The following is a 115343-nucleotide window of genomic DNA, read 5'->3' as shown; positions in this document are numbered from 1 at the left end:
AGATTCTCGATTGATTGGGGACTGTTTTCGTAGCCAATATTTCATATTGTGAAGTGCAATACCACTTGTTTCACACCATTCGACCAGGGACAAACCACTAGCACGATATTCTTCGATCATCGCCAACCAATACGCTTCTTTCTCTTTTCTTTTCAAAGAAACCTCCCAAATTTCATTTGTGGGAGGAGTATCTCATGAATTTTCTTCTATTAGAATGTGTGCACTATTTGACGCTTACATACAAACCGTCCTAACTTCAACTTCACCTTTTTGTTTAAGTACAATAGAATACACCCTTGCAGTGCTCGATGCGATTATAAGAATCTGAATGTTTTTAGTATTTTCTTGATTTCTCATTATTTCTATTCTAGATGTATAAGTACATCAAAAAAAAAAAGACCATGTGGCCTAGTTGTGCCAAACGGTCAGAGCAATAGCTGGTTCCCATCAAGGGGACTGGAACATAGTGTAAAAGTATTTGTGATCTATTACGTCATTATCCCTACCAATCTTCTATCAACTTAACTATTTCTATGTAGCCCTTCTCTTTAGCATAATCGAGGGCCGTTTTCCCACGGTTGTCGCGAAGCTCTTTATTCGCATTGTACTTCAGTAATTCTTGAACAATTTCCTGATACAGCGCTGAGCCATCTGTTAACGCAACTGCTTCAATCAAAGCCGTGTAGCCGTAGTTATTTTGATGATCAATATCTGCTTTCCCGTCTTGTAGAAGAACCTTCACATTCTCTAAATGGCCTTTTTCCGCTGCCGGAATCAATGCATTACCACCATAGCGATTCACGACCGTATGATTCGGCTCAGCTTGTTCAATCATATACTTCAAAATCTCTGTTTTCCCTTGCGCTCCAGCATACAAATATGGGCTGTCCTGTAAATGATCTTGCTGATTAATATCCGCTCCTGCATCAATCAGACGTTTTGCCACATCAATATAGTTTTTGTGTGTGGCAATCAATAAGGTAGATTCTCCTTTATCATTTGTTTCATTTATCGGATAGGACGAATCTTGTAAAATAACTTCTACTTTTTCTACATCATTATTTTCAACTGATTTAAGAAGTTCACCTGCTTGTGGTTTCATATAGTCTTCCTCCCTACTTGATTACATCCAACGAGTATCAGTACTAAATTTATTAGCAGAGGTAAGACATATTTCATTTCAAATCTTCCTTTCGTAAAAAGATTTTGATTAGAAAAGGTGAAGAAAGTTAAAAGCATTTGCCTTTTTTAATCATTCAAAAGAAATATCCTGACACCATAGATAACCACTTTTTGCATTTTTAATTAAATCTTTAGTAAAAATATCTGCTGTTCTATTTTTATCTATTGCACCATCATGAAAAGCTACAGCCAAATCTAACATCAAAAGAGGACCTCTTAATCCTTCTTCCTTATAATATTTTTTTACCCTTGTTTTTCCTTTATCATGAATAGCACCTTGCATGAACAAGTTACCTAGCTTTAATGCTTGAGACCTTGAAACTGTAAAATAAACATTAGCTGGTAGTCTATCTTTTTCGGCCTTATTTTTATTTTCAGTTTCATTTTTCTTATTTCTTTTGTTCATTCTAGTAACTAAATTATCTAAAATATCAAAGTCCTCTGGCTTTAATTTGTTTTGAGCCAGTATTTGGTTCGGTACAATAGAACTTAAAGCTTCTTCAATATCTTTGACATTAATTTTTTCTATGTCTGTTGGAGATTGCTTATGACCAATTCTTTGAATTAAATTATCATAAGCGTGTTTGAGTATTTCTATATACCTTCTCACATTACCATTTGAAAAATATGCTGCTAGTGTTAGACATTTATCATTTTCAAAAATATCTAGATAGTTAGTGTATCCTTTATCAGATAGTAATTCTCGAATTCTATTATTTGTTAATTCCTTGTAAAATTCTAAATAGTCATCAGATAACTCATCCATTGAAACATATTCCATAATTGCATCATGTCCAACATCAAAATTGAAACTATCTCCAAAATTCTTTGAAGGATAATATGTTATTGGAGTAGGATACACTGAAGCACAAAAATATGCTGCGTTTTCATGCATATCATCAGTTAAAGCACCTCGAACAAGCTTTAATAGTCTAAAAATTTCTATTTGGGCTTCTTTACTAACTTCAGAACATTCATCAATCAATAAATAAGTATATTGATTTTGTAGTATATTTTTTAATTCTAAAATAAAATTCACTAAAAAATTTGCTGCATTACTATGAGATAAACTTTGTCCTACAAATAGAAATTCTTTCTGTTCATTTTCACTATATATTTCGCTTCCACTAGCAGAAACAGAACCTATTTGTGGAACTGCCAGATTTGCAGATGCATTTTTAGTTGTGCTCGATTGAGAACCGAAAGTAGCTTTAATATTTTCAGGATTATAATTCAATTCATCAAGCAATTTCTCATTCAGTACTTTTATGCGTTCGATTAATTTTTCAATATTTTCAGCGCTGTTTAAACCGAACATCTGTGCAATTTTTTTAAAAGACTTTTGAAAACTACTATTTCCTGCCAAACTTATCTTTTGCCTGTTCTGTTCAATAGTATTAATTATCTTCGTAACGATATTAGCGTAAAGATGTATTCTAAATAGTTTAACATCACTCTCAACCCATTCGTGGACACTAGCTAATGAAACATAGACAGGGAGAATTTTTTTTTCTTGGTATAAATTTAAGCAAGTTTCATTTATCATTTTTAAAATGTGTGTTTTCCCAGTTCCCCTAATACCTTCAATCAAGTAATTTTGACCTGTTTCACCAAGAAATTTATCAATGCTGAAACCTGGATTAGCGTGTGTGCTTGGAAAAAATCCTCCTGCTTGAGCATCATGTTTAAAGAAATCCATTTTTATATCCACTACAACCATCAAGATCCCCCTCGATTTTATTTAATCAACTGCTGTTAATATTATAATCCTTTAACACTGATAAATATGCTGTTAATAGATTTTTTAATTATCACCCACACAAAAAACTTGAATAATTCAATTAATACTGTTGGTACTTTAATAGTAAGAATTTTTCTTATTACATTACTATTTAAGATGTGAAAAATAATTAAAGTCAAAATTAAACTTGAAGTTACTTTTAACATATTTACTCGTTGAAAATAATCTCTTTAATGCTTAATTGCAGCAATACTATTTGATACTTATATCAAATGAAAAAGTACTTCCTACAAAATTGAAAAGATATTATTATATCTCAGGAAAATCTCACTTATTTGTGATAAGGCTCTCCGTGACGGGTATATATGCGAAAACCATGAAAAAACTTCACACTCACTTATGATAAGGCTCCCCCTTAATAATCCTGAAACTCCGATACACCTGCTCCAACAACACAAGCTTCATTAACTGGTGCGGCAACGTCATCTTCCCAAACGACAATTGCTCATTTGATCGCTTTAACACATCATCGTGCAGACCGAGGGATCCGCCGATGACAAAGACAATTTTGCTGGTGCCGTATGTCATGAGGGAATTGAGATGCGCAGCGAGTTCTTCAGAGCTGCGCGTCTTCCCGTTAATGGCAAGCGCGATGACATGTGAGTCTGGGTGAATTTTAGCTAAGATGCGTTCGCCTTCTTTGCGTTTGACGATTTCCATATCCGCGTCACTTAAATTTTCCGGAGCTTTTTCATCTGGCACTTCGATCTGTTCGATTTTTGCATAAGCGCCGAGACGTTTTGCGTATTCTTCGATGCCCATTTTTAAATACTTTTCTTTTAACTTTCCAACCGTCACAATTGTGATATTCACAGGTTATCCACCTTTACAGTTCATTTACAAACACATTGTCCACATTAGTTATCCACATATCCACATAGGTTATCTACATGTTGTGTCTTATTTTTTTCCAGCTACGATATATATAGCTGCCTGTTCACAATGTTCACAGCGTGTGGATAAGTTTTCTGGATTCTCGAGCTTTTCAAGAATCGGAAATTCTCCTGTCGACGCCGTTACCTCGTCAAGTACTTGATTTACATGGGTTTCGCATGCGTATTTCTCCATTATTCGACCTCCTCTGACAATTAGGATTATGCACAAAGTTATTCACAATTCGTACTAGTTTATCCACACCCTATTGTAACAAATAAAAAAGAAGCAGAAAAGACGCCACTTCGTCCTCCTGCTCCCTGTGTAAATCTTTTGTGAAGTGAATTTAGTTATCCACATCTTATAATGCGTTGTTGTCTGTCAGTTCCAATGTGAATTCTACAATCTCACCTTGGCGGTATACTTTCACATCCATTGTATCGCCCACTTCTTTTTCTGTGTAGAGATATTGGCGAAGGTCGAGCATATTTTCAACCTTTTCTCCATCTAGTTCCACAATGACATCATATTGTTGCATGCCTGCTGCTGCAGCTGGAGAGTTATCAAACACTTCATCTACCACAACACCAGTTGTAATATCTTCTGGAAGTTTTAATGTTTCTTGCTGGTGGAAGGATGGAACTTGTTCCACATCGACGAGCGTCACTCCCATCGTCGGGCGTTTCACTTCACCGTTTTGTTCAAGGTCTTCAATGATTGGAATGGCTGAGTTGATTGGAATCGCAAGTCCAATTCCTTCAACTGTTGTTGTCGAGATTTTCATCGAGTTGATTCCAATCAGTTGTCCCGCGATGTTGATCAATGCACCACCGCTGTTCCCTGGGTTGATTGCCGCATCTGTCTGAAGCACTTCTGTCTGCCAGTCTTGTTGTCCATCTTCGTTCAAGTCCACTGGGATGACACGTTCTTTCCCGGAAAGAATTCCTGTTGTGACCGACCCGAAGAAATCGAGGCCAAGTGGATTCCCGATTGCGATAACCGGTTCACCTTGCGTTAACGCATCCGAGTCTCCAAATTCAATCACCGTTTCTACGTCCGTTGCGTCCATTTCAAGTACAGCTAAGTCGGTCCAAACGTCACTACCTACTAATTCAGCACTGACTTTTTTCCCGCCAGCAAGTGTCACTTCAATCGAGTTGGCTCCGTCCACTACGTGATGATTCGTCACGATAAATGCGCGGTCACCTTCGACTTTATAAATAACGCCAGATCCCGTTCCTGCTTCTTGTTCACCGGACTGTTCGCTGCTCCAGAAATTGTTCACTTCCTGCAAGTTTGTGATTCCGACGACTGCTGCCGAGGTCTTTTCAACCGCCGAGGTGATGTCTGTCGTGACTTCCGTGCTCACTTGCTCGGTCTGAGTGATGTTGCCTGCAGTGCGTGTTCCATTGTTCGGAAGGGCGCTCTGCAAGCTCGGCATCATGAACCAAAGTAGCAATGCACCGACGAGTACTCCGGAAAGTCCCGCTAAAAAGTAGCCGGCAATTCCTCGTTTTTTCTCTGGTTTTTCTGAACGTTTTGGCGGCTGTGGATCTTCCGCGTACGGATTGTATGGTCTGTAATCATCCATCTTCGTCATCTCCTTTGTTGTACTGTATACGTATACTGTACCCTAAAAAGATGAAAATTAGATGAAAATTGCTTAAAAGTTTATTAAAAAAAACAGCCCCCTGATTCTAGGAGACTGTTTCGAGACTACTTATACTTCCACAAGCGGTGTTGGAATTTCTGCGTCGGTGCCGTGCAAATGCACATACTCACCAGCGATGATTCCGCACGAGCGCAGCGTTTGTTCAACGCTCATATGTGCAAGGTCTTTCATATTGTTGTCTTTACTTAAATGCGACAGGTAGATCTGCGTCGGCTTCAAATCGACCACTTCGCTCATCGCAACAGCCGCGTCTTCGTTTGAAACGTGACCGACGTCTGAAAGAATGCGGCGTTTGATAGACCAAGGATAGCGGCCCATCTGCAGCATCCCCACGTCGTGGTTGCTTTCAAACACAAACGCATCAGAGCCTTTGATGTAGCCTTTCATCCGGTCACTGACATACCCCGTGTCGGTGATAAGCGCGAGCTTTCTGCCGTTCTCGTGAAACACGTAGAACATCGGCTCGGCTGCATCGTGGGATACTTGGAACGATTGGATGTCGAGTCCACCGAATGTTTTGACCGTCTCCATATCGAACTGGAAGCGCTGGTCGGTCGGGATGACACCGAGGTGATGGTCCATCGCCTGCCACGTCTTCGCGTTCGCATAAATTGGCACTTTATATTTGCGGGCCATGACGCCTAGCCCTTTTATATGATCACTGTGTTCATGCGTGACTAAGATTCCGCTCAACTTGCGGGCATCTCGGTCGATTTGCTGAAACAACTGCTCCATTTTCTTTCCGCTCAGTCCGGCATCTACTAAAAAGGAGTGCTCCTCGTTTTCAACGTAAATGGCGTTGCCGGTACTGCCGCTCGCCAATACACTAAATCTCATGCTGATTACTCCTCTGTATCTTCTGACTCTACTGCATCAATCGGGATGTCGAGAATTCGACTGTCGATTGCATTGACGAAGTACTCTTCCATTGTACCATCTGCCAGCTCAACCTTCACGGCCCATGTTGGCGAAAACACCTGTGTCTCCCCGAGCTGTGCGAGAGTCGAATAGCCAAGGCTGACTTCCGTCACTTCCGCTCCTGGAAGAATTAACGAGCGGTTGTACAGCACTTCAATGGCACTCATGTACGTGATCAAGCTACGTTCTTCGTTATAGTCTTCGAGGTCTTCGAGGTATGTCTGTGTGAACCCCGTCACTTCGCCTTCTTCATTCCAGCGAACCAAGATGAATGCACGCGAATTGTGGTACACGCTACGGTCATTTACTTGTTGGAACAGGAGGGCTGTGTTCGTCTCTGAATCGGTCGACCAGATCTTATAGTCCTGGCCTTCGTGTGCATGTTCCTGTACAACGCTTTCCACTGTCATGTCACCTTCTACGGAAACTGGCTCAACTAGTTCCACTTCCAGGATCCCATCCGTTGATGACCTCACGTCTGCATTCGGTAGCTGTTCTAATTCATCTGGAGTGAAATTGTGCACAGTTCCCGATACGTAAGCGACGTTTGTCGGCATGTTGGTCAGCCTCGGCACCGTGATGGAATCTGCAGCGAGACGTTCTTCAAACGATGTCGAGCCTTCGAGCGTGCTTTGAAGACCGATGGATTCGTTGTAACGGTCCACATACAGCGACATCAAAAACACGTTCAAGATGGAGAACACGACGATGAAAATAGTTTTGGTTCTACTCCAATCCAATCGCGCCACCTCCTGACAGTTCTGGTGTGATTCGCACCCATGTCTCATTGACTTGATAGAACCAGTACGGCTCAAGCGTCAAAATCGGTTGGGACGAATCGCGTCGGACGTAGTAGCCCGGTTTGATATCCGTCACAAGATTGATATCTACAGATGCTTGGGAAATCAAGTAATCGTAAATGTACTGACCAGACGGCAACTGCTTACGTGTCGTGCGGAAAGGTGATGACTGGTTCAGCGTGTAGTACGGACGAATGTAACGGTAGACCTGATCAAGTCCCCAGTACTGCGTCATGTCTGTTGCCATTGTGTCACTAAACACGGGTAGCCCTTTCAAATGCATCTGGAAGTTGATCTGCTGACCACGCGCATTGATGCGACTCAAGCGGTAATCATCCGTCCATCCCTCGTGTTCGTTGACGAACTCGATGCTATCCGTGACCAGTGTCGCCGAGTCTCCTGGAAGCTCCGTTTCCGAGGCCGGGTGCACGTAACTGATTCGACGCGGTGCATAATCGATGTTCATCAGCGCACTATCGTCTGTATACTGCTGGGACGAAACGCCAACTGGATTACTGCGTACAAGGTTCGGATTCGTAAATAATGCATTTTTGAACTTTTCCGGGGAGATCTCTTCTAATCCGAATGTATATTCTTCAAGTGGCACTTGAACAGATGACACATAAAGCGACTGCAAACTATCTCGTACAATTTCATTGAACACTGGCAATCTGCGGTCCATATCTTCTACACGATTCAAGAATTCTGCAACATCCACATCCGCGACATCCGAGCGGAATACGCGCTGTGAGACGGTGTTGATAAATTTCACGTGAATCGACAGGTCTCCGTCTCCATTTTCCCAGTGCACAATCATATGGTTGAACGAAAAGTCTGGAATGGCTTGGTCGCTAAACGGAATGATCTGACGGAAACTTTGGATCGGGATTTCTGTCGGGTAATAAAAGACAAGTTGATTTGTATCGCGAATCATTTCATTGAGTTGGTCCGTCGTCGCTTCATTATTGATCAGCTGCGGCGGGTTCAAAGTCCACATACGCATGATGCCCATCAAGCCATCCATCTCGCTCGACTGTAGGGAACCTTTCATCGCCGAAGCGCCCGTATAACTAATCAACATGCGGTACGGTTTGATGACGTCACTCGTCCGCTTCTTTTCCGCAATCGCAATATCGACGACTGGTGTATCCTCAAGTGTTGCGTAAGGCGGTGTATACGTCCAGATGGAGAACGTCAAGAGCACACTGAGGGCAATCAAGATGACAAGAACGGCACTTTTTACATGTTCCAGATATCTCATTCCCACTCACTCTCCTCTGGCTCGACGTGCAGCGTAAAGAAGATGTTTGTTCCGTAGCCCTCTTCACTTTCTGCCCAAATTTTCCCACCATGCGCTTCAATCATCTCGCGCGCAATCGCAAGTCCAAGACCCGTACCACCCATAGAGCGGGCACGCGCACGGTCCACACGGTAGAAACGTTCAAAGATTTTATCGACATTCTCTTTAGGAATTCCCATCCCGTCATCCGAGATCATAACCTGCATCATTTCGTCTTTGACCGTAAAGCCAAAGCGCACTGTTCCTCCATCTGGTGAGTACTTCAGCGCGTTCGAGATGATGTTGTCGATCACTTGCGTCAATTTGTCTGGGTCGATGGCAACAAAATACTCTTTTTCCGGAAGCATACGTGAGAACGACACATTTTGAGACTTCGACATTTCAAAGCGGTCGATAATGCGGTGGAAGAACTGGTTGAAGTTTATGACCTCTATGTTAAGATCGTAGTCTCGGCTATCCATTTTCGAAAGTTGGAGCAAGTCATTTACAAGACGAATCATCCGGGCCGTCTCAGTCTGCGTAACACCTAAGAAGTTCGGGGCAATCGTCTCATCTTTCCAAGCACCTTCAGCAAGCGCTTCAAGATAGCTGCTCATCGTTGTCAGTGGCGTACGTAACTCATGCGAAACGTTCGCAACGAATTCCCGGCGTTCCATATCAATCTTCTCCTGCTCGGTCACGTCATGCAGGACGGCAATCAGACCATTCACAAAACCGGTCTCTTTCTGAATAACAGAGAAGTTTGCGCGTAAAATATACGGCATGTCATAGGTGCTGTAGTTCAGCGACATCGGTTCTTGTTGATGAATCAAGTCTTCAAATGTCGTGTCTTCGTCAATCGTCAGGACAGATGTGATTGGACGATTGAGGACGCTGTCGCGGTTTACATTGAGTAACTCTAGTGCCGGATCATTGATTAGGATCACGCGGCCTTTGCGGTCAGTCGCAATAACCCCGTCTGTCATATTCGCAAGAACGGACGCAAGCTTTCGCCGTTCGGCATCGGTCGTCGATTGGGCTTCTTGTAATCGATTCGTTAAATGGTTAAAGGCAATCGCAAGCTGCCCGATCTCATCGTCTCCGTAGACTTTAACTTTACGCGAGAAATTCCCACGCGCCATGGCTTGCGCTTGTTTTCGCATATCGGAAATCGGATGCGTGATCGTGCGGGCGATAAAAATACCAAGGATAATGGTGATACCGAGAGAGACAGCTGTTCCTCCGGCTAAAATCTGATTGATCTCATCCATCTGGCTAAACACTTTTTCAATGTCTGATTCAACGTACAGTGCGCCGATTACATTGCCTTGAGAGGTGATCGGTGTAGCGAGGATCCAGATTCGCTCGCGGGTTACTTTATCGAGGGAAATCATACTCTCTGGATTTTCAGAGCTGATTGTCCGGCGTACTAGCTCATCAACCGAACGTTGCCCGACGATGCTTTGATTTTCATTGTCTGAGGTCCCGAGGATTTGATAGCGGTCATCGATGACACGAATCTCGTTGATGTCACTCGAATTTAAGCCAGCCAAAATAGAACGCAGACTTTGTTCGGTCGTCGCGTCCTCTTCGCCTCGTTCTCGTATCAGTTCTTCGCGCACGCTAAACTCCATGAGTCCGACACGTTCGGTGACGGAATCCTGGAAGTTGTTGCGGAAAGATTCTTCGAGCTCTCGTACGAAATAGAGCCCGATAATCTGCATCGCGATCAATATTAATAAAATATAAATCAACACGATTTTAACGTGAATTGATTTAAAAAAGCCTACTCTATGCATGAATGTTCCTACTCCTGTTCAGGACTGCGCAGGTAATATCCCACTCCACGGCGTGTCACAATCCAGTTTGGATGACTTGGATTATCTTCAATCTTTTCACGCAGGCGACGAATCGTCACATCGACTGTGCGCACGTCCCCGAAGTAATCATAACCCCATACCGTTTGCAGTAAGTGTTCACGTGTCATCACTTGGCCTGTATGTTTCGCCAAGTAGTGCAGCAGTTCAAATTCACGGTGTGTCAGCTCAATCGCTTCATCCCGCTTCATCACCATATAGGCATCTGGCTGAATCGTTAGCGGTCCGATATGGATATCATTCGAACTCGCTTCCATATCTTCAGCCGGCACGACTTGCGAGCGACGCATGTTGGCTTTCACGCGCGCAATAAGTTCACGCGTCGAGAATGGCTTTGTGACATAATCGTCTGCCCCAAGCTCAAGTCCGAGTACTTTATCAATCTCAGAGTCTTTTGCTGTCAGCATAATAATCGGAAATTCATACTTCTTGCGGACTTCACGGCACACTTCCATACCGTCACGCCCCGGAAGCATGATATCAAGTAACATTAGATCGGGTTGGAAGGCTTCAACTTTCTCAAGCGCTTCGTCCCCATCATAGGCACATTCCACTTGGTAGCCTTCTTTTTTTAAGTTAAACTGCAGAATGTCTGCAATCGGTTTTTCGTCATCTACGACGAGAATCTTCTTATTCATAGTTCGTTCTCCTCCATCATTCGTTCAGACTTCCCCTATTTTCTAGTTCTCTACTATCCTTAACAATACCATGCCCACGCTATTTTCGCATTTTATTTCCCATTCCTGTCGAAAATGGTCGTATTATTTCCCGGGAAATATTCTCTTTAGATGTGTAGAACGATACTCTAGAAACTGAGCGGGCGTTCTTCTACCGAAACCGAGATTTGTTCTACCGAATCGCACTTTTATTCTACCCAAACCGGAATTTCTTCTACCGAAGTCATGTTATGGAAACTAAATCCTCCCCCACCGCCGTCCACCATCACACCAAATCCCAATGTCCTAAGATCTTTCTAGCAAACCCTTCACCAATAAGCCCTTCCTACAACAAAAGCCGCCCAACCTCGGGCGGCTTTCCTATCTATTACTTCAACACAGACATCGGATTGATGTGCGTGCCGTTTTTGATGACTTCAAAGTGTAAGTGAGTGCCAGTAGAACGACCTGTGTTCCCCATGACACCAATTTTTGTTCCTTGTGGAACGGTTTGGCCTACTGAAACACTGATTGAGTTCAAGTGACCGTACACGGTGCGGTAGCCGTTGTTGTGATCAATCACGACACGGTTTCCAAGACCACCCTCTACACCAGCTGCTACGACAACTCCATTATCGGAAGCTAAAATATCATAGCCACTTGGACGTGCGATATCGATTCCTTGGTGCATACGGCCCCAGCGGTGACCCATATGGCTCGAGATATACCCACCTTGTGCTGGCCAAGCGAATGATCCGCTTCCGCGAGAAGGCATCACTTTCGTACCTTTTAGTGTTACTTCATGTTGCACTTGCTTCGTAATTTCCTCTTCCACCATGTCTTTGGCAGTCTCTTGTCCATTCACTTTTGTGATGGCATACGTCGCAATACGCTCGCCGGCTTCCCCTTTAGTTTTCAACTTGGTGTCGCCTTTGTAGAGCGTGTCTGTTTCTTCTACTACTTTATCAAATGCGATTTCTTCCTTCGCACGTTGCTCGTAAGTTGCTGTGAAGTTTAAAGCTGGGCGCAATACCGTGACATTCAGCTCTTGGCCGATAGAGAGTGTCCCACCTTCTTCTAGTCCTTCATTCAACTCAATTAACTCGTTTGTAGAGAGGTTATGAGCACTTGCGATCTTTGAAATAACATCGCCTTGTTTGACTGTATATGTCTCTTGTTTCTCAACGCCCGTCAATAAACGTTTTGTCGCTTCGTCGACTGACAAGACCTCATCTGGCTTTACCGTCATAGTGGCACCGAACACGTTCTGTTCGATTGTTAAATCTTTAATTCGTGTTTCACCTGGCTGTAATGCGGGTATAGAATTACTAGTAGTGTTTTGAGCTTCCAAAAAGTTGAGCTCTTTCTCCGAAATGTAGTTCAACTTCACTTTCCGAAGCACTTCATTGTAAGCATCTAAATCTTTAACGTAGGCTGCCACCTCGTTATCGATTGAAATGGCAAATGCATTGGCATTCACTTCAATGAGGTCCTCTACTTGTTCTAAAGTAGTGGCGTCGTCCGTAGCAGGTGTAAATACTTTCTCTTCAACCACCGAGAAATTATTACCAGCTGTTAACGAGAGACCTTCGAACTGTGATTTGGAAGCTTCTATTTTTTCGCGCTTCAATTGCTCGACCTCGTTTTTGTCTGAGATCGCACCTACGTACTGATCTTCTGTATATATATGATAGATTGTAGTCAATTTACTATCTGCAGTTTCATTTGCAAAAGCGAAGTTGACGGACAACCCAGAAAGCAATACTACTGTGATGGCTGCTTTCTTTATCACATTGGTTTTCTTCCTAGAAAGTCCGTCTGTCGATAAAACAGCCGATTCTTCCTTCGATTTATTCCAAAACATGATAAAGCTCCTTCCGTTTGTAAACACACTCTGGCATTTTTCATGCCCTTCTAATTTACCATATCCATTTATGCAAAGTGAACGAATAGACCCGTTTGTAATCAAAATGTGAAATAGATTCCAGTTCCTACAATTTACTAGAAGTATTTGGTTCACTTCTATGAAATACTAACTAATTTATATTTCAATTATTTCAGTACTTCTCTGAATTGCGCGAAATTATACAGAATAAGACAAAAAAAGACCTCTTCTTAGCAACTGCTAGGAAGAGGTTTTGTATTAGCGCCAAACGCTAGAAACGATATTTGTTTGTGTACGGTCTGGACCAACCGAGAAGATTGAAACTTGAACGCCTGTTAATTGAGCGATTCGCTCTAAGTAGTGACGTGCGTTGTCCGGTAGTTCGTCAAGTGACTTGCAAGACGTCACGTCTTCTGACCAGCCTGGCATTTCTTCATAGACTGGCTCACAGTCTGCAAGCATACGTAGGTTTGCTGGGTATTCTGTGATCAACTCACCTTTGTAGCTATACGCTGTACAGATCTTCACTGTCTCAAGACCACTTAATACGTCGATTGAGTTCACCGTTAAGTCAGTCAATCCACTCACGCGGCGTGCATGGCGAACGACGACAGAATCAAACCATCCGATGCGGCGTGGGCGACCCGTTGTTGTTCCGTACTCTTTTCCGACTTCGCGGATTTGGTTGCCGATTTCATCAAACAATTCTGTTGGGAAAGGACCGTCACCAACACGTGAAGTGTACGCCTTACATACACCGACAACGTGAGAGATCTTTGTTGGACCGACACCTGCTCCGATTGTCACGCCACCTGCTACTGGGTTAGACGATGTAACGAATGGATACGTCCCTTGGTCGATGTCTAACATAACACCTTGTGCGCCTTCAAACAGAACACGACGGCCTTCATCTAAAGCATCGTTCAATACTTTTGATGTATCGGTTACATACTTCTCAATTTCTTGTCCGTATGCATAGTATTCTTCAAGAATATCTTCAAGTTTGAAGCCTTCCGTTTCGTAGAACTTTTCAAACATGCGGTTTTTCTCTTTTAAGTTTAAGTCTAGCTTCTCTTTAAATGTCTCGTAGTCTAAAAGGTCAGCCATACGGATTCCTACACGTGCTGCTTTATCCATGTATGCCGGGCCGATTCCTTTTCCTGTCGTGCCGATTTTATTCGCACCGCGACGGGCCTCCTCCACTTCGTCTTGCTTCAAGTGGTACGGTAAGATGACGTGGGCACGGTTAGAGATACGCAAGTTGTCTGTGCTCACTCCGCGCTCATGAAGACCTTTCAACTCTTTCACAAGAGCTTTTGGATCTACAACCATCCCGTTTCCGATGACTGAGATTTTATCTTTATAGAAGATACCTGATGGAATCAAGTGCAGTTTGTATGTCTCTCCACCGAAAATGATCGTGTGACCTGCGTTATTTCCACCTTGGTAACGTGCAATTACTTCTGAATGCTCTGAAAGAAAGTCTGTGATTTTCCCTTTTCCTTCGTCTCCCCATTGGGTTCCTACAACTACGACTGATGGCATGATCAGCACCTCCGCTAGACACTGTGTGTCCTATTTCAAACAGTATCAGTGTATCAGCGTATGCCCATTCCGTCAACCCATTTACGAACATCTGAATTACCTAAAATGTAAACGTTCGTGTTTAGGTGCTGATTCTTTATAAAAAGTCACGATTTCAAAGTTTTTTGTATTATTCTTCACCAATTGTTAAAGTCACGCCACGTTTTTCCTGTTCCCCATCCATTATCTTGATGTATGCCACATTCTCTTCCTGCCACTCAATAGCAATAGACGGATTTGCATAGCCATCTATCGGCATATATAGCATGCTCATGTCTTCAATTTCTTGTTCCCAACGTCCATAGTACACTTCATATGGCTCGCCCCCTCCAGGTTCAATAATCTCCACACGATAGTCCCCATTAGGCGATACGCTCTCCATTCCTGAAGAAGACATTTCTACTACACTTTCTCGTGGGGCTAAGGTGAAAAAGGCAAAAACTCCGATGATGCTTAAAATGATGAAAATGACGACGGCAAACAGACAACCCATCAAGCTTTTCATTGCATCCACTCCTTTTCGTTTGTAACTATACGTTTTAGTCCTCTAAAAAGTTACAAAAAAAGCCCCCTATTGTTAGGGAGGCCACTGAAAAACCTTAGGTTTTTCTGTTGGATTTTATCTGTATGACAAAAAAGACGACTAGAATCCTCTAATTTGGAGATTCGAGTCGTCTTTTTCTTCTAAAAGGGGAGTTACATCCCTGTATTTCTATTGCATTAATTTTATGATTCGTTTGAGATTTACAGCAAATATGGTGGTGGCTCCTTGAATCTGCATACCAAATAGACCTCCGTAGGAAGCCTTGTTGTAACCATGTCTATTTTTCAGTTCACTATTTTTTGCCTCGATCTTATATCTAGAGCGAGAAATGGTTTTGAATTCAGTTGTTTCCTGAAAAGCCGCCTGATCACTGTGCTCTTGAGATTTGATTGATATAGAGTATGTCTTTGACTTAGCCCCTTCTTTATAGCAACCTGACTTAATAGGACAGTTCATACATTTCTGTATATCGAAATAATAGGTCTGTAACTGGTTCTTACCAACATTTTTCCTGCCTATGCGTGCTTTGCGTATAGCTAGGTGCCCTGCTGGGCAAACATACATACCCGCATCCTTATTGTAATCAAAGCCATCTTTTCGCTGTCCTGCTTGAGTGATAGAAGGGTTAAGTCTTGAAATAAGAGACATCCCTAAATCTTTTGTTAATCGGAGATTTTTCTTGCCCGAATATGCAGCATCTGCAATAACTTTTTCTATTGAAAGTCCATGACTCTTTGTTTTGCTTATCAGTTCCTCTAAATAGTGACCATCACTCTTTTCACCACTCGAGATGACAGCAGCAGTGATGATTCTTTCATCACTCATTGCAATATGTGTTTTATATCCATAAAAAGAAGTAGAGGCAGATTTGTGTCCAATTCGGGCATCTTCATCAACTGAATAATAGACCCCTTCGCTATAGTCTTCGACTGTCTCCTTGAGATTGTTCAATTTCTCTACAACAGCTGGTATCCCTTGAACCTTTGGTTCTGACTCGATGATTTTAATGATCTCTTGGCAATAACTTATGTGATCCTGGATTTTCTCTGTTGAAGGTTCGTCTGGGAGATTCGCACTGATTGTCTGATCAAAGAGCTGAACTGTCTTACGAACACGCTTAGATTTTTCTTGAATGAATTCTTTTGGTGATTTATAAATATAACGTGAAGCAGTATGGGTCGCATCAACTATGACACTTTTATCTTTGATGATGTCCTTCTCAACAGCGATTGAAACTGACTTTGAAATCAGCATATCTATAAGGTTCGTATCTTTAAGACGAAGACGACGAAATTTGGTTAATGAACTCGGGTTGATGACCTCGTCTTCTGGGGCCATATCTAGAAAGTATTTAAACGACATGTCGTACTTTGATCTTTCAACCACATCGACATCGGAGATGTCGAATATAACTTTGAGCAAAAGGTATTTGAACATGCGAATAGGTGGGATTGCATTACGACCATTATCTAAACAGTATTTTGTCTTTAACTCTTCCAAGATAAACGAAAAATCTACTAATTCATTTATTTGTCTTAACATATTGTTTTTTGGCACTACAATATCGTAGATCTGCATAAATGGACTTAAAGTCAACTTCTCCTGTTTAGAAATCATAGCTTTCCACCACCTAATCAATTTTCTTAATTATAAAAGAAAAAGCGAGTGATTTGACAATATAATCGTCAAATCGCTCGCTTTATTCCTTGGTATCAACTTTTTCAGTGGCCTCTTGTTAGGAGGCAGGCGGAGCCGAATGTTGGCTCCAATCAATATTGACGAATTTGTTGAACTCTTTAACGAACGCAAGTGTGACAGTACCAGTTGGACCATTCCGCTGCTTCGCAATAATGATTTCAATCATGTTCTGATTTTCAGTCTCTTTGTCGTAGTAATCTTCACGGTACAAGAAGGATACGATATCGGCATCTTGCTCGATCGAACCCGACTCACGTAAATCGGACATCATCGGACGCTTGTCTTGTCGTTGCTCTACTCCACGAGAGAGCTGCGACAAGGCAATAACGGGTACTTGCAACTCACGTGCTAGTGCTTTTAGAGAACGGGAGATTTCCGATACTTCCTGTTGACGGTTCTCGCCTTTGCCGCCAGACCCTTGGATCAGCTGCAAGTAATCGATCAAAATCATGCCAAGACCATACTCCTGCTTCAAGCGACGACATTTTGCACGAATTTCGGTTACTCGGATACCTGGTGTATCATCGATAAAGATTCCGGCGTTTGAAAGACTTCCCATCGCCATCGTGAGCTTCTTCCAATCCTCGTTCGTCAAGGCACCTGTACGAAGTACCTGGGCGTCGATGTTTCCTTCCGCACAGAGCATACGCATAACAAGCTGTTCCGCACCCATCTCGAGACTGAAGATGGCGACATTTTCATCGGTCTTCGTCGCGACGTTTTGTGCCACGTTCAGTGCGAAGGCCGTCTTACCAACAGATGGCCGGGCAGCTACTATGATCAAGTCATTGCGCTGGAAACCGGCTGTGATGCGGTCGAGATCTCGGAACCCTGTCGGAACACCGGTGATGTCGCCTTTACGTGAATGCAGCTGTTCAATATTGTCATAAGTCTGCACTAAGACATCTTTGATGTTTTGAAAGTCTCCGGCATTTTTTCGACTGGAGACGTCCATCATCTTCTTCTCAGCTTCTGATAACACAGCGGCTACTTCGTCTTCGCGTGTGAACCCGTCTTCTACGATACTTGTTGCCACACGGATCAGACGACGCAGAAGCGCCTTCTCTTCGACGATACGGGCATAGTAGATGATGTTTGCAGCTGTCGGTACTGCATTTGCTAATTCACTTAAATAAGCAATTCCACCGACGTCTTCGAGCTCTTTCTTTGCCGAGAGCTCCTCTGTGACAGTGACGACGTCTATCGCCTTCCCTTGGTCACTGAGACGAATCATCGTGTGGAAAATACGCTGATGGGCCGTGCGGTAGAAATCATCGGGTACGAGGACCTCTGCCGCCGTAATCAGCGCCTGTGGTTCTAAAAAGATGGCACCGATAACGGATTGTTCAGCTTCGTGATTATGGGGGGGAACTCTGTCCATGAACGGCTCGCTCATCTTATTCGCTCCTTACTCTTCAGTTACGTGAACTTTCAATGTTGCCGTGACGTCTTGATGAAGTTTAACAGGTACGTTTGTGTAACCGAGTGTACGGATTGCATCGTCAAGTTCCATCTTGCGTTTGTCGATTTTGATACCGTGCACTTTTTCAAGAGCGGTTGCTACTTGCTTTGTCGTCACAGATCCGAACAGACGGCCGTCTGCTCCAGATTTCGCTTTTAATTCAACCGTCAATGCTTCGAGCTTCTCTTTCAATGCTTCTGCATTCGCAAGCTCTTGTGCGGCTTGTTTTTCCGTCAATTTCTTTTGGCCTTCTACTGCTGAAAGTGCAGATGATGTTGCTTCTACAGCATAGCCGTTCTTAATCAAGAAGTTATGCGCATAGCCGTCTGCTACGTTTTTGATTTCGCCTTTTTTGCCTTTACCTTTTACATCTTTTAAAAATACAACTTTCATTGGTCAGTTCCTCCTTGCGTAATTCGGTCAATGCTTTCTTTTACTTGGTCGATAGCTTCTGCGACCGTTATGTTTTCAAGAAGCGTAGCAGCATTCGTTAAATGACCGCCACCTCCTAAGTTTTCCATTACGAGTTGCACATTGACGTCTCCGAGTGAACGAGCACTGATTCCGACTTTAGATTCATCTCTGCGCCCGATGACAAAGGATGCGCGTACATCGTTCATCGTCAATAAGATATCCGCAGTTTGTGCGAGCAGGATTTGATTGTACACCGCTTCTTCAGGTGCATGCGCAATCGCAATCCCCTCGTGATAAAACTCGACAGTCTGGATAATTTTCGCACGTTCTACGTACGTATCAAGGTCTTCTTTTAGTAGGCTCTGTACAAGTACGGTGTCTGCGCCATTCGTACGCAGGTACGACGCTGCTTCAAACGTACGAGCACCGGTGCGTAATGTAAAGCTCTTCGTATCTACCGTGATCCCTGCAAGCATCGAGGTCGCCTCGAGCATCGTCAATTTATCATGCTTTGGTTGATATTCGATGAGCTCGGTTACTAATTCTGCTGTAGAAGATGCATACGGCTCTAAATAGACAAGTAACGTATTTTCGATGAATTCTTCTCCGCGACGATGGTGGTCAATGACGACGACCTTTTCCGCCTTCTGCAACAACCGGTCATCAATGACGAGACTCGGCTTATGCGTATCGACAACGACAAGAAGTGTTTTGTCCGTCATCCGGTTCAACGCTTCTTCTGGTGTGATGAAGCGTGAGTAGAGTGACTCGTTTTGCTTGATTTCATGCATCAAACGCAAAACGCTCTTATCAAGCTCTTGGAAGTCAACAACAACAAATCCATCGACCTTGTTCATCTCAGCCATCTTCCGTACACCAACAGCGGCTCCGATTGAGTCCATATCCGGTAAACGGTGGCCCATGACGAGCACTTGGTCACTATCTTGAATCAAGTCACGCAGTGCGTGGGAAATAACGCGAGCACGTACCCGTGTACGTTTCTCTACAGGATTTGTTTTGCCTCCGTAGAACTTTACTTTTCCATCTGCTTGTTTGATTGCGACTTGGTCTCCTCCGCGCCCTAGTACTAGGTCTAGACTGGACTGCGCGAGTTCTCCAAGCTCCACAAGAGATGTGGATGATGTCCCGACACCGGCACTTAGTGTCACTCCGTGCCCAAATGTCGTCGTCACGTCTCGAATTTCATCGAGAATGCTAAATTTCGTCTTCTCAAGCGTTAATAGGATCGATTCGTTCAACACTGCGATGAAGCGGTCAGACGCCACGCGTTTCACGAAGATACCATACTCTGCACCCCAATGATTCACAGTGGACGTGATCAAGCTGTTCAGTTGCCCACGTACTTGGTCGTCCATGCCTTGCGTGATTTCATCGTAGTTATCGATGAACAAAATTCCAATAACCGTACGGTCGCCATAATAGAGCGTCTCGATTTCAACTTGTTCTGTGACATCGAAGAAATAGAGCAGCTTCTCTTCTGGCTTATAAAATACTTTGTAACTGTTGTCGCCGATTTCAACCGTGCTGTCGTTGATTTCTTCCGAATTCAATACAGACGGAATTTGATCAGACAAGTCATGCACATCTAACCCAATAAGGGAGTCTTGCGGCATTTGCTTCGTCATATAGGGATTTGCCCATTCAATGACTTGTGCTTCGTTTAGTAAGACGATTCCGATCGGCATCTCCAGCAGGGCTTCTTCCCCTACCTTCTTTAACCGGTACGACATCGTTTCAATATGTTTTTCAGTCTCTTGATAGACCCGGTTTTCCGTCACCCATGCGTAACCCGATACAACGGCTACGAGGAGTCCGAAAAGCACGCCGACCCAAAGGGATTGGGAGACAAGAATGACTGTTGCGACAACGCCTAGAATGGCAAATAAGACGATGCTGTAGCGCATTGGTCGTTTCCGGAAAAAAGTGGCCATGCTACTCAACTCCTTACTTTTTTGAACTTGTGCCGATGTAGGCACGCAGACGGAAACCTAAATCAATGACTCCAATGATGACCACGATGGAATAGAACGGCACTGACACAATCGTCGTTGCAATCGCGCCCCACTTTGGCCAACCTTGTTGATGGAAGTAATAATGAATCAAGGAAACCCCTTGTAAATACAGTAATGCCCGGAATACGAATAGGGCATTCACAACCGCCATTTCTCCGATTGTTCCGGCTTCAAATGTGCCAAGTAATGACAGCAAGGATACGATTAAATAATACCATATCACTGCGCGTGGCAATTGAAAATGACGAAAGGCTGCAAAGCGCGGAATTGGCACTTTTAGTTTGCGTAGAATCGGAAGGGCGACTACGAGATAGACCCAAGCCGTCACAAACATTACCGCAATGAAATAGCCTGGTAAAACAAGAGCAAATGTCTGTAAGCTCGATGCTACAATTTGATTAAAGTCATCCGGCAATTGCCCGGCACTTTCCATCAAGTCCCCCACTTGGGAATACGTATCTCGAATTTGATCCATCATCTGTTCTAGTAAATTCACACCGAACAGAAATTGTGAGACAAGAATTTGTGTAAGTGTAGCTAAAATGAGTGTAATGGCTGTAGAGACGAGTAGAAAAACTTTTGATTTCTTCTCCGCCAGACCGTCTCCAATCATAAATCCGACAGGGACAGTGACGAGGGCCACAAACAGACCTATATAGCCACCAAGTAGGATGGCAAGCAGTAAGCCAAGAACGGCTAAGAAAACAGCGTTAATGCGTGTATGGTTTGCACGAAACCAGGCAATGGGAACAACTGCGAGCAGTAGTCCAACTAGCCCAAGTACAGGCAGATACACGGCAATCAGGAGCAGCAACGTAAAGATCGATAGCGTACTCAAGCCATGTAGCCAGATTGATTTTTCTTGTTGCATAGGAACCTTCCTTCTCTCAAGATATCCCTACTATTTTATCATACTAAAGAGCGAAACGCTTTGAACACTCTAGGAACAAATAAAACCACCTGCCCGGAATCCGGACAGGTGGTTGAGTAAGATCTTATCTCTCTTCAGCTGTGAATGGTAATAAAGCCATGATACGAGATACTTTGATCGCACGTGTAAGTTTACGTTGGTACTTCGCGCTAGTTCCTGTCACACGACGTGGAAGAATTTTTCCACGCTCAGACACGAATTTTTTCAACAAATCTACATCTTTGTAATCGATGTGCGTGATGTTGTTGCTAGTGAAGTAACAAACTTTACGGCGTCGTTTGCCTCCGCGACGTGGTGCCATATTGGTTGCCTCCTTTTTCGTTATCAAGTAATCCGTTTGAGATGCCGATTCTTAGAACGGTAGATCGTCGTCAGAGACTTCAATCGGACCGCTACTTGCAAATGGGTCATCATCCATACGGGTATAATTTTGCTGATTCGATGGTTGGTTTGAACCATACTGATTAGAATTGTTGTTGTAGTTGTTCGACTGCGGTGCATTTCCGTAAGGAGCTGCTTGTTGTCCGCGATCGCCACCACCACCAGATGCATTGCGTGGTTCTAAGAACTGTACGCTATCTGCAACAACCTCTGTCGTATAGACGCGCTTGCCGTCTTGTCCTTCATAGCTTCCTGTTTGAATACGGCCTTCGACTCCAGCAAGGCTACCTTTTTTCAAGTAGTTTGCCGTGTTTTCAGCTTGTTTACGCCAAACAACACAGTTAATGAAATCTGCTTCACGTTCTCCTGATTGGCTTGAGAATGTACGGTTTACAGCAAGTGTAAAGCGTGCCACTGCTACGCCATTCGGTGTGTAACGCAGCTCCGGATCTTTCGTCAATCTGCCTACTAATACAACTCGGTTAATCATGCCTACAAACCTCCCTCGTCAGCGATCGTTGAATTCTTATTTCTCGTCAACGCGAACAGCAATGTGACGGATAATGTCTTCATTGATGTTAGCAAGACGTGTATACTCATCGATTGCTTTAGAATCTGCATTTACTTTAACGATTTGGTAGAAACCTTCACGCAAGTCATTGATTTCATAAGCTAAGCGGCGTTTGCCCCACTCTTTTGATTCGATGATCTCAGCGCCATTTGAAGTAAGGATGTCGTTGAAACGCTCAACTAGAGCTTTCTTCGCCTCGTCTTCGATTGCTGGCTGGATAATGTACATTAATTCGTACTGTCTCATCTATTCTGCACCTCCCTATGGACTTTGGCCGGTTTTGAGGCCGGCAAGGAGTAAGTAATTGTATTACTCACATCAATGAATTGTATCATATTGGGAAGTGGAATGCAATGTATAAAAAAAGAGAAACTCAGCAGTAAGCTGAATCCCTCTTTGTTAGTTACACGTTGAAACGGAACAACATAACGTCGCCGTCTTGAACAATATACTCTTTTCCTTCAGAACGAACCTTACCCGCTTCTTTCGCTGCTGGCATAGAACCCGCTTCTACTAGGTCATCATACGCCACTGTCTCCGCACGAATAAATCCGCGCTCGAAGTCTGAGTGAATGACACCCGCACATTGTGGAGCTTTCATTCCTTTACGGAACGTCCATGCACGCACTTCCTGAACACCTGCTGTGAAATATGTGGCAAGGCCAAGTAGGCTGTACGATGCTTTGATCATTTGATCAAGACCTGATTCTTCGATGCCTAGCTCTTCTAAGAACATTGCTTTCTCATCGTCTTCAAGTGCCGCCATTTCTTCTTCGATTTTCGCACAGATTACAATCACTTCTGCACCTTCTGCTGCCGCAAACTCACGAACCTTTTCTACGTACTCGTTTGAGCCGGCGTCCATGATATCGTCTTCTGATACGTTTGCTACGTACAACATAGGTTTGATTGTCAATAAGTGAAGACCTTTGATAACCTTCTTCTCATCATCAGAAAGATCAACAGAACGAGCAGACTGACCCGCTTCGAATGCTTCTTTCAATTTCTCAAGGACGGGTTGTTCTACCATCGCCTCTTTGTCTTTTTGCTTCGCCATCTTACCGACGCGTTGCAAACGCTTGTCGACACTCTCTAGGTCCGCAAGAATCAACTCTAAGTTGATGACTTCGATATCTGCAATCGGATCTACTTTCCCAGAAACGTGCGTTACATTTTCATCTACGAAACAACGCACAACCTGACAGATTGCATCTACTTCACGGATGTGAGAAAGGAATTTATTCCCAAGACCTTCCCCTTTTGAAGCGCCTTCTACGATTCCAGCGATATCCGTAAATTCAAATGCCGTTGGGACCGTCTTCTTAGGTTCTACCATCTCAGTTAATTTATCTAAACGTGCATCAGGTACTTCAACAATTCCAACGTTCGGATCAATCGTCGCGAACGGATAGTTTGCTGCTAGTGCCCCTGCTTTTGTAATTGCATTAAATAGCGTCGATTTTCCTACGTTCGGTAAACCAACAATACCAGCTGTTAAAGCCATGGGTTCTCCTACCTTTCTTGTTTCAACCTATTAAGTATAAAGGGCAACGCGCCCCCTGTCTATTGTTCCTCGTGACGCACAAGGACCTTCTTCATCTTCTTCTCAAATTCACGACGAGGAATCATGACACTATGTCCGCAGCCTTCACATTTGATTCGGATATCTGCACCAAGACGAATGACTTTCCAAGCATTCGTACCACATGGATGTTGTTTCTTCATCTCCACGACATCGTGTAACTGAAACTCTTTATTTGCCTGCATTCGTTTGGCCTCCTCCTTTTTGTTCAAACACGACCATCTTTTGATACGGAATTTCAATGCCGTGATTATCTAGGAACTTCTTGATGTCTCTTCGAAGTAGGCGACCGACTTTAAAGTGATTCATCGGTAACGCCTCCGCTGCTATACGCATAACAACATCTGATGCACCTAACGCATTCACTCCGAGCAAATCAGGTCGTCGGACAAGTTCCGGGTAACGTTCCTCCGTCGAATCTAAAAACTTGTTGATCAATCGTTCTACTTCATCCACGTCAGATTCGTATGCTACAGAAACATCTACCATGATCAACGAATTATACACAGAGTAGTTGATCACTTCCGAGATATTACCGTTCGGAATAATATGAAGCTCACCTGTGTACGTCTTGATTTTTGTTGTACGCAAACCAATTTCTTCTACAGTTCCGTTTGACTGATTGATCATGACTGTATCCCCAACACCAAATTGGTCTTCAAAGATAATGAAGAATCCGGTAATAATATCTTTCACTAAACTTTGTGCACCAAAACCGATGGCAAGGCCTGCAATCCCTGCCCCAGCCAGTAGACCGACTACATTAATGCTCATTGCAGAAAGAATGGCTAAAATCCCTGCAAAATAGACGATATATGTGAGACCATTTTGCAGTAATTTGATCAGTGTATTCTGTCTGCGCTCTGTATAGCCAATTGGTGTTTTAGAACGAAGAATCATCACACGTTCAATAGCGGATTTTCCGATTTTAACTACAACAACCATTAATATAAGAATTAATAAGATTTTCAGTAAAGCTGTTCCAATGGTAATCCATAATGCTTCATTAACTATAAATTCAACTGTTCGTTCCCATATTCGTTCGACACTCATAGAGAACCTCCTTTTTTATGAATACTATTAGTGAGTTCTACATAAACTACTAGAACTACTGCTGGAAAGGTGGATATCTTATGAATCCTACAACTCACTCAACTAATTTTGAAGCACAAGGTGCTATTTGGGAGCTGAGCTCGGCTCTCTTAACTGTACTCCCTTTTGATGACCCCCGTCTAACATTTGTATGCATCGGCACAGACCGTTCAACAGGTGATGCTCTCGGCCCACTCACCGGATCATTCTTGTCCCTTTATTCAAGCTTTCCATTTCGCGTTGTAGGTTGTCTAGATTCGCCTGTACATGCATTGAATCTAACTACTATTGTAGAAGAATTGCATTCCTTTGATTCAGACGCTCCACTCGTCGCAATTGATGCCTGTTTAGGCAATCATCGTGCCATCGGTGATATTTTACTCGAGATTGGTCCTCTTTGGCCAGGCAAAGCCGTTCAAAAGGACTTACCCGCTATAGGGTCTTATTCGATTAAAGGTGTAGTCAACCACCTTCATAGCGAAGGAATCGAAACGTTGCAAACTACTCGGCTTCATATTACACATGACATGGCGCGTGTCATAGCGAATGCCCTGTTTCTAGCATGGCATCGTCATTTGGCTAAAACACAAACGTCCATGCTACGTAAAGAGCCACTACCAACAGACTTGGCAGCAAATTAGCGACACGCACTTTTGTAATACCGATTAGGTTTAACCCGATGGCCAAGATCATAATGCCTCCAGTCGCCGTCATCTCACTTAAGAAGAGTGTCAATGCCTCATCTGGAACAAGTCGCGTGATTTGTGTAGCAAATAAAGCGATACTCCCTTGGTAAAGTGCGACTGGAATTGCAGAAAGTAGAACTCCGATTCCTAGAGTGGCAGCTAATAGAATCGATGTGAATCCATCAATAATTCCTTTACTAATCAACAACTCATGATCGTTACGTAGCCCACTGTTTAATGCACCTAACACGCCCATAGCACCAATCACAAAAATTAAAGTCGCTGTAACAAACCCTTGAGCAATCGTGCCTTCTTGACCACCTCTGCTCATCTTCTTCTCAAGCCACTGACCCAGTCGGTTTAATTGACGGTCAAGATCCCACCACTCCCCTAGTACAGTTCCTATTACTAAACTAATGATTACAATAATAAAATTTGTACTTTCAAATGACATTTGAATTCCCATCACTGCAACCGCTAAGCCAATTGCATACATAACCGTCTCTTTCATACGATCTGGGATTCCTTTTAATAGTCGCCCAGCAATTGCTCCTACTACAATCAAAAGCGCATTGATCAGCGTCCCCCATAACACCATCTTCATCCCTACTTTTCTCACAATTTCATTTCGCTAATCATGCACTATAAAAAATGAACCTATTTCCACAGCACGTGGAAATAGGTCAGTGTTTACTTTTCTAAAAGTTCTAGAATACGTTCCAGATCATCTTTTGAGTAAAAATCAATTTCAATTTTTCCTTTTTCTTGATCTTTTGAACGGTTAATTTTCACCGCTGTACCAAATCGCTCACGCAATTCAGACTCTTTCTCTACAGTGAAAATATCCTTCTTATCTTTTTCAATTGTTTCACGTGGAACATTTTCATTCAAACGTTGGACAAGTGCCTCCAGTTGGCGAACATTCAATTGCTCTTTCTTCGTCTTTTCAAGAATCAATGGGATATTTTTCTTCTTTTTCAGACCAAGAAGCGCTTTTCCATGACCCATTGTAATTTCACCAGCTGAAATCGCTTTTTTTGCTTCCTCAGGTAATACTAAGAGACGAAGATGGTTCGCAATATGCGGTCGACTCTTTCCTAAACGGAAAGCCAATTGTTCTTGTGTTAAATCAAGTGTATCCATCAGCTTTTGATACGCTTCTGCTTCTTCTATTGCCGTTAAATCTTCTCGTTGCAAGTTTTCAAGAATAGCAAGTTCCATCATTTCACGGTCGTCTAAATTGCGGACAACTGCTGGAATTTCAGCTAAACCTGCTAGCTGTGAAGCGCGGAATCGTCGCTCTCCAACCACAATTTCAAACTTACTTCCCTTTTTGCGAAGCATGATTGGTTGCAAGACGCCATGTTCTTTAATAGAAGCACTTAGCTCTTGTAGTGCCTGCTGATCAAAGATTTTACGTGGCTGGTAAGGGTTTGGTTTGATGAGTTTCAATTCAATCTGTTCCACACGTTCTTGTGTGTTTTGATCTTCGCCTGGAAATAGTGCATTGATGCCTTTTCCTAATCCTTTAGCCATGCTTAATCACTTCCTTCGCCAGTTCCAGGTACACTTCTGCACCACGTGATTTTGGATCATATATAATAATAGGTTCCCCGTGACTTGGTGCTTCTGAAAGACGCACATTACGCGGAATGATGGTCTTGTACACTTTTTCTTGGAAATACTTTTTCACTTCTTCAATGACTTGAATACCAAGGTTTGTACGAGCATCGAACATCGTTAGTAGAACTCCATCGATGGATAAGTTCTTATTTAAATGCTTTTGTACTAAACGAATTGTACTTAGAAGCTGACTAAGCCCTTCTAAGGCATAAAATTCACATTGTACAGGAATGATGATGGCATCTGATGCCGTTAAAGAATTGATCGTCAAAAGGCCAAGAGACGGAGGACAATCAATAATGACATAATCGTAATAAGGACTAACCTCTTCCAGTGAACGTTTCAAGCGAACTTCTCGTGAAATAGTAGACACTAATTCGATTTCCGCACCAGCAAGTGAAATTGTAGCTGGAACGATATGTAGATTCTCTACTTTAGTTTCCATAATAATATCTTTTACAGGCACGTCATCAATCAACACATCATATATACACTGATCGACTTCACCTTTGTTTACTCCGACCCCACTTGATGCGTTGCCTTGTGGGTCAATGTCAACAAGTAGTACCTTTTTGCCTAAATATGCAAGGCAGGCACTGAGGTTCACGGATGTGGTGGTTTTTCCCACTCCGCCCTTCTGATTGGCGATGGCGATAATTCTTCCCACTCTTGCACCTACTTTCTGAGCTCATATCTCTTATTCTATCAAATTTTTTTAATTATAGTGTTACATGTGCGTAACATTCTACAAAAAAAACATCTCTACACACAGTGCAAAGATGTTTAAATGGGCTATTTTCGCTTTGGAATTTTAATGACTACTTGATAGTAATCATCTTGATCCTCTTCTTGTGTTTCAAAGTTGATCCCACTTTTTGAAATCATTGTGAGAGATTGCTTCAATGTATTCAAGGCTATACGCACGTCTTTGTTAACCATCTTCTGTCGCGGTTTAGCCGGAGTCTTTTTTTCGGATTTTTCTGCTTTTGCTTGCAGATTTGCAATATGTTCTTCTAATTGTTTGACACTCAATTGTTGATCAATCGTTAGTTTTAGAAGTTCAAGTTGCAGCTCCTCTACTTTTACTTTCATTAATGCACGCGCATGTCGTTCGGATAAGTCCTTAGTCAAAATCGCATCCTGGACTTGTTGCGGTAATTTAAGAAGCCTAATTTTATTGGCGACTGTTGATTGCCCTTTTCCTAGTCGCTGTGCAAGAGCTTCTTGCGTCAATTCATGTAACTCGATTAGCTGCTGATAGGCGAGCGCTTCTTCAATAGCTGTCAATTCTTCTCGTTGTAGGTTCTCAATAAGCGCAACAGAAGCCGTCTCTTTATCTGATAAATTACGAACAATTGCAGGTACTTCTGTCCACTCTAGCTTGCTCATCGCTCTAAAACGACGTTCTCCTGCAATGATTTCATACTGACCGGATTCGATTTCCCGTAAAACGATTGGCTGAATTACACCATGAGTCCGAATCGTCCGGGCAAGCTCTTCAATCTTTGAATCATCAAAAACTGTACGAGGCTGATACTTATTTGGAACGATGCGTCCAATTGGGATTTGAACAACTTCTTCTACAGTAGTAGATGTCGCTGCAGTTGCTGTCACTTCTGAACTTGCATCTTTTTCTTTCCCTTTATCTGTACCACCAAAGAGCCTGGAAAAAGGACTTTTCATCTAAACGTGCACCACCTTCTATTACTAATCTATCACAAATCGCTTGAAGATTAAATGTTTCACGTGGAACATTTTACTGGATTGGACTTTTGTTCGGCGTCCCAGGTTTTCGCGGATATTTCTTTGGTGTTGTTTTTTTCTTTGTGAAAATGTAAAGTTTGCGATCACTTTCTTCAACAGGTAGTTTAAATGCAAAATCTTCTTTCAATTCTGCACCTAGAACTGTTAACGCTTTTTTTGCATCTTTCAACTCGTCTTCAGCTGACGCTGCTTTCATAGCTACAAAGCGCCCCCCTACTTTTGCTAACGGCACACAAAGCTCCGATAACACCGATAGACGTGCAACAGCACGCGCTGTGACAATGTCAAACGACTCGCGATACGCTGGGTTTTGGCCAAACTCTTCGGCGCGCGCATGTACAAACTCTACATGGGAAAGTCCGAGCTCTTTACTTAAGTGTGTTAAGAACTGGATACGTTTGTTAAGTGAATCGACGATTGTTACGCGCATTTCTGGGAAGCAAATCTTCATTGGAAGACTTGGGAACCCTGCCCCTGCACCTACATCACAAACTGTAAGAGGCTCTGAGAAATCCACGTAAAATGCTGCAGTAATGGAATCATAGAAGTGTTTTAAATAGACTTCTTCTAAATCTGTGATAGCTGTTAGGTTCATCTTTTCATTCCATTCGACTAACAGTTCAAAGTATGTCTTGAACTGCTTGATCTGATGCTCCGATAAATGGATGCCTTTTTCAGCTAATGCTGCGATAAATTGTTGTTCGTTCATGAAATGCTCCTTAGCTTGAGACTTTAGCGATTCGTCCCTGTTCGATATAAACTAGAAGAATAGAAATATCAGCCGGGTTTACTCCAGAAATGCGAGAAGCTTGTGCTAATGAAAGTGGCAGTACCTCTTTCAGTTTTTGACGTGCTTCTGTGGCGAGGCCTGAAATAGCATCATAATCGATGTTTTCCGGGATTTTTTTATCTTCCATCTTCTTCAGTTTGTCTACTTGTTGCAATGATTTTTCGATGTATCCTTCGTACTTCACTTGGATCTCGACTTGTTCTTTGCTGTCTTCAGAGAGTTCTACTTCAGACGGTACAAGTTGTGCAACTAGGTCGTACGTCATTTCCGTACGTTTCAATAGATCTGACGCGCGAATTCCGTCTTTCAATTCACTTCCACCGACAGAACGAATCAGATTTTGCGTCTCTTCATTTGGTTTGATGATAATGCTGCGAAGGCGCTTTAACTCTGCTTCAATCGCTTCTTTTTTCGCTGTAAAACGGTCGTGGCGCTCTTTAGACACGAGTCCAATCTCATATGCCAAGTCTGTCAGACGAAGATCTGCATTGTCGTGGCGAAGAAGGAGACGATATTCAGCACGTGAAGTCAGTAGACGGTACGGTTCATTCGTTCCTTTTGTTACTAAGTCATCGATTAATACGCCGATGTACGCGTCAGAACGGCTCAGAACGACCTCGTCTTCACCTTTCGAGCGGCGTGCTGCATTGATACCTGCCATCAACCCTTGACCCGCTGCTTCCTCATACCCAGAAGTTCCGTTGATTTGTCCTGCTGTATAGAGGTTTTTAATCTTTTTCGTCTCGAGTGTTGGCCATAATTGTGTTGGAACCATCGCATCGTACTCAATGGCGTAGCCTGCACGCATCATTTCCGCTTTTTCAAGACCTGGAATGCTTTCTAACAGACGACGTTGTACATGCTCAGGAAGGCTCGTTGATAAGCCTTGTACGTACACTTCTTTTGTATTGCGTCCTTCTGGTTCTAAGAAGATCTGGTGGCGTGGCTTGTCGTTAAAACGCACGATTTTATCTTCAATAGACGGGCAATAACGTGGGCCAGTCCCTTTGATCATTCCAGAATACATCGGTGATAAGTGCAAGTTCTCTTCGATGATTTGGTGGGTCTTCTCCCCTGTATACGTTAACCAGCACGGCAGTTGGTCCATGATGAACTCTGTCGTTTCGAAACTGAAAGCACGTGGTACATCGTCTCCTGGTTGCATTTCAGTTTTTGAATAATCAATTGTGTTTGAATTTACACGTGGTGGTGTACCTGTTTTGAAACGGACAAGATCAAAGCCTAGTTCACGCAAGTTATCTGCGAGTTTTATAGACGGTTGTTGATTATTCGGACCTGATGAATACTTCAAGTCACCAATAATGATTTCCCCGCGCAAGAAAGTACCGGTCGTAACAACAACAGTTTTGGCTTTATAAATAGCACCTACCTGTGTGATAACACCTTTTACTTCCTCGTCTTCGATTATCAGTTCTTCTACTACTGCTTGATGAACAGAAAGATTTGGTTGCTCTTCCATCAAACGTTTCATTTCTTGTTGGTAAAGGACTTTGTCAGCTTGTGCTCGAAGCGCTCGAACAGCTGGCCCTTTTCCTGTATTGAGCATCCGCATTTGGATATGGGTACGGTCGATGACTTTCCCCATTGCGCCTCCAAGTGCATCGATTTCACGGACAACGATTCCTTTTGCCGGTCCTCCTACGGATGGGTTACATGGCATAAAGGCAATCATATCTAAGTTAATAGTTAAAGCGAGTGTTTTGGCACCCATGTTGGCAGAAGCAAGTGCCGCTTCTACTCCGGCATGCCCGGCACCGATGACAATTACATCATACGTGCCTGCGTCAAAAGTACGCATAGTCTCTTCCTCTCTGTTGTTATTTCCCGAGGCAGAACTGAGCAAAGAGTTGATCGATGAGACTTTCTTCTACAGTGTCTCCTACGATTTCTCCAAGTATTTCCCAAGTTCGAGTTACATCTATTTGAATCATATCCACTGGAACGCCTTGTTCTGTAGCATCCAGGGCATCTTCGATTGTTTGTTTGGCTTGATGAAGAAGTGCGATGTGACGCGCGTTCGATACATACGTCATGTCGCCTCCCTGCATATTCCCTTCAAAGAACAGCTTCGCAATTTCTTGCTCAAGTTCCTCAATACCTTCATCTTGAAGAATAGATGTCGTCACGATACGGCGGTGGCCGACAAGTTCTTCAAGCTTGCTGTAATCCAATGCTTGCGGAAGATCCGTCTTATTGACGATAACAATCGTCTCCATACCATGCGTCGCTTCAATGAGACGCTCATCTTCTTCTGATAATGCCTCTGAGTGGTTCATAACCAACAAGATCAAGTCCGCTTCTTTTAACACCTGACGAGATCGCTCGACACCGATACGCTCAACGATGTCTTCTGTCTCCCGAATACCGGCCGTGTCGACTAATTTCAGAGGCACGCCACGAACATTGACATATTCTTCTATAATATCACGAGTCGTTCCCGCAATATCTGTGACAATAGCTTTATTTTCTTGAATCAGGCTGTTTAATAGAGAAGATTTCCCTACGTTCGGACGACCGACAATAACAGTCGCAAGCCCTTCACGCAGAATCTTTCCTTGCATGCTCGTCTCTAGCAGCTTCTCAATCTCTTGCTTGACCCACATGCCCTTCTCACGCATGAGTGGAATCGTCATTTCTTCCACGTCATCGTATTCCGGGTAGTCGATGTTTACTTCGACCTGTGCAAGCGTCTCTAACAATGCCTGGCGAAGAGATTGAATAAGTCGAGACAGTCGACCATCCATTTGACCGAGCGCCACATTCATCGCCTTGTCCGTTTTAGCACGGATAAGATCCATGACCGCCTCTGCTTGAGACAAGTCAATTCGACCGTTTAAGAAGGCGCGCTTTGTAAACTCTCCAGGCTCTGCCATACGCGCTCCAGCACGTAATACCAGTTGCAGGACCTGATTGACTGTGACAAGCCCTCCGTGGCAGTTGATTTCTACTACATCTTCGCGTGTGAACGTCTTAGGCCCTCTCATCAGAGATACCATGACTTCCTCTACGACTTCTTCAGTCTCTGGACGGACTAAGTGTCCATAATGAATGGTATGTGTCGCTTCTTGCGCTAATTTTTTATGGGAAGGAGAGCGGAACACCTGATCAGCAATTGAAACAGCCTCTGGACCACTTAGGCGAACAATTGCGATCGCCCCTTCTCCGAGTGGTGTGGAAATCGCTGCAATTGTATCAAATTCCATTATTGGTTTCTCTCCTCTATCGAACAGTTATCCACGTGTGGATAACTGATTTTTATTGAACGCACTAACACCTTACAATAGCATATTTTTGTGGAAAACTCTAGTTATGGAACTGTGACAATTGGACAAAAAAAGAAGCCCACTAAGGGGCTCCTTTGCTTATTGAATCGGTTCAATTACTAAGTGACGATGTGGGTCCGCTCCAACAGAATACGTATCGATGTCTACATGTGTAGATAATGCATTATGAATAATTTTTCGTTCATACGCATTCATCGGTTCGAACTCGACTTTCTCTCCAGAACGACGTGCTTTATCCGCCATTCGTTCTGCGAGTTGTTCAAGTGCTACTTTTCTCTTCTCTCGGTAGTTTTCAACGTCCATTTTGACGATCATGAAGTTCCCCGAGTACTTATTTGCAACCAATTGAACAAGATTTTCAAGCGCATTTAAAGTTTGACCACGCTTTCCAATCAACTGAGCAGCTTTCGAACTGTTCAACTGGAAGTGAACATACTTGCCTTCGACTTCATGTGTAACGTCTAAGTCGTTGATTCCCATTCCTTGCGCGACTTCTTTCATGTATCGGATCGATTCTTCAATTGCTTTATCATTTGTAATCTTGGCAACGGGTGTTTCGACGACTACAGGTTCAGTCTGTTCAGACACAGCTTCAATCGGCTGTTCACTGATATCAACTGCGGCTGATTCGACGACCTCTTTCGTCTCTTCTACAACCACTGGAGAGGACGGTGTTTCTTCAACAGTCACACCGTCTTTGACATTCACTATCACAACTGCAGGCTTCGCTCCTAGACCGAGAAAGCCTTTTTTACCTTCATCTAAAATCTTGATCGACGCTTGATCGCGACGAATTCCAAGCTCTTTTAATGCTTGTTGAATTGCCTGCTCACTTGTTGCTGCAGTTTGTGTAGTGGATCTCATCTCTTTTTCCCTCCCGTTTGAACTGGAACGACCTGTGGCTTATTCCACGGCTTGTAGATTACTAAGTTTTGGATCAATGAGATAATGTTTCCGATTACCCAGTACAGTGTTAATGCTGATGGTAAGATCAAACCAAATCCGACAATCATAAATGGCATAATATACATCATGATTTTCATTTGTGGGTTGTCCATCGCTGGGCCTGTCATCAGAGTAACTAATTGGAACACCCCTGCAAGAATCGCAAGTGTAATACTTGGCTCTGCTAGTGGGAAAATCAAGAAATCACCAAGATTAATTTCTGGAGTAGCATTCATGCGGCTGATGGCATGATAGAATCCGATTAAAATCGGCATCTGAATCAAGACCGGTAAACAACCTGCTGCTGGGTTGACACCCTTCTCTTTAAAGAGTTCCATCATTTCTGCTTGGTATTTTTGTTGTGTTTGTGCATCTTTTGAGCTGTATTTTTCACGCAGTAACTTCAATTGAGGTTGAATTTCCTGCATTTTTTTCGAGCTCTTTGTCTGCTTAATCAAAAGTGGAAGAATGGCTAAACGGATAATGACCGTAACTGCGATAATTCCAAGTCCGTACGTTCCAAGCAGATTTTTAAAATACGTGATAGCTGAAACAAGTGGCCATACGATGTATTCATTCCAGAACCCGGTTGATTCATCGTAAATTGGCGCATTGAATTCTGTACACCCTGCTAAAAATAGTGCAGACACTATAAGCAGAGTGAGAAGTACCTTCTTTTTCACCTTGTACGTCCCCCTGCATTGTCTTCTGTTTTCTTTATCTTACCACTCGAACGATAAACTTTCGCGATTTTCAATACGTGTTCGAGACTCTTTTTTGTCTCATGAAAATCTAGTGTGGCCGCCGGAATCCTGGCGATAATAATATAGTTGGCGGGCTTAACATCGTCTTTCAGTTCTAGAAAGGTTTGACGTATGTATCGTTTAACACGATTTCGTGTGACTGCATTTCCTACCTTTTTACTGACAGAAAGCCCAACTCGGAAATGTGTCTCTTCACTTGGCATGATATAAACGACAAACTGTCTGTTGGCATACGACTTCCCTTTTTTAAAGATTTCCTGAAATTCTTTGTTGTCTTTGATCCGCTGGTGTTTATTCATGGACCTCCGACCTTCCTGTAAATATCTGTTGCGTGTTTTGGTTTCTTTCTAATAGGAAGAGCAAAGTTTTTTGTGGTGGAATCGAGTTTTAGTCGGGCTTCGACTTTGAATGGAATCGAGTTCCGAACGCCAGAAACACACTCCGGAATCAGCCGCACCCGCAAAGGCTGAAGAGCGCCTTCACGGGCACGTCTGATTTCCTCGGAGTTTCTAGAGTGGCGTTCTCCACATCTAAATACTAGTAAAAAAAAATCCACTGAGGGTTCAGTGGACTTATGCTGATAATACTTTTCTTCCTTTAGCACGGCGTGAAGCTAATACGCGGCGACCATTCTTTGTGCTCATACGTGCGCGGAACCCGTGAACTTTGCTGCGTTTACGTTTATTTGGTTGGAATGTACGTTTCATTGTGTAAGACACCTCCTGCTTTGACTATTCTTAAATATCTCCAGACAGTCTTGACTATTATACTTAAATCTGCCCCAGACTGTCAATGCGCAAAATCAAGTTTTTCCTCATGCTCCAGATCAAGTTATCCACATTCTCGACAAACACTTGCAAATTTCGATGGGAATATGTAAAATCACCATTCTAAGTTATCAACATCCCTTATGAACAGTTTTTGCACATATTCATACCTGTGGACAACTATAACTGTGTGTAAATCAGGCTTTGTGGATAAGTTCAATCAAGTCTTGTCAGTACTAGCTAAAAATGATATGCTAATTGTGTTTTACTCTGTACATAAAAAATCGCCTTTTTCAGTTATCCACATTTGTTAATAAAGTGTGGATAATATTTTTCACAGTCTGTGTAAAGTTTTATCCACATGTATTTTATAGTGTGTATAATTGTTCTATATTTTTTTGCCATGTCGAATTGCGTCTGGCTTTTATATGACACAAATCAGAAAGGAGTGTACCTCGTTGGATCAACTCGAAGAACTATGGGGCCGGGTGCTCGCTGAGATGGAGAAACAAGTTTCGAAACCGAGTTTTGAAACGTGGCTGAAGTCGACAAAGCTCTTATCTTATAAACAAGACACGTTGACAATCGCAGCACCAAACTCATTTGCGCGTGACTGGCTTGAAAACCATTATGTCCATCAAATTGCTGCGATTTTGCATGATTTGACTGGAAAGGAAGCGATGATTTCCTTCATCGTTCCAAAAGATCAAAACTTAGAAGACTATGACATTCCTGCACCAAAGCCGATGGTCTCTCAAGACGATCAGCCGGACTTCTCACCAGGTATGTTGAACTCAAAGTATACGTTCGATACATTCGTTATCGGTTCCGGAAACCGCTTTGCGCATGCTGCATCACTCGCAGTCGCTGAAGCACCTGCAAAAGCGTATAATCCACTCTTCATTTATGGAGGAGTTGGACTTGGAAAGACCCACTTGATGCATGCCATTGGTCATTATGTACAAGAACATAATCCAAATGCCAAGGTGGTGTATTTGTCATCTGAAAAATTCACAAATGAATTCATTAACTCCATCCGAGACAATAAAACTGTCCATTTCCGCAATAAGTACCGCAATGTAGACGTGCTGCTAATAGATGATATTCAGTTTCTTGCTGGAAAAGAATCAACCCAAGAAGAATTTTTCCATACATTCAATGCGTTGCATGAGGAATCTAAACAAATTATTATCTCTAGTGATCGTCCGCCTAAAGAAATTCCAACACTTGAAGATCGCTTACGTTCGCGCTTTGAATGGGGCCTGATTACCGATATTTCGCCACCGGACTTAGAGACACGTATCGCAATCCTTCGCAAAAAAGCACGTGCAGACGGCTTAGATATTAGTAATGAAGTGATGGTATACATCGCCAATCAGATTGATTCTAATATCCGCGAGCTTGAAGGAGCTCTCATCCGTGTCGTTGCGTATTCATCTTTGATCAATCGCGACATCAATGTCGATTTGGCTTCTGAAGCACTAAAAGATATTATGCCTGCCAGTCGCTCACGCATCATCACCATCTTAGACATTCAAAAAGTCGTTGGAGAGCACTACCATGTACGTTTAGAAGACTTTTCAGCAAAGAAGCGAACAAAATCAATTGCCTATCCACGTCAGATCGCTATGTATCTCTCTCGTGAACTGACAGATTTTTCGCTGCCGAAAATCGGAGAAGAATTTGGAGGTCGTGATCATACAACGGTCATTCATGCGACTGAAAAAATTTCAACTCTGCTCAAAACAGATGAAACGCTTAAAAGTGAAATTAAACAGATTAAGAGTCTATTAGGACGCTCATCTGAATAGTGTGGATAACTCTACTAGTTATTCGTTAACTTACAAACACTTTATGTACATGTGGATAACCATATTTCTGTAGGGGAAAATGCACTTATACACATATTCACAGTGCCTATTACTATTGCTGTTATTCTTTAATAAAAATAAATATGTATATAAGGAGCTGATTTCAGCGTGAAATTTGAAGTAATGCGAGATCGCTTACTCGAGGCATTGAATGATGTCATGAAAGCAGTAAGTTCAAAAACCACCGTCGCAATTCTTACAGGAATTAAAATCGAGGCAAAAAAAGAAGGGATCTACTTAACAGGTAGTGATGCAGATATTACAATTCAAACATTCATCCCACTTGAAGAAGATGGAGAGCAGATTGTTCAATTGACACAGACTGGTTCCATCGTATTGCAAGCACGTTTCTTTAATGAGATTGTTCGTAAGCTTCCAACAAATGACGTTCTTATTGAAGTGAAAAATAATTATCAGACAGATGTTCGTTCTGGAAAATCAGAATTCCATCTGATCGGTCAAGATGCCAACGACTATCCATTACTTCCTCAGATGGAAGAAGACCAATCCTTCACAATGCCAGCTGACTTAGTCAAGTCCATCATTCGTGAAACGGTCTTTGCAGTTTCGACTTCAGAAAGTCGCCCAGTACTAACAGGGGTGAACTGGCAAATCCGTGATGGTGAGTTGATGTGTGTTGCAACAGACAGCCACCGTCTAGCACGTCGCTCGACAAAGCTTGAAAGTGCTCCTTCTGAAGAGTACAACGCAGTGATTCCAGGGAAAAGCTTAAACGAGCTCAATAAGATTCTTGAAGATAACTCAGAACCTGTTGAGATTGTATTAACTTCCCAACAAATTTTATTCAAAGCTGGAAACGTCCTATTTTATTCACGTCTTCTTGAAGGAAACTATCCGGACACGAGCCGCCTGATTCCTTCTGAACATAAGACGCTGGTCGTAGTAAATGGCCGTGCACTTCACCAAGCCATCGATCGTGCATCTTTATTAGCGCGTGAAGATCGCAACAACGTGGTCCGTTTCACGACACAAGGGCAAAGTGCAGTAGAGATTTCATCCAACTCTCCTGAAATCGGGAAAGTAGAAGAGCAAGTGCTTGCAGAGCAGATTGAAGGAGAAGAGCTAGTTATCTCGTTCAGTGCAAAGTATATGATGGATGCACTAAAAGCTATTGAAGGTCATGACGTGCAAATCCAGTTCACTGGGGTCATGCGTCCGTTCATTTTAAAATCTGTGCATGATGATGCGATTTTGCAATTGATCTTGCCAGTCCGAACGTATTAATTTCCAAGGAGTCGCTCATTGCAGCGACTCCTTTTTACTTATCCACAAAAATAGGGTAAAATGGAGTGATAATGACTTTTAGAAAGAGTAGGTATCAAACGATGAATGAGATTCGATTTGATTCAGAATACATCACACTCGGTCAACTATTAAAAATGACCGGTGCCATTGATTCAGGTGGGATGGCGCGTCCATTTCTTCAAATGAACACAGTTTTTGTCAACGGAGAAGCAGAAGACCGCAGAGGGAAGAAGCTTCGGACAGGAGATGTCGTTCTCATTCCTGAGCATGGAAAGTTTAAATTGATCGGACCTGAGGCGTAGAATGCACATCGAGACATTGGCGCTTTCAAATTATAGGAATTATGAATCGGCCCAAGCTGATTTTTCTAAACATGTGAATGTCTTCCTCGGTGAAAATGCACAAGGCAAGACCAATATCATGGAGGCCATTTATGTACTCGCGATGGCGAAATCTCACCGCACCTCAAACGATAAAGAATTGATACGTTGGAACGCGGAATATGGTAAAATAAAAGGTGATGTTCATAAAAAATACGGCACCATTCCATTCGAACTGACCATCTCGCAAAAAGGCAAGAAAGCAAAGGTCAATCATTTGGAACAATCCCGTCTTAGTGACTATATCGGTCAAATGAACGTCGTCATGTTTGCACCAGAAGATTTGAATTTGGTAAAAGGTAGCCCACAGGTGAGAAGACGGTTTTTGGATATGGAAATCGGCCAGATATCACCTGTTTATTTGCATGACCTTTTGCAATTTCAAAAGATTTTAAAACAACGCAACCACATCTTAAAGCAGAACCAAGGGAATCCTTCGTTCGACGATGTGATGTTTGCGATTTATACAGAACAATATGTAGAAGCAGCAGTCAAAGTGCTGAAAAAACGCATGCAGTTTATCGAGCTGTTGCAATCCTGGGCAGAACCCATTCATCATGGTATTTCCCGAGGACTTGAGAAGTTAAACATCCGCTATCAGTGCACAGCAGGTATCGATTTAGATGCAGGTCCTGAAGAGTGGAAGCAACAGCTGACAGAAAAACTTGAGAAGTCGAAGCGTCAAGAGGTCCAGCGGGGAACAAGCCTTTACGGTCCACACCGAGATGACTTGCAGTTCTTTGTTAACGACTATGACGTACAGACCTATGGATCTCAAGGACAACAGCGAACGACTGCGTTGTCACTGAAGCTTGCTGAAATTGAATTGATTCACCAAGAAGTCGGTGAACCACCCATTTTATTATTGGATGACGTCTTATCTGAACTCGATGACTTCAGACAAACGCATCTGTTAAATACTATTCAAGATAAAGTGCAGACATTTGTCACAACCACAACTGTAGATGGTCTGACACATGACGTCGTCACACAAGCCAAATTGTTTCATGTGGAACATGGAACGATTGAAGAGAAACACTAGATGTGCCAAACAGAAAGAGTAGGTGAGTCACTTGGCAATGGAAGAAAAAGAAATCCAAACTTCTTATGATGCAGACCAGATTCAGGTTTTAGAAGGTCTCGAAGCCGTCCGTAAGCGCCCTGGAATGTACATTGGTTCTACCAGTTCAAAAGGTCTTCACCATTTAGTATGGGAAATCGTCGACAACTCGATTGATGAAGCATTAGCCGGTCACTGTGACCATATTACAGTCACAATTGAAAAAGACAACTGGATCCGTGTAGAAGATAACGGACGAGGTATTCCTGTCAGCAACCATGAAAAGATGGGGAAACCAGCCGTTGAAGTCATCATGACTGTTCTTCACGCCGGAGGAAAATTCGGCGGGGGCGGTTACAAAGTATCTGGTGGTCTTCACGGAGTAGGTGCCTCAGTAGTAAATGCATTATCTGAACATGCTGAAGTAATTGTACATCGTGACGGGAAAATTCATGAAATCAAGTTTGAGCGTGGCGCTGTTACGCAACCGCTTGAAGTCATTGGTGATACCGATACTACAGGTTCGACAACACGCTTCAAAGCAGATTCGGAAATTTTCACAGAAACAACGGAGTATGAATTTGATATTCTAGCGAATCGTATCCGTGAACTTGCTTATTTGAACCGTGGTCTAGCTATCACGATTCAGGATGAGCGTGAAGGCCAAGAACAGAAAAAGACGTTCCACTATGAAGGTGGAATTAAATCATACGTCGAACATTTGAATGCCAAAAAAGAGCCTCTTCACGAATCGATTTTTGTAGAAGCAGAGCGAGAAGGAATTGCAATTGAAATTGCGATGCAATACAACGCAGGATACAATGCAGCCATCTTCTCATTTGCCAACAACATCAATACGTATGAAGGCGGAACACATGAGTCTGGATTTAAAACAGCTCTTACACGTGTGATCAACGACTATGCGCGTAAAAATAATCTTTTAAAAGAATCTGAAACCAACCTGACAGGTGACGATGTACGTGAAGGTCTAACGGCTATCATTTCCATCAAACACCCAGACCCTCAGTTTGAAGGGCAGACGAAGACAAAACTTGGGAACTCAGAAGTGAGCCAGATCACAAATAGCTTGTTCTCAGAAGGCTTCGAGCGCTTCTTGCTTGAAAATCCTTCAGTAGCACGTCAAGTGGTCGAAAAAGGTCTAATGGCCGCTCGTGCACGTGTCGCTGCGAAAAAAGCTCGTGAATTCACACGTCGCAAATCTGCACTTGAAGTATCGAGCTTACCAGGGAAGCTTGCGGACTGTTCATCACGTAACCCGGCAGAAAGCGAACTGTATATCGTAGAGGGTGACTCTGCGGGCGGTTCTGCAAAATCAGGTCGTGACCGTCACTTCCAAGCGATCCTTCCACTTCGCGGGAAGATTTTGAACGTGGAGAAAGCACGTCTTGACCGTATCCTAGGAAACAATGAAATTCGTGCAATGATCACGGCACTTGGCACTGGAATCGGTGGCGAGTTCAACTTAGAAAAAGCACGTTACCATAAAGTTGTGATTATGACGGATGCCGATGTCGATGGTGCACACATTCGTACACTCCTATTAACGTTCTTCTTCCGTTTTATGCGTCCGTTGATTGAAGCGGGGTATGTCTATGTTGCACAACCACCACTTTATCAAGTGAAACAAGGAAAGCATATTGAATATTGTTACAGCGATAGTCAATTACGTGCCATCTTAGAGCGTCTTCCAAAACAACCAAAGCCAAATGTCCAGCGTTACAAAGGTCTTGGTGAGATGAATGCTACGCAGTTATGGGAAACAACTATGGATCCAGAGTACCGTACATTGCTACAAGTCAATTTAGAAGATGCACTTGAAGCAGATTCTATCTTTGAACAACTGATGGGCGATGAAGTAGAACCACGTCGTCAGTTCATTGAAGACAACGCAGTATACGTGAAAAATTTAGATATTTAAAACTAGTACCACATCTCGTCATCTTTTCGGCGAGATGTGTGATTTCGTTTAGGTGAAGAAAGAATGGGAGGTCAAGCAGCATGTCGGAAGTACCGAATAAAGGCGTAAGAGGAATTAATATCAGCAATGAGATGAAGACTTCATTCCTTGATTACGCTATGAGTGTTATTGTTTCACGTGCGTTACCAGATGTACGGGACGGATTAAAACCGGTTCATCGCCGAATTCTTTATGGAATGCAAGAGCTCGGGAACACACCGGATAAATCATATAAAAAGTCAGCGCGTATCGTCGGTGACGTAATGGGGAAATATCACCCACACGGCGACTCCTCCATTTACGATGCGATGGTACGTATGGCACAAGATTTCAGTTACCGCTACATGCTTGTAGACGGTCACGGGAACTTTGGTTCGATTGACGGAGACGGCGCCGCGGCAATGCGTTATACCGAGTCGCGTATGTCAAAAATCGCAATGGAAATGCTGCGTGACATCAACAAAGATACAATCGATTATAAAGACAACTACGATGGCCAAGAAAAAGAGCCAGCTGTGTTGCCAAGTCGTTACCCGAACTTACTGGTTAATGGAGCTTCAGGGATTGCAGTGGGGATGGCAACAAACATTCCGTCACACAACCTTGGAGAAGTCATCGATGGTGTTTTAGCCCTTGCTGAAAACCCAGCAATTACAATTGATGAACTGATGGAATTTATTCCAGGTCCTGATTTCCCTACTGGTGGAATCATCTTGGGACGAAGCGGGATTCGTCGTGCTTACGAAACAGGACGAGGCTCAATTATCACGCGTGCAAAAGTTGAATTCGAGGAAAAAGCGAGTGGCAAACAAGTCATCATCGTCAAAGAAATTCCGTATCAAGTCAACAAAGCACGCTTGATCGAAAAAATCGCAGAGCTTGTGCGTGATAAGAAAATCGAAGGTATTACACACCTTGCAGATGAGTCCGATCGCGATGGTATGCGTATCGTCATTGAGCTACGTAAAGACGCAAACACGCATGTCCTTTTGAATAATCTATACAAGCAAACACAACTTCAAACAAGCTTTGGCGTGAACATGCTTGCCCTTGTTGACAACCAACCAAAAGTATTGAACTTGAAAGAGGCATTGTACCACTACCTAGAGCATCAAAAAGTGGTCATCCGTCGTCGTACACAGTTTGACTTGAATAAAGCCAAAGACCGCGCACACATCTTAGAAGGTCTGCGCATCGCATTAGATCATATCGATGAAATCATCGCATTGATTCGTGCCTCTCAAACTGGCGACGAAGCAAAACGCGGATTGATGGAAAAGTTCGAACTATCCGAGCGTCAAGCGCAAGCTATCCTAGATATGCGTCTACAACGTCTAACAGGGCTTGAGCGCGACAAAATTGAAGAAGAATACAACGCATTACTTGCTCTCATAGAAGAGTTAACATTTATTCTTGAAAATGAATACCGTGTTATTGAAATCATTCGTGAAGAGCTTATCGAGATTCGTGACAAGTTCTCCGACAAACGTCGTACAGAAATTATGGCGGGTGGGGCAGAAATCATGGAAGATGAAGACTTGATCCCAGAAGAAAACTCGGTACTGACATTGACAAACAAAGGCTACATCAAACGTTTGCCGGTGAATACTTACCGAAGTCAACGTCGTGGGGGTCGAGGTGTTCAAGGAATGGGCACCAACGAAGATGACTTCGTAGAACACCTATTGAATACCTCTACACACGATACCATTCTCTTCTTTACGAACAAAGGAAAGGTGTATCGTGCACGTGGATTCGAAATTCCTGAGTATGGCCGTACAGCAAAAGGATTGCCACTCGTCAATTTACTCAACATCGAGCGTGATGAGAATGTTACGGCGATGATCCCAATGTCTTCATTTGAAGACAACGAGTATTTCATCTTTACAACACGTGATGGCGTTACAAAGCGTACACCAGTTACAGCATTTGCAAACATCCGTACAAACGGTCTGATTGCTGTTTCTCTTCGTGAAGAGGATGAGTTGATGGCTGTTCGTCGCACAGATGGTGAAAAAGATATCATTATCGGAACGCACCAAGGACGCTCTGTACGCTTCAAAGAATCGGATATCCGTTCGATGGGTCGAACAGCAGCTGGAGTTCGAGGTATCAAACTTCGCGAAAACGACTTCGTTGTCGGCATGGAAATTCTTGAAGATGACCAGGAAGTCCTCGTTGTAACAGAGAACGGGTATGGAAAACGTACAGCTGCCTCTGAGTACCGTCTGCAATCTCGCGGTGGATACGGAATAAAGACGTGTCAGATTACGGAGAAGAACGGAAACTTGAGTGCATTGAAAACTGTTGATGGAACTGAAGATTTGATGCTGATCACCCTTCAGGGCATGTTGATTCGTATGGCTGTAGAAGATATCTCCACGACTGGACGTGCAACGCAAGGTGTTCGACTAATGCGCTTAAGTGATGAAGAAAAGATTGCTACAGTAGCAAAAGTTGAAAAGAGTGAAGAGGAAGAAGTCGAGCTTTTAGAAGACGGGACAGTAGTAGAAGGTACCGTCGAGCAAACTCCTTCTATAGAAGAAGAACCAACTGAAAACTAATAATTAGTAAAAGAGACTTATGATTTTATAAGTCTCTTTTATTTTTCTGGAAAAATAGTATTGACCTTTCTCTGTATCCTTGGTATGATAAGTAGGTCGCTAAGGCAGTACAACATCAATAAAATAAAGTGTTGACAACTGATTGAGAAGTTGGTATACTTTAAAAGTTGTCTCAAGACGACATATGAACATTGAAAACTGAACATGCAAGACGTCAAGATAGAGCGTCACCGCCCCGACCCTCGTTGGGTGTGCGTGACGCAAACACGAACCAAGTCGCATCCTATAAACGGTTGTGATGGACGTTCAAAAATGGACATCATTATGATGCCAGCAACAAAATGAGCTTACATTAAGTTCTCTTTTATGGAGAGTTTGATCCTGGCTCAGGACGAACGCTGGCGGCGTGCCTAATACATGCAAGTCGAGCGGATGAAGGAGGAGCTTGCTCCTCCAGATTCAGCGGCGGACGGGTGAGTAACACGTGGGCAACCTGCCCTGTAGATTGGGATAACTCCGGGAAACCGGGGCTAATACCGAATAATCCACCAGACCACATGGTCCGGTGTTGAAAGGCGGCCTCGGCTGTCACTACAGGATGGGCCCGCGGCGCATTAGCTAGTTGGTGGGGTAACGGCCCACCAAGGCGACGATGCGTAGCCGACCTGAGAGGGTGATCGGCCACACTGGGACTGAGACACGGCCCAGACTCCTACGGGAGGCAGCAGTAGGGAATCTTCCACAATGGACGAAAGTCTGATGGAGCAACGCCGCGTGAGTGAAGAAGGTTCTCGGATCGTAAAACTCTGTTGTGAGGGAAGAACAAGTACCGGAGTAACTGCCGGTACCTTGACGGTACCTCATTAGAAAGCCACGGCTAACTACGTGCCAGCAGCCGCGGTAATACGTAGGTGGCAAGCGTTGTCCGGAATCATTGGGCGTAAAGCGCGCGCAGGCGGTCCCTTAAGTCTGATGTGAAAGCCCACGGCTCAACCGTGGAGGGTCATTGGAAACTGGGGGACTTGAGTGCAGAAGAGGAAAGCGGAATTCCAAGTGTAGCGGTGAAATGCGTAGAGATTTGGAGGAACACCAGTGGCGAAGGCGGCTTTCTGGTCTGTAACTGACGCTGAGGCGCGAAAGCGTGGGGAGCAAACAGGATTAGATACCCTGGTAGTCCACGCCGTAAACGATGAGTGCTAAGTGTTAGGGGGTTTCCGCCCCTTAGTGCTGCAGCTAACGCATTAAGCACTCCGCCTGGGGAGTACGGTCGCAAGACTGAAACTCAAAGGAATTGACGGGGGCCCGCACAAGCGGTGGAGCATGTGGTTTAATTCGAAGCAACGCGAAGAACCTTACCAGGTCTTGACATCCCGCCGACCGCCTAGGAGACTAGGCCTTCCCTTCGGGGACGGCGGTGACAGGTGGTGCATGGTTGTCGTCAGCTCGTGTCGTGAGATGTTGGGTTAAGTCCCGCAACGAGCGCAACCCTTGATCTTAGTTGCCAGCATTCAGTTGGGCACTCTAAGGTGACTGCCGGTGACAAACCGGAGGAAGGTGGGGATGACGTCAAATCATCATGCCCCTTATGACCTGGGCTACACACGTGCTACAATGGATGGTACAAAGGGCTGCGAACCCGCGAGGGGGAGCCAATCCCATAAAACCATTCTCAGTTCGGATTGTAGGCTGCAACTCGCCTACATGAAGCTGGAATCGCTAGTAATCGTGGATCAGCATGCCACGGTGAATACGTTCCCGGGCCTTGTACACACCGCCCGTCACACCACGAGAGTTTGTAACACCCGAAGTCGGTGGGGTAACCTTTATGGGGCCAGCCGCCGAAGGTGGGACAGATGATTGGGGTGAAGTCGTAACAAGGTAGCCGTATCGGAAGGTGCGGCTGGATCACCTCCTTTCTAAGGATTATTTCGGAACAGACCCTCGGGTCTTGACTTGACGTCTTGCAGTTCAGTTTTGAATGTTCATACATTCAACAACCTGTTCTTTGAAAACTGGATAGAACGACATTGATTGTAACAAACACAACGTCAAGCAATTGACGTGTGACCTTAAGTCTCTTCTTTATGGAGAGCACTAACTTAGGTTAAGTTAGGAAGGGCGCACGGTGGATGCCTTGGCACTAGGAGCCTATGAAGGACGGCACTAACACCGATATGCTTCGGGGAGCTGTAAGTGAGCTTTGATCCGGAGATTTCCGAATGGGGAAACCCAGCACGCGTAATGGCGTGTTACCTTCCAGTGAATACATAGCTGGTCGGAGGCAGACCCAGGGAACTGAAACATCTAAGTACCTGGAGGAAGAGAAAGAAAAATCGATTCCCTGAGTAGCGGCGAGCGAAACGGGAAGAGCCCAAACCAAGAGGCTTGCCTCTTGGGGTTGTAGGACACTCTATACGGAGTTACAAAGGCAAGGGGTAGACGAAGCGGTCTGGAAAGGCCCACGACACGAGGTAAGAGTCCTGTAGTCCAAACCCATTGCCCTCCAGAGTGGATCCTGAGTACGGCGGAACACGTGAAATTCCGTCGGAATCCGGGAGGACCATCTCCCAAGGCTAAATACTCCCTAGTGACCGATAGTGAACCAGTACCGTGAGGGAAAGGTGAAAAGCACCCCGGAAGGGGAGTGAAAGAGATCCTGAAACCGTGTGCCTACAAGTAGTTAGAGCCCGTTAATGGGTGATAGCGTGCCTTTTGTAGAATGAACCGGCGAGTTACGATTCCATGCAAGGTTAAGTCGAGGAGACGGAGCCGCAGCGAAAGCGAGTCTGAACAGGGCGAATGAGTATGGGGTCGTAGACCCGAAACCAGGTGATCTACCCATGTCCAGGATGAAGGTGAGGTAACACTCACTGGAGGTCCGAACCCACGCACGTTGAAAAGTGCGGGGATGAGGTGTGGGTAGCGGAGAAATTCCAATCGAACCTGGAGATAGCTGGTTCTCTCCGAAATAGCTTTAGGGCTAGCCTCAGATGAAGAATCTCGGAGGTAGAGCACTGTTTGGACTAGGGGCCCATCCCGGGTTACCGAATTCAGACAAACTCCGAATGCCGATGATTTGTATCTGGGAGTCAGACTGCGAGTGATAAGATCCGTAGTCAAGAGGGAAACAGCCCAGACCACCAGCTAAGGTCCCCAAGTAACCGTTAAGTGGAAAAGGATGTGGCGTTGCTTAGACAACCAGGATGTTGGCTTAGAAGCAGCCATCATTTAAAGAGTGCGTAATAGCTCACTGGTCGAGTGACGCTGCGCCGAAAATGTATCGGGGCTAAACGGTTCACCGAAGCTGTGGATGCATACCTAGGGTATGCGTGGTAGGAGAGCGTTCTAAGGGCGTCGAAGTCTGACCGGAAGGACAGGTGGAGCGCTTAGAAGTGAGAATGCCGGTATGAGTAGCGAAAGATGGGTGAGAATCCCATCCACCGTATGACCAAGGTTTCCTGAGGAAGGCTCGTCCGCTCAGGGTCAGTCGGGACCTAAGTCGAGGCCGATAGGCGTAGACGATGGACAACAGGTTGATATTCCTGTACCACCTCCCCGCCATTTGAGTGATGGGGGGACGCAGTAGGATAGGGAAGCGTGCCGTTGGATGTGCACGTTCAAGCAGTGAGGTGTGATGTGAGGCAAATCCCGCATCTATAACACCAGGCTGTGATGAGGAGGACGTAGTCCGAAGTTTCTGATTTCACGCTGCCAAGAAAAGCCTCTAGCGAGGCGGGAGGTGCCCGTACCGCAAACCGACACAGGTGGTCGAGGAGAGAATCCTAAGGTGAGCGAGTGAACTCTCGTTAAGGAACTCGGCAAAATGACCCCGTAACTTCGGGAGAAGGGGTGCTCTGACAGGGTGAAAGCCCGAGAGAGCCGCAGTGAATAGGCCCAGGCGACTGTTTAGCAAAAACACAGGTCTCTGCAAAACCGTAAGGTGACGTATAGGGGCTGACGCCTGCCCGGTGCTGGAAGGTTAAGAGGAGTGCTTAGCGCAAGCGAAGGTGCGAATTGAAGCCCCAGTAAACGGCGGCCGTAACTATAACGGTCCTAAGGTAGCGAAATTCCTTGTCGGGTAAGTTCCGACCCGCACGAAAGGCGTAACGATCTGGGCACTGTCTCAACGAGAGACTCGGTGAAATTATAGTACCTGTGAAGATGCAGGTTACCCGCGACAGGACGGAAAGACCCCGTGGAGCTTTACTGTAGCCTGATATTGAACTTTGGTGCAACTTGTACAGGATAGGTAGGAGCCTAAGAGCCCGGAGCGCCAGCTTCGGAGGAGGCGTCGGTGGGATACTACCCTGGTTGTATTGAAGTTCTAACCCATGCCCGTGACCCGGGCAGGAGACAGTGTCAGGCGGACAGTTTGACTGGGGCGGTCGCCTCCTAAAGTGTAACGGAGGCGCCCAAAGGTTCCCTCAGAATGGTTGGAAATCATTCGAAGAGTGTAAAGGCAGAAGGGAGCTTGACTGCGAGACCTACAAGTCGAGCAGGGTCGAAAGACGGGCTTAGTGATCCGGTGGTTCCGCATGGAAGGGCCATCGCTCAACGGATAAAAGCTACCCCGGGGATAACAGGCTTATCTCCCCCAAGAGTCCACATCGACGGGGAGGTTTGGCACCTCGATGTCGGCTCATCGCATCCTGGGGCTGTAGTCGGTCCCAAGGGTTGGGCTGTTCGCCCATTAAAGCGGTACGCGAGCTGGGTTCAGAACGTCGTGAGACAGTTCGGTCCCTATCCGTCGTGGGCGTAGGAAATTTGAGAGGAGCTGTCCTTAGTACGAGAGGACCGGGATGGACACACCGCTGGTGTACCAGTTGTCTTGCCAAAGGCATCGCTGGGTAGCTATGTGTGGACGGGATAAGTGCTGAAAGCATCTAAGCATGAAGCCCCCCTCAAGATGAGATTTCCCATTACGCAAGTAAGTAAGATCCCTCAAAGACGATGAGGTAGATAGGTTCGGGGTGGAAGCGTGGCGACACGTGGAGCTGACGAATACTAATCGATCGAGGACTTAACCAAACATTTAGATGTGGCGGCGACTGTCCAGAAATGCCGAGATAAGATGGCAGACACAGCGAGGTTCTACCTCGATGGGGCTGACAGCTTGTGGAGTGTATTTCTAGGAGCCAGAACTCGATTCCATATCTGAACACAATCAATTGTCATTCTATCCAGTTTTGAGCGAACAGGCTCAAGGTCTAGTGATGATGGCGAAGAGGTCACACCCGTTCCCATACCGAACACGGAAGTTAAGCTCTTCAGCGCCGATGGTAGTTGGGGGTCTCCCCCTGTGAGAGTAGGACGTCGCTGGGCAACAGAGAAGAAGGTCATCCCGTCAGGGGTGGCCTTTTTTGTATGCAAAAAAGTAAGACAACCTTCTCATACGGTGTTTGTCTTCTCGCAGATGGATGTGTCTTCCTTGCGATGTTCGTCTGAAGAGCCAGTCCACGAACGAAGAGGACAGCGCGTGAGATCAAACTTCACTTTCTTGTAAGAACTGAAGTCACAAAACCCTTGCTAGTAAGACCTGAAATGTCAAAGACCTCTTTCTAGCAAATGCTTGATTACAAAATGCGTTTCTAGGAAGCCCTTAGATCTCCAAGTGTATTTCTAGTAAGTAGTGATCTGTCAGTGGTCGAACGCCAGTTTACAAAAGTTAAATAAGAAATTAAGAGGGATAACTTCTCAGTGGTGATCAATCCCGGAGTCCAGGTCGTCATTTCCCGGGCCATCTGAGTTTTCCCGAGACCCGGCAACGAAGATGAAAGTGATCTTCTTTCAGCTTACGTGGGGAGGCTCGGGGAAACTCACCCAGGAAATGGCGGCCTGGATGGAGGGATTGACAGCTAAGAAACACCTCCACCTGTCCTCTTCGTTCTTACTTTGATCTTTAGAACAAGTATCGTAAGATAGATCTGGCTTTTTCACTGCATATTCCCAGTTCATCTTAGTTGAATTTCCTCCTCCCTATTCGGTAAAGTAAAACTACACCGAAAGGAGCGAACACACACATGACAACCGTATTTGACTTCAAAGTAAAAGCAACGACTGGCGATGAAGTAGCACTCGATACATACAAAGGCAAAGTGCTCGTCGTCGTCAACACTGCGAGTAAGTGTGGCTTCACCCCCCAATTTGAAGAATTGCAAAGCCTTTATGAGAAGTACAAAGACCAAGGATTCGAAGTCCTAGGCTTCCCAAGTGACCAATTCAACAATCAAGAGTTTGAAAACATCGATGAAACGATGAGTTTCTGCCAACGCAACTATGGTGTCTCATTCCCAATGTTTGCGAAAGTAGATGTAAAAGGCACAGATGCAGATCCACTATTCCAACACCTCGTTTCAGAAAAGAAAGGGTTGCTCTCAGAAGGGATTAAGTGGAACTTCACAAAGTTCTTAGTGGATCGTGACGGAAATGTTGTAAAACGCTACGCACCTCAGACAAATCCATCAAAAATTGAAGAAGATTTAGTGAAGTATCTATAGGACGGAGAAATCCGTTCTTTTTTTGTGAAAAATCGGAATACATGTTTAATTTGATGCTGCCTTGACACCTCTTAGCCACGCTGATAACCTTAACACTAATATTCAAAATCAAGAGGAGGAAGACGGAAAATGTGGGAATCAAAATTCCAGCGTGAAGGATTAACATTTGATGACGTATTGCTTGTTCCAGCGAAATCAGAGGTATTGCCAAAGGATGTCGACTTATCAGTTCAATTGACAGAGAAGATTAAAGTGAACATTCCGATTTTAAGTGCAGGAATGGATACCGTAACAGAAGCAAAGATGGCTATTGCTATGGCACGTCAAGGCGGTCTCGGTATTATTCACAAGAATATGAGCATTGATGAGCAAGCGGAACAAGTGGAGACAGTTAAGCGTTCGGAAAATGGCGTTATCACAGATCCGTTCTTCCTAACACCAACACATCAGGTGTATGATGCAGAACATTTGATGGGCAAATACCGCATCTCAGGTGTGCCAATCGTGAACAATGAAGAAGAGCAAAAGCTTGTTGGAATTATCACGAATCGCGACCTTCGTTTCATCCAAGATTATTCATTGAAAATTGATGACGTGATGACGAAAGAGAACTTGGTGACAGCTCCTGTTGGCACAACACTTCAAGAAGCGGAAAAAGTGCTACAAAAATACAAGATTGAAAAACTTCCAATTGTAGATGAAGACGGTATTTTAAAAGGTCTTATTACAATTAAAGATATTGAAAAAGTAATTGAGTTTCCGAACGCTGCAAAAGACCAACATGGCCGCCTTCTTGTCGGAGCAGCAGTGGGTGTCACGAAAGATACACTGATGCGCGTAGAGAAGCTTGTGAAGGCACATGTAGATGTCATTACGATTGATACAGCACATGGTCACTCACAAGGTGTAATGGAAACTGTGAAAGAGATTCGCGCAGCTTACCCAGAACTTGCAATCATTGCAGGGAATGTAGCGACTTCAGAAGCAACGCGTGAGCTGATTGAAGCGGGAGCAGACATCATTAAAGTCGGAATCGGTCCTGGTTCAATTTGTACAACACGTGTTGTTGCAGGCGTTGGGGTTCCTCAAATTTCAGCGGTATACGATTGTGCAACAGAAGCACGCAAGCACGGCAAAGCCATTATTGCTGATGGCGGGATTAAATATTCTGGCGATATTGTGAAAGCATTAGCTGCTGGTGGACATGTTGTGATGTTAGGAAGCATGCTTGCAGGTACGACAGAAAGCCCTGGAGAGACTGAAATCTTCCAAGGACGTCGCTTTAAAGTGTACCGTGGAATGGGATCAATTGGTGCCATGGAACGTGGTTCAAAAGATCGTTACTTCCAAGAAGATGCGAAGAAACTGGTGCCAGAAGGTATTGAAGGGCGTCTTCCATACAAAGGGCCACTTGCAGATACGATTCACCAGTTAACAGGTGGGATTCGTTCTGGAATGGGATACTGCGGAGCGCACAACTTGGAAAAACTTCGAAATGAAGCACAATTTGTGAAAATGACAGGTGCCGGCCTTCGTGAGAGTCACCCACATGATGTACAAATTACAAAAGAAGCACCAAACTATTCTATTTCCTAATAACTAGTTCCTATCAGGAACATTCGCACACCTTATGACGTCTATACTAGGCATTAGGTGTGTTTTTTTAGTGAAAATGCATTTTTTCTACTAGCCTTGTGTTAAAATGAGCAAGGAAAAATAGGCTTTGGAGGGTAAAAACATTGAAAAAATGGATGGCACAGTGGCTCCTCATTCCGATGCTTTTAATTTCAGGAATCGTAGGAATCCCGCAAGCAGCTCAAGCGGAGACAGATCCGCTTAACTTAACCGTAGATGCTGCAATTATGATTGACGCTGAGACTGGGAAAATTTTATATAGCAAAAATGCAGAACAACCACTTGCGATTGCTAGTATGACAAAAATGATGACAGAGTATCTGTTATTTGAAGCGATTGAAGAAGGACGTATTACATGGGATCAACAATATTCGGTCACAGACTATACATACCGCCTTTCACAAAATCGTGCACTAAGTAATGTACCTCTTCGCCAAGATGGTACATATTCGATTCGTGAATTGTATGAAGCAATGGCGATCTATTCTGCCAATGCAGCGACAGTAGCGATTGCTGAGACAATTGCAGGCACAGAAGACAATTTTGTTACATTGATGAATGAAAAAGCAGAAGAGTTAGGACTTGAAGGGTATAACTTCGTCAACTCATCGGGATTAAACAATGAAGATCTAATGGGAATGCACCCAGCTTCTACTGGCGCGAGCGATGAAAACGTGATGCCTGCAAAAGCTGTGGCAACATTATCATTTGCACTTCTTCGCGATTACCCGGAAGTACTAGAAGTGGCAAGCATCCCTCGTAAGACGTTCCGTGAAGGGACAGACGATGCAACAGACATGCCAAACTGGAACTTCATGTTACCAGGACTTGTCTATGAGTACGAAGGTGTGGATGGATTAAAAACGGGAACAACTGAACTTGCTGGTCATTCATTCGCAAGTACTGCAACACGTGGCGACATGCGTTTAATTACAGTCGTGATGAAAGCAGTAGATGCGCAAGGTGTAGGTTCTTATAAAGCGCGCTTTGATGCAACTCGTGCTCTATTGGATTACGGCTTTGCGCAATTTACAAAACAAGAGATCGTAGCACCAGGACAAACAATAGAAGGTGCAGAGACACTTGCTGTCGATAAAGGGAAAGAAGATGAAGTTGCAATTGCTCCAAAAGAAGGCATTTCGATGGTCATCAAGTCAAATGAAAAAGACTTGTACACACCTGTATTTACACCGACAGAAGAGATGCTTGAAGCAGAGGTAGAAAGCGGCCAGGTTGTCGGAAAAGTAAAACTGGAGAAAACGGAAGGTGAAGACCTTGGTTACATCCTGGATAAAGAAGCAGGAGTAGACGTTGTGACGACAGCTGCAGTAGAACGTGCAAGCTGGATTTCTCTTGTATTCCAAGGAATTGGAGCATTCTTTACAGGACTATGGGGGAATGTAACAGAATTCGTTGGTGGATTGTTTTAAACCAAAAGTAAAGAGGCTGTGACAAAACCCAGCAAAGGGAGTTTCTCGTCATGAGAAACTCCCTTTTTGTATGTTCTATTGGGTGTAGGGGAAGCGTTCCGCGGGCGCGGGCTGAGCCTCGGTCTCAGCTTCCGCTTATAATCCCGCTGGAGTCACGCCTACACACTTTTCATTTTGTTATCTTTAACTTCATTTGTGGAATTAACTGAGTTATGTCCCTGCCTCTTTTTGTATGCAGTATTCCGCAAGTTGTTCAAATAAGTCGTTCAGTGCAGGTTCCATCTTCTCTTCGGGGATGCCCCCAAAGCCCAGTAATAACTTGGAAGAGACAGTTGTCCGGTTGATGCGGTAATGGTCAAGTGCAGAGATACGGATACCAATTTCCGCAAGTTTGGTTCTCAATTGTTCCCCCGTGAAATGTGTCTGGCAATCTATCACAACATGCATGCCAGCTTGATCTCCAGAAATCGAGAGCCACTCTGCATACGGTTCGCCAATCTTTCGTAAGATGTCTAATTTTCGTTTGTAGAGCTTCCGCATTCGGTTTACATGTTTCTCAAAATACCCTTTTTCCATAAATTGAGTCAAAGTTGCTTGATCAAAGCGTGGGACAGTAGCTGCATAATGTCCAAATTGGCGTCTGTACACATCCAATAAATGCGATGGAATGACCGCATACGCGATACGCAGTGAGGGCATCAGAGATTTTGAAAATGTGCTCAAATAAATCACGCGATTATTTGTATCAAATCCTTGCAGTGCAGGGATTGGCATTCCGACATAACGGAATTCGCTGTCATAATCGTCCTCGATGATATAGCCACCGGTTTCAGTTGCCCACTTTAACAATTGATTTCGTCTAGAGGCAGATAGGATGGCGCCGGTTGGGAACTGGTGAGCAGGCGTAATATAAGCAGCTGTGGCATTGGTTGTTCGAAGTTCGCTGACTTTCATCCCTTCTTCGTCTACAGCAATCGGTACGGCTTGATAGGCGCTGTTTTGTGAGAAGTGATGGGTAAGCGAATAGCCTGGATCTTCCACTGCCAATACTCCGGCGTCCCCCATTAAGCGTAAGAGAAAAGGTAAGAGCTGTTCGGTTCCTGACCCGATGATGACTTGCTCAGGGGTACACCTGACACCCCGTGATTGATAGAGATAGGTCGCAATCTGTTGGCGAAGAGAGAGGTCTCCTTGAGGGTGTCCAAGGTGAAGTAGCTCTCGATTTCGATCAGACAGCACATCACGTGCGCATTTTCTCCATTGTTCTAATGGAAAGTGCGCAAGGTCGATTTTCCCTGGATGAAAGTCATAGCGGTAGCTCGGGGCTTCTAGTTCTTGTCGAGCAGGTTGTTCGCCAGGTGTACTCCGGATGAGTTCTGTACTGTTTTGTACAAAGTATCCTTTGCGAGGCAGTGCAATGACATAGCCCTCATCTACAAGTTGGTGATAGGTCGTTTCAATCGTTGTCTGACTGATGGACAAGTAATCCGCCAATTGACGCTTCGAAGGAAGCTTTTCTCCTTCGGCAAGCTGCCCTGTCAATATCGCTTCACGAAAAGCGCGATACAGCCGTTCATAGAGTGGCATGGATGAATCAGTTGATAGGTGTGGTAGAAATAATTCCATAGCAACGTCCTCCGTTCAAGTTCTGTGGTTTTAGTATACGGGAATATAGATGTGTACGTTGCACAATTTGTGAAAATCGGGTAAACTAGAGCTAATTTCATGTGTGAAAAACGATGATCGGAAGCAGTAACAAGCCCGTTTTTTCAAGAGAGTCAGCGGTTGGTGAGAGCTGATAAAAACACTTGTGAATCCATCCTGAGAGTTGCCTTCGGTATAACGAAGGCCGGTCAAGAGGCCGTTATGAGACAAGTGGTGTTCCTATGGACACAACCAGGGTGGTAACGCGGGTAGCTCTCGTCCCTTTTTTAGGGATGGGGGCTTTTTGTATGCAAAAAATCGTTGGAAGCCAATCAAGAGGAGGAAATTCTATGTTAGATGTACGGTATGTACGTGACAATTTTGATGCCGTAAAGGCAAAGCTCGCAAAGCGAGGAGAAGATATCTCAGAGTTTGATCAATTTGAAGTGCTCGATCAAAAACGCCGAGAGTTGATTGCCAAAACAGAAGAGTTGAAGTCTGAGCGCAATAAAGTGTCTGAGCAGATCTCTACGATGAAGCGCAACAAAGAAAATGCAGATGAGGCCATCGCACGTATGCGTCAAGTTGGCGATGAAATCAAAGAGTTAGACGAAGAACTTCGTGAAGTTGAAGAAAAGTTCAATTATATGATGATGCGTATTCCAAACATTCCGCACGACAGCGTACCAATCGGGGATACAGAAGACGATAACGTCACGCACCGTACGTGGGGAGATGCACCGTCATTTGACTTCGAACCGAAAGCCCACTGGGATATCGTGACAGATTTGAAGCTTGTCGACTTTGAACGTGCAGCGAAAGTAACGGGAAGCCGTTTTGCTTTCTACCGTGGTCTAGGTGCACGTCTTGAGCGTGCTTTACTGAACTTCATGATGGATCTGCACTCTGAAGAGCATGGCTACGAAGAAATGATTCCACCGTACATGGCAAACCGTGAGAGTTTAACGGGAACAGGCCAGTTGCCGAAGTTTGAAGAAGATGCCTTCTTGATCCAAGAGGAAGATTACTTCTTGATTCCAACAGCTGAAGTACCGGTGACGAACTTCTACCGAGATGAAATCTTAGAAGCTGAGCAACTTCCACAAGCGTTCACAGCGTATAGCGCATGTTTCCGTTCTGAAGCAGGATCTGCAGGACGCGACACACGTGGCTTGATTCGTCAGCATCAATTCAACAAAGTCGAACTGGTTCGTTTTGTGAAGCCAGAAGAATCTTACGAGCAACTGGAACTATTAACAGGACACGCAGAGAAAGTGCTTCAACTTCTTGGTCTTCCGTACCGCGTGTTGTTGATGTGTACAGCCGACCTAGGGTTCACAGCAGCGAAGAAATACGATATCGAAGTATGGCTTCCAAGCTACAACGACTTCAAAGAGATTTCTTCTTGCAGTAATTTTGAAGATTTCCAAGCGCGTCGTGCGGGTATCCGATTCCGCCGCGAGCCAGGTGCAAAACCTGAATATGTGCACACGTTGAACGGAAGCGGCCTAGCGATTGGTCGTACGGTTGCGGCGATTTTAGAAAACTACCAGCAAGCAGACGGATCTGTTGTGATTCCAGAAGTATTGCGTCCATACATGGGTGGTAAAGACGTTATCCGTTAATTGAAAAAGCAGCCGACTCTTATAGGGAGTCTGGCTGCTTTTGTTGTTTGCGGAGCTTTTTTTGCTCACGTAAGTTACGGAAGAAAGAGGTGAGGATTTCGCCACAGGCCTCAGCCTCCACACCTTCAATGACTTCACATGCATGGTTGAAACGTTCATCGTTTAGGAGAGTGTAAAGTGAATGCACGCACCCTGCTTTTGCATCGCGTGCGCCGTAAACGACGCGTGGAATCCGGGATTGTAAGATAGCCCCTGCACACATCGGGCAAGGCTCGAGCGTGACATAAAGCGTCGTGTCTTCTAAGCGCCAGCTACCGAGCTGTTTGCATCCCTCTTCGATGACTAACATCTCCGCATGGGTAAGGGCGTTTTGCGTCGCTTCTCGGAGGTTCGAGCCTCGTGCGATGATGGTGTCGTTATGAACAAGAATCGCTCCGATGGGGACTTCTCCAGCATCGCCAGCCTTCTTTGCTTCGGCAAGCGCTTCTCTCATATAGAAGTCGTGCATAAGACCTTCCTCCTCTCTAATTTTATGTTTCTTTGCTTGGAAAGATGGACGGATTTTCATCTATGTTTCATGGTAGAGCTGTGGTAAAATGGAAAGCACGACTTGAGACAGAAGAGTGAGGTCAGAAGCTATGTCTATTCCATTTATTACGGTTGAAGGGCCTATTGGCGTCGGGAAAACGTCCCTAGCAAAAGCCATCGCCGATACGTATCAATTTGAATTACTGAAAGAAATCGTTGACGAGAACCCGTTCTTAGATAAATTTTATGACAATATTGCAGAGTGGAGCTTCCAGACGGAAATGTTCTTCTTATGTAACCGTTATAAGCAGCTGGCAGACATTCAAAAGCATTATATCGCAAACGACCGTCCTGTTGCTGCCGATTATCATATTTTCAAAAACCTGATTTTTGCTAAGCGCACTCTTTCTCCAGTGGAGTATGCGAAATACGAAGGAATTTACTCTATTTTAACACGAGATATGCCTGTTCCGAACATGGTCGTCTACCTAGACGCAAGCCTGGATGTATTACTAGAGCGTATCGAACTGCGTGGCCGTGATTTCGAGAAGAAGATCGAGCCCGCTTACCTTGCGCAATTATCTGCAGACTACCGTGTGTTCATAGAAGATTTCGAGAAGGCGCACCCGGAGGTTCCTGTCCTGCGTTTTAGCGGAGACGATTTCGATTTCGTCCAAAACCCACAAGACCTGGCCCACATTTTAGATAAAGTAGATGCAACATTACATAAAAGGAGCTTGCAACGATGAATTTACGAGAGAAATACGGCATTCCCCATGATGCTGTCATCACGATCGCCGGAACTGTAGGTGTCGGAAAATCAACGATGACTAAAACTTTGGCAGAAGCGCTTGATTTTAAGACTTCTTTTGAAAAGGTAGATACGAATCCTTATTTGGACCGTTTCTATGATGATTTCTCTAAGTGGAGCTTTCACTTACAGATTTACTTCTTAGCGGAGCGCTTTAAAGAACAGAAGCGCATGTTTGAGTACGGTGGTGGATTCATCCAAGACCGCTCCATCTATGAAGATACGGGTATCTTTGCACGGATGCACAAAGAGAAAGGCACAATGGATCCTGTCGACTACGAAACGTATACAAGTCTTTTCGATGCGATGGTCATGACGCCTTACTTCCCACATCCCGATTTGCTGATCTACCTTGAAGGTTCACTGGAGAGCATAATCGGCCGCATCCAAGAGCGTGGCCGTCCGATGGAGCAGCAAACACCCATCACGTATTGGGAAGAGATGCACGGCCGTTACGAGAACTGGATCGATAACTTTAACGGATGCCCAGTGCTTCGTTTGAACATCAATGATTACGATATCGTGAAACGTCCAGAAGATGTAGAAAAAATCTTAGACCGCATCGGTAGCCACCTAACGAAAACAGCGGTTTACCGCGGTTAATGATACGTTTGGAATGCCCCTTCGACCTTTTGAGGTTGGAGGGGTTTTTGTGGAGGAAGCAGGGGGTTCCCGACCTGCGGATTAGTTTCCATAACATCATTTGGGGCGTTAATGGGACTTGCTCGGGCGTTAAATGAGCGGTTAGGGTCGTTAAATCGTACAACAGGGGCGTTAAAACAGCATTTGAGGGCGTTAAGTAAGAGACACTATTATTGCGTTTAGGGCTTCGTGATTGCGAAAGCATTTTCCTCATTTTGGATTTAAATTTGCTTGTGGGTGAGTGCTTCGTCGCTAAAACAACGATTTTCGACGCTCAAAGCAAAGTTTTCGTCGCTCAGATGATTGATGATAGCTTTTCCGACGCTGAAATAAGAGTTTGCGTCGCTGGATTCACAATTTTCGACGCTTTAAGCGAGGTTTTCGTCGCTCAAGCCAAAGCGTGCACGGTAGTCGGTCATTCCCCACAAACAAAAAACTGCCCGCCCCACTTAAAGTGAGACAGGCAGTTCTAAATATTCAGACACGACTCTTGTAAGAAAAATTCGACCTGGAGTGATCGAATTCAATCTCATGTTTATGCGTGTGTGTGTTTTAAAATGGAGGAGGTAGAGGGATTCGAACCCCCGCGCGGTTTGACCCGCCTGTCGGTTTTCAAGACCGATCCCTTCAGCCGGACTTGGGTATACCTCCGAAGTACAGAAATAAATTTATCACGTCTAAAATTCAAAGTCAACAAAGAAAATGATTTTTTTTAATATAATTTTTTCACACGAGATTTGATTTTTCGTACGGAGGTGCGTATACTAATAAATGCCGTGCTAGGTGGGAAGGTAGCGGTGTCCTGTAACTCGCAATCCGCTCTAGCGAGACTGAACTCCTTCTCTGAGGCTGTTTGCATGTGAGGTCTGGTGTTTGCACGTAGTGTTGACGTCCGGGTCCTGCGCAATGAATACCCATGAACCATGTCAGGTCCGGAAGGAAGCAGCATTAAGTGGTGCTATTTATGTGCCGCGGGGTCGCCTGGGCTGAGCTAACGACAAGCGTGCCGCTCATGTGTAGCAGTCGAAGGAAGGTGCACGGTATACATAGAAGATTCACCCGTTTTCCGTTAGGGAAGACGGGTTTTTTATGGTATAATGGAAAGAGTGACTGATCATCAGAAATGGAGTGGAATGTGTGACTTATCAAGCGTTTTATCGTGCATACCGACCGCAATCCTTCGGGGAGATGTCGGGGCAAAAACACATTAAGCAAACCCTCCAGAATGCACTCGACTCTGGAAAGACAACACACGCGTACTTGTTCTCGGGACCACGAGGAACCGGAAAGACAAGTACAGCTAAAATATTTGCGAAGGCCCTGAATTGTGAAAACGGCCCCGCCAAAGAACCTTGCAACACCTGTGCAATCTGTACAAGTATCACAGATGGCTCCAATCCAGACGTGCTTGAATTTGATGCCGCGTCCCATTCACGGGTAGAAGAAATGCGAGATGTCATCGAAAAAGTACGCTTCGCACCGTCGAACGCACGTTATAAAGTGTACATCATTGATGAGGTGCACATGCTCTCGACAAGTGCTTTCAACGCACTACTCAAAACACTAGAAGAACCGCCCCCCCATGCTGTATTTGTTCTCGCAACGACTGAACCTCATAAAATTCCACTTACAATCATCTCGCGTTGTCAGCGATTCGATTTCAAACGAATTTCCAACACGGACATTGTGGAGCGAATGGTTCAAGTGCTTGACGACGCAGGGATTCCATATGATGAAAAAGTGTTGCGTCTAATTGCGCAAGCATCTGCTGGTGGAATGCGAGATGCATTAAGCTTACTAGATCAAGTGGTTTCGTACAGTGCGGAAACAATGACAATGGAAGAGGCACTCTTTATTACAGGTTCGATTGGTTCAGATGCATTCGTCCATATGGCAGAAGCACTGCTTGATGGCAACGTGAATGATGCGCTTGCCACGCTCGACGGTCTGATCATGGACGGCAAAGACCCTGTGCGCTTGATTGAAGACTTGGTGACGTTCTATCGCGACCTTCTCATCATGCAACACGTCGAGTCACCGGAAGAAATGGTCGAGATCGCAGAACCGACAGACTATGTGAAGGAGCTTTCCAAGCGCTACTCGCAACAACGCCTTTACACAAGCATTCAAATTGCTACTGAGATGCAACAAGAGATGCGTTTTTCAAACCATCCTAAAATCTATGTGGAGACAGCACTCATTCGATTGTCTCAGCTGACGGATCAACCTGGGAACACAATGACATCCTCTGTCTCAGACGAGCAAGTACAAAGACTTGAATCAAAAATTGCAAAACTCGAAGCGCAACTTCGTTCAGGAACAGCAAATGCGCCAGCAGAAGCCACGAAACAGAAACGTTCACGTGGGCCAAGTGGTATCAAAGTTCCAACAGGACGAATTCAAGAAGTCCTGAAGTCTGCAACAAAACCAGCGATTCAGCAAGTGAAAACGCAATGGGCACAAGTCATGCAGCAACTGCAACGCTCGCATGCGGCTCTCCTGAATGACGCGGAACCAGTTGCGGCATCGGATACCGCTTTTGTGTTAAAATTCAAATATGAAATCCACTGCCAAATGGCAATGGACAATCAAACGTTCTCGACCCTCTTCCCGCAAGTTGTGGAAGACGTGACAGGAACACTTTATGAAGTGCTGTATACGCCGGAAGACCAGTGGCTTGAAATTCGCTCTGCATTCATTGCAGGGAATCAGCTAACTGGCGTTGTAGAAGAAGGAGACGACGATGACGAACAAGAAACAGTCATCGATCCATTGATCTCGGAAGCAACGAAACTATTCGGTGAAGACTTTGTTGAAATCAAAGAAGACTAAAGGAGGAAATCACAATGCGTGGTGGAATGGGAAATATGCAAGGTATGATGAAACAAATGCAGAAAATGCAAAAGAAAATGGCAGAGGCTCAAGAAGAGCTTGGCACACAACACTTTGAAGGTGTAGCAGGTGGCGGTATGGTCAAAGTGACTGTTACAGGACACCGTGAAGTTGTCGGAGTCGCTCTTGATGAATCTGTTGTAGATCCAGAAGATGTAGAAATGCTACAAGATCTAATTGTCATTGCGACAAACGAAGCATTGAAGAAAGCAGAAGAAACAGCGAATGCCACAATGGGCCAATTCACGAAGGGATTGAACCTTCCTGGCATGTTCTAGGAGGACACACAATGCATTATCCAGCGCCGATTTCTAAACTAATCGACAGCTTTATGAAACTGCCAGGTATTGGGCCGAAGACAGCGGCCCGTCTGGCGTTTTTTGTACTCAGCATGAAAGAAGACACGGTAACCGATTTTGCAAAGGCGCTGCTCGATGCAAAACGAAATTTAAGTTATTGCTCCGTATGTGGGCATATTACGGATATAGACCCTTGTGCTATCTGTCAGGACACAGCTCGTAACCAAACGATGATCTGTGTTGTGCAAGATACGAAAGACGTGATTGCGATGGAAAAGATGCGCGATTACCAAGGTCTTTATCACGTTCTTCATGGTGCCATCTCTCCTATGGAAGGAATTGGCCCAGAAGATATCAATATCCCCCCACTTCTGAAACGTCTTCAAAATGAAGAGGTGCAAGAATTGATTTTAGCAACAAACCCTACTATAGAAGGAGAAGCGACTGCGATGTACATTTCGCGACTCGTGAAACCTTCTGGCATCCGTACTACACGAATTGCCCACGGCTTACCAGTCGGCGGAGATTTAGAATATGCAGATGAAGTGACGCTTTCAAAAGCACTAGAAGGGAGACGAGAACTCTAATGGGTTTGTTCTCTCGTCGTGGAAAGTTGAAACAAGAATTCGATACACGCTTTATTCGTTTATTAGAAGAAACACGTGCGGATTGGCATACGGCCCAGATGGTAGAGTCTCATTTGGATGACTACAACCTTGATGCGATCGCCAAGCGCAAGGCGATGGAAAGTATACACTTCTATCTGTATGCCGAAGCGAAACGTCGCCAAGTGGTCTATAAGCCGAGATAAATGCATAAAGTAAAGGGAAAGGAGTTGTGAGATGACTTATCTCGGTCTTTCCCTTTTTCTTTTGGCCATTTTAGCAGTAGCACGAAAACCCCTTTATACTATTATCGATTTTGTCGGGAAGATTTTTATGGAGAGCGGCTATTGGTATGTTATGTCTTTACGCTGCTCATTTGACAGCAAGCTTTATAGGTAGCGATTGGCAAGTCCCTATCACGTATTTCACTGCCGCGTTTGCTATCGTATGTGGTTTCCCTGGAGTCGTAGGTGTTGTGGTTTTATCTTTTTTAATTTAATTTCAAAAATCTATTGACCATCTATGAAGAAGGATGTATTATTAGTTAGGTCGCCAAGACAACACATCAAAAACGAAATAAAGTGTTGACAACTATTTGATAAGTTGGTATACTTTAAAAGTTGTCCCAAGACGACATATGAACATTGAAAACTGAACATGCAAGACGTCAAGATAGAGCGTCACCGCCCCGACCCCCGTTGGGTGTGCGTGACGCAAACACGAACCAAGTCGCATCCTATAAACGGTTGTGATGGACGTTCAAAAATGGACATCATTATGATGCCAGCAACAAAATGAGCTTACATTAAGTTCTCTTTTATGGAGAGTTTGATCCTGGCTCAGGACGAACGCTGGCGGCGTGCCTAATACATGCAAGTCGAGCGGATGAAGGAGGAGCTTGCTCCTCCAGATTCAGCGGCGGACGGGTGAGTAACACGTGGGCAACCTGCCCTGTAGATTGGGATAACTCCGGGAAACCGGGGCTAATACCGAATAATCCACCAGACCACATGGTCCGGTGTTGAAAGGCGGCCTCGGCTGTCACTACAGGATGGGCCCGCGGCGCATTAGCTAGTTGGTGGGGTAACGGCCCACCAAGGCGACGATGCGTAGCCGACCTGAGAGGGTGATCGGCCACACTGGGACTGAGACACGGCCCAGACTCCTACGGGAGGCAGCAGTAGGGAATCTTCCACAATGGACGAAAGTCTGATGGAGCAACGCCGCGTGAGTGAAGAAGGTTCTCGGATCGTAAAACTCTGTTGTGAGGGAAGAACAAGTACCGGAGTAACTGCCGGTACCTTGACGGTACCTCATTAGAAAGCCACGGCTAACTACGTGCCAGCAGCCGCGGTAATACGTAGGTGGCAAGCGTTGTCCGGAATCATTGGGCGTAAAGCGCGCGCAGGCGGTCCCTTAAGTCTGATGTGAAAGCCCACGGCTCAACCGTGGAGGGTCATTGGAAACTGGGGGACTTGAGTGCAGAAGAGGAAAGCGGAATTCCAAGTGTAGCGGTGAAATGCGTAGAGATTTGGAGGAACACCAGTGGCGAAGGCGGCTTTCTGGTCTGTAACTGACGCTGAGGCGCGAAAGCGTGGGGAGCAAACAGGATTAGATACCCTGGTAGTCCACGCCGTAAACGATGAGTGCTAAGTGTTAGGGGGTTTCCGCCCCTTAGTGCTGCAGCTAACGCATTAAGCACTCCGCCTGGGGAGTACGGTCGCAAGACTGAAACTCAAAGGAATTGACGGGGGCCCGCACAAGCGGTGGAGCATGTGGTTTAATTCGAAGCAACGCGAAGAACCTTACCAGGTCTTGACATCCCGCCGACCGCCTAGGAGACTAGGCCTTCCCTTCGGGGACGGCGGTGACAGGTGGTGCATGGTTGTCGTCAGCTCGTGTCGTGAGATGTTGGGTTAAGTCCCGCAACGAGCGCAACCCTTGATCTTAGTTGCCAGCATTCAGTTGGGCACTCTAAGGTGACTGCCGGTGACAAACCGGAGGAAGGTGGGGATGACGTCAAATCATCATGCCCCTTATGACCTGGGCTACACACGTGCTACAATGGATGGTACAAAGGGCTGCGAACCCGCGAGGGGGAGCCAATCCCATAAAACCATTCTCAGTTCGGATTGTAGGCTGCAACTCGCCTACATGAAGCTGGAATCGCTAGTAATCGTGGATCAGCATGCCACGGTGAATACGTTCCCGGGCCTTGTACACACCGCCCGTCACACCACGAGAGTTTGTAACACCCGAAGTCGGTGGGGTAACCTTTATGGGGCCAGCCGCCGAAGGTGGGACAGATGATTGGGGTGAAGTCGTAACAAGGTAGCCGTATCGGAAGGTGCGGCTGGATCACCTCCTTTCTAAGGATTATTTCGGAACAGACCCTCGGGTCTTGACTTGACGTCTTGCAGTTCAGTTTTGAATGTTCATACATTCAACAACCTGTTCTTTGAAAACTGGATAGAACGACATTGATTGTAACAAACACAACGTCAAGTGAATTGACGTGTGACCTTAAGTCTCTTCTTTAATGGAGAGCACTAACTTAGGTTAAGTTAGGAAGGGCGCACGGTGGATGCCTTGGCACTAGGAGCCTATGAAGGACGGCACTAACACCGATATGCTTCGGGGAGCTGTAAGTGAGCTTTGATCCGGAGATTTCCGAATGGGGAAACCCAGCACGCGTAATGGCGTGTTACCTTCCAGTGAATACATAGCTGGTCGGAGGCAGACCCAGGGAACTGAAACATCTAAGTACCTGGAGGAAGAGAAAGAAAAATCGATTCCCTGAGTAGCGGCGAGCGAAACGGGAAGAGCCCAAACCAAGAGGCTTGCCTCTTGGGGTTGTAGGACACTCTATACGGAGTTACAAAGGCAAGGGGTAGACGAAGCGGTCTGGAAAGGCCCACGACACGAGGTAAGAGTCCTGTAGTCCAAACCCATTGCCCTCCAGAGTGGATCCTGAGTACGGCGGAACACGTGAAATTCCGTCGGAATCCGGGAGGACCATCTCCCAAGGCTAAATACTCCCTAGTGACCGATAGTGAACCAGTACCGTGAGGGAAAGGTGAAAAGCACCCCGGAAGGGGAGTGAAAGAGATCCTGAAACCGTGTGCCTACAAGTAGTTAGAGCCCGTTAATGGGTGATAGCGTGCCTTTTGTAGAATGAACCGGCGAGTTACGATTCCATGCAAGGTTAAGTCGAGGAGACGGAGCCGCAGCGAAAGCGAGTCTGAACAGGGCGAATGAGTATGGGGTCGTAGACCCGAAACCAGGTGATCTACCCATGTCCAGGATGAAGGTGAGGTAACACTCACTGGAGGTCCGAACCCACGCACGTTGAAAAGTGCGGGGATGAGGTGTGGGTAGCGGAGAAATTCCAATCGAACCTGGAGATAGCTGGTTCTCTCCGAAATAGCTTTAGGGCTAGCCTCAGATGAAGAATCTCGGAGGTAGAGCACTGTTTGGACTAGGGGCCCATCCCGGGTTACCGAATTCAGACAAACTCCGAATGCCGATGATTTGTATCTGGGAGTCAGACTGCGAGTGATAAGATCCGTAGTCAAGAGGGAAACAGCCCAGACCACCAGCTAAGGTCCCCAAGTAACCGTTAAGTGGAAAAGGATGTGGCGTTGCTTAGACAACCAGGATGTTGGCTTAGAAGCAGCCATCATTTAAAGAGTGCGTAATAGCTCACTGGTCGAGTGACGCTGCGCCGAAAATGTATCGGGGCTAAACGGTTCACCGAAGCTGTGGATGCATACCTAGGGTATGCGTGGTAGGAGAGCGTTCTAAGGGCGTCGAAGTCTGACCGGAAGGACAGGTGGAGCGCTTAGAAGTGAGAATGCCGGTATGAGTAGCGAAAGATGGGTGAGAATCCCATCCACCGTATGACCAAGGTTTCCTGAGGAAGGCTCGTCCGCTCAGGGTCAGTCGGGACCTAAGTCGAGGCCGATAGGCGTAGACGATGGACAACAGGTTGATATTCCTGTACCACCTCCCCGCCATTTGAGTGATGGGGGGACGCAGTAGGATAGGGAAGCGTGCCGTTGGATGTGCACGTTCAAGCAGTGAGGTGTGATGTGAGGCAAATCCCGCATCTATAACACCAGGCTGTGATGAGGAGGACGTAGTCCGAAGTTTCTGATTTCACGCTGCCAAGAAAAGCCTCTAGCGAGGCGGGAGGTGCCCGTACCGCAAACCGACACAGGTGGTCGAGGAGAGAATCCTAAGGTGAGCGAGTGAACTCTCGTTAAGGAACTCGGCAAAATGACCCCGTAACTTCGGGAGAAGGGGTGCTCTGACAGGGTGAAAGCCCGAGAGAGCCGCAGTGAATAGGCCCAGGCGACTGTTTAGCAAAAACACAGGTCTCTGCAAAACCGTAAGGTGACGTATAGGGGCTGACGCCTGCCCGGTGCTGGAAGGTTAAGAGGAGTGCTTAGCGCAAGCGAAGGTGCGAATTGAAGCCCCAGTAAACGGCGGCCGTAACTATAACGGTCCTAAGGTAGCGAAATTCCTTGTCGGGTAAGTTCCGACCCGCACGAAAGGCGTAACGATCTGGGCACTGTCTCAACGAGAGACTCGGTGAAATTATAGTACCTGTGAAGATGCAGGTTACCCGCGACAGGACGGAAAGACCCCGTGGAGCTTTACTGTAGCCTGATATTGAACTTTGGTGCAACTTGTACAGGATAGGTAGGAGCCTAAGAGCCCGGAGCGCCAGCTTCGGAGGAGGCGTCGGTGGGATACTACCCTGGTTGTATTGAAGTTCTAACCCATGCCCGTGACCCGGGCAGGAGACAGTGTCAGGCGGACAGTTTGACTGGGGCGGTCGCCTCCTAAAGTGTAACGGAGGCGCCCAAAGGTTCCCTCAGAATGGTTGGAAATCATTCGAAGAGTGTAAAGGCAGAAGGGAGCTTGACTGCGAGACCTACAAGTCGAGCAGGGTCGAAAGACGGGCTTAGTGATCCGGTGGTTCCGCATGGAAGGGCCATCGCTCAACGGATAAAAGCTACCCCGGGGATAACAGGCTTATCTCCCCCAAGAGTCCACATCGACGGGGAGGTTTGGCACCTCGATGTCGGCTCATCGCATCCTGGGGCTGTAGTCGGTCCCAAGGGTTGGGCTGTTCGCCCATTAAAGCGGTACGCGAGCTGGGTTCAGAACGTCGTGAGACAGTTCGGTCCCTATCCGTCGTGGGCGTAGGAAATTTGAGAGGAGCTGTCCTTAGTACGAGAGGACCGGGATGGACACACCGCTGGTGTACCAGTTGTCTTGCCAAAGGCATCGCTGGGTAGCTATGTGTGGACGGGATAAGTGCTGAAAGCATCTAAGCATGAAGCCCCCCTCAAGATGAGATTTCCCATTACGCAAGTAAGTAAGATCCCTCAAAGACGATGAGGTAGATAGGTTCGGGGTGGAAGCGTGGCGACACGTGGAGCTGACGAATACTAATCGATCGAGGACTTAACCAAAAAAATCAATGAAGTTCTATCCAGTTTTGAGCGAACAGGCTCAAGGTCTAGTGATGATGGCGAAGAGGTCACACCCGTTCCCATACCGAACACGGAAGTTAAGCTCTTCAGCGCCGATGGTAGTTGGGGGTCTCCCCCTGTGAGAGTAGGACGTCGCTGGGCAACACGAAGGTCATCCCGAGAGGGATGGCTTTTTTTGTGCTTGTTTTAAAAACCCGACCTAATGATACATACAGAACCATTCTTAACTGCATAATAAATAAATAATTTTATGAATCATTAAAATATTGTTGTATTAATTTTTATTTTCTGATATTATCATTTTTAGAAACCGTTTTAGGAAACCGGTTTCCTAAAACGGTTTCCTAATAAAAATATTAAATATTTTTTGAAATGAGGTAATCCAATGAAGATTACTATTGCAGATGTAGCAAGAAAGGCCGGGGTTTCAAAGTCTACTGTTTCTAGAATACTAAATGGTAACTATGAACAAAACACCCAAAGAACTATTGATAAAGTTTTGAAAGTAATTGAAGAAATGGATTTTCAACCAAATGCACTTGCGAAAGGTTTAAAGTCTAATAAAACAAATATTATTGGTATAGTCCTATCGAATTTAAAAAATCCCTTTTGGGCAAGCGTACTAGAAGGAGTAGAAGATGAATGTAGAAGTAGCGGATTCAATTTAATGATTTGTAACTCCAATGAAAACCCAAGAGTAGAAAGAGATCATATTAAATCTTTTCAATTAAAACAAGTAGAAGGAATTATCATCAACACAACACTTGGCAACGAAGACATTTATAAAGATTTTACTGAAAAAAATTTCCCATTTGTAACAATCAACAGAAAAATTCCTAATACCGAAGTTAATGGTGTTTTTATGGATAATATTGAAGGAGCAAAAATAGCTGTACAACATTTTATTGATAATGGATTAAGAGAAATCGCTATATTTATTTATCCTACTGAAGGCGTCAGTCCAAGAGAGGAGAGGTTAGAAGGTTATAGACAAGCTTTACAAGATAATTCGTTGGTAGTTAAAGAAGAATTAATAAAAATTGTGGGTGAAAATAAAGAGATTGTAAAAAAAGAAGTAAAAAATTTACTAAATTCACATCAGAAAGTAGAAGCGATATTTTCTACAAACAATATTTTAACTCTTTACGTTATGGAGGCTATTAGAGAACTAGGCCTTAAAGTTCCACAAGACATAGCTTTAATTGGTTACGATGAAACTGTATGGTCTATGCATTTAAATCCTCCCTTAACGACTGTTTATCAACCTGCATATAAAATGGGGGAACTTGCTGCCAAAAAAGTTATTGAGCTCATTAATAATAAGGAACAAAAAATTCCTACTGAACAAATTTCATTATTGCCAAATTTAATAGTAAGACAATCAAGTATACAAAGGAGTCAATTAAATGAGTAATTTAGGATTTAGAGTATTGGAACGTAAATCTAACATCGATAAAAATATTGTAAGGGCTTACAAAGATGTGGTAACTCCACATATAAGTGACAACTTAAATCGTCTGTTTGCTGGAGGGAGTAAACTACGCCCTTATCATAAAGAGGGGAAATTATTAGGGGTGGCTATTACTGTCCGCACCAGACCTGGTGATAACTTAATGATTCATAAAGCATTGGATATGGCCGAACCCGGAGATGTATTGGTAGTAGATGCAGGAGGAGATAAGACAAATGCAGTGTTTGGTGAAATTATGTTGCGTCTCGCTTTGAAAAAAGGAATCACCGGTGTAGTTATCAACGGTGCCATTAGAGATGTAAATGCATTTTCACAAAGTAGTTTTCCAATCTATGCTTGCGGTGTAACTCATAGGGGGCCTTATAAAGATGGACCAGGAGAAATAAATGTACCAATTCAATTAGATGGAATGGTAGTTAATCCTGGAGATTTAGTTGTAGGTGACGAAGACGGGATAGTAACTATACCTAATCAGATTGTTGAAGAAGTATTGGAGAAGGCAAATAAACAAGCAGCATTGGAAGTAGAAATTATCAAAAGTATCGAGGAAGGCACTATCGATAGAAGTTGGATTGACAAAACATTAGAAGAGAAAGGCTGTGAATTCTGATGGAATCACCGCTAAGGTTTGATTGGGAAAAGCTCCAGAATTTTTGTGAGATGCTCTTTATTAGAACTGGTGTAAATCCAGAAATCTCTAGAATCGTCTCAGATTCTTTAGTGCAAGCTGATCTAAGAGGGATTGAATCTCATGGAGTCGTAAGAACTTTAATCTACCATCAAAGAGTAGAGTCTCAAATGATAAATCACACTAAAGAAGTTGAGGTTATACAGGAAGACGACGCTACGTTATTAATTGATGGAAATAATAATTTTGGTGCCTATATTGGAACACAAGCTCTAAACCGAGCAATAGATAAAGCTCGTAAAAGAGGTGTTGCAATTGCTGGAGTAAAAGGGTCAAACCATTTTGGTACAGGTGCTTTTTATGCATTAAAAGCTATCGAACAAGATATGATTTTATTGGTTTTATCTAATGCTTCACAAACAATGCCACCAAGTGGCGGTATACGGCCATTCATTGGAACTAACCCTTTAGCAATCGGTGTTCCTGCAGGCACTCAATTGCCCTTTTTGTTAGATATGGCTACTAGTGTAGTAGCGCGGGGGAAAATTATTGTTGCTGCACAAAAAGGGGAAGATATTCCTCCAGGCTGGGCTATCGATAAATATGGAAATCCAACTACAGATGCAAATTTAGCATTAGAAGGGGCAGTTTTACCCGTTGGTGGTCCAAAAGGATATGCGATCTCAATGTTTATTGATATTTTATCTGGAGTTCTAACAGGTGCAGGATTTGGTAAGTATGTTAACAACATGTACGAAAATTGGGAAGAGCCACAGAATGTTGGGCACTTTTTTTTAGTAATTGATATTAATAAATTTATGCCTATTGATAGTTTTAAAACTCGTATGGATACTTACATAAGTGAACTTAAAGGAGAGCCTACAGCCCCAGGAGTAGAGGAGATAATGATTCCCGGGGAAATTGAGTTCAAACGTGCTCTTGATAGGAAAGAAAACGGTATCGAACTTCCTATAAATGTAGTAAAAGATTTGTATAAGCTTGGGCAACGCTATGATTTAGATTTATATACTGCACTTTTAAATTCAAAGGAGGTTGATTTGCATGTTAGTGAGTAATAAATTTAGGTACGAAACTCCAACAAAAATTGAATTTGGAATAGGGGCAATTGAAAACCTTCCAAAGTTCCTTAATGAATTGGGTGGTACAAATGTATTGATTGTTGGAGATCCCGGTGTGTTGCAAGCGGGTATCGTAGACCAGGTAATAAATCCTATTAAGAATTCCAATTTTCCATTTACTGTGTTCACAGATGTTGGAACTGAAGCAAGTATTGAATCCGTAGATTTAGGGATTAAGATGGCAAAAGAAAATAGTTGTGACCTTGTAATTGGCGTCGGGGGAGGAAGTGCCTTAGATACTGCAAAAGCAATAGGACTTATGATTACTAATCCAGGTAATATCCGCGATTATATCGGTATGGATAAAGTAAATAGTTCAGGTGCACCTGTAATTGCAGTCCCAACCACTGCAGGCACAGGTAGTGAAATAACAAGATTTGCTGTTTTATCAGATAAGCAAGCAAAAGCAAAATTAAGTATTGGGAGTATGTACATTTGTCCTACATTGGCTGTATGCGACCCTAACCTTACTATTTCTTTACCTCCTCATATTACAGCAGCAACAGGTATGGATGCATTAACACATGCTCTAGAGTCTTATGTTAATAAGGCTACCCAGCCAATTTCTGAAGCTCTATCAATTCAATCAATGAAACTGATATCTAGAAGTTTGGTGATAGCTGTTAAACAAGGTGAAAACATAGACGCGAGAGCCGACATGTTGATGGCGAGTACGATCGCAGCAATGGCTTTTAATTCCACCAGACTCGGCCTTGCCCATGCTTTAGCAATTCCATTAGGAGCTCATTTCAAAATTCCTCATGGAGTTGTTAACGCTATGTTATTGCCGAGTGTTATGAAATTTAATCTTGTTGGTAATATTGATAAATTTATTGAAGTTGCAAAGATATTCGGAGAGAACCTAGACGGTCTATCTAAGAGAGACGCAGCCGAGCGTTCTGTAAAAGTCATAAGAAGACTCAATGAAGATATTGGTATTCATTATAAGCTTTCGGATTATGGAGTTGAGGAAAAGCATCTTGAAATGATTGCTCAGGAAGCTATGGAATCTGGGAATGTTCCAATAAATCCGGTGAAGCCGACTATCGAAGATTTAAAGAATCTGTGTCGTGAAGTGTTGTAAGCGCTTTAAACATATAAGGAGCCTTCCTGTTAGGAAGATTTCTGAGGCCTTGAATAAAAAAAGCCCTCTTTTATGATGATTGAGTGGTCACCCGAGAAAATGACCCAATACATCTAAGAGAGGACTATTATATGAATTCTAAAACGGATGAAAAGATTAATCAAGTCTCAGAAAAGACACTGGTCATCGGCATCGCCAAGCGGACACATTTCGCCTGTGCAGTCGACGACCGCGGACGTGTGCTCCAGAAATCCTTTGCGTTTACCCAGTCTCGGAGCGGCTTTGAAATGCTCTACACACGCATCATCGCCCTCAAAGAAGGACATCTGAAACAAGAGGTCATTGTCGGTTTTGAACCGACCGGGCACTATTGGATGAACCTGGCGGCCTTTCTCACCGACCACGGCATCCCCTATGTGATGGCACGTATCGAGATCGCCACGCTGCTCACCCAGTACCGTCTGTTACAATCGCAACTCGAGACACTGACAGATGAACTCATCGAACTTGCCCATCAGACACCGGATTATGAATACCTTTCCTCCGTCCCGGGCATCGGGGATGTGACGATCATCGAGCTTCTCTCTGAGATCGGTTCTTTCAAACAGTACAAGGATCCACGCCAATTCATCAAACTAGCGGGCCTGACACTGAGAGAGAACTCCTCAGGACAACAGAAAGGACAGAAGCGCATCTCAAAACGCGGCAGGAAGAGGCTCCGTCATCATAAGCTACGCAGAGATCCAATGTGCATTAAATAGGACAAAGTATGGGAGCAATTTCTACCAATAAATACAAGCTCCTACAGCGTAGCGTAATGAACAATTGTAATATTCATGAAGAAATACAAAATAACGATAGATATTGGTGACGAAAAATATTTTTTCGGGCACTTGCGATGGTGAAAACCATTGATATATCAACATTTATAGAGGGAGGAAATAATGTGACTCAGAATGAATTCAAAATGCTTGCTTGGTTAAAAAATCACGCAGGTGAAAACTATGGAAATTTTATCAATGGACAATGGTCAAATTCATTAAGTAAAGAAACATATCCCATTTTCGCAGTAGCCAACCAAGAATTACTTCTAGGTAATTTTCCGAAATCAAATGAAGCAGATGTTGAAAATGCAGTATTGAGTGCGCAAAAAGCTTTTAATACTTGGTCAAAAACTGAGGCATCTACTAGATCAGAAATTCTATATAAATTTGCGGATCTATTGGAAAAAAATGTTGAAGAACTTTCGTTTATGCTCTCAGCAGAACAAGGGAAAATTTTAAATGAGTCAAAGGGTGAGATATATCGTGCTGTAAAAGAGGTACGCTTCTGTGCAGGAGAAGCCCTCCGTGCTCAAGGTCTGACACTACCGAGTGAGAAAAGTAAGATGTGGACCTCAACAATAAGAAAACCAATTGGCGTAATAGCAGCAATTGCACCTTGGAATTTCCCTGCAGTTACTCCTATTAGAAAAATTGCACCAGCACTAGCATATGGATGCACGGTTGTTTATAAACCAGCTTCTATAACTCCATGGACTTCGGTAAAAATCATGGATTTATTAAAACAAGCTGGGCTACCCGATGGTGTAGTTAATATGGTTATTGGATCAGGGAGTGAGGTCGGAGAACCGCTAATAAATCATAAATTGGTTAAGGGCATCAGTTTCACAGGTTCCACCGAAATGGGCCAACATATAAATGTCGTTGCAGCTAAACGACTTATAAAAACACAGTTAGAGTTAGGTGGTAAAAACCCTGCAATAGTGCTTGAGGCAGACAACGTCTCAAATATTGCAAATCAGATAGTGAGTGCTGCTTTTAATACTAGCGGACAGCGATGTACTTCAATAAGTAGAGTAATTGTTTTAGAGAACATTAAAGAACAATTAGTTGAAGAAATAATTCGAGAGATGAAAAAAATTAAAGTAGGTCCTGCGTGGGATGAGACAGCCACAATGGGTCCTCTAGTAAATGTTGAACACTTAGAAAGTATTCAAAAGTATATTGAGATTGGTAAAAAAGAAGGAGCTAGATTGTTATACGGAGGTGAGGTCTTATCAGATGGTTTCTATTCTGAGGGACCGTACATGAACCCAGCTGTATTTGATCAAGTGACTTCCGATATGAGAATAGCAAGAGAAGAAATATTTGGACCTGTTCTTTCAATAATTGAAGTTCCTACAATTTCAGATGCTTTAGAAATAGCGAACGACAGTGAATATGGATTAGCATCATCCGTATTTTCAAGTAACTTATCTATTGCATGCGAATATGCAGAAGGATTAGAAGTCGGTATGGTCCATATCAATCATGGCACTGCAAGTGCAGCCCATGTACCGTTCGGTGGAGCTAAAAATTCTGGATTTGGAGCATTTTCAATAGGATATTCTAATTTGGAATTTTTCACAGAATTAAAGGCAGTTTATGTTCAGTTTTAAAAGGTAAGAAATTTCCTTTTAAATAAAAATTAATAAGGGGTGGAGAAATTGAAAAAAGTATTATTTTTATTTCTTTGTTTGGTGGGAATAGTTGTCTTTGCTGTAGGATGTTCATCTAATGAAACGTCCAACCAGTCAACTAATAATCAAGGAAACGATGGTCAATCTAATGATACCAATGAGGAAGCAGTAGTATTAAAATTGGGCCATGTTTGGCCAAATTCAGAAATTCATGCACAATCTGCTGAAAAATTTGCTGAAGAGGTAGAAGAATTATCAGACGGTAAATTGAAAATCGAAATATATGGTGACAGTGCTCTAGGGGCAGACAAAGATTTATTAGAGGGACTTAAAATTGGCACAGCAGATATCTGGGCAGGTGGAGCAGGTGTACTTTCGGGAGCTTCTGATACGGCAAATATCTTTACAGTTCCATTCTTATTTGATACACAAGAGCATTTCGATAAAGTCTATGATGGTGAAGTAGGACAAGAAATTTCAGATAAAATTGCTGAAGAATCAGGATACAAAGTAATCTCTTATTGGACACGAGGGGCGCGTTGGCTAACCGTTGACGAGGAAGTACATACTCCTGAAGACATGGCTGGCTTAAAGATTCGTGTGCCTGATAGTCCTGTATTTGTAAAATCATTTGAGCAACTGGGAGCAGCTCCTACTCCTATGGCATTCGGCGAAGTTTTCACTTCACTTCAACAAGGGGTAATTGATGGTCAAGAAAATCCACTTTCTTTGATTTACAACTCTAAATTTAATGAGGTAGTGGACTATCTAATTAAAACAGAACATGTTCGTGAACCGATTGCGGTTGCGATTAGTCAAGAAAAGTTCGATTCTTTAAGCCCCGATCTACAAGAGGTATTATTAACAGCTGCTTCTGGAGAAGCAAAGAAATTTGCTTATGATGAGGTGACTCAAGGAGATTCTGAATATTTACAGAACCTGCAAGATGCAGGAATGACTTTAATTGAACCAGACATTAGTGCTTTCCAAGCAAAACTTGAAGGTTTTGTTGAAGAAAATTTCCCTGAGATTACTGATATTTATGAAACTATTAGAAATGCAAAATAATAAGATAATAAAAGGGGCTTGCCCCTTCATTATCTTATGCGAAGGCTATATATTACCTATAGCCTTCGCATAAGATAAAAAGTTTTACGAGGGGGAACGGGAATGAAAAATTTCGTGAGAGTCACAGACAAAATAAATCAAATAATATTTAACTTTTTAGCAGTATTATTTGGTGTTGTAGCATCGCTTACACTATATCAAGTCTTTGCTAGATATATCTTAAATTCACCATTAACGTGGTCTGAAGAAATAATTAGGAGCTTAATGGTATGGATAGTCTTACTAGGCACCGCTATAGCTTTAAGAAAAGGATTATTGATTTCAGTTGAGACGGTTTTACATATTGTTCCCAAAGGAATAAAACTAATTCTTAATACCATTATTATCATATTAAATATTATCTATATGTTTTTATTACTCAAATATGGAATTGAAATTATGCAATCTTTACACGGTCAAACCTCAGGTGCTTTAGATTTACCTGTTAACCTGTCATATGCTGCTATTCCAGCAGGAGCTCTCTATTCATTAATTAATTGTTTAGTTGTAATTTTCGAATTGATTTCTAAAGATTCAAAAGGAGATGATACCCATGATAGGCCTATTATTTCTTAGTTTACTAGTTTTATTTTTTCTGGGCTTTCCAGTAGCTTTTGCAATGGGTTTATCGTCAATGATTACAATGGTTAATGATGGTATTTCTGTACAAGTTGCAGTACAAAGAATATTTTCAACTTTAAACTCTTTCCCCTTAATGGCAATACCATTCTTTATACTAGCAGGCAGTTTAATGGAGTATAGTGGTATCTCTCAAAGATTAGTTAACTTTGCGTATTCTATAGTAGGAAAGATAACCGGTGGATTAGCTTTAGTTACAGTAGTTACTGCTATGTTTTTTGCGGCAATATCAGGATCAAGTGCTGCTACAGTAGCCGCCGTAGGTAGTATTCTTATACCATCTATGATAAAGCGTGGCTTTCCTAAACCGTTCTCTACTTCGGTACAGGCAGTATCGGGTGAGCTTGGTGTAATCATACCTCCATCGATTCCTATGATTATCTTTGCTCTTTCAGCTGGAGCATCTATTTCCATCGGAGAATTATTTATGGCAGGAGTAGGACCGGGAATACTGATTGCATTTTCTTTAATGGTTACGATATATTTTATTTCGAAATTCAAGGGATATGGGAATTCGAATCTTGATCCATTATCTGATCAAGCCATAGAAGAAGCTGAATTGATGAGTACAAGTGGAAGAATTAAAGCTTTTAGGAGTGCCATTTTGCCCCTTCTAATGCCCGTAATTATTTTGGGGGGTATATACGGAGGTATATTTACTCCTACTGAAGCTGCGGCTGTAGCAGTAGGTTATGCTCTATTTATAGGCTTAGTCATTTACAGAACTTTAAGTATTAAAAACCTGATGGAAGTCTTGCGAAATTCAGTACTATCAACTTCTATTATTATGTTTATTATCGGTAATGCCGGTTTGTTTGGTTGGGTATTAACAGCAAAAAGAGTTCCAGATCTAGTAGCAGAGTGGTTCTTATCAATTTCTACTAGCGCAGTGGTCTTTTTAATATTAGTAAATTTACTTTTACTACTCGTTGGCATGTTTTTAGAAACTGGTGCTGCTATTGTAATTATGGCTCCTATATTAACCCCAGTAGCAATTCAATTTGGTGTTGATCCAGTGCATTTTGGAATAATTATGATAGTTAATTTGGCTGTAGGAATGGTTACTCCACCTATCGGTGTTAACCTTTTCGTAGCTTGCCAGGTGGCGAATTTAAGGATTGAACAAATAATAAAGCCTCTTATACCTTTTTATCTAGTCTTATTAATAGATATTATTCTTATATCTTATTTGCCAGCCATCTCTCTATGGCTACCAAATATTTTAAAGTGAGTGGGTGACAAAGTGAATATTATTATAGCCCCAGATTCATTTAAAGGCTCGGCTTCAGCAATAAATATAACAAAGAAAATCTCGGAAGGAGTAACTCGGGTATATCCTTATGCTTGTATTAAAGAAATTCCATTAGCCGACGGAGGTGAAGGAACTTTAGAAAATATGGTTTATTCAACCAGAGGCAAGACAATTTCCGTCGAAGTTCATGATCCCTTAATGCGAAAGATAAGGGCAGATTATGGAATACTAGGTGATCAAGAGACAGTAATTATCGAAATGGCTCAAGCCTCAGGACTAACACTATTATCAGAAGAAGAAAAAAATCCTTTACTGACCAGTACGTTTGGAACAGGTGAGTTAATTAGACACGCTTTAGATAAGGGCTACAAAAAATTTGTCATCGGTTTAGGTGGCAGTGCGACAAATGATGGAGGCATGGGATTACTCAAAGCTTTAGGGGTCAAATTTTATAATTCTAAGGGAATCGAACTTGGTGATGGTGGGGAAAGCTTAATTAATCTTTCGCATTACGATAGTAGTGGTTTAGATAATAGATTACTGGATTGTTCTTTTACTATAGCTTGTGATGTTACCAATAAATTATGTGGCCCAAATGGAGCTAGTGAAGTTTTTGGTCCTCAAAAAGGTGCTAGCCTTGCAGATATACAAATTCTTGACCTTGCATTAAATAGATATGCTGAGGTTGTAGAAAAACAACAAGGAATTAACGTAAAAGAACTTACAGGTGGTGGAGCTGCTGGAGGACTTGGAGCAGCACTTATGGCATTTCTTAATGCCTCTGTTAAATCAGGTATTAAAGTAGTAATGGAATATTTAAACTTTGAAGACGTAGTTAAAAATTCAGATCTTATAATTACGGGTGAAGGAAAATTGGATGCACAAACGTTAGGGGGTAAAGTAATCAAAGGAGTAAGTGATATTGGGAAAAAATACAATATCCCAGTGATTGCATTGTGTGGTGAAGTAGAATTAAAACCTTCAAAATTTGATGAATTAGGGCTTCTATCGGCCTTTCCTATTCTTCCAGGCCCATGTTCTTTAAATGACGCCATATTAAATACATTAAAATGGATACCATATAAAACTGAAGCGGTACTCAGGGTCTTAAAATATGTCATCATACCACCGGTTAGGAGAAATCACAATGAAACCTAAAGTATTGATAACGAGAAAATTACCAGAAGGAATAATAAAAAAAATTAGTGAAGTATGTACAGTTGAGTTATGGGATGAAGAAGAAACACCTATACCACAAGAAGAACTAGCAGAAAAAATGATCAATGTGGATGGTGTGCTGTGCTTACTCACAGAAAATATTGATAAAAAATTAATTGATGGCTCGCCTAAATTGAAAGTAATTAGTAATATGGCGGTAGGTTATAATAACATTGATATTGAGGCAGCTAAGAAAAAAGGAATCATAGTTACTAACACACCCGATGTTCTAACAGAGACAACAGCTGATTTGACTTTTGCTCTGCTTATGGCGACTTCAAGAAGGTTGATTGAAGCATCTACATATTTACGTAATGGTGATTGGAAGACTTGGTCACCATTACAATTAGCAGGTCAAGATATATACAATTCTACCTTGGGTATAATAGGAATGGGCAGAATTGGAGAGGCTATTGCGAAACGAGCTCTTGGATTCAATATGAACATTGTATATTATAATAGATCACGTAAATTAGATATGGAGCAATCTTTGAATGTTCAATATAGTGAACTGGATGATTTGTTGAAAGAATCCGACTTCATTGTAGTGATGACCCCTTATACACCTCAGACTACAAACCTTATTTCTGAAAGAGAGTTTAAATTAATGAAAAAAAGCGCAATACTTATCAACACGTCAAGAGGAGGCATTGTTGATGAGAAAGCTTTGTATGATGCACTAGTTAATAAGGAAATTTATGCAGCAGGATTAGATGTATTTGAAACAGAACCTATAAACCTTAATAATCGCCTACTTACATTGCCTAACTTGGTTGCACTTCCCCACATAGGGAGTTCTAGTATAAATACTAGATACAAGATGGCAAATCTTGCAGCAGAAAACTTAATAGCTGGTGTTTTAGGAAACCGGCCAAAGCATGTAGTGTCATAATTTGATAACATAGAGATTCTATTCAACTCCTGTATAAATATTTTAATGAAGAATAACTATTTGATTTATACAGGAGTATTAATACATATAGATCAAACAATAAATCGATACTTAATTTGGAATTTTATTAAGGATTATACACCTTACTTTTTATATAAAGCCTCTTAAACTACTATCACTCCATTTAATAATCGCATTATTCTCTCTTCAGTAAGTTCCCCAAATAAATCCACGTCGTCTCTTTACGCTCATGCCCGAGAAATCGCATAATATCATAAATTTCAACACCCTAAAGTTGCGAGATGATCGCAAATACGTGTCTTAGAAATTGAGGAGTGATTTGTTTATTTTTATGGACATGTGAAGCCTTCGTAATCTTCTTTTCAAAATACTGACTGGAGTAAGGAGCACTAAAGCGATTTCCCCTACTAGTAGTAAATAGAATGCTCAGCTCGTGACTCGATTGAATCGAAGGCAATCCTCGTGCAGTCCTTTTCTTCTCAATGGATTCATATATTTTTGGACGAAGGGATAGGTGTCTCCGCTTGTTCCGCTTTCTCTATTACTGATAAATAACGCGTATTTGTGATCTTATTCATCTTAATTCCCGACACATAACTTACAAAATTCCTCATTCCAGTCGTCGCAAGTGTCAGTACGATAGAAAGCATCACTGGGTGGGTCTCTAAACAGTAATATGACAAAAGATTAACCTAAGCCTCAGATAGTGAACACATTTTAATAGAAGAAACCCATGAGCTACTACTCCCAGAATAGAAAGTTAGGAAGATTTTTCTTTAAAAAGAAATGAAAAAGAACCTTATTGGTTTACAAAAATCGAAGGTTATCGTAGTAGTGGACTGTCATTAATTGATTGGTGTGAGACTGCGGATGTGGCGATTCACATATGAAATATTGATTACGTAAACAGTCGCCAATCACTCAAAATCCGGTCCGGGAGACCGGCTGGGTCTCCTGTGTACTCGAAGAACCGGGGAAAAGACCAGAATCGAAATCGTATATGTGGTTATAAATCATGGCCAATACCTCCTCATTCATGGCCGATGCACGATCGCTCAGGTTAAATACATAAAGTTTCTAAAACAGGTGGCTCCACATCTAGGAGTTATCGAGTTGCGCAGACTTGAAATCCATGCCAAATGCCATCACGGCCATTGAGGTAAAAGACGCCTCCCTATCCACGCTGTCATTTGACAGAATTTCAGGGGGAGCCTGCTCCACATCTAGTGTGAATTCTCTGGCTATTGCTACAATTAGGGTCTAAAGTATGGTATAGTGAAAAACGTAACATAACACAAGGGGGTTCTACACATGAAGAAGAGCAAAATGTTAGCGTTACTCGCAGCACTCGTAGCACTACTACTTATCGTAGCAGCATGTGGGTCAGACGATGCAGGTTCAGGAGATTCTGAAGGAAAAGTGTATCAAGTAGGTATTGATACAACGTATCCACCATTTGAATATGAAGAAGACGGCGAATACAAAGGTATCGATGTTGACTTGATTCGTGCCATCGCTGAAAACCAAGGATTTGAAATTGAACTGAATCCAATGGACTTTGGTGGAATTATTCCAGCAGTACAAGCCGGTCAATTAGACGTGGCGATTGCAGGAATGAGTATTACAGATGAGCGTAAAGAAGTCGTTGATTTCTCAGATCCATACTTTGAAGCTGGTTTAACATTAGTTACAGCTGCTTCAAACAATGAAATCACTAGCCTAGAAGACTTAGAAGGCAAACGTGTAGTTGTAAAAACAGGTACAACGGGTGCTAAATTTGCAGAAGATAACAAAGATGAATATGGGTATGAAATCACGACTTTAGAAGACAGCCCATCTATGTTCCAAGAAGTTTCAAATGGCAATGCAGATGTTCTGATTGAAGACTACCCAGTAATTGCATATGCAATTGCACAAAGTAGCTTAGATCTTCAAATCGTGGGTGAGCGTCTAAATGGTGATAACTATGGTATCGCAGTTCTAAAAGGGGAAAATGCAGATCTACTTGAAAAAATCAATGCAGGTCTACAAGAACTTCGTGATAGCGGCGAATATGACGAAATCATCAACACGTATATCACTGAATAACTAATCAAACTGGAAAGGCGCGGCAGTAACCGCGTCTTTTTTGATACAAAGGAGTTGAAGTTAGATGCAAGACTTTATACCAGCATTAACGGAACTTTATGATAAGGTAAAAGCCGCGATGCCTACATTACTTGATGGTCTTCAAGTAACGCTTTATATTTTTGCAGTGGCCATTGTCTTAGGTTTCTTAATTGGTTTAGTGATGGCTCTTTTCCGCCTATCACCAATTAAACCGCTCCAGTGGATCTCAAAGATTTTTGTAGATGCAATTCGGGGAACGCCATTTATTGTTCAGTTATTCTTTATCTATTTTGGTTTAAATTCACTGTCATTTATTTCACTTGATAATACATGGGCTGGGATTTTAACCGTGGCTATTAATGCGGGTGCATACTTCGCTGAAATCATCCGTGCAGGGATTCAATCGATTGATAAAGGACAAACAGAGGCAGCTCGCTCATTAGGACTAGATTCGACGCAAAATATGCGTTTTATTGTACTTCCACAAGCGTTCCGCCGGATGTTACCAACCATTACGAATCAAGCAATTATTTCATTAAAAGATACTTCACTTCTTTCGATCATTGGAGTCGCAGATTTGACGCAACGTGGTCGAGTGGTAGTAAGTGCTACATATGATCCGTTTACAATTTATTTATTACTAGGAATTATGTATTTTGTGATTATTTATCTATTGTCCCTACTCTCTAGCTACTTAGAAAGGAGGTTCGTCTTACGATGAGTATGATTCGTGTCGAAAACTTAAAGAAGTCATTCGGAGACATTGAAGTCTTAAAAGACGTCAGTACAGTGATTGAACCGTCTGAAGTAGTATGTGTGATTGGACCTTCTGGTTCGGGGAAGAGTACGTTCTTACGTTGCTTAAATCGTCTAGAAGAAATCACAGATGGTCATGTGTTTGTAAATGGTCATGATATTACAGACAATAAGAACAATATTAATAAAATTCGTCAGGACGTAGGAATGGTGTTTCAACAATTCAACCTGTTTCCACATATGACGGTTCTTCAGAATATTACACTCGCACCTGTGAAGTTGAAGAAGTTATCACCGGCAGATGCTGAGAAAAAGGCGTTTGCGCTTCTTGACAAAGTCGGTCTACGTGAAAAAGCCAAAGCCTACCCTGGGGAGTTGTCAGGTGGTCAGAAGCAACGTGTGGCTATTGCGCGTGCACTTGCGATGGATCCAAAAATCATGTTGTTCGATGAGCCGACATCAGCGCTTGACCCAGAAATGGTAGGAGACGTTTTGGATGTTATGAAGGACTTGGCGAAAGAGGGGATGACGATGGTCGTCGTAACCCATGAGATGGGCTTCGCTGCAGAAGTGGGAGATCGCGTGATTTTTATTGATGGAGGATACATCGTTGAGGAGAATGTGCCAAAAGAGTTGTTTGGCAATCCGCAACATGAGCGTACGAAATCTTTCTTAAGTAAAGTACTATAATAATAGAAGCAAACAAAAAAGACAGTCCGCATTGGACTGTCTTTTTGTCTATTATTGAGCTGTATAGCCACCATCGATGATCATCGTCTGACCCGTCATTCCTTTTGCTTGCTCAGAAGCAAAGGAGTCAACAAGTCCCTCCAAATAGGGCCCCATATATATGTCAAAAACATTTAATCCTATCATTAGGCTAATTAGGAGTCAATACAAATAGAAGTTGTTGTTATACCTTGATTATTGCGAATTTTTTAGATATCCTATAGGTAAAGTTTTGAAAGCGATTACAGGAGGAATGCGGGATGGCGACAGATAATTTGTATGCGCTTTGGTTTCAAACGAGCAAACAATATCTCCAAAGTGTGACGAGACGAATGGAAGGGTATGGTCTAACGTTGGACAGTTTCCGTGTGTTAGAACTGTTGCAGGGGACTCCTGAGCAAACCTATACAGTGCAACAGCTCAGTACGGTACTTGGCATTCCAAGTGGCAGTATAACGAGCGTTACGAATCGTCTATTGAAAAAGGAACTTGTTACGAAACGTCCATGTCCAACAGATCGACGCTGCTCGTTTGTAGAAATGACAAAGCTTGGCAATCGTTTGATCACGAGTCTGTTAGATGAGCATTTTACTTATTTAGAAGAAAACTTTTCGGCATTGACGGATCAAGAAAAAGAACAGTTATACCAGATGCTCAAAAAAATCAATCAATCGCCTTCTTGATGGATGGTATACTGAAAACACATAGAAAAGAGGAATGAAAATGCGGCGACCCCTAGTAGAAAAACTTCAGCAGTTTGTGGAGAAGCAGCCTATGTCGCTGCATGTTCCAGGACATAAAAATGGCTATTTTAGCACGCTGCCAAAAGCATTGCGAGATAGTTTGAGTTATGACGTGACAGAGCTTACAGGACTCGATGATCTGCACGCTCCAGAAGGCGTCATTCAAGAAGCACAAGACCTGTTGTCAACCTTTTACGGAAGTGATGCGAGTTACTTTTTAGTGAACGGGTCCACGGTCGGTAACTTAGCGATGATGCTTGCGGCGACCACCCCTGGAGACCGCGTCCTTATTCAGCGCAATGCGCATAAATCTGTATTTCATGCAGTCGAGCTTGCGCGAGTCCGCCCTGTGTTTATCACTCCGGAGTGGGATCACCGAACCGAAACTGCTGCGCATGTCTCCTTGCAAGGCATTCAACAAGCTTTTCACGAGTTTCCGGATATTCGGGCGGTGGCTCTGACAACTCCGACCTATTTCGGCGTAGTATCTGACTTACTCGAAATCGTGGAATTTTGTCATACAAAAGGTGTACCCGTACTCGTCGACGAAGCGCACGGAGCTCATTTCCAGGGGTCTGACTACTTTCCAGTATCGGCTCTTGAATGTGGGGCAGATGTTGTCGTTCAGTCCGCTCATAAAAGTTTGCCGGCGATGACAATGGGGTCATTCTTACATAGCAAATCTAAATTTGTAGGGAAAGACCGCTTGGAGCATGCACTCCGTATGTTGCAGTCGAGCAGTCCTTCATATCCCGTGATGGCATCTCTTGACGATGCCCGTGCGTATCTCGCTTCATTCACAGCCAGGGATTACCATCATTTCATGGATAAGCGCGCATTATTCTTAGATAGTTTACAAGGGATTTCCGGGCTCGATATCGTCGAAGTAGACGATCCATTGAAACTGATGATTCGTGTAGGAACGCATGCAGGGCATCAAGTCCGCGATGCGCTAGAACAACAAGGCGTATATGTAGAACTTGCTCACGGTCAGCATGTTTTGTGGATGTTGCCCCTTTTGAAATACGGGGAAGATTACCGATTTGCGGAGTTACGAAGTCGCGTGAAGCGCGCTTGTGAGGCGTTGAAGTCTGTGCGTCCACAAGCCCTTCCAGTAGTGACGGCTGTTGCGGCCAATCAGCTGACGAAGCCTGAGGTTGCTCTTGAAGAAGTGCAACGCAGAAACGGAGAATGGATTTCCTATACGAAGGCAATCGGACGCATCGCAAAAGGCGCCATCATCCCGTATCCTCCTGGAATTCCGTTGCTTCTTCCTGGAGAACGGTTTACAGTAAAGACACTTGTGCAGCTAGAAGAATGTTTGATGGGCAAGGCTGCATTTCAAGGAGAACATAGGTTAGCACAACGACAGGTTTATGTACTGGAGGAAACCAATTAAAATGAGTGGATATTTTATTACAATTGAAGGCCCAGATGGCGCAGGAAAGACGACCATCACTAATCGTGTGGCTGAACGTCTGAAAGCAGAAGGTGTCGACGTCATGATGACGCGTGAACCAGGTGGCATTCCAATTGCGGAACAAATACGAGAAGTCTTGCATGATACAAAAAATACAGCAATGGATAGTCGCACAGAGGCACTCTTATACGCAGCGGCACGCCGTCAGCACCTTGTCGAGAAAGTGCGACCAGCTCTTGCAGAAGGAAAAGTTGTCATTTGCGATCGCTTTGTCGATAGTTCTCTTGCATATCAAGGCTATGCACGTGGTTTAGGTGTGGATGAAGTGTGGTCCATCAATCAATTTGCGATTGAGGGCTTTCTTCCCACGCGCACATACTTCTTTGATATCACACCGGAAGAAGGCTTACGAAGAATCGAAGCATCTGACGTGCGGGAAGTAAATCGTCTTGATGAAGAAGGGCTGGCTTTCCATAAAAAAGTGTACGAAGGCTATCAGCATCTTCTCGAAAAATTTTCAGAGCGCATCGTTCGAATTGACGCAGGAAAATCAATAGAAGAGGTCGAAGAAGAGATGTATGCACACATTCGTCGCGACCTAAATATGGTATACTAAAGAAAATGGAGGTGGGTCCTATGAAATTAGTCGTCGCAGTCGTTCAGGATCAGGACAGCAACCGTTTGTCGAATGCCCTGACTAAGGCAAAATTCCGAGCAACTAAGCTTGCGAGTACTGGAGGCTTCTTGCGTTCTGGAAACACAACATTTTTAATTGGAACTGAAGATCATCTTGTACCTACTGTACTTGATTTAATACGAGATAACTGTCGCGCACGTGAACAGATGGTCGCCCCGGTTTCTCCGATGGGTGGCAATGCGGATTCGTATATTCCGTATCCGGTGGAAGTAGAGGTAGGCGGAGCAACTGTGTTCGTCATGCCAATCGAGCATTTCCATCACTTCTAATAAACACGAAGGGCCGTGTGTCGCATAATTTGCGCATGCGGCTTTTTTTAAAACTAGATGTGGAAGACGTTCGTCCATATTTAACCGAAGGGAGACTCAGTCATGGACTGGCAAGCAACTCAAGCACCAGAACGTCAGCCGCGTCTGGTCGCCCAAATTACCCGAATGATTCAAAACGAGCGACTCAGCCATGCTCTTCTGTTAACCGGCGATCAAGGCACTGGGAAACTGGCGGTCGCCCACTTTATCATCCAATTGACACTTTGCGAAAATGCGCAAAATGTTCCATGTGAAACATGTCGACCATGTCGATTAGTGACATCAGGCAACCATTTGAATGTACATACGATTGAACCAGACGGTCAATTCATCAAGCGGGCGCAAATCGATCAATTGATTCATGAACTTAGCAAGACAGCTCGTGAGTCTAGTCGGAAATTTTATATTGTACATGATGCGCATCGCATGAATGCATCGAGTGCCAATGCGCTTCTAAAATTCCTAGAAGAACCAACAAGTGAAGTCACGGCTATTCTCCTGACGAATCAGCCGCACGCCTTGCTTCCGACCATTCGCTCGCGCTGTCAGCAGATGACCTTGCAACCTGTTCCTCCTGAGCAGTTGAAAATGCAGCTGATGGAACAAAATGTTTCAGAAAGCATGGCTTCGACGGTTAGCAAACTTGCTTCTTCTTTAGAGGATGCACTGGCGATGGTAGAGGAAGAGGAGTTTGGACTTGCACGAAAAGGCGTGTTAAAATTAATGGAAGCATTGGAACGTGGAACAGCCCATGCACTTGTACAAGCGCATGAGCACGTCATTCCGCTGCTCAAAGATAAAGAAAAAGCAGAGCGCGTGCTAGATTTACTGCTTTTTGCTTATCGAGATATCGTTGCAAACAAAGCAAATCCCGGCAGCAGCAGTACGTTTCCCGATAAGAGTGCGCTATGGGAGCAAATCGCGATGCGAAGCACGTTTGAGCAACTGACCTACCAGCTAGAGCACATCATGAAAGCCAGACGTCGCCTTCATCAGAATGCGAATCGTACGTTGTTAATGGAGCAGCTAGTTATAGAGCTGCGGGAGGTTAATTCAGTTGTATAAAGTAATCGGTGTCCGCTTCAAGAAAGCGGGTAAAATATATTATTTTGATCCAGGTGACTATGTCTGTGAACTCGATGACTATGTGATTGTCGAAACCGCACGTGGTGTCGAATTTGGAAAGGTTGTTATAGCCGTTCGGGAAGTTGAAGAAAACGATGTCGTTTTACCGCTCCGAAAAGTTGTACGACCAGCGTCTCCAAAAGATCGTTTGCAAGTTGAAGAAAATAAGTCTGAATCCCTACAAGCACTTGCTCTTGGTGATGCCAAGATCCGTGAACGCAAACTAGAGATGAAACTTGTGGATGTCGAATTTACATTTGACCGCAATAAAATTATTTTTTATTTCACTGCAGAAGGCCGTGTTGATTTCCGAGACCTTGTGAAAGATTTGGCCTCTGTATTCCGCACACGTATTGAACTGCGTCAGATCGGAGTACGAGATGAGGCGAAGATGCTTGGTGGGATTGGGCCATGTGGGCGTATGCTCTGTTGTTCGACATTCTTAGGCGACTTTGAGCCTGTCTCTATCAAGATGGCGAAAGATCAGAACTTGTCATTGAATCCTTCTAAGATTTCAGGACTTTGTGGTCGTTTAATGTGTTGCTTGAAATATGAAAATGATGAGTATGAACAAGCTCGTGCGCTTCTGCCGGACTTAGGGCAGCGCGTGACAACACCTGAAGGGAAAGGGAAGGTTGTCGGCTTGAACATTTTAGAGCGCGTTTTACGCGTTGAACTATACGAAGGGCAGCGTGTCCTGGAGTATTCCCTAGAAGAATTAGTGCAGCATTCGTAACCTGCAGAGATGGATGAGGTGAGTTGTGATGGACCGTAATTTTTTGGAGACGATTGTTGCGTTTGAAGAACAATTAAAGTCCACGCAAGAGCAATTTCGGGCTTTAAAAGAGTTCGTTGCCATAATGATGGAAGAACATCAGACATTGCAGCAAGAGAATCGCCATCTGCGTGAGCGCCTCGATGCGATGCATGCAGAAGAAGCGAAACTACAACAAGAACAAAAGCGACCACCCAAGCGGGATGTCGGAGAAGGCTATGATAACTTGGCTCGCCTCTATCAAGAAGGCTTTCATGTCTGCCATCCTCAATTTGGGAGTCCGCGAAAAGAGCTTGATTGTATGTTCTGTCTCGCATTTTTAAATAAAGATACGTAATGAGGAGCTGATACCGATTGCGGTGTCAGCTTTTTTCGAATGCTAGGAAGAGGTGAATCAAATGGAGTACTTACAAGGAGATGAACGATTGGATTATCTGCTTGCAGAGGATTTGCGGATCATACAAAGTCCTTCTGTATTTTCGTTCTCACTTGATGCAGTATTGCTTGCGCGTTTTGCGTCCATTCCACTCAAGCGAGGGAAAATTGTAGATTTGTGCACAGGAAATGGAGCGATTCCGTTATTTCTCAGTGCACGAACAAGTGCGCCGATTATTGGTGTAGAACTACAAGAGCGTTTGGTGGATATGGCAACACGTAGCGTCCACTACAACGAACTAGAATCACAAATCACGATTCAGCAAGGAGATGTGCGCGGAATCGCCAAAGTGTTGGGGTCAGAGAAGTATGATATGGTGACGTGCAACCCGCCTTATTTTCCGGTAGAAGCAGCACCGGATAAAAAATTATCGGAGCATCAGGCCATTGCGCGCCATGAAATCCACTTGTCACTTGAAGAAGCCGTTGCCAACGCGAGCAGCCTTCTCAAGCAAGGTGGTAAGGCTGCGTTTGTGCACCGCCCAGGCCGCTTGATTGAGTTGATTGACGCGATGCGGCGCAATCGACTAGAACCAAAACGTATTCAACTGGTCTATCCAAAAGAAGGACGAGAAGCAAACACAGTATTAATAGAAGGAATCAAAGATGGGAAGCCTGATTTAAAGGTGTTGCCTCCTGTAACGGTGTATCAGGAAAATGGAAGCTACACACCTGAAATTGAGGAGATTTTATATGGAAATAAAAAATAGTCATTATTTCTATGTAGTTTGTTGCAAAGATGCGACTTTTTATGCGGGCTATGCAAAGAACGTACTAAGTCGATTGAAGGAACACAATGACGGCAAAGGGGCTAAATATACTCGGCCACGACTCCCGGTAAAATTAGTCCATTTTGAGGAATTTGAAACACGTTCACTTGCGATGAAACAAGAGTATGCATTTAAGCAGTTAACACGAAAACAAAAAGAGCAGTATATAGAAGGGAAGCGAGAGCATGCACATCCAATCCTCCCATCAATTTGAATCGACGAGTTGTCTATACTTAGTAGCAACGCCGATTGGAAATTTAGAAGATATGACCTTCCGGGCGATTCGTATCTTAAAAGAAGTAGACGTGATTGCAGCTGAAGATACACGAAATACGAAAAAACTTTGTCATTATTATGAGATTGAGACCCCATTAGTGAGCTATCATGCTCATAACGAAGAAGCGGGCGGTGTAAAATTGTTACACATGCTGAAAGATGGCAAATCTGTAGCCTTAGTAAGTGACGCAGGCATGCCGTGTATTTCTGATCCGGGAGATGATCTTGTTCGCAAAGCCTTAGCTGAAGGGTTCGCGGTTGTACCGGTACCTGGAGCTAACGCAGCACTGACTGCTCTTATTGCTTCTGGAATCAATGCGCAACCTTTCACGTTCTATGGCTTTCTCCCACGCGGGAAAAAAGAGCGTAAAGAGGCATTAGAGGTGCTGTTGGCCCGAACGGAGACATCCATCTATTATGAAGCACCGCACCGATTAAAAGAAGTTTTGCAATCCATTCAGGACGTATTAGGTGGTCAACGTAAAATTGTAGTAGCTCGTGAACTGACGAAAAAATTCGAGGAGTTCATTCGAGGGACTGTAGAAGAAGCGATAGAATGGGCGTCGAGCAATGAGGTGCGCGGGGAGTTTTGCCTTGTCATTGAAGGGACTTCTGAACAAGTAGTAGAGCAAAACAAATCTGCAGAATGGTGGGAAGAGTTAGATGTAAAGCGTCACGTAGAAGCGCTGATGCTTCAACAAGACCTATCCTCAAAGCAGGCAATCAAAGAAGTGGCGGTCGCACGCCAGATGAACAAGCGCGACGTGTATGCGGCGTATCATTTAGAAGAGGAATAAAAAGAGAGCTGCCTTTCCGAGGAAAGGCAGCTTTATATAAAAAGAGGAATACGCTTATTTTGTTAAGCTTGTTTGGATCTCGTTGATTAATTGCTCAGCGCCTTCTGGGCTAAGAATTAATTTTCCGCCAACTAAACGTAAGTTGTCGTCTGACACTTCGCCAGTAACTGCGCATGTCATGTTTGGTAAGTATTTTTTCAAGATGATTTTATCGTCATCCACATAAATTTCAAGAGCGTCTTTTTCTGCAATACCTAGTGTGCGGCGAAGTTCGATTGGAATAACTACGCGTCCTAGTTCATCAACTTTACGTACAATACCTGTAGATTTCATTAGTTGTTTCCCCTCTCGGAATATAATTCGTCATTTTTCGACAAATAGTTTTGGTTATGGATTTTATCATACCAACAACTCCCAAATACGTCAATTCGTTTAACTTCAAAATAATCGACTTAAATGGTAAAAAAATGATAATATTAATAAATGATAATAAAAATATAACGTCAATTTCTTTCGAGTTACCAAAAGTGACGTAAAAAGAGCAAGTTAAGGGAATAAGTGGATTTGTCGAATGATGTTACAAAGTCTTGTCGACAAACACTTTTTCCGGACTAATTGAATCGACACGTCGATTTCGATACAATGAACAATAATGAAACTAAGTGGAGGCGCATTCGCATGACTCAAGAGAAAAAGACATTTTACATTACAACCCCGATCTATTATCCAAGCGGTAAATTCCATATCGGGACAGCTTACACGACCGTGGCTTCCGATGCGATTGCGCGTTATAAGCGTTTGAAAGGCTATGACGTCCGTTTCTTGACGGGAATGGATGAGCATGGACAAAAGATCCAAGAAAAAGCGCAAGAAAATAACAAAGAGCCACAAGCGTACGTGGATGAAATTGCAGAAGCAGCAAAAAAAGTATGGGAAATCATGGACATCAGCTATGATGACTTTATTCGTACAACAGAAAAGCGTCACACAGACGCTGTCGAAAAGATCTTCCAACGCTTTTTAGACAATGGCGATATTTACAAAGGCGAGTACGAAGGCAACTATTGTACTCCGTGTGAATCGTTCTTCACTGAAAAGCAATTGGTCAATGGCAATTGTCCGGATTGTGGACGTCCTGTTAAAAAGGTCAAAGAAGAATCGTATTTCTTCAATATGAAAAAGTATGCAGACCGCTTGCTTACCTATTATGAACAAAACCCAGGATTTATCGAACCGGAATCGCGTAAAAATGAGATGATCAATAACTTCATCAAACCAGGTCTAGAAGATCTTTCTGTATCACGCACATCCTTTGACTGGGGAATCAAAGTACCTGGAGACCCGAAACATGTTATCTACGTATGGGTAGATGCATTATCCAACTACATCACATCACTTGGATATGGGTCAGATGACGATTCGAAGTTCAAAAACTACTGGCCAGCGGATGTTCACGTTGTTGGAAAAGACATCGTTCGATTCCACACAATTTACTGGCCGATTTTCTTGATGGCACTTGATCTACCGCTTCCGAAAAAAGTATTTGCACACGGGTTCATTATGATGAAAGACGGCAAGATGTCGAAATCAAAAGGCAATGTCGTGTATCCAGAAATGCTTGTGGAGCGATACGGCTTAGATGCGACACGTTATTTCTTACTGCGTGAGTTGCCATTTGGTGCGGACGGAGTGTTCTCGCCGGAGTCATTTGTAGAGCGTACAAACTATGACTTAGCAAATGACCTAGGGAACTTGCTGAACCGCACAATTTCGATGATCAACAAGTACTTTGACGGAACGATTCCGGTAGAAGAGGCTGTCGAGACGGAATTCGACAAAACATTGCATGAGCTCTTTGCGGAAACGAAACAAAAAGTAGAAGACAACATGGAGAAGATGCAGTTTAGCATCGTGTTGTCAGATATTTGGACATTTATTTCACGAACGAATAAATACATTGATGAAACACAACCATGGGTTCTTGCAAAAGACGAAGCAGACCGCGGGAAACTTGCGTCTGTTATGGTGCACTTGGCAGAAAGTTTGCGTTTGACGGCTATTTTCATTCAACCATTCTTGACGAAAAACCCAGCGGAGATTATGCGTCAACTGGGGCTTTCTGAGAAGGGATTAGCTTGGGAAGGTTTAGATGCATTCCACGGTATTCCACAAGGAACAAAAGTTGTTGAAAAGGGTGTTCCAATCTTCCCTCGTCTTGATGTAGAGGAAGAAGCAGCGTACATTCGTGAGCAGATGCAAGGTGGCGCGACTCCAGTAGTAGAAGAACCAAAAGAAGAGGCGCCGGAGGTTGAAGAAATTTCGATTGATGACTTTATGAAAGTAGATTTACGCGTAGCAACGGTGACAGCGTGTGAACCCGTGCCGAAAACATCAAAACTCTTGAAACTTCAACTCGATCTTGGCTACGAGCAGCGTCAAGTAATCTCCGGTATTGCAGAGCATTACAAGCCGCAAGACGTCATCGGTAAAAAAGTGATTGTTGTCGCCAACTTGAAGCCGGTCAAATTGCGCGGAGAGTTGTCACAAGGAATGATATTAGCTGGATCGAAAAATGGCTACCTGACACTCGCTGAAGTGGATGACAAGCTTGAAAACGGTGCACAAGTCAAATAAATCAGTGAAGAGCCCGCCAGTATGTGCGGGTTCTTTTTTCTCACAGAACCAAGAAAGGATGAGACGATGCAATTTATAGATACACATGTTCATTTAAACGCAGACCAGTACGACGAAGATCTACAAGAGGTCATCTCACGTGCGCGTGAAAAAGGTGTACAGAAGATGGTCGTCATCGGATTTGATACAAAAACAATCAACCGCGCAATCGCTATCGCAGAAGCTGATCCGGACATTTACGCAGTGGTAGGCTGGCACCCGGTAGATGCAGTCGACTGTACGGAAGAGGACCTAGCATGGATAGAGGAGTTGGCGAGCCATGAGAAGGTTGTAGGAATCGGAGAGACCGGTCTTGATTATTACTGGGACAAATCACCGAAAGATGTGCAACAAGACCTGTTCCGTAAACATATTCGTTTGGCGCAACGCGTACAACTTCCTCTAATCATTCACAATCGTGATGCGACAGGTGATGTACTGCGGATCTTACAAGAAGAAGAGGCTCATCTGACCGGTGGAATTATGCATTGTTTCGGTGGCAGTGTGGAAACAGCGCAAGAAGCCATCCGTATGAACTTTATGATTTCACTCGGTGGGCCTGTGACGTTTAAAAATGCGAAGACACCAAAAGAAGTTGCAAAAGAAATTGACTTAGATCATTTGCTCATTGAAACAGACGCACCTTACCTCGCACCGCACCCATATCGCGGGAAACGGAATGAACCGTCCTATGTACCGCTCGTGGCTGAAGAAATCGCGCGGTTAAAAGAGTTGAGCGTGGAAGAAGTAGCAACGCGCACGACAAAAAATGCAGAGAAATTTTTCGGGATTTGATTAAAAAACGATGAACGCCTCCATACTGAAAACTATACCGGATGACACGAGATCGACATAAAGGTCAGACAATCGAGCTTGACAATTATCTCGACAACTAGATATAATCATCCGAGTGAATAAGGAGGCGTTTTTCGTGTCAAATTTTACCATGAAAAACCTGTTCTCTAACTCATTGAGGAGCAAGGATACGTGGATGACAATCGTCACTCTACTTGTATTTCTTGCAGTCGTATCTTTCGTACTATTCGAAGGAACGAAAAAGACGGTCAGCTTGACTGTCAACGGACAACAACAAGAATTAGCAACTCATGCAGATACAGTAGGCGAACTTCTCGAGGAACAAGAAATCGATGTTGCAGAAGCCGATCATGTATATCCCTCATTGAACACTTCAATTGCTCATGATTTAGCAGTGGAGTGGGAACAGGCACAAACCATTACGATTCGAATTGATGGAAAAACACAAACCATCGATACAACCGCGGATCGCGTATCAGAAATCTTAGGCCAAGCTGGCGTTGAAGTAACCGAGTATGACCAGATTGCACCTGCCGCAGATGCGGAGGTCGGACAACAAAATGAAATTTCGATAGCAAAAGCGTATCAAGTAAAATTGATCGACGGAACTGAAGAAACACTCGTTTGGTCCACTTCGACTACGGTCGCTGACTTTTTAAAACAAAATAGCATTCATTTATCCAAGCTCGACCGAGTCAACTTAGAACCAGAAAAGGTGGTGACACCTGATTCTGTAATTGAAATTACTCGTGTAGAAAAAGTCACCGATGTAGTGGAAGAAGACATAGCGTTTAAAACGGAAACTAAAAAAGACGATTCGCTTTTAAAAGGCAAAGAAAAAGTGGTACGTGAAGGGAAACCTGGAGTAGTAGCGCGTACAGTCGAAATCACAAAAGAAAACGGCAAAGTAGTAGAAGAGAAAGTCGTTTCTGAAGAAGTGAAAGAAAAGGCGACGAATGAAGTCGTGCACGTCGGAACAAAAGTGATAGTAGCAGCGGCAACAACTCAAAAAGCTTCTGCACCTGCTTCTCAACCGGTGTCACGGAATGACTCATCAGAACCTGCTGGACGTGAATTCTATGTAACAGCAACAGCCTATACAGCTTCATGCACAGGTTGTTCAGGAATCACCGCAACGGGAATCAATTTAAAAGCCAATCCACACTTGAAAGTCATTGCAGTCGACCCTAACGTCATCCCGCTTGGCTCAAAAGTATGGGTAGAGGGGTATGGCTATGCCATCGCTGGAGATACTGGCGGTGCCATCAAAGGCAACAAAATCGATATTTTTGTTCCAACAAAAGATCAAGCCTACGCATTCGGACGAAAAACTGTTCGTATTAAAATTATTAATTAGTACCGGGATCAGCTCTTCCTTGCGATGACAGGGAGAGCTTTTCTGCGTACAATGGAGGAAGGGGATTCCACATGACATTCAAAGAAGTAATCGTGGTGGAAGGTAAAGACGATACAACAGCCATTCGACGTGCTGTACAAGCCGATACGATTGAAACGAATGGCTCTGCTGTGTCGAAAGAGACCTTACACAAGATTAAACGTGCCCAAGACGTCCGCGGTGTCATTGTCTTTACGGACCCTGACTATCCAGGACGACGCATCCGGGCGATTATTGAAGAGGCCATCCCAGGCGTCAAACATGCATTTTTGCCAAAACACCAAGCGATTGCCAAAAACGGTAGTGGTGTCGGAATCGAGCACGCGACGGATGAAGACATTCGTGCAGCCCTTGAACACGTCTACACCCCTGAGGATCGTCCTGTAGCCACATTTACACAGCGTCAATTGATCGAGGCACGGCTGATTGGCCACCCTGACGCAGCAGCGCGTAGAGAGCGGTTAGGGGAGCACTTGCAAATTGGCTATACAAATGGCAAACAACTATTGAAACGACTAGATATATTCCGGGTCACCCAGCAGGAGTGGCAACAAGCCCTCGATGCACTGGAACAGGAGGATAAAAAATGAAAGATATCGCAACCCCTGTACGCACGCAGGAAATTTTAAAAAAATACGGGTTTTCATTCAAAAAGAGCCTTGGACAAAACTTTTTGATTGACCCAAATATTTTACGCAACATCGTGTCCCACGCAGGACTGACAAAAGATTCAGCAGCCATTGAAATCGGACCTGGTATCGGAGCACTCACCGAACACCTGGCGCGCGCTGCAGGAAAGGTCGTATCGTTTGAAATCGATCAACGCCTTCTTCCGGTTCTAGAAGATACATTGTCCCCATATGATAATGTACAGATCATTCATAGCGACATCTTAGAAGCGGACACAGACTCCGTGTTCGAACGAGAGCTTGCGGGCTATGAAGATGTGATGGTCGTTGCAAACTTGCCATATTACGTGACGACACCTATTCTTTTGAAGCTGCTTCATGATCGTTTGCCAATCCGTGGAATGGTCGTGATGATGCAAAAAGAAGTAGCAGACCGTATTACTGCAAAACCAGGGACGAAAGAGTATGGCTCGTTGTCGATTGCTATCCAGTACTATATGGATGCAGAGGTCGCAATGACGGTGCCGAAGACTGTTTTCATGCCGCCGCCGAATGTTGACTCTGCTGTCATCAAATTAACGCGTCGCACAGAACCTGTAGTAATCGTAAAAGACGAAGATTTCTTGTTCCTCGTTAGCCGCGGATCGTTTGTTCAACGACGTAAAACCATTTTGAACAACCTCCAGACGTCTCTTCCTGAAGGGAAAGCACATAAAGAGGAAATCCTGAAAGCACTGCAAGATACTGGTATTGAACCGTCTCGACGCGGAGAAACCCTATCCATACAAGAGTTTGGAGCATTAGCAGATGCTTTATACGACACTTTTTACCCAATGTGGCGTTCTGAAAATAAATAATCGTTGACAGTGCTTGTGTATCCTTGTAAAATATTAAATTTTGACATTTTCATGACATCGTGTTACACTAAATACCAGTGAGGTGTATGCAGAATGCCAAAGACATTAGCGGATATTAAAAAGTCGTTAGATTGCCACCTAGGCAAACGTTTGCAGTTACGCGCCAATGGTGGTCGCAAGAAAACAGTAGAACGTGCAGGAATTTTGCGCGAAACGTACCACGCTGTATTTGTAATAGATTTAGATCAAGAAGAGAACGCTTTTGAACGTGTATCGTATAGTTATGCGGACGTTTTGACTGAAGCAGTTGAAATCTCGATTTACGATGATGCCAACAACTTAGTCTCCGTCAAATAGGTTTTTATTCTTTTAGCACTTATACATAAGAGTACCTCTTTCCATAAGGAGAGAGGTGCTTTTTTGTGTTACACTGAGAACACAGAATTTAGCAAACACGCTTTGCATCGAAAGGATTAGACCGGTATGTATTTTGTAAAAGCACCTGCCAAAATTAACTTAACACTAGATACTTTGTATAAACGCAACGATGGTTACCATGAAGTCGAGATGATCATGACGACTGTGGACCTTGCAGACCGCATTGGATTGGATGCACGGGAAGATGGCGTCATTGAAATCGTCTCTGTCGACCGCTTCATTCCGAATGACGCGAAGAACCTGGCTTATCAGGCTGCAGACCTTCTTAAAAAGAAATATAACGTCACGAAAGGCGTTTCCATCACAATTGAAAAAACGATTCCAGTTGCAGCGGGTCTTGCTGGAGGTAGTTCCGATGCAGCTGCGACACTTCGTGGTCTGAATCACGTATGGGAACTTGGCTTGTCACTTGATGAATTGGCAGAGCTTGGCGCCCAGATCGGTTCGGACGTTCCATTTTGTATTTACGGAGGAACGGCGCTGGCGACAGGACGTGGGGAGAAGATCGAACATCTTCCTGCACCACCTGCATGTTGGGTCATTCTCGCCAAACCTGTCATTGGAGTGTCTACCGCAGAAATCTATGGGCAATTGAACTTAGAGACTGCTTTTCACCCGGATACACAGGCGATGATTCGCGCTATTGAAGAGAAAGACTTCCAAGCCATGGTCGATGGCCTAGGCAATACGCTTGAAGACGTAACGTTACATCTTTATCCAGAAGTGAAAGAGTTAAAAGAGCAGATGAAGCGCTTCGGTGCAGAAGGCGTTTTGATGTCCGGAAGCGGCCCCACCGTGTTTGGAATCGTTCAGCAAGAGTCTCGTGCTCAACGCGTCGTCAATGCATTACGTGGTTTCTGTGATGAAGTCTATTGCGTACGAATGCTAGGAGACCGGGAGTAGTTGCCTAAAGGCGTATAATTGTGGTACGTTTACTGTAAAATATTCGGAATTGGAGGAAATCACGTGAAGTGGAAACGTAGTGAACGGCTGGTCGATATGACACAGCACTTGCTGGAACATCCCCACCGTCTTATTCCCTTAACGTATTTCGCATCTCTTTATGATTCTGCCAAGTCTTCTATCAGTGAAGATTTAACGATTGTCAGTGAAACGTTAGAGGCACGAGGCAAAGGGCATCTGTTAACCGTACCAGGCGCAGCAGGCGGTGTGAAATACATTCCTAAGTTAGATGAAACAGAAATTCGTGCGATTAAGGACGAATTGAAAACAAGAATGTCACAGTCTGATCGACTGTTGCCAGGTGGGTATTTATATATGACGGACCTTTTAGGCGATCCAGAGTTGATGAATCGCATTGGAAAAGTCTTTGCATCGGTGTATGCCAAGCAAAAAATTGATGCTATCATGACGGTTGCAACGAAAGGAATCCCGATCGCTCATGCTATCGCACGCCATCTAAATGTGCCTGTTATCGTTGTGCGCCGAGACAGCAAAGTAACCGAAGGACCAACAGTGAGTATCAACTATGTCTCAGGTTCAGCGCGTCGCATTCAAACAATGGTGTTATCGAAACGCAGTATGGAAAAAGGCAAACGTGTCCTTCTCACCGATGACTTTATGAAAGTGGGCGGAACGATGAATGGCATGAAGAGCTTACTTGCTGAATTTGATGGCGAACTTGCAGGGATCGCGGTACTGATTGAAGCTGAGCATACAGCGGAAGTACTTGTGCAAGATTACGTCTCTTTATTAAAATTAAAGCAAGTCGATGAGCGAAACGGCTCCATCGTACTTGAAGAAGGCAACTATTTTCAGAAGGGTGGACAACACGAATGAAAACAGTCTCTACAACAAAAGCACCAGCAGCCATCGGTCCCTACGTACAAGGGATGGTCGTAAACGGTATGTTTTATAGTTCGGGTCAAATTCCATTGACAGCGGACGGCGAGCTTGTCGACGGTTCCATCGTCGAACAGACAGCACAAGTGTTTAAAAACTTAGAAGCGGTTCTCGAAGAAGCCGGATCATCTCTTCAACACGTTGTGAAGACACTGGTGTTTTTAAAAGATATGAACGACTTTGTAGAATTTAATGAAGCGTACGAAAAGCATTTTGGTGGTCATAAGCCAGCACGCTCTGCTGTTGAAGTTGCGCGTCTACCTAAAGATGTGAAAGTTGAAATTGAAGTCATTGCAGTAGTGGCTGAGTAATTAAATGATTCGTTTGTCTCTTAGGAGGCAAGCGGATTTTTTGCGTTCTTCCTCGAATTCTTAAATTTATTAGACTATTTGAAATTTTTTTAATAAACTAGAAGGAATTGTTACACTTTTGTAGAAATTTTATAAGAGCAGGACAAGTACATCTTAGAATGAGGAGTGGTGACAACCGTGGAAGTAACGGATGTTCGGTTACGAAAAGTAGAGACAGAGGGCAGAATGAGAGCGATTGCGTCGATTACGTTAGACCATGAATTCGTCGTTCATGATTTACGTGTAATTGATGGCAATGGCGGATTATTTGTCGCGATGCCAAGCAAGCGCACACCAGACGGCGAGTTTCGGGATATTGCGCACCCAATCAATGCCACAACACGTACGAAGGTGCAAGATGCTGTTCTTGCCGCGTACCATCAATCAGATACACAGCCACAGGACGAAACTGCGCCAATGGCAGCCGAGCAAAGCTATTCTTAATAGCTTTGTTTTTTTTATTTTAGATGCGTAGAACGCCACTCTAGAAACTCCGAGGAAATCAGACGTGCCCGTGAAGGCGCTCTTCAGCCTTTGCGGGATTTCTAGGAGGCGCAACTCGATTTCATTCGAAGTCGAAACTTGTTTAAAGCGTTGAGTTCCACTGCGGGGCTGCTTTCCGTGGGCGCTGCGTGAGCTTCCTCGTCGCAGGCTCCAGCGGGATCTCACGGCAGACTTTGATCCCACTGGAGTCAACCCCTCCATTCCACTCAACTTTAGTTTCAAATGTGGAAATGCCGCTGACTTTAGTGCACTACTACGCTGATTATTACATTAGCTCGGCTGATTATGACGTTAACGGCTTCCATTCCGACATTAACTCACTCCATTCTTACGTTAGCGGTCGCCATTCCGACAATGCTCATATTATGGAAACCAATCCGCAAGCCCACCCCCAATTTCCCAAGATCTTTCTAGCAAGGGCGTGAGTGACAAAAATCGAAACGTATAAACATAATGTTTTCTTGCAATTTTGTCAATAGAGAAATTGTTGAAAAATGCAATTTTATCGGCTATAGTCAAAAGAGGAAATGACATGGAGGATGACCAATGACAAACTTATTTGCAGTCGTTTTAGCGGCTGGTAAAGGCACACGAATGAAATCATCTTTATATAAAGTTCTTCACCCAGTCTGTGGCAAACCAATGGTCGACCACGTTGTCGGCAACATGGAGAAGCTTGGCGCTTCTGAAATCGTGTCAGTTGTCGGCCACGGAGCTGAAATGGTGAAAGAGACGCTTGGCGACCGTTCGACATACGTCGTGCAAGAAGAGCAACTTGGCACAGCGCACGCGGTGCATCAAGCAGAGCAAGTGTTAGATGGACGTGAAGGCACAACAATCGTCATCTGTGGCGATACACCGCTAATCACTCCGGAAACGATTCAACAGTTGATGGAGACGCACAAAGAAGCGGGAGCAAAAGCCACTATTCTAACAGCTATTGTGGAAGACCCAACTGGTTACGGCCGTATCTTGCGCGGACAAGATGACCTAGTAACAGGCATCGTAGAGCAAAAAGATGCTACACCAGATCAACAAAAAGTGCAGGAAATTAACTCGGGCACGTACTGTTTTGACAATCAAGCACTGTTTGAAGCGCTAAAAAAAGTGGATAACAACAATTCACAAGGCGAATATTACTTAACAGACGTAATCAGCATCTTGAAAGAACAAGGTGAAGCAATCGCTGCGTTCGCAGCTGCTGATGCAGATGAACTTTTAGGAGTCAATGACCGTGTGGCACTTTCTCAAGCAGAGAGCTACATGCGCAATCGCTTAGCCCTTCACCATATGCGTGAAGGTGTGACGATTATCGATCCAGCATCTACTTACATTGGTGCAGACGTCGTTATCGGTTCAGACACTGTTCTTCTTCCGGGCACAATGCTAGAAGGCAACACAGTCATCGGAGAAAAGAGCACGATTGGTCCGAATACGCACTTGAAAAATGCGCATATTGGCAACGAGACGACAGTTCATTCGTCTGTTGTGATGGACAGCAAAATTGCAGACCACGTGGCAGTTGGTCCATTCGCGCACATTCGTCCAGGTTCTGATCTTGGCGATCACGTGAAAATCGGGAATTTCGTGGAAGTGAAAAAGTCGACGATTCAAGAAGGTTCCAAACTTTCTCACCTTACGTACATGGGTGATGCGGAAATCGGAAAGAACGTGAACATCGGCTGTGGTACGATTTCAGTGAACTATGATGGAAAAAATAAATTTACAACAACAATCGAGGACAATGCCTTTATCGGCTGTAACTCGAATCTTGTCGCACCTGTCACAGTCGGAAAAGGCGCTTATGTCGCAGCTGGAACAACCGTGACGAAAAATGTAACAGAAGATTCACTAGCCATTGGACGCGTAAAGCAGGAAAATAAAGAAGGTTACGCTAAACGTATTAAGTAAACCCAATCTACCCAAACCCAGGAGGATTATCATGCCCTATCAATACGCAGGTTCAAAGTTAAAGATTTTCACACTAAATTCGAATCCGGAACTCGCTGAAAGCATTGCGAAAGAAGTTGGAGTTCCCCTTGGAAAATTAACGGTTACACGCTTCAGTGATGGAGAAGTGCAAATCAATATTGAAGAGAGTATTCGCGGTAGTGACGTGTTCGTTATTCAATCTACGTCATCTCCAGTGAATGAAAACTTAATGGAACTGCTTATTATGTTAGATGCATTAAAACGTGCTTCTGCGCGTACAATCAACGTAGTAATTCCGTATTATGGCTATGCACGTCAAGACCGCAAAGCGCGTTCACGTGAGCCGATTACAGCGAAACTCGTTGCAAACCTTTTAACATCTGCTGGCGCAACGCGTGCAATCACTTTAGATTTACACGCACCACAGATTCAAGGTTTCTTCGATATTCCAATCGACCACTTAGTGGCAGTGCCATTGTTATCGGATTACTTCCTTGAGAAAAACTTTGATCCTTCTGAAATCGTTATTGTTTCACCAGACCATGGTGGCGTAACGCGTGCTCGTAAAATGGCAGACCGCTTAAAAGCAACGATTGCTATTATCGATAAACGTCGTCCACGTCCAAATGTGGCAGAAGTTATGAATATCGTAGGGAATGTAGAAGGGAAAACAGCTATTTTAATCGATGATATTATCGACACAGCTGGAACAATTTCTATTGCAGCGTCTGCATTAAAAGAAAATGGCGCAAAAGAAATTTATGCTTGTTGTTCACACCCAGTGCTTTCTGGGCCAGCAATGGAGCGTATTGAAAACTCAGTCATCAAGGAATTAGTCGTTACAGATTCCATTAAGTTAGATGACTCACAAAAATCGTCAAAAATCGTGGAACTATCTATTGCCAAGCTTCTTGCAGATGCAATCGTACGTGTCTATGAAGAGAAGTCTGTCAGCACTTTATTTGATTGATAGGTTTAGTTCCTGAAGTCACGGGGTAAACATTTAACTAGTATAACTAGGAGAGTGAATGACTATGACAAAGGTAACAACTCAGAAACGCGAGTCAAAGAAAGAAAATACATCACTACGTGCAAAGGGCTTTGTACCGGCCGTAGTCTATGGATATAAAACTGAAAGTACAGCGATTGCTGTAGAAGAAATCGAGCTAATCAAAACGTTACGTGAAGTTGGACGTAACGGAGTTATGAAGCTAGACGTTGATGGGAAATCCGTCAATGCCGTATTAACGGATTATCAACAAGATCCAATCAAAGGGCATCTTGTACACGCTGATTTCTTGGCAATTAACATGTCTGAAGAGCTTGAAGTATCGGTAAATGTAACACCTGTAGGCGACGCTGCTGGCGTAAACGAAGGTGGTTCATTGACGCAAGCTAACTACCGAGTAACAGTTCGTGTAAAACCATCGGATATTCCAGACCACATTGAAGTGGACGTAAGTGAACTGGCGATCGGCGATACTCTAACACTTGGTGAAGTACGCGACAAAATCGATTTTGAAGTACTTGAAGAAGATGATTATGCATTATTCTCAGTAGCAGCACCGCGCTCTGACGATGAGTTAGAAGAGCTTGATTCTACTGACGAAGAAACAGATGCTACTGATGTAGAAGCTACGGAAGAAGCACCTGAAGAAGAAAAAGCTGAATAAGAGTAATGAAAAGAGGAATTGTCAGGAATGGCAGTTCCTCTTCTTTTCTAGTACACTTAAGAGCAGTACGCATTTTGAACAAGAGGTATTGATAAATGAAAATGATCATAGGCCTGGGGAATCCAGGGAAAAAATATGAAAAGACACGCCACAATATTGGTTTTCTGGTGATTGACGAGTTGGCGAAACAGTATGGTGTGGAACTCAATCAAACGAAATTCCATGCTTTGTACGCGATTGCCCATACCCCAAAAGGGAAAGTGTTGCTCGTTAAACCCTATACGTATATGAATTTATCAGGGGAAGCGGTTGCTCCTTTGATGAAATACTTTGATATTCCAGTGGACGATATCGTTGTGATTTACGATGACTTGGATCTCGGGACTGGAAAGCTTCGTTTGCGTCAGCGAGGAAGTGCTGGAGGACACAACGGGATCAAGTCGTTAATTCAGCACCTGGGAACGCAAAACTTCAACCGAATCCGGATTGGTATCAGTCGTCCGCCAGCTGGGATGAAGGTTGCAGATTACGTGCTTGCGAATTTCCGGGAGGAAGAGCAGCCGGACATGGCACGTGCAATCGATAACAGTGCTGAGGCATGTAAAGCTTGGATGGACAAACCGTTTTTAGAAGTAATGAACGACTATAACGGTGCATAAATCGAACCGAAACTGGATACACTGTCTATAAAAGGCGGTGTGTGCGCATGATACGAAGCCGATGTAAATATTGCCGACAAGAGACGAGTGCGATTCCTTACGAGTCGTTCACCGAAATTGTGGAACGCGTATCAACAAAAGAAGTGCAGTGGCACCCGCTCATGACCGAAGAAACACCTGGTCGGTGGTTCGTAGATGGCGTCTGTTTGGACTGCCGAGATGCGATGGAGCGCAATCCACTGTACTTTTCACTAAACAAATGGATACAGTAACTGCTTTGGGATCAGCTCCAAAGCCTTTTTCTGTTTTCACTGGAGGATTTGCTATGCACGCATTACTACAGCTACTGCAAGAAGAGAAAAAAGTGCGAGACTGGATCGACTCTTTGCAAAAAGGGACCGACCATCAATTGATCACCGGACTCACCGGCAGCGCTCGAACACTTCTTGGAAAACAAATTTATGATGAAACCAATCAGTCGGTGTTGATTGTGACACCGAACCTTTTGCATGCCCAAAAAGTGAAAGACGACTATGCCCGCATCATGGGCGAAGACAATGTCTTTTTGTACCCGGCAGATGGGTTAATCGCTGCCGATATGGCGATTGCGAGTCCTGAACTTCGGGCAGAGCGCATTGAAACACTAGATTATATGGCGACCGATCGTAAAGGAATCTTCATTGTGCCTGTGGCAGCTTTCCGCAAAAAACTTACCCCGGTATCGGAATGGGCACAACTCACGCTAACACTACGAGAAGGTGAAGACATCGAGCCGGAAACGCTCCTTCACACGCTTGTAGACCTTGGCTATACTAGGCAAGGCATGGTGTCTGCACCTGGAGAGTTTGCCACGCGCGGGGGGATCGTTGATATTTATCCACTGCAATCGGAACACCCTGTGCGCATCGAACTATTTGATACGGAGATTGATTCCCTTCGCCAGTTTTCAGCAGATGATCAGCGGTCAATGGGACGCTTAACAGAAATTCGCATCTTGCCTGCAACGGATTATTTGTGGTCGACTGAAAAGCGCCTATTACTGAAAGAGCGCCTTGAAGTGGCGCTAGGTGAATCTTTAAAGAAAGTGAAAAACCCGCAAACACAACAACAGTTCATGGACACGATTTCTCGTGACATCGGATTATTGAAAGATGGACTCGTTCCGGACGGGGTCGCGAAGTATTTACCACTTTTAGATGGCTACACGTCAGATTTACTAGATTACGTAAGTCCAAACACTCTGGTAATCTTTGATGAGCTCGGACGCATTCAAGAGACAGCAGAGACGTTAGAGCGGGAAGAGATGGACTGGTTCATGTCGCTATTAGAAGAAGGGTTGATCGTCCATAAAGCGAAACCAGCTTCTTCTTTGAAAGCCATCATGCAAGGCATGCAGCAAAAGCAGATCTATTATTCGCTGTTTGCTCGTACATTTGGCGGTATTCCAATCAAATCGACACTCAGTTTCTCGTGTAAACCGATGCAAGAATTCCATGGCCAGATGCACTTACTCGCTGGAGAAATGGAGCGCTGGAAACAAGGAAACTTCCGGGTTGTGATTCTAGCAGAAGGAAACGAGCGTCTGAAAAAAATTCAAGAGGTATTTGAAGACTATGACATGTCTTCAAAGATTCTGCACCCAGAGGCTGTCATCACGGAACCTGGTGTGTATTTGCTAGATGGGGATCTCAATACAGGTTTTGAGTTGCCCTTGCAGCGCCTGACAGTCATTACAGATGCCGAACTTTTTAAAGCGCGTCCTAAAAAACGTGCGAACCGCCAAAAACTCTCAAACGCCGAGCGGATCAAGAGTTATTCGGATATCAAACCGGGCGATTGGATCGTGCATATTCATCACGGGATTGGGAAGTATATCGGAATCGAAACGCTCGAGATGAACGGTATTCACAAAGATTATTTGCACATTCGCTATAAAGGCGATGATAAGTTATTTGTGCCGGTCGATCAGATTGACTTGATTCAAAAATATGTCGGTTCTGGTGAAAAAGAGCCGAAAGTGCACAAACTAGGTGGAGCGGACTGGAAGAAGACAAAAACGAAGGTCTCCAAAGCAGTAGAAGATATTGCAGACGAGTTAATCAAGCTTTATGCCAAGCGCGAAGCCGAAGTTGGTCATGCATATGAAGTGGATGGCGATCTACAACAAGCATTTGAAGCAGCCTTCCCGTACGAAGAAACAGAGGACCAACTGCGCACAATTGAAGAAATCAAGCGCGATATGGAAAAAGCACGCCCGATGGACCGACTCGTGTGTGGAGATGTTGGCTATGGGAAAACAGAAGTTGCGATTCGTGCTGCGTTTAAAGCAGTAATGGACGGTAAGCAAGTCGCGTTCTTGTGTCCGACGACGATACTCGCGCAACAACATTTTGATACATTGGTGGAAAGATTCCAAGATTTCCCGATTGAAGTCGGCTTATTGAGCCGTTTCCGCACAAAGAAACAACAAGGGGAAACGACGAGCGGCTTGAAAAAAGGATTGGTCGATGTGGTCGTCGGAACGCACCGCGTACTGTCAAAAGACGTGGAGTTCCATGATCTAGGCCTTCTTATTGTTGATGAAGAGCAGCGTTTTGGCGTGAAACACAAAGAGAAAATCAAACAGTTGAAGACATCCGTAGACGTCATCACACTTACAGCGACGCCAATTCCGCGTACGCTTCATATGTCGATGATTGGAGTGCGCGACTTGTCGGTAATCGAGACGCCGCCGAAAAACCGTTTCCCGATTCAGACATATGTAGTTGAATACAATGGGGCTCTAGTACGTGAAGCCATTGAGCGAGAAATGGCGCGTGGTGGGCAGGTGTTCTTCCTCTACAACCGTGTGGAAGATATCACGCGTAAGGTCGAAGAAATCCAGAGCCTCGTTCCATCTGCTCGAGTCGCCTATGCGCACGGTCAGATGACAGAGACAGAGCTCGAGTCGATTCTTATCAGTTTCTTACAAGGGGAATATGACGTACTTGTCACGACAACGATTATCGAGACGGGTATTGATATTCCGAACGTTAATACGTTATTTGTGCACGATGCGGACCGCATGGGTCTTTCTCAACTCTATCAATTGCGTGGACGCGTGGGTCGTTCCAACCGAGTGGCGTACGCTTACTTCATGCATCAGCGTGATAAAGTGCTGACAGATGTCGCAGAAAAACGTCTACAAGCCATCAAAGAGTTCACAGAGCTTGGGTCTGGGTTTAAGATTGCAATGCGTGACTTGTCGATTCGCGGTGCCGGAAATCTTTTAGGCTCTCAGCAACATGGATTTATCGATTCTGTCGGATATGATCTTTATACACAGCTTCTTGAAGCAGCTGTTGAGCGGAAACGTACGGGGAAAGAACAAGAAGAAGTGGTGGAGATTGAAATCTCCGTTCCATTTGATGCTTATCTTCCGGATACGTACATTGCAGACGGTTATCAAAAGATTCAAATGTACAAGCGCATCAAGGCATTTGATAAAGAAGAAGAGTACCATGATATTTACGACGAGCTGCAAGACCGATTTGGCGATGTACCGCTTGAAGCCGAGAACTTGTTGCGGATTGCCCGTATGAAAGTATGGGGCCGTCAAAGTGGCGTGGAGAGCATCAAAGAGCAAGGTGGCAAGTTGGTCGTGCGCTTTACTGAAACGACGTCTCAACAGTTTGATGCTGCGATCTTCTATGAGAAATCGATGACGTATGGGAAACAAGTCAATTTTGGTGTTGATCAAGGACAATTCTTGATTAAAATCGATTTAAAAGGCGGAAAACACCATCCGTTTGATGTTCTAGAAAAAATGATGGAAGTATCCCCGCAAGCAATTCGACAAACTTCTTAATGTATACATGCATACTTTTTGCCACTTTTCACCATACTACACAAGAAAGAGTAGGAAGGGTGGCAAGGTATGAAAGCAACTGGAATACGAACTTGGTACGTTCGCTACAGAGTATGCAGAGGCATTATACGAAACGCTCGAGACAGCTGCTAGTTTTTTAGCCAAACAAATGAATGGGTGATCCTGAGACCGTGCCTCTTGAGGTGCGGTTTTTTGGTATACTACGGAAAGAGAAACGAAGTAAGCAGGTGTACCTATGTCAACACAGTGGAAAATGTCCAGTTATATGAAAGGTGCAGCCATGCTCACCATTTCTGCGCTAATCATCAAAATTCTGAGCGCTCTTTACCGTGTCCCGTTCCAAAACATGGTCGGGGACGAAGGCTTTTACATCTATCAACAAATCTATCCGTTCATCGGTATGATTACGACCTGGACGTCTGTCGGGTTTGCTGTCGCGCTTGCCAAACTGATGTCTGATCAGATGGCAAAAGGTGACATGGAAGCCGTTCAAAAAATTAAACAAGTTGGCTTTACATATATCAGCATCCTCTCCATCCTGTTTTTCATCGCCTTTTTACTTGGAGCGGACGCACTTGCTGAGGCGATGGGAGATGCCAAACTTGCACCTCTTCTACAGATTGGTGCAGTCGTCCTGTTGGCAATGCCGTTTTTAGCCGTTCTGAAAAGTATTTACCAAACAACGGAACGACTCACGCCACTCGCTTTTGCCCAAGTGATTGAGCAAGCTGTCCGAGTGGGCTTCATTCTCGTCGGCGCCTATCTCGTGTTAAACTGGACCAATGATTTTTATGCAACAGGAGCCGTCGCTCTTTTAGGAGCAAGTATAGGAGAAGCAGCGGGCATCCTTCTTCTTGGCTGGTGGCTGACGAAAAAAGACCGTGCCATCCTCCGGAAGACGAGCTCATCCTTGTCCACTAAAACGATTTTACGAGACCTCACATGGATCAGTGTCAGCGCAAGTATTAGTAGCCTGTTCTTCCTGATGATGCAACTCGTCGATTCCATGACGGTCGTCAATGGTCTGACAGCGGCGGGAGTGGACTTGCAGCAAGCCAAAGAAACAAAAGGAATCTATGACCGTGTCCAACCGCTCATTCAAATGGGAATTGTTGTGACAACGTCACTTGCCTTCGCTTTGGTTCCGCTCATTGCAAGTCGCTCAAAACAACAAGATGGACGAGGCGCGATGCCATTCATTCAATTGTCGTATCGCGTCGCACTTGTCTTTGGGAGTGCAGCAGCTGCAGGATTGATTGCCACGATGCCTTATGTGAACGAAACGTTATTCCAGACACGCGACTTATCTGTCGTGCTTATGGTTGGAAGTGGCCAAGTCCTCTGGTTATCGTTGATTCTTCTATTTATGGCTATCCTGCAAGGCGTGGGCCGGATTTGGCGTCCGACACTTTGGCTTGTGATTGGCCTGATTGTGAAAGCAATTAGCAATGTCTGGCTGATTGACAGTTATGGAATTCTCGGAGCAGCAATCGCAGGAAACTTAGCGATGGTTGTAGCGCTTGCGGGAATTGTTTACGAAGTAAAGCGTCAGTGGAAGGAGCGACTTGCCGGGGCGGCTTTCTATGTAGGACTTGCACTTGCAGTAGGTGCAATGAGTGTAAGTGTGGTCAGCATCGAAGTAGTGCTCGACGCCTTTCTCTTAGATTTTTTATCAAGTCGCCTACAGTCTCTCATGATTACAGCGTTTAGCGTTCCAGTTGGAGTAGTCATGTTTTTGATATTGATCATGAAGCGCCAACTGTTGCGACCGAAAGAATGGTACCTCCTTCCGTTTGGGAAGCGCTTAGCAGGCGTTCAACTGCTTCTGAACCGAAAGAAAGGATGACACATATATGCCGGCACTTACAGTAATTGGACTAGGAGCAGCGGAACTCGATCAGCTGCCGTTAGGTCTTTATAAATTTATAAAACAAGCAAAATCTTTCTATATTCGTACGGAAGATCACCCGGTCGTGCAAGAGCTTGTGGAAGAAGGAATCACATTCACAAGTTTTGATGCGGTCTATGAAAAGCACGAAGACTTTTCAGCAGTCTACCGTGAAATCGCGGACACCTTGATTGCACTCGCTGCTAAAGAAGATGTGATTTACGCGGTACCTGGCCATCCACTCGTTGCGGAACAGACCGTCCAGCACTTGATTGAAGCAGAACGCGAAGGGAAAGTGTCTCTTCAAATTAAAGGCGGACAAAGCTTCCTCGACCCTTTGTTTACTGCAGTACGTGTCGATCCGATTGAAGGCTTTCAGCTACTGGATGGGACCGCAATGCGACGCGACGACATTCAGATGAATCAACATTTGTTCATCGGCCAAGTGTATGATGCGTTTAGTGCGTCTGAAGTGAAACTGACCCTGATGGAAAAGTATCCAGACGATTTCCCAGTCACAATCGTGACGGCAGCGGGTTCTTCTAAGGAAGTTATTCGTACTGTGCCCTTATTTGAACTTGACCGAGGAATGGAACTATCGAATTTGACGACGGTTTACGTACCGCCTGCGAACGAGCGTGAACAGCGCTACAAAGAGTGGCAGACCTTCCGCGAAATCGTAGCCATCCTGCGCAGTCCAGAAGGGTGTCCATGGGACCGCGAACAAACGCATGAGTCATTAAAGCGCTACTCTATTGAAGAAGTCTATGAATTGATCCAAGCCATCAATGAGCAAGACGACGAAGCGATTGTCGAAGAACTTGGCGATGTGTTGTTGCAGGTATTCTTGCACGCACAGATTGGAGAAGACGAGGGATACTTCAGCATGGAAGATATCCTTCAATCGATTTCTGAGAAGATGGTGCGTCGTCACCCGCATGTCTTTGGAGAAGTGACAGTGAACTCTTCTGGGGAGGTCCTCTCGAACTGGCAAGCCATTAAGGAAACGGAAAAGCCAAAGGTCGAGCATCTGTTACAAGGGCAGCGCCGCGAAGAATCGTCACTACTGACATCGTTCAATTTCCAAAAGAAAGCGGCGACGGTTGGGTTTGATTGGCCAGATGTAGCAGGAGCTTGGAGCAAGTTTGACGAAGAGTTACAAGAGTGGAAGCATGCGATTGAACATGGGACGCTAGAGCAACAAGTCGATGAACTAGGAGACGTATTGTTTACACTTGTGAACCTATCACGTTTCTTGAAACTTTCACCAGAGCTTGCGATGCAGCAAGCGAACCAAAAATTTGAGCGACGCTTCCGCTTTGTCGAAACTTCTGTCCGTGAAGGACGTGGGGACTTTGGCGACTACACGCTCGATGAACTAGAAGAGTTCTGGCAACAAGCGAAGCACGAAGAAAGAAGGGGTTAATATGCGTTTAGATAAATACTTGAAAGTGTCACGTCTGATCAAACGACGTACACTCGCAAAAGAAGTAGCCGTCCAAGGACGGATTGAAATCAACGGCAAGACAGCGAAAGCAAGCAGTGAAGTGAAAGCAGGAGACGAACTACGCATTCGTTTTGGACAAAAGATTGTCACAGCACGCGTCGAGAGTATTCGTGAAAATGCGAAGAAAGAAGAAGCAGCGATGATGTTCACGATTTTAAACGAAGAGCGTTTAGCGAAAGTAGAACCAGAATTTATCGATGATGCGGAGTAGCCTAAGGGCATACTCCGTTTTTCTTTGTCATACAGTGAAGGGAATGAAAGGAGAGACGACTTGACCTATACCCAAAAAACACCTTTATCTTCCCTCACTAGCCATCTCCCTCCGCAACCGAAAACGCATGGATGTCACAGCCGTCAAAGCAATGGAGCGCTGCGCTTTATCATCAGGTTCTCAAAGATCCCCTACGTCTCATCGGAAGGGGGATGGACCTGGTATTCATGAGACCACTTTGGAAGTTTCTTCACCTTCTTGTGACCATAGTGCGCTTACTCGTAAGAATTCTTGTCAAATTCGTGGCAATTCTCTACCGATTGACCTATAGAGGAAGCGGAAAAATATTTCCAACTACACTACAAAGAAACCTGAAAGTTCGGTATACTATAGGCAAACCACGTAGGAGGGGGGAAGCCTGATGAATCAAAATGATCGGACCAATCAATTAGAACAACAAATTTCATCGATCAATTCCGAATACGTGCGCTCCGTGGAAAAGAAAAAGAAACGTCAGCAAGCGCAACGCGTGCGCCTCTATCGTCGTCTATCGGTTTTTGGATTACTCGCGATTGCGGTCCTCGGCTTTCTTGTTCACTCCCTTGTCTCTAGCCAGCAGACCTTAGCGAATAAAAAAGCTACACATGTCGAGGTAGAGCAAGTGTTAACGGAGACTCTTGATCACAAAGAGTCATTAGAACTTGAAATTGCGAAATTAAATGACGATGAATATATCGGTAAACTTTTGCGGAAAGATTATTTCCTATCTGAAGAAAATGAACTGATTTTCACTCTTCCAAAAGATAAGGAAGAAGATAAATCGGGCGAGTAAAAGAGTGCCATGATTGACACTCTTTTTTTGTTGGTTATAATTAAGATAGCGTGGCGTAGTACGTCACAGTGTATTTTTAAGGAGGAGCATTTTTTTTATGTCAATTGAAGTAGGCAGCAAGGTAGAAGGTAAAGTAACAGGGATCACAAACTTCGGCGCATTCGTAGAACTGCCAGGTGGGAAAACAGGTCTGGTTCACATCAGTGAAGTTGCGGATAATTATGTCAAAGATATCAACGATCACTTAAAGGTTGGCGATATGGTCGAAGTGAAGGTGATGAATGTTGAAGCGGACGGGAAGATTGGATTGTCAATCCGTAAAGCGAAACCGCAAGCTGAACGACCTGAGCGTCCTGAGCGACCACAACGTCCACGTAACAACAATTTCCGATCAAATGATCGTGATCGTCCACAACCAAAAGAGAACTTTGAATCAAAAATGTCACGTTTCTTAAAAGACAGCGAAGAGCGTCTTTCTACACTTAAACGTGCAACTGAATCTAAACGTGGTGGCCGTGGCGCAAAACGAGGCTAATCCTATTGTCTGACTACGCGTAAAAAAGTGTTCATAACATAGAGTGTGTCAAACCGTCCCTTCAATTGAAGGGGCGGTTTTTTGTATGGGGAAGGTCTTACTAGTAAGATCTTAAGAAATGAAGGGTTTGGCCTGCGAATTAGTTTCCATAATATGAGCAATGTCGGAATGGGGACCGCTAATGTAAGAATGGAGCGAGTTAATGTCCTAATAGAAGCCACTAACGTCACAATTAGCCGGATGAATGTACTAATCAATCTGCTAACGTACTAAAGTCAGTGGCGTTCTCCACATCTAAAAGAAACGAGTTTCGACTCTAAATGGAATCGAGTTGCGCCTCCTAGAAATCCCGCAAAAAGCCATCGCAGCCCATGAAGCAAAAAGCGCTTCACGGTCCACGCTGTCATTTCGCACAATTTCTGAACAGTCGGCTCCACATCTAAAACTAAAAAAACACCAGCCCGCATATCTTATGCGAACCAGTGCTTGTTATGACCCCTACGGGATTCGAACCCGTGTTACCGCCGTGAAAGGGCGGTGTCTTAACCGCTTGACCAAGGGGCCGAAATAAAAATGGTGGCGGCCGAGGGGATCGAACCCCCGACCTCACGGGTATGAACCGTACGCTCTAGCCAGCTGAGCTAGGCCGCCTTGTTTTTTTCGGACAATTAGTATCATACAAGCGTAGCGAAAAGAAGTCAATACAGTTTTGAAAAAAAGAATGAAAAACGTCGAATTCTTTTTTTCTTT

General features: G+C 44.0%; 101 protein-coding genes, 3 tRNA genes, 6 rRNA genes, 1 other RNA gene, 1 pseudogene and 1 other annotated feature (1 of these 113 only partly in view). Of the genes and pseudogenes, 70 read left to right on the top strand and 42 right to left on the bottom strand.

Annotated elements, in window-relative coordinates; translation table 11 throughout:
* The 25 genes from tnpA to ACF3OH_RS13975 all read right to left on the bottom strand — a co-directional run.
* Window positions 1-156, bottom strand: the 5' portion of a protein-coding gene (tnpA, locus tag ACF3OH_RS14095; protein ID WP_392455222.1) for an IS66 family insertion sequence element accessory protein TnpA. It extends 60 nt beyond the left edge of the window; 156 of the gene's 216 nt are visible here — the first part of the coding sequence; it begins with the start codon at window positions 154-156; its stop codon lies off the left edge, out of view.
* A 346-nt stretch (window positions 157-502) separates the two neighbouring features.
* Window positions 503-1102 carry an ankyrin repeat domain-containing protein gene (locus ACF3OH_RS14090; protein ID WP_392455221.1) on the bottom strand — a complete coding sequence of 200 codons (600 nt, stop codon included), beginning with the start codon at window positions 1100-1102 and terminating at the stop codon, window positions 503-505.
* Window positions 1103-1252: 150 nt separating this feature from the next.
* Window positions 1253-2902 (bottom strand): hypothetical protein, encoded by a 1650-nt coding sequence (locus ACF3OH_RS14085; protein ID WP_392455219.1) that lies wholly within the window; start codon window positions 2900-2902, stop codon window positions 1253-1255.
* 414 nt (window positions 2903-3316) lie between these two features.
* Window positions 3317-3796, bottom strand: coding sequence for a 23S rRNA (pseudouridine(1915)-N(3))-methyltransferase RlmH (gene rlmH, locus ACF3OH_RS14080; protein ID WP_204591141.1), 480 nt, complete (start codon window positions 3794-3796; stop codon window positions 3317-3319).
* Between the two features lie 87 nt (window positions 3797-3883).
* On the bottom strand, window positions 3884-4051 hold the full coding sequence (locus tag ACF3OH_RS14075; RefSeq protein ID WP_392455218.1) for a CxxH/CxxC protein: 168 nt from the start codon (window positions 4049-4051) through the stop codon (window positions 3884-3886).
* A 166-nt stretch (window positions 4052-4217) separates the two neighbouring features.
* On the bottom strand, window positions 4218-5447 hold the full coding sequence (locus ACF3OH_RS14070; RefSeq protein ID WP_392455217.1) for a S1C family serine protease: 1230 nt from the start codon (window positions 5445-5447) through the stop codon (window positions 4218-4220).
* Window positions 5448-5576: 129 nt separating this feature from the next.
* On the bottom strand, window positions 5577-6365 hold the full coding sequence (locus ACF3OH_RS14065; protein WP_392455216.1) for an MBL fold metallo-hydrolase: 789 nt from the start codon (window positions 6363-6365) through the stop codon (window positions 5577-5579).
* A gap of 5 nt (window positions 6366-6370) precedes the next feature.
* Window positions 6371-7186 (bottom strand): two-component system regulatory protein YycI, encoded by an 816-nt coding sequence (locus tag ACF3OH_RS14060; protein WP_204591167.1) that lies wholly within the window; start codon window positions 7184-7186, stop codon window positions 6371-6373.
* Entirely contained in the window at window positions 7173-8507 is a 1335-nt protein-coding gene (locus ACF3OH_RS14055) for a YycH family regulatory protein (protein WP_204591169.1), read from the bottom strand. Before ACF3OH_RS14055 ends, ACF3OH_RS14060 begins: the two co-directional genes overlap by 14 nt.
* Window positions 8504-10324: a cell wall metabolism sensor histidine kinase WalK gene (gene walK, locus ACF3OH_RS14050; protein WP_392455214.1), complete on the bottom strand. Its 1821-nt coding sequence runs from the start codon at window positions 10322-10324 to the stop codon at window positions 8504-8506. Before walK ends, ACF3OH_RS14055 begins: the two co-directional genes overlap by 4 nt.
* An 8-nt stretch (window positions 10325-10332) precedes the next feature.
* Complete coding sequence (gene yycF, locus ACF3OH_RS14045) at window positions 10333-11040, bottom strand: response regulator YycF (RefSeq protein WP_204591173.1); 708 nt, start codon at window positions 11038-11040, stop codon at window positions 10333-10335.
* 406 nt (window positions 11041-11446) lie between these two features.
* The gene (locus tag ACF3OH_RS14040) at window positions 11447-12922 is read right to left on the bottom strand and encodes a peptidoglycan DD-metalloendopeptidase family protein (RefSeq protein WP_392455213.1); all 1476 of its coding nucleotides are present in this window, start codon (window positions 12920-12922) and stop codon (window positions 11447-11449) included.
* Between the two features lie 279 nt (window positions 12923-13201).
* Window positions 13202-14488: an adenylosuccinate synthase gene (locus ACF3OH_RS14035; RefSeq protein WP_204591178.1), complete on the bottom strand. Its 1287-nt coding sequence runs from the start codon at window positions 14486-14488 to the stop codon at window positions 13202-13204.
* Window positions 14489-14657: 169 nt separating this feature from the next.
* On the bottom strand, window positions 14658-15032 hold the full coding sequence (locus tag ACF3OH_RS14030; protein ID WP_204591180.1) for a hypothetical protein: 375 nt from the start codon (window positions 15030-15032) through the stop codon (window positions 14658-14660).
* 207 nt (window positions 15033-15239) lie between these two features.
* On the bottom strand, window positions 15240-16688 hold the full coding sequence (locus tag ACF3OH_RS14025) for an IS1182 family transposase (RefSeq protein ID WP_392455212.1): 1449 nt from the start codon (window positions 16686-16688) through the stop codon (window positions 15240-15242).
* 118 nt (window positions 16689-16806) lie between these two features.
* Window positions 16807-18165 carry a replicative DNA helicase gene (gene dnaB / locus ACF3OH_RS14020; protein ID WP_204591182.1) on the bottom strand — a complete coding sequence of 453 codons (1359 nt, stop codon included), beginning with the start codon at window positions 18163-18165 and terminating at the stop codon, window positions 16807-16809.
* 12 nt (window positions 18166-18177) lie between these two features.
* Window positions 18178-18624, bottom strand: coding sequence for a 50S ribosomal protein L9 (rplI, locus tag ACF3OH_RS14015; RefSeq protein WP_392455211.1), 447 nt, complete (start codon window positions 18622-18624; stop codon window positions 18178-18180).
* On the bottom strand, window positions 18621-20597 hold the full coding sequence (locus ACF3OH_RS14010) for a DHH family phosphoesterase (protein WP_392455210.1): 1977 nt from the start codon (window positions 20595-20597) through the stop codon (window positions 18621-18623). The genes rplI and ACF3OH_RS14010 overlap by 4 nt, the downstream gene beginning before the upstream one ends.
* 13 nt (window positions 20598-20610) lie before the next feature.
* A complete protein-coding gene (locus tag ACF3OH_RS14005; protein WP_392455208.1) occupies window positions 20611-21549 on the bottom strand; it encodes a YybS family protein in 939 nt (312 codons plus the stop codon).
* A 124-nt stretch (window positions 21550-21673) separates the two neighbouring features.
* A complete protein-coding gene (rpsR, locus tag ACF3OH_RS14000) occupies window positions 21674-21910 on the bottom strand; it encodes a 30S ribosomal protein S18 (protein ID WP_094941845.1) in 237 nt (78 codons plus the stop codon).
* A gap of 51 nt (window positions 21911-21961) precedes the next feature.
* Window positions 21962-22480 carry a single-stranded DNA-binding protein gene (gene ssb / locus ACF3OH_RS13995; RefSeq protein ID WP_204591191.1) on the bottom strand — a complete coding sequence of 173 codons (519 nt, stop codon included), beginning with the start codon at window positions 22478-22480 and terminating at the stop codon, window positions 21962-21964.
* 36 nt (window positions 22481-22516) lie between these two features.
* Window positions 22517-22807 (bottom strand): 30S ribosomal protein S6, encoded by a 291-nt coding sequence (gene rpsF, locus ACF3OH_RS13990; protein WP_204591193.1) that lies wholly within the window; start codon window positions 22805-22807, stop codon window positions 22517-22519.
* Window positions 22808-22964: 157 nt separating this feature from the next.
* Window positions 22965-24065: a redox-regulated ATPase YchF gene (gene ychF, locus ACF3OH_RS13985; protein ID WP_392455207.1), complete on the bottom strand. Its 1101-nt coding sequence runs from the start codon at window positions 24063-24065 to the stop codon at window positions 22965-22967.
* A 59-nt stretch (window positions 24066-24124) separates the two neighbouring features.
* The gene (locus ACF3OH_RS13980) at window positions 24125-24328 is read right to left on the bottom strand and encodes a DUF951 domain-containing protein (protein WP_204591197.1); all 204 of its coding nucleotides are present in this window, start codon (window positions 24326-24328) and stop codon (window positions 24125-24127) included.
* Window positions 24315-25196, bottom strand: coding sequence for a mechanosensitive ion channel family protein (locus tag ACF3OH_RS13975; RefSeq protein WP_392455205.1), 882 nt, complete (start codon window positions 25194-25196; stop codon window positions 24315-24317). Before ACF3OH_RS13975 ends, ACF3OH_RS13980 begins: the two co-directional genes overlap by 14 nt.
* Window positions 25197-25276: 80 nt before the next feature.
* Between ACF3OH_RS13975 and yyaC the strand changes: the two genes are divergently transcribed.
* Window positions 25277-25876, top strand: a complete 600-nt coding sequence (yyaC, locus tag ACF3OH_RS13970; protein WP_392455204.1) for a spore protease YyaC — start codon at window positions 25277-25279, stop codon at window positions 25874-25876.
* On the opposite strand, the gene ACF3OH_RS13965 is transcribed toward yyaC, so the two are convergent.
* From ACF3OH_RS13965 to rpmH, 11 genes are all read right to left on the bottom strand, one after another.
* Window positions 25815-26519: a DUF554 domain-containing protein gene (locus ACF3OH_RS13965; protein ID WP_392455203.1), complete on the bottom strand. Its 705-nt coding sequence runs from the start codon at window positions 26517-26519 to the stop codon at window positions 25815-25817. The two genes, yyaC and ACF3OH_RS13965, sit on opposite strands and share 62 nt — an antisense overlap.
* 92 nt (window positions 26520-26611) lie before the next feature.
* Window positions 26612-27457, bottom strand: a complete 846-nt coding sequence (locus tag ACF3OH_RS13960; RefSeq protein WP_392455202.1) for a ParB/RepB/Spo0J family partition protein — start codon at window positions 27455-27457, stop codon at window positions 26612-26614.
* Window positions 27450-28211 (bottom strand): AAA family ATPase, encoded by a 762-nt coding sequence (locus ACF3OH_RS13955; RefSeq protein ID WP_204591207.1) that lies wholly within the window; start codon window positions 28209-28211, stop codon window positions 27450-27452. Before ACF3OH_RS13955 ends, ACF3OH_RS13960 begins: the two co-directional genes overlap by 8 nt.
* A gap of 125 nt (window positions 28212-28336) precedes the next feature.
* Window positions 28337-29227: a nucleoid occlusion protein gene (gene noc / locus ACF3OH_RS13950; RefSeq protein WP_392455201.1), complete on the bottom strand. Its 891-nt coding sequence runs from the start codon at window positions 29225-29227 to the stop codon at window positions 28337-28339.
* Between the two features lie 73 nt (window positions 29228-29300).
* The gene (gene rsmG / locus ACF3OH_RS13945; protein WP_204591211.1) at window positions 29301-30017 is read right to left on the bottom strand and encodes a 16S rRNA (guanine(527)-N(7))-methyltransferase RsmG; all 717 of its coding nucleotides are present in this window, start codon (window positions 30015-30017) and stop codon (window positions 29301-29303) included.
* Between the two features lie 10 nt (window positions 30018-30027).
* The gene (gene mnmG / locus ACF3OH_RS13940) at window positions 30028-31917 is read right to left on the bottom strand and encodes a tRNA uridine-5-carboxymethylaminomethyl(34) synthesis enzyme MnmG (RefSeq protein ID WP_392455200.1); all 1890 of its coding nucleotides are present in this window, start codon (window positions 31915-31917) and stop codon (window positions 30028-30030) included.
* A 19-nt stretch (window positions 31918-31936) separates the two neighbouring features.
* A complete protein-coding gene (mnmE, locus tag ACF3OH_RS13935; protein ID WP_392455199.1) occupies window positions 31937-33322 on the bottom strand; it encodes a tRNA uridine-5-carboxymethylaminomethyl(34) synthesis GTPase MnmE in 1386 nt (461 codons plus the stop codon).
* 159 nt (window positions 33323-33481) lie between these two features.
* Window positions 33482-34267 carry an RNA-binding cell elongation regulator Jag/EloR gene (gene jag, locus ACF3OH_RS13930; protein ID WP_204591218.1) on the bottom strand — a complete coding sequence of 262 codons (786 nt, stop codon included), beginning with the start codon at window positions 34265-34267 and terminating at the stop codon, window positions 33482-33484.
* Window positions 34264-35031, bottom strand: a complete 768-nt coding sequence (yidC, locus tag ACF3OH_RS13925; RefSeq protein WP_392455198.1) for a membrane protein insertase YidC — start codon at window positions 35029-35031, stop codon at window positions 34264-34266. The genes jag and yidC overlap by 4 nt, the downstream gene beginning before the upstream one ends.
* The gene (gene rnpA, locus ACF3OH_RS13920) at window positions 35028-35411 is read right to left on the bottom strand and encodes a ribonuclease P protein component (RefSeq protein ID WP_204591222.1); all 384 of its coding nucleotides are present in this window, start codon (window positions 35409-35411) and stop codon (window positions 35028-35030) included. The genes yidC and rnpA overlap by 4 nt, the downstream gene beginning before the upstream one ends.
* Window positions 35412-35684: 273 nt before the next feature.
* Window positions 35685-35819, bottom strand: a complete 135-nt coding sequence (gene rpmH / locus ACF3OH_RS13915; RefSeq protein ID WP_094941861.1) for a 50S ribosomal protein L34 — start codon at window positions 35817-35819, stop codon at window positions 35685-35687.
* A 518-nt stretch (window positions 35820-36337) separates the two neighbouring features.
* On the opposite strand from rpmH, the gene dnaA reads away from it, so the two are divergent.
* From dnaA to ACF3OH_RS13855, 12 genes are all read left to right on the top strand, one after another.
* Window positions 36338-37690: a chromosomal replication initiator protein DnaA gene (gene dnaA, locus ACF3OH_RS13910; RefSeq protein WP_204591224.1), complete on the top strand. Its 1353-nt coding sequence runs from the start codon at window positions 36338-36340 to the stop codon at window positions 37688-37690.
* A gap of 168 nt (window positions 37691-37858) precedes the next feature.
* The gene (gene dnaN, locus ACF3OH_RS13905; protein ID WP_204591226.1) at window positions 37859-38995 is read left to right on the top strand and encodes a DNA polymerase III subunit beta; all 1137 of its coding nucleotides are present in this window, start codon (window positions 37859-37861) and stop codon (window positions 38993-38995) included.
* A 101-nt stretch (window positions 38996-39096) separates the two neighbouring features.
* Window positions 39097-39318: a S4 domain-containing protein YaaA gene (yaaA, locus tag ACF3OH_RS13900; protein WP_204591228.1), complete on the top strand. Its 222-nt coding sequence runs from the start codon at window positions 39097-39099 to the stop codon at window positions 39316-39318.
* 1 nt (window position 39319) lies between these two features.
* On the top strand, window positions 39320-40438 hold the full coding sequence (gene recF, locus ACF3OH_RS13895) for a DNA replication/repair protein RecF (protein WP_204591230.1): 1119 nt from the start codon (window positions 39320-39322) through the stop codon (window positions 40436-40438).
* Between the two features lie 37 nt (window positions 40439-40475).
* Entirely contained in the window at window positions 40476-42395 is a 1920-nt protein-coding gene (gyrB, locus tag ACF3OH_RS13890; RefSeq protein ID WP_204591238.1) for a DNA topoisomerase (ATP-hydrolyzing) subunit B, read from the top strand.
* Window positions 42396-42475: 80 nt separating this feature from the next.
* Complete coding sequence (gyrA, locus tag ACF3OH_RS13885) at window positions 42476-44998, top strand: DNA gyrase subunit A (protein WP_392455195.1); 2523 nt, start codon at window positions 42476-42478, stop codon at window positions 44996-44998.
* A gap of 363 nt (window positions 44999-45361) precedes the next feature.
* A 16S ribosomal RNA gene (locus ACF3OH_RS13880) occupies window positions 45362-46914 on the top strand.
* A 186-nt stretch (window positions 46915-47100) separates the two neighbouring features.
* A 23S ribosomal RNA gene (locus ACF3OH_RS13875) occupies window positions 47101-50026 on the top strand.
* Window positions 50027-50204: 178 nt separating this feature from the next.
* Window positions 50205-50320, top strand: a 5S ribosomal RNA gene (gene rrf / locus ACF3OH_RS13870).
* The 16S, 23S and 5S rRNA genes sit together here, the layout of an rRNA operon.
* Window positions 50321-51018: 698 nt before the next feature.
* Complete coding sequence (locus ACF3OH_RS13865) at window positions 51019-51495, top strand: glutathione peroxidase (RefSeq protein WP_392455194.1); 477 nt, start codon at window positions 51019-51021, stop codon at window positions 51493-51495.
* A 129-nt stretch (window positions 51496-51624) separates the two neighbouring features.
* Window positions 51625-53091 (top strand): IMP dehydrogenase, encoded by a 1467-nt coding sequence (guaB, locus tag ACF3OH_RS13860; RefSeq protein ID WP_204591980.1) that lies wholly within the window; start codon window positions 51625-51627, stop codon window positions 53089-53091.
* Window positions 53092-53234: 143 nt separating this feature from the next.
* Entirely contained in the window at window positions 53235-54560 is a 1326-nt protein-coding gene (locus ACF3OH_RS13855; RefSeq protein ID WP_392455192.1) for a serine hydrolase, read from the top strand.
* Window positions 54561-54770: 210 nt separating this feature from the next.
* Here ACF3OH_RS13855 and ACF3OH_RS13850 read toward each other — a convergent pair whose 3' ends face one another.
* The gene (locus ACF3OH_RS13850; protein ID WP_392455191.1) at window positions 54771-56186 is read right to left on the bottom strand and encodes a PLP-dependent aminotransferase family protein; all 1416 of its coding nucleotides are present in this window, start codon (window positions 56184-56186) and stop codon (window positions 54771-54773) included.
* 104 nt (window positions 56187-56290) lie between these two features.
* Window positions 56291-56491 (top strand) — a binding site (T-box leader).
* Between the two features lie 63 nt (window positions 56492-56554).
* On the opposite strand from ACF3OH_RS13850, the gene serS reads away from it, so the two are divergent.
* Entirely contained in the window at window positions 56555-57829 is a 1275-nt protein-coding gene (gene serS, locus ACF3OH_RS13845) for a serine--tRNA ligase (RefSeq protein WP_392455189.1), read from the top strand.
* Between the two features lie 19 nt (window positions 57830-57848).
* On the opposite strand, the gene tadA is transcribed toward serS, so the two are convergent.
* Window positions 57849-58337, bottom strand: coding sequence for a tRNA adenosine(34) deaminase TadA (gene tadA, locus ACF3OH_RS13840; RefSeq protein ID WP_239584997.1), 489 nt, complete (start codon window positions 58335-58337; stop codon window positions 57849-57851).
* A 130-nt stretch (window positions 58338-58467) separates the two neighbouring features.
* On the opposite strand from tadA, the gene ACF3OH_RS13835 reads away from it, so the two are divergent.
* Both ACF3OH_RS13835 and ACF3OH_RS13830 read left to right on the top strand, forming a co-directional pair.
* Window positions 58468-59106 carry a deoxynucleoside kinase gene (locus tag ACF3OH_RS13835; RefSeq protein ID WP_204591972.1) on the top strand — a complete coding sequence of 213 codons (639 nt, stop codon included), beginning with the start codon at window positions 58468-58470 and terminating at the stop codon, window positions 59104-59106.
* Complete coding sequence (locus ACF3OH_RS13830) at window positions 59103-59771, top strand: deoxynucleoside kinase (RefSeq protein WP_392455188.1); 669 nt, start codon at window positions 59103-59105, stop codon at window positions 59769-59771. Before ACF3OH_RS13835 ends, ACF3OH_RS13830 begins: the two co-directional genes overlap by 4 nt.
* Before the next feature lie 597 nt (window positions 59772-60368).
* Here ACF3OH_RS13830 and ACF3OH_RS13825 read toward each other — a convergent pair.
* Window positions 60369-60461, bottom strand: a tRNA-Ser gene (locus ACF3OH_RS13825).
* A gap of 123 nt (window positions 60462-60584) precedes the next feature.
* On the opposite strand from ACF3OH_RS13825, the gene ffs reads away from it, so the two are divergent.
* From ffs to rsmI, 33 genes and pseudogenes are all read left to right on the top strand, one after another.
* Window positions 60585-60851, top strand: an RNA gene (gene ffs, locus ACF3OH_RS13820) — signal recognition particle sRNA large type.
* 96 nt (window positions 60852-60947) lie between these two features.
* Window positions 60948-62642: a DNA polymerase III subunit gamma/tau gene (gene dnaX, locus ACF3OH_RS13815; protein ID WP_392455186.1), complete on the top strand. Its 1695-nt coding sequence runs from the start codon at window positions 60948-60950 to the stop codon at window positions 62640-62642.
* Between the two features lie 14 nt (window positions 62643-62656).
* Complete coding sequence (locus ACF3OH_RS13810) at window positions 62657-62980, top strand: YbaB/EbfC family nucleoid-associated protein (RefSeq protein ID WP_100354630.1); 324 nt, start codon at window positions 62657-62659, stop codon at window positions 62978-62980.
* A gap of 11 nt (window positions 62981-62991) precedes the next feature.
* A complete protein-coding gene (recR, locus tag ACF3OH_RS13805) occupies window positions 62992-63588 on the top strand; it encodes a recombination mediator RecR (RefSeq protein WP_204591966.1) in 597 nt (198 codons plus the stop codon).
* On the top strand, window positions 63588-63812 hold the full coding sequence (locus tag ACF3OH_RS13800) for a YaaL family protein (RefSeq protein WP_204591965.1): 225 nt from the start codon (window positions 63588-63590) through the stop codon (window positions 63810-63812). Before recR ends, ACF3OH_RS13800 begins: the two co-directional genes overlap by 1 nt.
* Before the next feature lie 110 nt (window positions 63813-63922).
* Window positions 63923-64105: a pro-sigmaK processing inhibitor BofA family protein gene (locus ACF3OH_RS13795; RefSeq protein ID WP_392455184.1), complete on the top strand. Its 183-nt coding sequence runs from the start codon at window positions 63923-63925 to the stop codon at window positions 64103-64105.
* 317 nt (window positions 64106-64422) lie between these two features.
* Window positions 64423-65975: ribosomal RNA gene (locus ACF3OH_RS13790) — 16S ribosomal RNA — on the top strand.
* Window positions 65976-66163: 188 nt separating this feature from the next.
* Window positions 66164-69089: ribosomal RNA gene (locus ACF3OH_RS13785) — 23S ribosomal RNA — on the top strand.
* A gap of 46 nt (window positions 69090-69135) precedes the next feature.
* Window positions 69136-69251: ribosomal RNA gene (rrf, locus tag ACF3OH_RS13780) — 5S ribosomal RNA — on the top strand.
* 244 nt (window positions 69252-69495) lie between these two features.
* Window positions 69496-70524, top strand: a complete 1029-nt coding sequence (locus tag ACF3OH_RS13775) for a LacI family DNA-binding transcriptional regulator (RefSeq protein ID WP_392455183.1) — start codon at window positions 69496-69498, stop codon at window positions 70522-70524.
* Window positions 70517-71191, top strand: a complete 675-nt coding sequence (locus tag ACF3OH_RS13770; RefSeq protein WP_392455181.1) for an RraA family protein — start codon at window positions 70517-70519, stop codon at window positions 71189-71191. The genes ACF3OH_RS13775 and ACF3OH_RS13770 overlap by 8 nt, the downstream gene beginning before the upstream one ends.
* A complete protein-coding gene (locus ACF3OH_RS13765; protein WP_204591117.1) occupies window positions 71191-72285 on the top strand; it encodes an Ldh family oxidoreductase in 1095 nt (364 codons plus the stop codon). The genes ACF3OH_RS13770 and ACF3OH_RS13765 overlap by 1 nt, the downstream gene beginning before the upstream one ends.
* A complete protein-coding gene (locus ACF3OH_RS13760) occupies window positions 72272-73432 on the top strand; it encodes an iron-containing alcohol dehydrogenase (protein ID WP_392455179.1) in 1161 nt (386 codons plus the stop codon). The genes ACF3OH_RS13765 and ACF3OH_RS13760 overlap by 14 nt, the downstream gene beginning before the upstream one ends.
* A gap of 131 nt (window positions 73433-73563) precedes the next feature.
* Window positions 73564-74154: pseudogene (locus ACF3OH_RS13755) on the top strand (transposase); the annotation flags it as partial.
* Between the two features lie 224 nt (window positions 74155-74378).
* Window positions 74379-75872 carry an aldehyde dehydrogenase family protein gene (locus ACF3OH_RS13750; protein WP_392455177.1) on the top strand — a complete coding sequence of 498 codons (1494 nt, stop codon included), beginning with the start codon at window positions 74379-74381 and terminating at the stop codon, window positions 75870-75872.
* A 48-nt stretch (window positions 75873-75920) separates the two neighbouring features.
* On the top strand, window positions 75921-76961 hold the full coding sequence (locus tag ACF3OH_RS13745) for a TRAP transporter substrate-binding protein (RefSeq protein WP_392455176.1): 1041 nt from the start codon (window positions 75921-75923) through the stop codon (window positions 76959-76961).
* A 102-nt stretch (window positions 76962-77063) separates the two neighbouring features.
* Window positions 77064-77576, top strand: coding sequence for a TRAP transporter small permease (locus tag ACF3OH_RS13740; protein ID WP_392455175.1), 513 nt, complete (start codon window positions 77064-77066; stop codon window positions 77574-77576).
* Window positions 77554-78870, top strand: coding sequence for a TRAP transporter large permease (locus ACF3OH_RS13735; RefSeq protein WP_392455174.1), 1317 nt, complete (start codon window positions 77554-77556; stop codon window positions 78868-78870). Before ACF3OH_RS13740 ends, ACF3OH_RS13735 begins: the two co-directional genes overlap by 23 nt.
* A gap of 12 nt (window positions 78871-78882) precedes the next feature.
* Window positions 78883-80049, top strand: a complete 1167-nt coding sequence (locus tag ACF3OH_RS13730; RefSeq protein ID WP_392455173.1) for a glycerate kinase — start codon at window positions 78883-78885, stop codon at window positions 80047-80049.
* The gene (locus ACF3OH_RS13725) at window positions 80039-81001 is read left to right on the top strand and encodes a 2-hydroxyacid dehydrogenase (RefSeq protein WP_392455172.1); all 963 of its coding nucleotides are present in this window, start codon (window positions 80039-80041) and stop codon (window positions 80999-81001) included. Before ACF3OH_RS13730 ends, ACF3OH_RS13725 begins: the two co-directional genes overlap by 11 nt.
* Before the next feature lie 1332 nt (window positions 81002-82333).
* The gene (locus ACF3OH_RS13720; protein WP_204591104.1) at window positions 82334-83110 is read left to right on the top strand and encodes a transporter substrate-binding domain-containing protein; all 777 of its coding nucleotides are present in this window, start codon (window positions 82334-82336) and stop codon (window positions 83108-83110) included.
* Between the two features lie 64 nt (window positions 83111-83174).
* Window positions 83175-83852, top strand: coding sequence for an amino acid ABC transporter permease (locus tag ACF3OH_RS13715; protein ID WP_392455169.1), 678 nt, complete (start codon window positions 83175-83177; stop codon window positions 83850-83852).
* Complete coding sequence (locus ACF3OH_RS13710; RefSeq protein ID WP_392455167.1) at window positions 83849-84577, top strand: amino acid ABC transporter ATP-binding protein; 729 nt, start codon at window positions 83849-83851, stop codon at window positions 84575-84577. The genes ACF3OH_RS13715 and ACF3OH_RS13710 overlap by 4 nt, the downstream gene beginning before the upstream one ends.
* Before the next feature lie 299 nt (window positions 84578-84876).
* Window positions 84877-85299: a MarR family winged helix-turn-helix transcriptional regulator gene (locus ACF3OH_RS13705; RefSeq protein WP_392455166.1), complete on the top strand. Its 423-nt coding sequence runs from the start codon at window positions 84877-84879 to the stop codon at window positions 85297-85299.
* A 40-nt stretch (window positions 85300-85339) separates the two neighbouring features.
* Window positions 85340-86758, top strand: a complete 1419-nt coding sequence (locus ACF3OH_RS13700) for an aminotransferase class I/II-fold pyridoxal phosphate-dependent enzyme (RefSeq protein WP_392455164.1) — start codon at window positions 85340-85342, stop codon at window positions 86756-86758.
* A gap of 1 nt (window position 86759) precedes the next feature.
* Window positions 86760-87395, top strand: a complete 636-nt coding sequence (tmk, locus tag ACF3OH_RS13695; protein ID WP_204591098.1) for a dTMP kinase — start codon at window positions 86760-86762, stop codon at window positions 87393-87395.
* Between the two features lie 20 nt (window positions 87396-87415).
* Window positions 87416-87745, top strand: coding sequence for a cyclic-di-AMP receptor (locus tag ACF3OH_RS13690; RefSeq protein ID WP_094941883.1), 330 nt, complete (start codon window positions 87416-87418; stop codon window positions 87743-87745).
* Window positions 87746-87847: 102 nt separating this feature from the next.
* Entirely contained in the window at window positions 87848-88849 is a 1002-nt protein-coding gene (gene holB / locus ACF3OH_RS13685) for a DNA polymerase III subunit delta' (RefSeq protein WP_392455162.1), read from the top strand.
* Window positions 88842-89645, top strand: coding sequence for a stage 0 sporulation family protein (locus tag ACF3OH_RS13680; RefSeq protein ID WP_204591094.1), 804 nt, complete (start codon window positions 88842-88844; stop codon window positions 89643-89645). The genes holB and ACF3OH_RS13680 overlap by 8 nt, the downstream gene beginning before the upstream one ends.
* A gap of 25 nt (window positions 89646-89670) precedes the next feature.
* Window positions 89671-90021, top strand: coding sequence for a DNA replication initiation control protein YabA (yabA, locus tag ACF3OH_RS13675; RefSeq protein WP_338032469.1), 351 nt, complete (start codon window positions 89671-89673; stop codon window positions 90019-90021).
* Between the two features lie 61 nt (window positions 90022-90082).
* Complete coding sequence (locus ACF3OH_RS13670; RefSeq protein WP_392455159.1) at window positions 90083-90829, top strand: tRNA1(Val) (adenine(37)-N6)-methyltransferase; 747 nt, start codon at window positions 90083-90085, stop codon at window positions 90827-90829.
* Complete coding sequence (locus ACF3OH_RS13665) at window positions 90813-91103, top strand: GIY-YIG nuclease family protein (protein WP_204591087.1); 291 nt, start codon at window positions 90813-90815, stop codon at window positions 91101-91103. The genes ACF3OH_RS13670 and ACF3OH_RS13665 overlap by 17 nt, the downstream gene beginning before the upstream one ends.
* Window positions 91075-91962, top strand: coding sequence for a 16S rRNA (cytidine(1402)-2'-O)-methyltransferase (gene rsmI / locus ACF3OH_RS13660; protein WP_392455156.1), 888 nt, complete (start codon window positions 91075-91077; stop codon window positions 91960-91962). Before ACF3OH_RS13665 ends, rsmI begins: the two co-directional genes overlap by 29 nt.
* Before the next feature lie 54 nt (window positions 91963-92016).
* Here rsmI and ACF3OH_RS13655 read toward each other — a convergent pair whose 3' ends face one another.
* Complete coding sequence (locus ACF3OH_RS13655; protein WP_204591083.1) at window positions 92017-92295, bottom strand: AbrB/MazE/SpoVT family DNA-binding domain-containing protein; 279 nt, start codon at window positions 92293-92295, stop codon at window positions 92017-92019.
* Between the two features lie 345 nt (window positions 92296-92640).
* On the opposite strand from ACF3OH_RS13655, the gene metG reads away from it, so the two are divergent.
* From metG to ACF3OH_RS13550, 21 genes are all read left to right on the top strand, one after another.
* Complete coding sequence (metG, locus tag ACF3OH_RS13650; RefSeq protein ID WP_204591081.1) at window positions 92641-94596, top strand: methionine--tRNA ligase; 1956 nt, start codon at window positions 92641-92643, stop codon at window positions 94594-94596.
* Between the two features lie 66 nt (window positions 94597-94662).
* The gene (locus ACF3OH_RS13645) at window positions 94663-95430 is read left to right on the top strand and encodes a TatD family hydrolase (protein WP_392455153.1); all 768 of its coding nucleotides are present in this window, start codon (window positions 94663-94665) and stop codon (window positions 95428-95430) included.
* Between the two features lie 136 nt (window positions 95431-95566).
* Complete coding sequence (locus tag ACF3OH_RS13640; RefSeq protein ID WP_392455151.1) at window positions 95567-96808, top strand: ubiquitin-like domain-containing protein; 1242 nt, start codon at window positions 95567-95569, stop codon at window positions 96806-96808.
* Between the two features lie 71 nt (window positions 96809-96879).
* The gene (gene rnmV, locus ACF3OH_RS13635) at window positions 96880-97437 is read left to right on the top strand and encodes a ribonuclease M5 (RefSeq protein WP_392455149.1); all 558 of its coding nucleotides are present in this window, start codon (window positions 96880-96882) and stop codon (window positions 97435-97437) included.
* Window positions 97434-98333, top strand: coding sequence for a 16S rRNA (adenine(1518)-N(6)/adenine(1519)-N(6))-dimethyltransferase RsmA (rsmA, locus tag ACF3OH_RS13630; protein ID WP_392455147.1), 900 nt, complete (start codon window positions 97434-97436; stop codon window positions 98331-98333). Before rnmV ends, rsmA begins: the two co-directional genes overlap by 4 nt.
* 93 nt (window positions 98334-98426) lie before the next feature.
* Window positions 98427-98690, top strand: coding sequence for a biofilm formation stimulator Veg (veg, locus tag ACF3OH_RS13625; RefSeq protein ID WP_204591071.1), 264 nt, complete (start codon window positions 98427-98429; stop codon window positions 98688-98690).
* Window positions 98691-98816: 126 nt separating this feature from the next.
* Complete coding sequence (ispE, locus tag ACF3OH_RS13620) at window positions 98817-99674, top strand: 4-(cytidine 5'-diphospho)-2-C-methyl-D-erythritol kinase (protein WP_392455146.1); 858 nt, start codon at window positions 98817-98819, stop codon at window positions 99672-99674.
* A 63-nt stretch (window positions 99675-99737) separates the two neighbouring features.
* The gene (gene purR / locus ACF3OH_RS13615; RefSeq protein ID WP_392455144.1) at window positions 99738-100571 is read left to right on the top strand and encodes a pur operon repressor; all 834 of its coding nucleotides are present in this window, start codon (window positions 99738-99740) and stop codon (window positions 100569-100571) included.
* Window positions 100568-100945 (top strand): RidA family protein, encoded by a 378-nt coding sequence (locus ACF3OH_RS13610; RefSeq protein ID WP_392455141.1) that lies wholly within the window; start codon window positions 100568-100570, stop codon window positions 100943-100945. Before purR ends, ACF3OH_RS13610 begins: the two co-directional genes overlap by 4 nt.
* 177 nt (window positions 100946-101122) lie before the next feature.
* Window positions 101123-101428, top strand: a complete 306-nt coding sequence (spoVG, locus tag ACF3OH_RS13605) for a septation regulator SpoVG (RefSeq protein ID WP_204591127.1) — start codon at window positions 101123-101125, stop codon at window positions 101426-101428.
* A gap of 606 nt (window positions 101429-102034) precedes the next feature.
* A complete protein-coding gene (gene glmU / locus ACF3OH_RS13600; protein ID WP_392455140.1) occupies window positions 102035-103399 on the top strand; it encodes a bifunctional UDP-N-acetylglucosamine diphosphorylase/glucosamine-1-phosphate N-acetyltransferase GlmU in 1365 nt (454 codons plus the stop codon).
* Window positions 103400-103430: 31 nt separating this feature from the next.
* A complete protein-coding gene (locus ACF3OH_RS13595) occupies window positions 103431-104390 on the top strand; it encodes a ribose-phosphate diphosphokinase (RefSeq protein ID WP_204591060.1) in 960 nt (319 codons plus the stop codon).
* 58 nt (window positions 104391-104448) lie between these two features.
* On the top strand, window positions 104449-105093 hold the full coding sequence (locus ACF3OH_RS13590) for a 50S ribosomal protein L25/general stress protein Ctc (RefSeq protein WP_392455138.1): 645 nt from the start codon (window positions 104449-104451) through the stop codon (window positions 105091-105093).
* Window positions 105094-105188: 95 nt separating this feature from the next.
* Window positions 105189-105752: an aminoacyl-tRNA hydrolase gene (gene pth / locus ACF3OH_RS13585; protein WP_392455136.1), complete on the top strand. Its 564-nt coding sequence runs from the start codon at window positions 105189-105191 to the stop codon at window positions 105750-105752.
* A gap of 47 nt (window positions 105753-105799) precedes the next feature.
* Window positions 105800-106024: an anti-sigma-F factor Fin gene (locus ACF3OH_RS13580; RefSeq protein WP_392455133.1), complete on the top strand. Its 225-nt coding sequence runs from the start codon at window positions 105800-105802 to the stop codon at window positions 106022-106024.
* Window positions 106025-106077: 53 nt separating this feature from the next.
* On the top strand, window positions 106078-109599 hold the full coding sequence (mfd, locus tag ACF3OH_RS13575; RefSeq protein ID WP_392455131.1) for a transcription-repair coupling factor: 3522 nt from the start codon (window positions 106078-106080) through the stop codon (window positions 109597-109599).
* A 256-nt stretch (window positions 109600-109855) separates the two neighbouring features.
* Complete coding sequence (locus tag ACF3OH_RS13570) at window positions 109856-111466, top strand: oligosaccharide flippase family protein (RefSeq protein ID WP_392455129.1); 1611 nt, start codon at window positions 109856-109858, stop codon at window positions 111464-111466.
* A 7-nt stretch (window positions 111467-111473) separates the two neighbouring features.
* Window positions 111474-112934, top strand: a complete 1461-nt coding sequence (gene mazG, locus ACF3OH_RS13565; RefSeq protein WP_392455128.1) for a nucleoside triphosphate pyrophosphohydrolase — start codon at window positions 111474-111476, stop codon at window positions 112932-112934.
* Between the two features lies 1 nt (window position 112935).
* Window positions 112936-113226: an RNA-binding S4 domain-containing protein gene (locus ACF3OH_RS13560; RefSeq protein ID WP_204591045.1), complete on the top strand. Its 291-nt coding sequence runs from the start codon at window positions 112936-112938 to the stop codon at window positions 113224-113226.
* Window positions 113227-113647: 421 nt separating this feature from the next.
* Window positions 113648-114058 (top strand): septum formation initiator family protein, encoded by a 411-nt coding sequence (locus ACF3OH_RS13555; RefSeq protein ID WP_392455126.1) that lies wholly within the window; start codon window positions 113648-113650, stop codon window positions 114056-114058.
* Between the two features lie 97 nt (window positions 114059-114155).
* Window positions 114156-114593 carry a S1 domain-containing RNA-binding protein gene (locus ACF3OH_RS13550; protein ID WP_204591041.1) on the top strand — a complete coding sequence of 146 codons (438 nt, stop codon included), beginning with the start codon at window positions 114156-114158 and terminating at the stop codon, window positions 114591-114593.
* Window positions 114594-115085: 492 nt separating this feature from the next.
* Here ACF3OH_RS13550 and ACF3OH_RS13545 read toward each other — a convergent pair.
* Together ACF3OH_RS13545 and ACF3OH_RS13540 are read right to left on the bottom strand one after the other, a co-directional pair.
* Window positions 115086-115157, bottom strand: a tRNA-Glu gene (locus tag ACF3OH_RS13545).
* Between the two features lie 10 nt (window positions 115158-115167).
* Window positions 115168-115244 (bottom strand) — tRNA-Met (locus ACF3OH_RS13540).
* Between the last annotated feature and the right edge of the window lie 99 nt (window positions 115245-115343).

This window comes from Chryseomicrobium aureum (genome assembly GCF_043182735.1).
Taxonomy (GTDB): Bacteria; Bacillota; Bacilli; order Bacillales_A; family Planococcaceae; genus Chryseomicrobium; species Chryseomicrobium aureum.
The sequence above is the reverse complement of the archived record's forward strand: the minus strand, read 5'-3'. Positions and strand labels throughout refer to the sequence as shown.

Coding starts and splice junctions, on each gene's coding strand:
- ACF3OH_RS14090 (WP_392455221.1), bottom strand. CDS start 1,102: ATGAAACCACAAGCAGGTGAACTTCTTAAATCAGTTGAAAATAATGAT.
- ACF3OH_RS14085 (WP_392455219.1), bottom strand. CDS start 2,902: ATGGTTGTAGTGGATATAAAAATGGATTTCTTTAAACATGATGCTCAA.
- ACF3OH_RS14075 (WP_392455218.1), bottom strand. CDS start 4,051: ATGGAGAAATACGCATGCGAAACCCATGTAAATCAAGTACTTGACGAG.
- ACF3OH_RS14070 (WP_392455217.1), bottom strand. CDS start 5,447: ATGGATGATTACAGACCATACAATCCGTACGCGGAAGATCCACAGCCG.
- ACF3OH_RS14065 (WP_392455216.1), bottom strand. CDS start 6,365: ATGAGATTTAGTGTATTGGCGAGCGGCAGTACCGGCAACGCCATTTAC.
- ACF3OH_RS14055 (WP_204591169.1), bottom strand. CDS start 8,507: ATGAGATATCTGGAACATGTAAAAAGTGCCGTTCTTGTCATCTTGATT.
- walK (WP_392455214.1), bottom strand. CDS start 10,324: ATGCATAGAGTAGGCTTTTTTAAATCAATTCACGTTAAAATCGTGTTG.
- yycF (WP_204591173.1), bottom strand. CDS start 11,040: ATGAATAAGAAGATTCTCGTCGTAGATGACGAAAAACCGATTGCAGAC.
- ACF3OH_RS14040 (WP_392455213.1), bottom strand. CDS start 12,922: ATGTTTTGGAATAAATCGAAGGAAGAATCGGCTGTTTTATCGACAGAC.
- ACF3OH_RS14035 (WP_204591178.1), bottom strand. CDS start 14,488: ATGCCATCAGTCGTAGTTGTAGGAACCCAATGGGGAGACGAAGGAAAA.
- ACF3OH_RS14030 (WP_204591180.1), bottom strand. CDS start 15,032: ATGAAAAGCTTGATGGGTTGTCTGTTTGCCGTCGTCATTTTCATCATT.
- ACF3OH_RS14025 (WP_392455212.1), bottom strand. CDS start 16,688: ATGATTTCTAAACAGGAGAAGTTGACTTTAAGTCCATTTATGCAGATC.
- dnaB (WP_204591182.1), bottom strand. CDS start 18,165: ATGAGCGAGCCGTTCATGGACAGAGTTCCCCCCCATAATCACGAAGCT.
- rplI (WP_392455211.1), bottom strand. CDS start 18,624: ATGAAAGTTGTATTTTTAAAAGATGTAAAAGGTAAAGGCAAAAAAGGC.
- ACF3OH_RS14010 (WP_392455210.1), bottom strand. CDS start 20,597: ATGGCCACTTTTTTCCGGAAACGACCAATGCGCTACAGCATCGTCTTA.
- ACF3OH_RS14005 (WP_392455208.1), bottom strand. CDS start 21,549: ATGCAACAAGAAAAATCAATCTGGCTACATGGCTTGAGTACGCTATCG.
- rpsR (WP_094941845.1), bottom strand. CDS start 21,910: ATGGCACCACGTCGCGGAGGCAAACGACGCCGTAAAGTTTGTTACTTC.
- ssb (WP_204591191.1), bottom strand. CDS start 22,480: ATGATTAACCGAGTTGTATTAGTAGGCAGATTGACGAAAGATCCGGAG.
- rpsF (WP_204591193.1), bottom strand. CDS start 22,807: ATGAGACAGTACGAATTAATGTACATTATCCAGCCAGCAATCGAAGAC.
- ychF (WP_392455207.1), bottom strand. CDS start 24,065: ATGGCTTTAACAGCTGGTATTGTTGGTTTACCGAACGTAGGAAAATCG.
- ACF3OH_RS13980 (WP_204591197.1), bottom strand. CDS start 24,328: ATGCAGGCAAATAAAGAGTTTCAGTTACACGATGTCGTGGAGATGAAG.
- ACF3OH_RS13975 (WP_392455205.1), bottom strand. CDS start 25,196: ATGAGTGTCGAACGAATATGGGAACGAACAGTTGAATTTATAGTTAAT.
- yyaC (WP_392455204.1), top strand. CDS start 25,277: ATGAATCCTACAACTCACTCAACTAATTTTGAAGCACAAGGTGCTATT.
- ACF3OH_RS13965 (WP_392455203.1), bottom strand. CDS start 26,519: ATGGTGTTATGGGGGACGCTGATCAATGCGCTTTTGATTGTAGTAGGA.
- ACF3OH_RS13960 (WP_392455202.1), bottom strand. CDS start 27,457: ATGGCTAAAGGATTAGGAAAAGGCATCAATGCACTATTTCCAGGCGAA.
- noc (WP_392455201.1), bottom strand. CDS start 29,227: ATGAAAAGTCCTTTTTCCAGGCTCTTTGGTGGTACAGATAAAGGGAAA.
- rsmG (WP_204591211.1), bottom strand. CDS start 30,017: ATGAACGAACAACAATTTATCGCAGCATTAGCTGAAAAAGGCATCCAT.
- mnmG (WP_392455200.1), bottom strand. CDS start 31,917: ATGCGTACTTTTGACGCAGGCACGTATGATGTAATTGTCATCGGTGCC.
- mnmE (WP_392455199.1), bottom strand. CDS start 33,322: ATGGAATTTGATACAATTGCAGCGATTTCCACACCACTCGGAGAAGGG.
- jag (WP_204591218.1), bottom strand. CDS start 34,267: ATGAGATCCACTACACAAACTGCAGCAACAAGTGAGCAGGCAATTCAA.
- rnpA (WP_204591222.1), bottom strand. CDS start 35,411: ATGAATAAACACCAGCGGATCAAAGACAACAAAGAATTTCAGGAAATC.
- rpmH (WP_094941861.1), bottom strand. CDS start 35,819: ATGAAACGTACATTCCAACCAAATAAACGTAAACGCAGCAAAGTTCAC.
- yaaA (WP_204591228.1), top strand. CDS start 39,097: ATGAATGAGATTCGATTTGATTCAGAATACATCACACTCGGTCAACTA.
- recF (WP_204591230.1), top strand. CDS start 39,320: ATGCACATCGAGACATTGGCGCTTTCAAATTATAGGAATTATGAATCG.
- gyrB (WP_204591238.1), top strand. CDS start 40,476: ATGGAAGAAAAAGAAATCCAAACTTCTTATGATGCAGACCAGATTCAG.
- gyrA (WP_392455195.1), top strand. CDS start 42,476: ATGTCGGAAGTACCGAATAAAGGCGTAAGAGGAATTAATATCAGCAAT.
- ACF3OH_RS13865 (WP_392455194.1), top strand. CDS start 51,019: ATGACAACCGTATTTGACTTCAAAGTAAAAGCAACGACTGGCGATGAA.
- guaB (WP_204591980.1), top strand. CDS start 51,625: ATGTGGGAATCAAAATTCCAGCGTGAAGGATTAACATTTGATGACGTA.
- ACF3OH_RS13850 (WP_392455191.1), bottom strand. CDS start 56,186: ATGGAATTATTTCTACCACACCTATCAACTGATTCATCCATGCCACTC.
- serS (WP_392455189.1), top strand. CDS start 56,555: ATGTTAGATGTACGGTATGTACGTGACAATTTTGATGCCGTAAAGGCA.
- tadA (WP_239584997.1), bottom strand. CDS start 58,337: ATGCACGACTTCTATATGAGAGAAGCGCTTGCCGAAGCAAAGAAGGCT.
- ACF3OH_RS13835 (WP_204591972.1), top strand. CDS start 58,468: ATGTCTATTCCATTTATTACGGTTGAAGGGCCTATTGGCGTCGGGAAA.
- ACF3OH_RS13830 (WP_392455188.1), top strand. CDS start 59,103: ATGAATTTACGAGAGAAATACGGCATTCCCCATGATGCTGTCATCACG.
- ACF3OH_RS13810 (WP_100354630.1), top strand. CDS start 62,657: ATGCGTGGTGGAATGGGAAATATGCAAGGTATGATGAAACAAATGCAG.
- recR (WP_204591966.1), top strand. CDS start 62,992: ATGCATTATCCAGCGCCGATTTCTAAACTAATCGACAGCTTTATGAAA.
- ACF3OH_RS13800 (WP_204591965.1), top strand. CDS start 63,588: ATGGGTTTGTTCTCTCGTCGTGGAAAGTTGAAACAAGAATTCGATACA.
- ACF3OH_RS13775 (WP_392455183.1), top strand. CDS start 69,496: ATGAAGATTACTATTGCAGATGTAGCAAGAAAGGCCGGGGTTTCAAAG.
- ACF3OH_RS13770 (WP_392455181.1), top strand. CDS start 70,517: ATGAGTAATTTAGGATTTAGAGTATTGGAACGTAAATCTAACATCGAT.
- ACF3OH_RS13765 (WP_204591117.1), top strand. CDS start 71,191: ATGGAATCACCGCTAAGGTTTGATTGGGAAAAGCTCCAGAATTTTTGT.
- ACF3OH_RS13760 (WP_392455179.1), top strand. CDS start 72,272: ATGTTAGTGAGTAATAAATTTAGGTACGAAACTCCAACAAAAATTGAA.
- ACF3OH_RS13740 (WP_392455175.1), top strand. CDS start 77,064: ATGAAAAATTTCGTGAGAGTCACAGACAAAATAAATCAAATAATATTT.
- ACF3OH_RS13735 (WP_392455174.1), top strand. CDS start 77,554: ATGATAGGCCTATTATTTCTTAGTTTACTAGTTTTATTTTTTCTGGGC.
- ACF3OH_RS13725 (WP_392455172.1), top strand. CDS start 80,039: ATGAAACCTAAAGTATTGATAACGAGAAAATTACCAGAAGGAATAATA.
- ACF3OH_RS13720 (WP_204591104.1), top strand. CDS start 82,334: ATGAAGAAGAGCAAAATGTTAGCGTTACTCGCAGCACTCGTAGCACTA.
- ACF3OH_RS13715 (WP_392455169.1), top strand. CDS start 83,175: ATGCAAGACTTTATACCAGCATTAACGGAACTTTATGATAAGGTAAAA.
- ACF3OH_RS13710 (WP_392455167.1), top strand. CDS start 83,849: ATGAGTATGATTCGTGTCGAAAACTTAAAGAAGTCATTCGGAGACATT.
- ACF3OH_RS13705 (WP_392455166.1), top strand. CDS start 84,877: ATGGCGACAGATAATTTGTATGCGCTTTGGTTTCAAACGAGCAAACAA.
- ACF3OH_RS13700 (WP_392455164.1), top strand. CDS start 85,340: ATGCGGCGACCCCTAGTAGAAAAACTTCAGCAGTTTGTGGAGAAGCAG.
- tmk (WP_204591098.1), top strand. CDS start 86,760: ATGAGTGGATATTTTATTACAATTGAAGGCCCAGATGGCGCAGGAAAG.
- ACF3OH_RS13690 (WP_094941883.1), top strand. CDS start 87,416: ATGAAATTAGTCGTCGCAGTCGTTCAGGATCAGGACAGCAACCGTTTG.
- holB (WP_392455162.1), top strand. CDS start 87,848: ATGGACTGGCAAGCAACTCAAGCACCAGAACGTCAGCCGCGTCTGGTC.
- ACF3OH_RS13670 (WP_392455159.1), top strand. CDS start 90,083: ATGGAGTACTTACAAGGAGATGAACGATTGGATTATCTGCTTGCAGAG.
- ACF3OH_RS13665 (WP_204591087.1), top strand. CDS start 90,813: ATGGAAATAAAAAATAGTCATTATTTCTATGTAGTTTGTTGCAAAGAT.
- rsmI (WP_392455156.1), top strand. CDS start 91,075: ATGCACATCCAATCCTCCCATCAATTTGAATCGACGAGTTGTCTATAC.
- ACF3OH_RS13655 (WP_204591083.1), bottom strand. CDS start 92,295: ATGAAATCTACAGGTATTGTACGTAAAGTTGATGAACTAGGACGCGTA.
- metG (WP_204591081.1), top strand. CDS start 92,641: ATGACTCAAGAGAAAAAGACATTTTACATTACAACCCCGATCTATTAT.
- ACF3OH_RS13645 (WP_392455153.1), top strand. CDS start 94,663: ATGCAATTTATAGATACACATGTTCATTTAAACGCAGACCAGTACGAC.
- rnmV (WP_392455149.1), top strand. CDS start 96,880: ATGACATTCAAAGAAGTAATCGTGGTGGAAGGTAAAGACGATACAACA.
- rsmA (WP_392455147.1), top strand. CDS start 97,434: ATGAAAGATATCGCAACCCCTGTACGCACGCAGGAAATTTTAAAAAAA.
- veg (WP_204591071.1), top strand. CDS start 98,427: ATGCCAAAGACATTAGCGGATATTAAAAAGTCGTTAGATTGCCACCTA.
- ispE (WP_392455146.1), top strand. CDS start 98,817: ATGTATTTTGTAAAAGCACCTGCCAAAATTAACTTAACACTAGATACT.
- ACF3OH_RS13610 (WP_392455141.1), top strand. CDS start 100,568: ATGAAAACAGTCTCTACAACAAAAGCACCAGCAGCCATCGGTCCCTAC.
- glmU (WP_392455140.1), top strand. CDS start 102,035: ATGACAAACTTATTTGCAGTCGTTTTAGCGGCTGGTAAAGGCACACGA.
- ACF3OH_RS13595 (WP_204591060.1), top strand. CDS start 103,431: ATGCCCTATCAATACGCAGGTTCAAAGTTAAAGATTTTCACACTAAAT.
- ACF3OH_RS13590 (WP_392455138.1), top strand. CDS start 104,449: ATGACTATGACAAAGGTAACAACTCAGAAACGCGAGTCAAAGAAAGAA.
- pth (WP_392455136.1), top strand. CDS start 105,189: ATGAAAATGATCATAGGCCTGGGGAATCCAGGGAAAAAATATGAAAAG.
- ACF3OH_RS13580 (WP_392455133.1), top strand. CDS start 105,800: ATGATACGAAGCCGATGTAAATATTGCCGACAAGAGACGAGTGCGATT.
- mfd (WP_392455131.1), top strand. CDS start 106,078: ATGCACGCATTACTACAGCTACTGCAAGAAGAGAAAAAAGTGCGAGAC.
- ACF3OH_RS13570 (WP_392455129.1), top strand. CDS start 109,856: ATGTCAACACAGTGGAAAATGTCCAGTTATATGAAAGGTGCAGCCATG.
- mazG (WP_392455128.1), top strand. CDS start 111,474: ATGCCGGCACTTACAGTAATTGGACTAGGAGCAGCGGAACTCGATCAG.
- ACF3OH_RS13560 (WP_204591045.1), top strand. CDS start 112,936: ATGCGTTTAGATAAATACTTGAAAGTGTCACGTCTGATCAAACGACGT.
- ACF3OH_RS13555 (WP_392455126.1), top strand. CDS start 113,648: ATGAATCAAAATGATCGGACCAATCAATTAGAACAACAAATTTCATCG.
- ACF3OH_RS13550 (WP_204591041.1), top strand. CDS start 114,156: ATGTCAATTGAAGTAGGCAGCAAGGTAGAAGGTAAAGTAACAGGGATC.